Source organism: Clostridium sp. AF34-13, assembly GCF_003477845.1.
Lineage (GTDB): Bacteria > Bacillota > Clostridia > Lachnospirales > Lachnospiraceae > Butyribacter > Butyribacter intestini.
Genome location: NZ_QUEB01000004.1, coordinates 1 through 105,572 on the forward strand (window position 1 = coordinate 1; position 105,572 = coordinate 105,572).

The window sequence follows — 105,572 nt, forward strand, 5'->3', positions numbered from 1 at the left end:
ATAATTTTTTTCACATCTAACTATTGACATTTATTAGCTGGACTTAAGTATTTTTATCAATATATATATATTATGCTAATCTATAAAAAAAAACCAGCCTTTTTACAAGCATTTTGAAATATTTTACCTATTCTTTACATTGGAATTATGCTTGAAATGGTGAGTTTAATATCTTCATATTTTGTTATACTATAAGACAGACCATAGCAATTATTCGTTATGGTCTGTCTGTTTTTCAGATATTCATTTTTTAAAGATTAGTGCTTAAGCCATTTCAGCAATCCTGCTCACGCCGACATAAATCTCAGAAATTTTATACCATGTTGGGAAATCTGTTACTCCGGTTTGGGGCAGACCAAATATTTTTTGGAATATCTTTACTGCATTTGCAGTTTTTTCACCGTAAATTCCATCCTGGGATATTTTAGGTATAAGAGGATATGCATCTGCTATTACATTTAACTGCTGCTGCATCTGCAAAACTTTGCTTCCGGTTGCACCTATCGTCAGGTCATAACCCGGCCATGAAGATGGTATTCCTGAAATTTCAGTTGAACTGTTTATATAAACGGAATTACCGTAAAATGCACGGAGTATTTCTATCGCAGAATATCCCTGGTCGCCGAGATATTTTGAATCCCACTGACGCATCCAGTCAGGGCATGACACCATTTTTCCATCACAATACTGTGTAAAAAGCGGCTGTCTTACATTTGGTCTTGAAATGTAGTTTGTAAAGATGTTGTCAACAATCCTTGATATATTATCGAAGATATTTCTTCCGGGAATCCATTTTTGGTCGTAGGCGGTGGAAGAGGTGATTGTGAAATCATAGCCTTTATTTCGGTACCACTCCGTATAAACTCTGTTTAAAGTTATGGACTGTATGGCGAGGATATTTGCTGTAAGGGTTGCCTCAGGCCATGTAGCATAGATTTCGCTTGATGCAACATTTTTGATATAGTCTTTGTATGTCACATAATAATCTTTGGCACGGCTGTCAGATGGCGGACCGTCATGCACGATTACATATTCGGGGGCAGGTGTGCGTAAATCATACTTTAAAAATATTATTTTTTAGTATATACTATAAATAAGACTAATTTTTGTGAAGTCTTTGAAAAAGTGAATTTGCTTTCACAGTAACTAAGAATGGGGACAGCTTATGAAAAAGCGTAGACATAGAAAGAAAAATTGGGAAAAACTTGATAATACGGCAGTTCTTTTCCCGGCGATTGCTTCGGAGGAGACGACGAATGTATATCGAATTTCAGTCAATCTTACCGAGGAGGTTGACGCAGAGTTTTTACAGAAAGCACTGGATATGGTGCTGCCGGGTTTTGATGCATTTAATGTATGTATGCAGAAAGGAATATTTTGGTATTATTTTGAAACAAATAACAAGCCTGCTCCAAAGGTTGTAAAGGAGCATGATTTTCCCTGCAGATATATTGAGCCTTACAGTAACAACAATTATCTGTTCAGGATTACTTATTACAGAAAGAGAATAAACCTTGAAGTTTTTCATGTGCTTGCGGATGGTATGGGCGGTATTAATTTTTTAAGAGAAGTCACATATCAGTATCTCAGACTTAAATATCCGGAGATTGCGGCGGTAAAGAAGAACAGGTTGTCTGAGCATACATCATTAAATACTGAGGACAGTTATGTAAAAAATTATAAAAAAGGCCATGCAAAAGGCTATGAAACAAAGAGAGCAGTAGAGGTAAAAGGCGAAAAACTTTCAAGAGGTGAGCTTGGTGTCATGCACGGTTATATGAGCGTGAAACAGGTTAAGCAGGCGGCTAAAAAATATGATACGAGCATAAATGAGTATTTTGTAATTGTATTTATGTATAGTGTATATGTTGAATATCTTAAAAGAATGAGGTCTGATAAGCCTATAGTGTGTGCCGTGCCGGTAAATCTCAGACCGTTTTTTGATTCGATGACGACAAGAAATTTTTTTGTTATGGTGAGTGCTGTTTTTAAGCCGGAAAAAGATGAGTATTCATTTGAGGAAATAGCGGACATTGTAAAGAAAAGTCTGCGTGGGCAGATAACAAAAGAACATCTTGAAGATTTGTTTTCGTACAATGTTTCAAATCAAAAAAATATACTTTTAAGGTCTATTCCGTTTTTTATAAAAAAGATAGCAATGAAGCTTGTATATCTTTCGTCAGCAAAGGCAAATACTTCAACCGTGACAAATATTGGAAATATAAAAATAGATGAAGAATATGCACCGTTTATAAAAAGCTTTCATGCGATGATTTCAATATCAACGGGACAGAATATAAAAGGAGCAATATGTTCTTACAATGATACGATGGTATTTACTTTTACTTCGATTTTGAGGGACACTGCTATTCAGAGAGGATTTTTTAGAAAACTTGTAGAAGATGGCGTTGATATTTCTATAGAAAGCAACGGGGTGTATTATGATTGAATGTAAAAATTGTGGAATAAAAATAAAAGATAAAACTAAGGTATGTCCTATGTGTGATATGGTTTTGTCGGGTGATGATAAACATAACGAGAACACCTATCCTGATGTAAGGCAGAAAACAAAGATACTCAGACGGATAGTAAATATTTTTTCTTATTTTGCCATTGTTCTTGAAAGCGTGTTCATTGTTATAAATTATTATAATTTTGAAGGTGTTAAATGGTCGGCAATATCAGGAGGTGCTATTGTTTATGTTATATGTATGCTTCATTTTATAATAAACGACCATTATGGACATATTAAAAAGATGTATGTTGGTTTTATAGGTGCATTGTTTTATATAATGCTTGTGGATTTTGTGCTTGGTTACAAAGGCTGGTCGTTGGGTGTCGGGATGCCGGTTATCGTGCTTACGCTTGATGCGATAATAATAGTCTGTATGATAATAAACAGGCAGAACTGGGAGAGTTATCTGCTTCTTCAGATATTTTGTGTTATACTCGGTGCAGTTCAGATGGCACTTTATTTTACAAAGGTACTTCAAAGCCCTGTCCTTCCATGGACAAGTTTTTTGGTATCGTTTATTTTATTTACCTCAAGCGTGGTTATTGGAGACAGAAAGGCAAGAAATGAATTAAAGCGGAAATTTTATATATGATGATGTTATTGTCAGAAGCAGACAGCAATTTCATCAGTCATGGGCAAAGTATATTTGCTACAAATATGAATCTAATGATGTTAGGGTCAAAAGGTATTTTGACCCTAACTGATGCTCAGGATTGCTTCATTGCTACGCAATTTTCGCAATCCTGCAAACACCTCCATTCGCGCATATTGGCAAGCAAATCTGCTTTATGTCGGTGTTTGGCGGGGCAAGCCAGTAGATAGCAATTTGCATATAAACATGCATTGCTATCTACTTTTGACCCTAACATCATCTAATTATATTAAGTGAGGTTTTTATGGTTAAAGAAGTTGATAATATAAGTTTGCGCGCAAAACTTGTGAGAAATGTTATAAACATGGTTTCATCAGGGTTTATCATAGGTCCTGCAATAAAAAAGGGAACTATAAGGAGAAGACTTGTCGAGCCGCCGTGGCATTGCCCGGACGGATATTCGGTTGCAAAAATACACATGAAGCATTTTGAAATGGAATTGTTGTCGCCTGAAAATACGGGCAGCAGATTTGTTGTGCTTCAGCTTCATGGCGGCGGTTATATTGGCAAGATGAGAAATGTGTATAGGAATTTTGCAAAAGAGTATTGTGAGATGCGTGGCGGTATAAAGACTTTGTCGATAGATTACAGAGTTGCACCGAAAAATCCTTTTCCGGCGGCCCTTGATGATGCTGTGGCAGCATATAAATGGCTGCTCGCTACGGGGTATGAGGGCAGAGATATAATCATTGCCGGAGATTCGGCGGGCGGCGGACTTAGTCTTGCCTTAAGTCAGTATTTGAGGGATAATGATATGCCGCTTCCGGCGGGACTTGTGCTTATGTCACCGTGGACGGACCTTACGGCATCAGGGGCGTCATATGACGATAATTATACACTTGACCCGCTGTTTGGAAATACCAGGGAAAGCATGATATACAGTGGTGAATATCTCGGAGGTCATTCGCCTAAAGAACCTTATATCTCGCCGCTGTTTGGCGATTTTTCAAAACTTCCGCCAATGCTCTTTCAGGTAGGCGGTATAGAGATGCTTTTAAGTGATTCGGTACTTGCGGAGAAAAAGGCAAGAGAAGCGGGATGTAAAACAAATATCACGATATATGAAGAAATGTTTCATGTATTTCAGATGGGACTTGAGCGTCTTGAGGAATCAAAAAATGCGTGGGCAGAGGTGAAACGATTTGTTGAGGAGTTTGAGGAGTGAATGAAAACTTATTTGACTTAGGCTGATATCACCTGATACATTTTTAAAACCGATTAAGGAGGTAAGGATAGAAAATGCCTGACATTTTAAAAATTGCGGATAATGCAGATATGATTGTAAATGGATATGTTAAACAAAATTAATCATAATAAAAAATAAAGAGCGTATAATTTAAAGATTGTTTAGGTTGTAAATTTTAATCAGAGGTTGTCTTGTATGAAAAAACAGATTCTTTCGGATGATGATGTTTCTAAACAGATTTTTGCTGAACGAAATGTTTCTAAAGAATTATTAACGGAGGATATTATTTCGGATGAACATATTGTCTGTCAAAAAGAAGACAGCATTTTTAAAGAAAATGATACCTTTTTAAAAGAGGATATTATCCCGCATGAGAGCGATATTTTTGATGAGGATAAAAACGCACCTGACTGTTATGAATTATCAGCTCTTTTTTTTGTATATAAATTTCTTTTTAGGTAACAGCAATAGGCAGTTTGCTGATAGGTTTATGAATGTAGTAAATTGAGAAGCCGGATTGCTGCATTTTAAAATTGGCTTGTATTTAGGGAGAGGGTGTCGTATATGGTGGAGTGTGTTACATATCTGAGAGTATCAAAAAATGATGGTCTTAGAGAAAGAGATTATACTTTCAATTCCAAAGATATGGCTAATGTAAACGATAATGCTGTCTGTAGTGCTGATAATAACACTATTAGTAGTATTACTAATAGTGTGGAAAATCAGAGGAAATTACTTGAACGGTTTATTTTGAAAAATGATTTTAAACATATTGCTGAGTTTGTTGATGAGGGATATACGGGCACGAATTTTAACAGACCGGGTTTTATAAAAATGCTTGGCTGGATTGAAAAAAATAATGTCAGATGTATTATGGTAAAAGACCTGTCAAGACTTGGGAGAGACTACATTGAGACCGGAAGATTGTTAGAATATTATTTTCCTATGAACAACATCCGTGTGATTTCTGTTTCCGACGGATATGACAGCGACAAAGCGGACTATCACGAGAGAAAGATAACAGTGCCTTTGTTAAATCTGTTAAACGACTCATATGCGAGAGATATATCATGTAAAGTAAGATATTCGCAGAAAGTAAAAAGGGAGAGTGGAAAATATATAGGGGCATTTGCGGTTTACGGGTACAAAAAGTCTGATAGTGATAAAAACAGGCTTGTTATAGATGATGTGGCGGCAAAAGTCGTGAAACAGATATTTGATATGCGTATTGCCGGATATTCTGCTGAAAAAATCGTAAGAGCATTTAATGAGGAAAAGATATTGTCACCGTATATGTATAAAAAAGCGAACAACAGCAATTATAAAACTTCTTTTGCAAATTCGGAAATGTCTGTATGGAAACCTTACTCAGTTAGAAGAATTTTAAATAATGAAATTTATACGGGAGTTTTACAACAGGGCAAGACCAGAAAAATTAATTATAAACTAAATAAAAGGATAAATCTAAATAAGGAAGAATGGGTTTGCTGCGAGGAGACAGTTCCGGCAATAATCTCAAAAGAACAATTTATGTATGCGAACATATCATTATCTAATAGAAAAAAAATGTAAAAATCGCACTCCATCGGGGATTACCACACGGCTGAGAACAACCTCACCTGATTCATTGGTTTCTTTTATTTCATCCTCAGGTATTTTTGGAGGATATTCGGCATACAGTGTGTGGGGAGGTATAACGAATACTTCCGCACTTTCAGGCTCGTTTTCATCTATCGGAATAAGGCTTATGTTTTGTATAGAGGTTTCGCCAGGCAAAACTTCCGTTCCGGCTATCTCAACTTCTTCGTAACCTCTTGCACGCACAAGCACATTATATACGGAATAAGGCTGGTTACTTAAAGGTGTCATACTGTATTGGAGCGGCGGTGTTCTCAAAGTTATGACTGGTGTTTTTCCGGAAGAGTCAGTTGTGAGATTGTCTATGGCACTATCGCTGAAATCGGGGTATGTTATCTCAATCGAAGCATTTTCAACAGGTCTGCCGGAAACAGAGCTTGTTACAAATGCCTGAAAATATCCCTCGTTGCTTATGTTATCATTTTTTTGCATGGGTGTTTCGTTTATATCGGGTGTCTGTCCGTTTGTTGTGGTGTCCATGATTAATTGCTCCTTTCATAAACAATTACAGTGATATTTTGTAATTGATAGTAACAGTTCAGCCTTACATTTCCTAAATTCATAAACCTGCCAGCAAGCTGTCAGACGCTGCGATGCAGCTTTTGTTTATTTGCGCGAAAGCAAAGTGAGGGTTGAACAAATTTATTTGTTCAAGCTGAGCGCGCTCGCGAGGACTTTGCCCTCATTTAAGAAATGAAAGGCTATTCTACCATAAAAAGAGAATCAACAATACAATGAACAAGCTCATTGTATCGCCAATTATCTTTTTGTGGCTGAACTGTTACCATCAATATAAAAAGTTTATTAAAATATATTCACAGAAGATGAAAATGTGATAAACTGATATGGTGTGCCGGTTGTTGTGCCTGATAAAATTAAGATTTTGGTATATAGCTTAATGGTTATTGTTAAGATTAGGAGGAAGATATGAAATACGATTGTTGTTTTACAAAGGAAAGTAACTGGTTCAGGTACCGCACGGGAGGAATTTTACTGCATGATGATAAAATGCTTTTTGTTAAATGTGCTGTCGATGATTATTATTATATGGTCGGCGGGGGAGTTCATTTGGGCGAAACATCAGATGCCTGTATTGAAAGAGAAGTTTTTGAAGAAACAGGTATTCATGCAGAAGTACAATCTATTGCAGTTGTAAGTGAAAACTTTTTTAAAGGCTTCGGCGGCAATATTGACGGATTTGACTGTCATACCATAGAATTTTATTATCGTATGCAAATTCCTGATGATGATATTAGCTTATGCAAGAGTGTGACAGATGACGGAGAAAAACTGGTGTGGCTGCCGATAGATGAAATTCGGACGAGCAATATCAAGCCTGATTTCATAAAAGATAATATTGAAAAGATACTCAATGAAAGAAATATTATTCACATTATTGAGGAAAAGGGTGGTTATAGATTATTATAATTTAATAATACATATAATTTAAAAAATGGAGGAAATCATGGAAACAATAACGATTAAATATTTTTCGGACAAGATTGATAAACTTGAATATATCGGAGGAAAATCAGACTGGATTGACCTCCGTGCATCGGAGGAGGTTTCTCTTAAAAAAGGAGAGTTTGCTCTTATTCCGCTTGGAGTGGGAATGAAACTTCCTGAGGGTTATGAGGCTCATGTGGTTCCCAGAAGTTCTACATTTAAAAATTTTGGTGTTATACAGACAAATCATATGGGCGTTATTGACGGTTCATATTGTGGTGACAATGATATGTGGCGTATGCCGGTGCTTGCGGTCAGAGATACGCAGATTCATGTGAATGACAGGATATGTCAGTTCAGGATAATGAAGAATCAGCCTGCAATAAACTTTGATGAGGTGGAAAGGCTTGAAGAAACTGACAGGGGCGGTTTTGGAAGTACGGGCAAACAGTAACAAAATCTTGACAGTAAATAAATAACTGATATATACTATATTTTATTAAGTGTTTATGACATTAAAGTATTATTTATAAAGAGTCATGCATGAAATTATTCTGAAAGGAAGATGATTTATGAACTACAAAGTTGCAGTAATAGCCGGTGACGGCATTGGACCTGAGATTGTCAGAGAGGCAAGAAAGGTTCTTGATAAAGTTGGCGGGAAATTTGGACATACATTTGAGTATAAGGAGCTTCTTATGGGCGGATGTTCTATAGATGCTTACGGTGAGCCGCTTACGGATGAGACATTACAGGCGGCAAAGGAGAGTGATTCAGTTCTTCTTGGTGCTGTCGGAGGAAATGTAGGTCAGTCAAACTGGTATCAGTTACCACCTGATAAGCGTCCTGAGGCAGGTCTTTTAAAGATAAGAAAAGGTCTTGGACTTTATGCAAATGTTCGTCCGGCAATTCTCTTTGACGAACTTAGTGGTGCGTGTCCGCTTAAAGAGGATATTACCGAGGGCGGTTTTGACTTTGTAGTTATGAGAGAGCTTACGGGCGGACTTTACTTCGGAGAGAGAAAGACAGTCGAGGAAAATGGTGTGCTTAAGGCTACAGATACACTTACATATGATGAGAATGAAATACGCCGCATTGCAAAATGGGGATTTGAGTTTGCGATGAAGAGAAATAAAAAGGTTTGCAGCGTAGACAAGGCAAATGTTCTTGATTCTTCAAGACTCTGGAGAAAGGTCGTTAAGGAAGTTTCTAAGGATTATCCTGATGTTGAACTTACAGATATGCTCGTTGACAACTGTGCTATGCAGCTTGTCCGTGATCCTAAGCAGTTTGATGTTATCCTTACTGAAAATATGTTCGGTGATATATTGTCAGATGAAGCAAGTATGGTGACAGGTTCTATCGGAATGTTGTCATCAGCAAGTCTTGGTGCTACAAAGCTTGGACTTTATGAGCCTAGCCACGGTTCTGCACCTGACATTGCAGGACAGGATAAGGCGAATCCTATCGCAACTATTCTTTCAGCAGCAATGATGCTTCGTTATTCATTTGACCTTGAAAAAGAGGCGGATGCAGTTGAGGCAGCAGTTAAAAAGGTACTTAAAGACGGATACCGTACAGTTGATATTATGGATGAAGGAAAGACACAGGTAGGAACAATTGAGATGGGTGATCTTATCTGTGAGAGAATATAGTAAAATTTCGGGAGGAATACAAAATGAGAAGTGATGTTGTAAAAAAAGGTATGCAGACAGCTCCACAGAGATCTTTGTTCAATGCATTAGGTCTTACGGAGGAAGAACTTGAAAGACCGCTTGTAGGTATCGTAAGCTCATACAATGAGATTGTACCGGGTCATATGAATATAGATAAGATAGTAGAAGCAGTTAAGACAGGGGTTGCAATGGCAGGCGGTACTCCTATCGTTTTCCCTGCTATCGCAGTATGTGACGGTATTGCAATGGGACATATTGGTATGAAATACTCACTTGTTACAAGAGATCTTATTGCAGACTCTACAGAGTGTATGGCACTTGCACATCAGTTTGATGCACTTGTAATGGTGCCAAACTGTGATAAGAATGTTCCGGGACTTCTTATGGCGGCAGCAAGAGTAAATATCCCTACCGTATTTGTAAGCGGTGGTCCTATGCTCGCAGGTCATGTAAACGGTCAGAAGACAAGTCTTTCATCTATGTTTGAGGCAGTTGGAGCAAATGCAGCCGGAAAGATGAGTGATGAGGAAGTTGACAATTATGTATGCAATGCTTGTCCTACCTGCGGTTCATGTTCGGGAATGTACACGGCAAACAGTATGAACTGTCTTACTGAAGCAATCGGTATGGGACTTCAGGGAAATGGTACTATCCCTGCTGTTTATTCACAGCGTATCAAACTTGCAAAGCACGCAGGTATGAAAGTTATGGAACTTCTTGAAAAAAACATCCGTCCAAGAGATATTCTTACAAAAGAAGCATTTATGAATGCTCTTACAGTTGATATGGCTCTCGGATGTTCGACAAACACAATGCTTCATCTTCCGGCAATCGCACATGAAGCAGGTGTTGAGATAAATCTTGACATTGCAAACGAGATAAGTGCAAAGACTCCAAACCTCTGCCATCTTGCACCGGCAGGACATCATTATATGGAGGAACTTAACGAGGCAGGCGGAATTTATGCAGTTATGAACGAACTTGCACAGGCAGGTCTTTTAAATACAGACCTTATCACTGCAACAGGAAAGACTGTCGGAGAGAATATCAGGGGATGTGAAAACAAAAATCCTGAGATAATCAGACCTATAGATGACCCATATATGAAGACAGGCGGAATTGCCGTTCTCCGTGGAAATATCGCACCGGACAGTTGTGTTGTAAAGCGTTCGGCAGTTGTACCTGAAATGATGGTACATGAAGGTCCTGCAAGAGTATTTGACTGTGAGGAAGATGCCATTGATGCAATCAAATCAGGAAAGATTGTTGAGGGCGATGTAGTAGTTATCCGTTACGAGGGACCAAAGGGTGGTCCTGGTATGAGAGAAATGTTAAACCCTACATCAGCTATCGCCGGTATGGGACTTGGTTCAAGCGTTGCGCTTATAACTGACGGTCGTTTCTCAGGAGCATCAAGAGGAGCTTCTATCGGTCATGTATCTCCTGAAGCGGCAGTAGGCGGTCCTATCGCTCTTATTGAGGAGGGAGACATTATCGCAATAGATATACCTGCAAATACGATAAATGTCAAAGTATCTGATGAAGAAATGGCAAAGAGAAAAGAAGCATGGACACCTAAAGAGCCAAAGGTTAAGACAGGTTATCTTGCAAGATACGCATCAATGGTTACATCAGCAGATAAGGGTGCTATTCTTCAGATTAAATAATATGATGCAGGGGTCAGAAGCAGATAGCAATGTATGTTTAAACACAAATTGCTGTCTGATGGCTTGCAGGCTTGCACAAATTGCACAGCAATAAAGCAATCCGTGGCATCATCTAATAGAAGAAAGATATACAAAGTTTTAGAGAAGAATGGAGATAAAAATGCAGTTGACAGGTTCACAGATAGTTATAGAGTGTTTAAAAGAACAGGGCGTTGATACGGTTTTTGGTTATCCGGGCGGTGCCATATTAAATATTTATGATGAGTTGTACCGCCATCAGGATGAGATAAGACATGTTCTTACATCACATGAACAGGGAGCTTCCCATGCGGCAGACGGATATGCACGCTCAACCGGAAAAGTTGGTGTCTGTATGGCGACAAGCGGTCCGGGAGCTACAAACCTTGTAACAGGTATTGCTACGGCATACATGGATTCAGTTCCGATTGTTGCGATAACCTGTAATGTAGGTATCTCACTTCTTGGAAAAGATTCTTTCCAGGAGATAGATATAGCGGGAGTTACTACACCTATCACAAAGTACAGCTTTATAGTAAAGGATGTAAAAGACCTTGCACCTACACTCAGGAGAGCTTTTGAGATAGCAAAGACAGGCCGTCCTGGTCCTGTGCTTGTAGACATTGTTAAAAATGCTACAAGTGATGTTGCGGAATACGAGAAAGAAATTCCAAAGCTTATTCCTAGAATGACAGAAAAAATTGACGAGACGGCTATAGATGAAGCAATCAAGATATTAAGAAAATCAGAGAAACCTATGGTACTTGTAGGTGGTGGAGCAGTTATCGCAGATGCCGATAAAGAGCTTGCCGATTTTGTCAAAAAGGTAGATGCACCTGTGACAGATACTCTTATGGGTAAGGGGGTATTTGACGGCAATGACGAGTATTATGTCGGAATGTTAGGTATGCATGGAACAAAGACAGCAAATTTAAGTGTTTCAGAGTGTGATGCACTTGTTGTTGTCGGTTCGAGATTTTCGGACAGAGTTGCTGCTGACACAAAGAGTTTTGCCAAAAATGCAAAGATAATACAGATTGATATTGATGAAGCTGAGATAAACAAAAATGTGGAAGTAGACCTCAGTATCATTGGTGATATAAAGTCAGTTCTTGATATATTCAATTCAAGACTTGAACAGCTTTATCATAAAGAATGGTTAAATAAAGTGCTTGCTAGAAAAGATGCACTTCCGCTTAATTACCATCATGATGTACTCACAGGTCCTTATGTTGTTGAAAAACTTTATGAGGTTACAAAGGGTGATGCTATCATTGCTACCGAGGTAGGACAGCATCAGATGTGGGCTGCACAGTATTATAAATACAAGAAGCCGCATACACTTATAACATCAGGCGGACTTGGAACTATGGGTTACGGGCTTGGGGCTGCTATAGGAGCAAAAGCCGGAAATCCTGACAAGACTGTGGTAAATATTGCAGGTGACGGATGTTTCCGTATGAACATGAATGAGATAGCGACAGCAGTGAGAGAGAATATTCCTGTTATTGAGATAATATTTAATAACAGCGTTCTCGGTATGGTACGACAGTGGCAGACATTGTTCTACGGCGAGAGATATTCACATACAGTACTCGACAATAATGTTGACTATGTCAAACTTGCAGAAGCAATGGGTGCAAAAGGGTACCGCATCACTAAACAGGAAGAAGTTGAACCGGTATTAAAAGAGGCGATAGCTTCAGGAAAACCTGTGGTAATCGAGTGTATTATCCAGAGTGATGACAAGGTATTCCCTATGGTTGCACCGGGCAAGGGACTGGATGAAGTCTTTGACGAGAAGGACCTTGAAAAGTAACAGAAATATAATCAACAATACAATGGGCAAACTCAGATATTACTGATTATATTTTTATGGCTGAACTGTTACCTTGAAATGGCAGATAAATTATTAAAGATTGACTATATGGCGAGAAAGTCTTACAATGATATATGTTACAGACACTGTATATATGCCAAAGATGACAGTTTATTGTCGGAGGTCAGACATAAATGATTGGATTTAGAGTGTCGGAAACTTTAGGGTTTTGCAAATGGTTTTTGACACTTTAAACATATAAATATTGATTTAGTAACTAATTACAGAAGGAGGCACATGAAAGTGAACAGAGTTTATAACTTTTCAGCCGGTCCGGCGGTATTACCGGAAGAAGTATTAAAAGAAGCTGCAGATGAGATGCTTGATTATCAGGGCAGTGGAATGTCGGTTATGGAGATGAGCCATCGTTCCAAAGTATATGACAACATCATCAAGACAGCAGAAAAAGATCTTAGAGAGTTGATGAACATACCTGATAATTACAAGGTTATGTTTCTCCAGGGTGGTGCTTCGCAGCAGTTTGCTATGATTCCTATGAATCTTATGAAAAATAAGGTTGCTGACTATATTATCACAGGTCAGTGGGCTAAGAAAGCATGGAAAGAAGCTTGTAAATATGGTAAAGCAAATGCGATAGCATCTTCTGAGGACAAAACATTCTCGTATATTCCTGACTGTTCGGATTTGCCGATTTCTGAAGATGCAGATTATGTATATATCTGTGAGAACAATACGATATATGGAACAAAGTATAAAGAACTTCCAAACACAAAGGGCAAGACATTAGTTGCAGATGTTTCTTCATGCTTCTTGTCTGAGCCGGTAGATGTAACAAAATATGGTGTTATATACGGTGGAGTTCAGAAAAATATCGGACCTGCAGGTGTAGTTATCGTTATTATGCGTGAAGACCTTATAACAGAAGATGTTTTAGAGGGAACACCTACAATGCTTCAGTATAAGACACACGCAGACGCAGACTCATTATATAATACACCACCTGCATACGGAATTTACATATGTGGAAAAGTATTTAAGTGGCTCAAAAAGATGGGTGGACTTGAAGTTATGAAAAAGAGAAACGAAGAAAAGGCAAAGATTCTCTATGACTTCCTTGACCAGAGCAAGTTGTTTAAGGGTACTGTAGTTGCAAAAGACCGTTCTCTCATGAATGTTCCATTTGTAACAGGTGACAAGGAACTTGATGCAAAATTTGTTGCAGAAGCTGAGAAAGCAGGTTTCGTAAATCTTAAAGGTCATCGTACAGTTGGCGGTATGAGAGCAAGTATCTACAATGCAATGCCAAAAGAGGGTGTTGAGAAACTTGTTGAGTTTATGAAGAAGTTTGAGGAGGAGAATTCATAATGTTTAAATATACTTGTCTTAATCCTATCGCAGATGTAGGCTTAAACAATCTTACTGACGAATATACAAAGACAGACGATTTTGCAGAAGCAGACGCAGTCTTAGTAAGAAGTGCAGCGATGCATGATATGGAGCTTTCTGACAATCTCTGTGCAGTAGCAAGAGCAGGTGCAGGTGTAAACAACATCCCACTTGATAAATGTGCAGATAAGGGTATTGTTGTTTTCAATACTCCTGGAGCAAATGCAAATGGTGTCAAAGAGCTTTTTGTTACAGGTATGCTTCTTGCAGCGCGTGATGTTGTAGGAGGTATCGAATGGGCAAAAGAAAATGCTGACAATGAAAACATCAGCAAAGATATGGAGAAAGCTAAAAAGCAGTTTGCAGGAACAGAGCTCATGGGCAAAAAGATCGGTGTTATCGGTCTTGGTGCTATTGGTGTTCTCGTTGCCAATGTTGCAAACCGTATGAAGATGGATGTCTATGGAGTTGATCCATTTCTTTCAGTAAACAACGCACTCTCTCTTTCAAGAGATGTAAAGATAGTTAAATCTTATGAAGAAATCTATAAGAATTGTGATTATATCACCATTCATGTACCGCTTCTTGAAGATACAAAGGGAATGTTAAATAAGGAAGCTTTTGATAAGATGAAAGACGGCGTTGTTATCTTAAACATGGCAAGAGATACTCTTGTAAATGACGATGATATGAAGGCTGCTCTTGAGTCAGGAAAAGTTGCAAAATATGTAACTGATTTTCCGAATCCGGCAGTTATGAAGATGCCAAATGTAATCGCAACACCACATCTTGGAGCTTCAACAGCAGAGTCAGAGGATAACTGTGCAGTTATGGCTGTAGATGAGATAAGAAATTACATGGAAAACGGAAATATCGTAAATTCCGTAAATTATCCAAACTGTGATGCCGGAGTGTGTGATACAAAGGGAAGAATTACAGTCTGCCATAAAAATGTACCTGCAATGCTTAACCGTATTACAAATGTATTCTCTGAAGCAAACATCAATATAGCTCATATGACAAATAAGAGTCGTGGAAATTATGCATATTGTATATTTGACATAGACTCTGAGTCATCAGCAGATGTAGCTGATAAACTTTCAGCAGTTGATGGTGTATTAAAAGTAAGAATTATCAAATAAGCACTAAAAAATACTATCATTATTAGATATTTTTATTCGGTTATCTGACAGGATAAAGATAAAAGGAGAAGGCTATATAATAAAAGTTACCGGTCGTACTAAAGGTGTGAACAGTAACATAAAAAGGTTTCAAAACTGTATTGGAGCATGAATTGTACCGGCAGACAAATGCAGGTTTTGTTTGAAATAATAACAAATATCTGTTGGTACATAGTTTCCGATACAGTTTTGTTTCTTATTTTGGAAATGAGGTAAAAATGAATTATCGTGAAGCCACGGATTATATAGAAAAGCTGCAGATAGAGGTTGGCAGTGACCTTTCGCTTAAACAGATAAAATATTTAGCGGATAAAGTTGGAAATCCTGAAAATAAATCAAGAATAATACATATTGCAGGGACAAACGGTAAAGGCTCTGTTGGAAATTTCATTGCCGGAATTTTAGCCATGTCGGGATACACCGTCGGAAGATATGTTTCCCCTGCATTATTTGACTATAGAGAAAAAATACAAAAGATTACCGGAAATATATATGGTTTACAGAAAGAATATATATCAGAACAGGAAGTTGCGGATAATCTCACATATCTTATTGAAAAGACGGACGAGATAAGAAAAGAGGGAAAAAAGGCTCCCACGGCATTTGAAATAGAAACTGTTATGGCATACAAAGTCTTTGCGGACTGGAAAGTTGATGTTGCGATAGTTGAAACCGGAATGGGAGGAAGACTTGATGCGACAAATATAGTAGAAAAACCGGTTTTATCTGTGATAACATCTATTTCTATGGATCATATGGATTATCTTGGGGACACGCTCCTTGCGATAGCAAAAGAAAAATATGGAATTATTAAAAACAGAGTGCCTGTTGTTGCAATAGAACCTGAGTCTGAATGTCTTGAGGAGTTAAAATATACTTGCAGGAGACATGATGCAAATCTGAATATATTTTCAAGAGACGATATAAGACCATATGAATTTTCGGTAGACAAGACTTCGTTCATATACGAAAATGAAAAGTTCACACTAAGTCAGGCGGGAATTTTCCAACTTGACAATGCCGGATTGGCACTTGAAGCGGCAAAAGTATTATATGGCTCAGGTTTCAGACTTATAAACAAACAGTCTGTAAAAGAAGCATTTAAGATGTGCAGATGGCCGGGAAGATTTGAAGTTGTATCGCATGATCCCTATGTTATCGTTGACGGTGCACACAATCCTGATGCGGCAAGGCTGCTAAAATATTCATTGAGTGCATATTTCCCAGGTGAAAAATTTATTTATATAATAGGTGTATTTAAAGATAAGGACTATGAGCAGATATTAAGGACTACACTTCCCCGTGCAAAAAGAGTATATACGATAAATGCTCCGGCACCGAGAGGACTTGAGTCGGAACAACTGGCGGAATGTGCCGCTAAAATATCAGACAATAAGATTAAGCATATTGAGGCAAAGCATAATGTAAGAGAGGCATTGTCAAGCATTTCCAGAGATGGTGTTACGGGCAGGATAGTTGTATTTGGCTCACTGTCATTTCTGCATGAAGTCTATGAATATTTTGGAAAAGGTTATTAAACATAGTATATGTGGCATTAAACTGACTGATAAAAATGTTGAAATGATATACGGTTAGTAGTACAATAACATTATATTAGTGGGCTTTAAATGATAATATAAAGCGTAGACGGACGGTAATAATAGTTGCGGTGAGGGATAAATATTGTTTAGAAAAAATACGATAAAATGTTTTGCTTTTCTGTTTTTAAGTCTTTGTATGGCTTTTTCTTTTAAGACGGATGCCTGTGAGTCGGCTGCCATAACAGGAGAAACATCTCTTGCAGGAATGACCGTGTATCTTGACAGATTTTATTCTGCTTCTGTTAAAAAGAAGACAGATGATAGAAAAGAACAGGTTAAGGCAAAAAAGAATAACAGGAAGAAAGTTAAAAAGAAATCAAACATATACGATACACTGGCAAATGCGGGATTTAAGTATGAAAATCTTGGTGTTGCAAATGTGTCAGGGGCGTTAAATGTCCATAGGGAAGCGTCAGAGAGTTCGGCTGTTGTCGGAAAGATGACGAAAGACAATGGATGTGATATAAAAGGGACAAAAGGTAAATGGTCACATATTGTTTCAGGGAAAGTTAATGGATATGTTTTGTCTAAATATCTTTTGACGGGTGATAAAGCAAAGTCGAGGGCAAAGAGCGTGGCAAGATTAAGAGCCATAGTCAATACCAAGACTTTAAATGTGAGGACGCTCCCTTCAATAGATTCAAAAATATGTGATACATTGTCACAGGAGGAAGAATATACAGTTGGCAATTCCGATATTAAAAAGGAATGGCTTCAAAAATATATAAAGAAAAATCTTAATAAGACATTTGGAAAAAAACAGCTTAAAAGTGTTAATAAGAAAGCGATGTATCAGGATTTGAATAACTGGATAATGCTTTCGATAGATGAACAGGATGTATTTATAAACAAGGATTTTCTGGAGTTTAACTATGATTTATCAAAGGCTGTTACCTATAGCAGTTCAGATACATCATCAGGACAGAATAATGGAAGCTCCGGTAAGGGTTCGATATATTCAAAGCTTGTAGCTTATGCGATGAAGTTTCTCGGAAACAAATATGTCTGGGGAGGTACAAGCCTCACAAACGGAACAGACTGCTCAGGTTTTACCATGAGGATATATGAGCATTTCGGCTATAAGATACCGAGAGTATCAAGATCGCAGGCAGCATTTACCAAAACGGTCAAGGCATCAGATGTAAAAGTCGGGGATTTGTTCTTTTATGGAAATAACGGATATATAAGCCATGTCGCTATGTATATCGGAAACGGACAGATAATCCATGCGAGCAATCACAGGGATGGAATAAAAATATCAAATGCTTATTACAGAAAACCTATAAAGATAGGACGAGTTATAAATTAAACTATAAAAATAATGATAATTGACCGAACAGAGAGTGAGGGAGATTGAAAAATATTAAGAACATAACTAATACTGATTTGGAGGAATAATTTTATGCAGTTTCAATGGTATCCCGGACATATGACGAAAGCTAAGAGAGCAATGCAGGAAGATATCAAGCTGATAGATGTTATTATAGAGCTGGTTGATTCGAGAGTGCCTTTCAGCAGCAAAAATCCTGATATAGATACACTTGCAAATGGGAAGTCGAGAATACTCCTCATGAATAAATATGATCTTGCCGACAAAGCGGTATCTGACAAATGGACAAAATATTATGAAGAAAAAGGCTATTTTGTCGCAACGGTCAATTCAAAGAATGGCAGAGGCGTAAAAGCTGTAAATGATGTTATACAGAAAGCTTGTAAAGAAAAGATTGAGCGTGACAGAAAAAGAGGAATATTGAACCGTCCTATAAGAGCGATGATAGTAGGTATTCCAAATGTCGGCAAATCTACTTTTATAAATAGCTTTGCCGGAAAAGCATGTGCAAAGACAGGAAACAAGCCGGGTGTTACAAAAGGTAAACAGTGGATAAGACTTAATAAAAATGTAGAACTACTTGATACACCTGGTATTCTCTGGCCTAAATTTGAAGATCAGCAGGTAGGATTAAATCTTGCATTTATAGGTTCTATCAAAGATGAACTTTATAATATCTATGAGTTGAGCCTTTTGCTGCTTGATTATCTTATAAAGAATTATCCTGATGCAGTAGCAGATTTTTATGAGATAGAAAATTCAGACTCAAATAATGAACTGTTAGAGAGGATAGCAATAAAAAGAGGATGCATAAAGAGTGGTGCAGAGTATGACCTTGATAAAGCAGCAAAATGTCTTGTAGATGATTTTAGAAATGGCAGGATTGGAAAGATAAGTCTTGAAATTCCCGGTTAGTATGGCAAAGCAGTCTGAAAGTTGTTTGCTGTACGCTGCATCCGGGGATTGCGAAACTAATTATTATATGATTAGGAGTAAGTCGGGATGTATGATTATGAACAGATTGAAGACAGTTTAAGATTCTGTGACAGAAAAATATATAGAACCGATGCGGATTATCAGAGACAGTATTCTGAGTCTGAAAAGCAGAACTGGGAACAAATCGCAGAGGATATAATAAGTCGTAAAGATGCTGAAAAGGACAGGTTTAGCAGTATTGCTGTGAGTGATGAAGATATTACATATTCTGATATTGCGGCAATATACAGAAAAAAAGCTGATGAATATATATCGATTCCAAAAAGGCTTTTTAGTAATGTGGTACTCTTAGCATTATGTGTCTTTATAGCCTTTGGTGCGGCACATCTTTTTATAGATAATGTTGCATTTCAGAGCACAGTTGAAGGTACATCAATGCTGCCAACACTTGAAAATGATGATTCGCTTATAATTGACAAATTTTCATATGCTATAGGTTCACCGAAGCGATATGACATAGTAGTTTTTCCAGTCAAAGAGGAAAAAGGAAAACAAGATTATTTTATAAAGAGGATAATAGCACTTCCGGGAGAAACAGTAAGCATTGATGATGGAAGAGTGTATATAAATGGAACTCCTTTAAAAAGTGATAAGTATGGAAAGGAAAGCATCAAGGATGCAGGACTCGCCTCTGTTCCACAGACACTTGCACAAGACGAATATTTTGTATTAGGTGATAACAGGAACATGAGTACAGACAGCAGAAATGAAATTGTTGGTCTGGTTAAAAGAAAAGATATTGTTGGAAAAGCCGTATTTAGAATATTGCCGTTTGGAGAATTTGGAGGATTGAATTGAAGTCTATAAGTGAGATAAAAGCAGAGCTGGAAAATGCCGATAAAGATACAAGAGAAAGCCTTCTTGAATTGTGTAAGAAAGATACAAGAAAAGGCGTATTGAAGCTGGTAGAGAAATACGAAAAGCAGAAGGCTGCTATGGCTGAAGAACTTGAGCGTCTTAAAAAGATGCATGAATTTGAAGATAAATACAGTGAATATGAGTATATTGCGGGAATTGACGAAGCGGGCAGAGGACCACTTGCGGGGCCTGTAGTTGCTGCAAGTGTAATATTGCCAAAAGATTGTGAGATATTATATCTGAACGATTCAAAACAGTTGAGTGCAAAGAGACGAGATGAACTCTTTGATGAGATAAAACAGAAAGCTATAGCTTATGGAATAGGAATAGTATCACAGGGGCGTATAGATGATATAAACATCTTACAGGCGACATATGAGGCAATGCGTGAAGCGATAGGTCGGATGTCTGAAAAACAAAATCCTGATTTGCTTTTGGTCGATGCGGTTCATATTCCGGATGTAGATATAAAGCAGGTAGGAATTGTCAAAGGTGATGCAAAAAGTGTTTCCATAGCTGCAGCAAGTATTCTTGCAAAGGTGACTAGGGACAGATTTATGGTTGAGATGGATAAGTTATATCCCGAATACGGTTTTGCAAGTCACAAGGGATATGGTTCAAAATCCCATATTGAAGCAATTAAAAAATATGGTGCGTCGCCTATTCATCGTCAGACATTTATCAAAAATTTTGTGGATTGAGTATAGGTGATAACCTTGAATGGAATAAGGCAATATTAATGCGAACCTTGAATGTATTATCGTAAATCAAGCCGAAAGTATTTGTTTTGTAAAGATAACGAGAGTGTATTTTAATATAAGGGGGATATTGTATGGCAGATAACAGAAATAAGATGATTTATGGGCGTGATGTTGTCGGAAAAAGAAGACCGGATAAATCGGCGGTTGCACTTGAGTACACACTTCACGATAAAGCACCTAAGGTAATCGCATCAGGTAAAGGTTATCTTGCCGAGAAGATAATCGACAAGGCAAACGAGGAAGATATACCGGTTCATAAGGATGAAAAGTTGGCAAAGAGCCTTGAAAACATTGAGATAGGAGAGTATATACCGCCTGAACTTTATCAGGTTGTGGCGGAGGTGCTTGTATTTGTCGATGCCATGGATAAGATTAAAGGCAAGGTAATGGATAAAAAGGAAAATAACAGAAATGAATAAAAGAGAGATTGGTTCTGCCTACGAACAAAAAGCCGTGGAGTATCTTGAAAAACACGGGTATAGTATTGTCGGGCAGAACTATTTTTGCAGATATGGGGAAATAGATATTATTGCTAAAAAGGATGATGTGCTCGTCTTTGTCGAAGTGAAGTACAGAAAAAGTTCAAAGGCTGGACTTGGCGAGTCTGCCGTAGATAGGAAAAAGCAGCTTCATATAGTAAAAACAGCACAAAATTATATGATAGAGAAATATAAAACTGATGAACTGTCATGCAGATTTGATGTTATTGCCATAAACGGTACGATGCTCCATCATATAGAAAACGCATTTGACGGATATTATTAAAAAGAGGTGTGAATATGGTTGAAAAATATAAGGAAAAGGTAGAATATATGATAAAACGCAGGGAGATGAGCAGTAAAGAGTGCTATTGCGAGGTGAACAAGGGTGTTCCGATGATAAGATTTCGCTGCCTTGACGGATATGACTTTGTATCGCTTGCGTTTTCGACAAGACTTGGGGGTGTGACTGATAAAGATTATCTTTCAAGTCTTAATTTTGGATGGGACAGAGGAGACAAGGAAGAAAATGTCAGAGAAAACTACCGCAGAATGTGTAAGGCACTGGGTACTGATTATAAAAAGCTTATACTTTCAGACCAGGTACATGGAGATAAAATTGAATATGTCGATGAGAGATATGCTGCCGGAGAGAAAATCGAAAAGAAGCTAAAGGGTGTTGATGGTATGGTAACTGACAAAAAAGGTCTTACGCTTGCAACATCATTTGCTGACTGCGTACCACTGTTTTTTATTGATACAGTGGGGAAAGTTATTGGTTCTTCCCATTCGGGATGGAGAGGAACTGTGGCGAGGATAGGACAAAAGACCATAAAAAAGATGGCAGAGCAGTTTGGAAGCAGACCTGAGGACATAATATGTATAATAGGTCCTTCAATATGCCGGAAATGTTATGAGGTCAGTGAAGATGTGGCAATAGAGTTCATAAAAGAATTTGGCAGGAATGGCATAGCAGAAAATATAGTAATGAGAAAACCTGAGACAGAAGATAAGTTTCTTTTAAATCTGTGGGAGGCTAACAGGGTACAGCTTTCAGATGCCGGAGTACCTGATAAAAACATACATATAAGCGGCATCTGTACCTGCTGTAATCCTGATATATTATATTCCCACAGAGCAAGCAGGGGAAAACGCGGAAATCTGAACGGATTTATCAGATTGACATAGAGTGTTTTTCCATAAGCTCCTGTATTCTCTGAGTTGCATCAATTAGGTCATTGACACTTGTATCATGGTTGAGAGTGTCGATGATCGCTGCTATATATTTGCTCAAATCAACGCTGTGGTAATAAGGCTTGTTCTTTATCTCCTCCGGGCAATAACAGAGATTTGTAGTGTAGATGGCATCAAATAAGCCGTCTTTATATGCGTTGTCAAGTTCTGTTGTTCCATTTGCAAACAGACCGAATGTTACGCAGATAAATATTTTGCCTGCACCACGGTTTTTTAATTCCTTTGCGACTTCAAGAATAGTGTGACCTGTTGAAATCATATCATCAATAATGATAATGTCTTTTCCGGAAACATCATTTCCGAGGAATTGTGTTGAAACTACAGGATGCTCACCATCAATAAGTTTTGAATAATCCATTCGTTTATAAAATAATCCCATCTCAATGCCAAGAGCACCAGCGTAATATACGGCTCTTTTCATACCACCTAGGTCAGGTGAGATAACCATCATGTGTTCAGGGTCTATCTTTATATCAGGATTTGTTTTTACAACTGTATCGATAAACTGGAAAGATGTGAAGAAATTATCAAATCCGTGATTTGGTATCGCATTCTGAACACGGTTATCATGTGCATCAAAAGTGATTATCGTTTCAACTCCCATCGAAACAAGTTCCTGAAGTGCCTGTGCACAGTCAAGTGATTCATTTATATAACGGATATGCTGTCTGCCTTCATAGAGATATGGCATTATTACGGTTATTCTTCTAGGGTGACCGCTGCATGCCATTATGACACGCTTGAGATCCATGAAAAAGTCATCAGGTGACATATTAGTTGTTTCATTTCTCATAGTGTACTGCTGTCCGTAATTTACGGTGTCAACAATGATAAAAAGGTCTACACCTCTCATAGACTCGTTTATGACACATTTTGCTTCGCCTGTACCAAATCTTGGACAGTCATAGGAAACAAGATAGTTTTCCGTATCATATCCTGTCATCTTAAAATCAGGTTTCTGCATTTCGGAAAGTGCTTTGTGTCTTCGAGCGATAATCTCTTTGTTAATCTTTTCGCCAAGTTCCGTCTGATTGCCAAGAGCGACAATTTTAAGCGGGGCAAGTGGCATTGAATCTTTGAATTTTCTACTGGACATTATCTACCTCTCTCTGCATCAGAATGTATGCGTTTATTTTAATTAGTTGTATATAACTACCTTGAAATACTATAACTTTTTTCTGAAATATCGTCAAGTGATATACAAGGTTGATTTTTTGATGGATTTATGGTATAAAATAGATTGTTGTGTTTTGCTTTGAAGCGAAAATGTGTACTTTAAAGTATTACAAAATAAAATAAATATTTATTATCTGGAGGAATTATTTTGAAAAAATATAGTAAATTGCTGGCAGTAACACTTTGTGCATCGATTGCACTCGCATCAACAGGATGTTCAGCTACGAACAAACTTAAAAATGCGATAACAAATAAAAAGACAACTTCTGATACAAAAAAAGAAAGTGCAGAGAGTGTAAAATGTCTTGATTATGTAACACTTGGCGATTATTCAACCATTAAGATCAAAAAGAGTGAGATCGACAAATCCACAAAAGAGCAGTTGGAGAAGAATATCAAGAGTACAGGGGATTATAAAAAGGTAAAAACAGGAAAAGTAAAAAAAGGCGATATAGTAAATATCTATTATGTTGGAAAAATAAATGGAAAGACTTTTGACGGAGGCAGTCTTACAAAAAAGACAAACAAAGCAGGATATGATCTTGAAATCGGTTCAAAATCATTTATTGACGGTTTTGAGGATGGACTTATCGGTAAAAAGATTGGCTCAAAATGTAAAGTAAAGGTTACATTCCCTAAATCTTACAGTCAGAACCAGAAAATTGCCGGTAAAAAGGCGGTATTTTCTGTTACGATAAACTTTAAGGAAGTATATCCAAAACTTACGGACAAATTCGTAAAGAAAAATTTAAAAGATTTTGATAAGAATTATGAAAATACTGCAAAGGGATATACACAGTATGTAAGGGACACGCTTTTAGGTGAGAAGGCATGGAAGGTATTCTATGACACTTGTAAGATAAAAGATTATCCTAAATCAAAGATGGACACAATGAAAACACAGCTTAAGACATCTATAACATATTACCTTAAAAGTAATGGCTACACACTTGAGAATTATCTTAAGTCACAGAATCTTTCAACTAAAGATTTTAACAAACAGCTTGAGACTACAGCTAAGTCTGATGTTGGAAAGCAGCTTGTTTATGGTGCTGTAGCTGAAAAAGAAAATATAAAGGTTACAGACAAACAGTATAAGGATGAAGTTAAGACTTATCTTACAAACTATAATTGTAAGAGTGAGAAAGAACTTAATTCTACATTTAAGGATTATTATGGAGTAGATGCAAAGTCTATTATAAAAGATGATATTTTATATAAGAATGTAAAAAATTATCTTATCAAAAATGTTAAAGAAGCATAAAGCAGGTTAATTACAGATAAGGTTATTGTTCGTAATTTAAAGTGCGTGCTGTAACGGATAAAGTGTCAAAAAATGTGCTCTCAGTATTCTTTGTTTTGAGAGGATACCGGGAGTACATAAAATAGAAACGGAGGTTCATATGGCTAAACCTATAGTAGCGATAGTCGGACGACCAAATGTCGGAAAATCAACACTTTTTAATATGCTTGTCGGCGAACGCCTGTCGATAGTAAAAGATACTCCGGGTGTTACAAGAGACAGGATATACGCTGATGTAAACTGGCTTAATTATCACTTTACACTGATGGATACCGGTGGAATCGAGCCTGAGACAAACAATCAGATGCTCCGCCATATGAGAGAGCAGGCTGAGATGGCGATTGAGATGGCAGATGTTGTAATGTTCGTTGTCGATGTAAAGCAGGGTGTTGTCGATGCTGATTATAAAGTCGCTGAGATGCTTAGAAAAGCACAGAAAAAGATAGTTCTTGTCGTAAATAAAGTAGATAATTTTGACAAGCTTATGCCTGATGTTTACGAATTTTACAATTTAGGACTCGGAGATCCGTATCCTATATCATCAATTGGCAAATTAGGAATTGGTGATATGCTCGATGAAGTCACAGCTCTTTTTCCTGAAAATGAGGATGATGCTGAGGATGAAAGACCGAGGATTGCGATAGTCGGCAAGCCAAATGCAGGAAAATCATCGATTATAAATAAACTTCTCGGAGAAAATAGGGTTATTGTGTCTGATGTTGCCGGAACTACAAGAGATGCAGTTGATACGGCAGTAAAGTGGAATGGCAAAGAATATGTATTTATAGATACAGCTGGTCTTAGAAGAAAAAATAAGATAAAAGAGGAAATCGAGAGATATTCAATACTCCGCACGGTTTCAGCTGTTGAGAGAGCCGATGTGGTAGTCCTTGTTATCGATGCGACTGAGGGTATCACCGAGCAGGATGCAAAGATTGCCGGAATCGCCCATGACAGAGGTCGTGGTATGATAATAGCAGTCAATAAGTGGGATGCTATTGAAAAGGACAATAAGACAGTGTCTGAATTTAGTAAAAAAGTAAGAAATACACTGTCATTCATGCCTTATGCTGAGATTATGTTTGTGTCGGCACTTACGGGACAGAGACTTCCAAAGTTGTTTGAGGCCATTGAGGTTGTTATACAAAATCATTCATTAAGAATAGCAACGGGTGTTCTTAACGAAATCCTTACTGAAGCAGTTGCAATGCAGCAGCCGCCATCAGATAAGGGAAGAAGGCTTAAAATATATTATATGACACAGGTAAGCGTAAAACCGCCTACATTTGTTATATTTGTAAATGACAAGAGACTTATGCATTTCTCATATACGAGGTATCTTGAGAATAAGATAAGAGAGGCATTCGGTTTTGCCGGGACACCTCTTAAGTTTATAATAAGAGAACGCAAAGAAAAATAAAAGGCCGGTATGAAAATTGATTCAGCTTTTTTATACCATACTCAATGTTTTGAGTGGGAATGGAGATTGAAATGGGCGAAGATATGATTCATAACATAATCTGTTTGGTGATAGGGTATTTTTGCGGGTGTATATCAAGCGGATATTTTGTGGGAAAATTCCATCATATAGATATAAGGGAACATGGGAGTGGCAATGCAGGTACTACAAATGTTTTGAGAGTTTTAGGCAAGCTGCCTGCACTTATAACATTTGTGGGAGATCTTGCAAAAGCTGTCATGCCGATTCTTGTGATAAGGATATTCTTATCACCTGACAACTGGTATCTCTTATGTTTGTATATGGGACTTGGTGTGGTACTTGGACATAATTACCCTTTTTATCTTGGATTTAAGGGTGGAAAAGGTATTGCAGTTACGGCGGCTGTCGTTATGTCGGCTGCACACCCGCTTTTTATTCCAACCGGAATTTTGATATTTGCATTGATAGTTGTGTGTACGAGATATGTATCACTTGGTTCACTTGTTGTTGCGTGGTATATACCGGCAAATACCTTGATAATGCATCGAAATGATAAGGGATTTATACATATGATGGTAATCAGTCTGTTATTTACAGCTTTTGCATATTTCCAGCATAGGCAGAACATTGTAAGACTGATTCATGGAAAAGAGAATAAGATTGGTTCAAAAAAAGAGATGTAGTGGCAGAAATGTCACATTATTTTAGAAAAGAGAATGGTATGAGATGCACAAAAGACTGTGCAGAAATGGAGGATTATTATGAGTAAAGTTAGTTTTTTAGGCGCCGGAAGTTGGGGAACGGCACTTGCGATAATGTTAGCAAATAATGGTCATGAGGTAACACTCTGGTCGGCTGTAGAGTCGGAAGTTGAGATGTTACAGACACACAGGGAACATAAAGACAGACTTCCGGGAGTTAAGCTTCCTGAGTCGGTAGTTGTTACAAGTAATCTTGAAAGTGCCTGTAAGGGATTCGATCTTATAGTTTTTTCTGTTGCTTCACCTTATGTCAGATCAACTGCAAAAAAAGCTTCAGAATTTATCCCTAAGGGACAAAGGATAGTAAATGTTGCAAAGGGAATTGAGAATGATACATTGATGACACTTAGAGATATAATTTGTGAGGAAATGCCCGGAATGGATGTCTCTGTATTGTCAGGACCAAGTCATGCAGAGGAAGTTTCAATAGGTATGCCTACTACAGTTGTAGTTGGGTCTACATCAAAAGAAACCGCAAAATATGTTCAGAAGATATTTATGAATGACCGTTTCAGAGTATATACAAGCCCTGATATAACCGGCATTGAGCTGGGAGGTTCTATCAAAAATGTAATAGCACTTGCAGCCGGTGTCTGCGACGGACTCGGACTTGGAGACAATACGAAGGCAGCACTCATCACAAGAGGTATAACTGAGATTGCAAGACTTGGTGTTGCTATGGGTGGTCATATGGAAACTTTTTGTGGACTTTCGGGAATAGGTGACCTTATCGTTACCTGTACAAGTACACACAGCCGTAATCATAATGCCGGTGTATTAATCGGCAAAGGAATGTCTATGGATGAGGCTATGAAAGAGGTAAAACAGGTTGTAGAGGGTGTTTATTCAGCAAAAGCTGCATTTGCACTTGCTAAGAAATACAATGTTTCAATGCCTATCGTAGAACAGATAAACGAGGTGTTATTTGACGGAGTATCTGCCACTGATGCAATCCAGGCACTTCTCACGCGTGAGGAATGTCATGAGTATCAAGGTCTTACATGGGACGCTGATAAATAAAAATAAAGTACCAAATAAAAGTCATGTCTTTAAATGTAAAAGCATATCCTTAAAAAAGGTAATTGTGAAATTGAAAATAATGATTAGGAGGGTATGCAGCATAATTTACATAAAAGTTATGTTATGCAAATTATGTATAAGAATATGAATGAATATGATTATAATGAAGAAATGCCAGTTGATACACGTTCAGAAAAAATAATGAGAGCGCGGCTGGCATTTTCTGACAATTACGAGGAAATGCAGGAAAATGTGGGTGATGGTTCGTCGCTTATGACAAAGATAACACTTCTTTTACTTATATTTTCTGCTGTTCTTGTTTTATGTTTTGGAGATCTTACAATCGGAAACTATAGTAATAAATCTATCAGACAGGCGATGTCAAAAGAAGGCACAGTTTGGCATGATATGGTTGAAATTACCGGAAATATTATAAGTGATGTTATGGAGGAACTGAATGAGAAAACTAGCTTTAAGTGATGAGATATTGTTATCTGTTGATAAGCCGGCAAGATATATCGGTGGCGAGATTAACATGATAAAAAAAGATCCCTCAAAAGTAGATATACGATTTTGTATGTGCTTTCCCGATGTATATGAGATAGGTATGTCGCATCTTGGCATACAGATATTATATGATATGTTCAATCTGCGGGATGATATATATTGTGAGAGAGTCTACTCACCGTGGGTGGATTTAGATAAGATAATGCGTGAGCAGGATATACCGCTTTTCGCATTGGAGAGTCAGGAGCCGATAAAGAATTTTGATTTTCTTGGAATTACGCTTCAGTATGAGATGTGTTATACAAATATATTACAGATACTTGACCTTTCAAAGATACCGCTTCTGGCAAAGGACAGGACAAAGGATGATCCGTTTGTTATAGGCGGAGGTCCCTGTTCATACAATCCTGAACCTATAGCAGATTTCTTTGATATATTTTATATAGGAGAGGGAGAAACTGTATATTTTGACCTTATGGACGCATACAAGGAGTGGAAAAAGTCAGGTAATGACAGAGTGGAATTTTTAAAGGCTGCCGCACAGATACCGGGAATGTATATACCTCAGTTTTATGAAGCGGAGTATAACGGGGACGGAACACTTAAAGATTTTTATCCTATCGTGGAAGAAGCACCTAAGACTGTTATCAAACAGGTGGAACTTGATATGTCGGAAACTTATTATCCCGAAAAACCGCTCGTGCCTTACATCAAGGTCACGCAGGACAGAGTTGTGCTTGAGATACAGCGTGGATGTATAAGAGGATGCCGCTTTTGTCAGTCGGGTATGCTTTACAGACCTATAAGACCGAGAAGTCTTGATTTTCTTAAAAAGAGAGCAGCAGCTATGTTAAAGGCAACGGGACATGAGGAGATTTCGCTTAGTTCGCTCAGTTCAAGCGATTATAGGGAACTTCCGGAACTTGTCTACTGGCTTATAGACGAATACAGGGACAAGGGTGTAAATATCTCACTTCCGTCGCTCAGGATAGATGCATTCGCACTTGATGTAATGTCAAAGGTGCAGGATATAAGAAAATCAAGTCTTACATTTGCTCCGGAAGCGGGAACACAGCGAATGAGAAATGTTATAAATAAGGGGCTTACGGAGGAAAATATTCTTACAGGTGCCATGGATGCGTTCCGTGGAGGCTGGAACAGGGTAAAACTTTACTTTATGCTCGGACTTCCGGGTGAAACTTATGATGATATAGAGGGGATTGCAATATTATCTGACAAGATAGCAAGAGAATATTATACGATTCCAAAAGATGAGAGAAACGGAAAGGTAAGCATTGTCACGAGTACATCAATATTTGTGCCAAAGCCGTTTACACCGTTCCAGTGGTCACCTATGAACACAAAGGAGCAGGCAAAGGATAAGAGAAATTTCCTGCTTGGCAAGGTAAGAGAACAGCTCAATCAGAAAAGTATCAAGTATAACTGCCATGATGCAGATGTATCAGAGCTTGAGGGAGTGTTTGCAAGAGGTGACAGACGACTTAACAAGGTTATACTTGAAGCATATCAGAGTGGGTGTTTTTATGATGCGTGGTCGGAATATTTTAAATATGAGAACTGGCTTAAGGCATTTGAGGACAATGGACTTGACATGGCATTTTATATCGGCCGTGAAAGACCTGAGGACGAGCTGTTCCCGTGGGATTTCATAGATATAGGTGTCACAAAGAAATTTATGCGAAGAGAGTATGAAAATTCGTTAAAAGCACAGGTTACCCCTAACTGTCGTGTGAAATGTGCAGGCTGCGGTGCTATGAAATTTAAGTGCGGTGTATGTGTTGAAAATCTGACAGGCAGTGATGCGGAAAGGAACGGGTGACGGATATGAAAGCAAGATTAAAATTCAGTAAAATTGGTTCAATGCGTTTTATAGGCCATCTGGATGTGATGCGATATTTTCAGAAAGCATTTAGGCGTGCCGAGATAGAAGTAAGTTACAGTAAGGGATTTTCACCACATCAGCTTATGTCTTTTGCATCACCACTCGGAATAGGACTTAGCAGTGATGCGGAGTACCTTGATGTGACACTGGAAAAAAGTGACTCTCAGGAAGAAATGATAGAGCGTATAAATGCCGTTATGAATGATGAGATAACGGTCAAGGATTTTACGATACTTGATGATGAAGCAAAGCCGTCAATGGCAATGCTCTCGGCGTGTGACTATGTGATATGTATAAAACCGGATAAGGACAACCCTCTTACAGACGATGCATTTGCAAAAGAGGCAGTAAGAAAGATAAAAGAAGCCGAAAAGATAGAGATATTAAAAAAGACAAAGCGTTCAGAAAAGGTAGTGGATATAAAGCCGAACATATATCATATTGAAAATGATATGGATGCTTTCAAAAATGAGACAAAAAATGATTACGGCAGTCTTGAATTAGACACTGCTTTTTATAAGCCTGTATTTTATTGTCAGCTTACAGCGGGAAGTGTAGTAAATATAAAGCCGGAGCTTGTCTTAGAAGCTATGGCAAAGATGAACGGATTTGAGTATAATACGCTCGACTATCAGATACACAGGCTTGAAATGTATGCTGATAAGACAGCAAAAAAAGGAGAGGTGCATCTGCTTTATTCTGAAACACCGTGCAGTCTTGTACCTTTATCAGAGTTTGGAAAACAGGAGATGGCTTAAATAATGGCAAATCAGTTACTTATAACTAAAAAAGACGGTGCGGTACTGTCGGTGAGAGTTGAGGACGGAAAGGTCGCACAGATACAGGCACAGCCTGAGGATGCGGGTTCACTCTTAGGAGATATATATGTCGGCAAAGTCAGAAATATAGTCAAAAATATAAATGCGGCTTTTGTCGAGTATGAGCAGGGAAAGATGGGGTATCTCTCACTCGATGCAAAAGTTTGTCCTATACATACGGACGGTGTTGTATCGGACGGGACAAGAGTGCTTATAGGTGATGAGATAATCATTCAGATAGAGAGGGAGGCGGTAAAGACAAAGCCGCCGACGCTTTCAGGAACACTTAATTTTCCGGGAAAATATGTCGTGCTGATATACGGAGAGAGAACGGTCAGCATATCGTCGAAGATAAAAGATGCCGAGAGAAAACAGCAGCTCAGGGGATTTCTGAGAAATAATATAGACGGAGATTACGGATTTGTGGCAAGGACAAACTGTAAGGATGCATCGGATGAAAAAATCTTAAAAGAGATAGCATTTCTTAAACAGCAGCTTGAAAATATAAAAAAATTTGGTGTGCATAGGGCGAAGTTTAACTGTCTTTACCATGCCCCTGACGCTTATCTGTGCGATATAAGAGACTCCTATGATTCACTGCTTGAAAGCATAATCACGGACGATGATGAAATCTTTAACAGGATAATGGAGTTTGCGAAGATATATCAGCCTGAGGATATAAAAAAGATAAAACGCTGGGATAATGCCGACGGAAAACTTGATGCAGTCTATGATGTTACAAAGACATTAGAACACGCACTTATGCCTAAAGTCTGGCTTAAAAACGGCGGCTATCTTGTGATACAGCCTACTGAGGCACTTGTGTCTATTGATGTGAACACAGGCAAAGCAATCTCAAAAAAGAAAGATGTGCAAAAAACATTTTTAAAAGTCAATCTCGAAGCGGCAACACAGATAGCAAAGCAGCTAAGGCTTAGAAATCTGTCAGGAATGATACTCATAGATTTTATAGATATGAAGGATGCAGACTATAACAAACAGCTTATGGACAGACTTAGAACCGAGTTTGCGAAAGACCCGGTAAAAACGATACTTGTCGATATGACAAAACTCGGACTTGTCGAGGTCACGAGAAAAAAAGTCAGAAAATCACTTTATGAGCAGATAAAGGATGCACAAGATTATTCTAAGTCAGATTTATAAAGGGGATTGAAAAGACATTAAGTTTTTGGTAAAATAGTTTATAGATAACTAAATTACTCCATGCAAAATTTGTTTTTGTGTGGAAGACGAAATTTTAATATAAATTATTACAGGAGGACTTATGAACAAAAATCTTTTTGCAAAGACACCGCCTATGGGCTGGAACAGTTATGATTATTATGACACATCGGTAAATGAGGAGCAGGTCAGAAAGACAGCAGAGTACATGGCTGAAAATCTCAAAGAGTTTGGCTGGGAATATGTCGTTGTCGATATTGAATGGTACAGTTATGATACGGGAAGTCAAAGAGACAAATATCAGTATATTCCGTTCTGGAAAGTTGAGATGGACGAATATTCAAGACTTCTCCCATGTGTGGATAAATTCCCATCAGCAAAAGAAGGCAACGGATTTAAGCCGTTGGCAGATTATATACACAGTCTCGGTCTTAAATTCGGTATTCATATAATGCGTGGTATTCCGAGACAGGCGGCACATGAGCATACAAAGATACTTGGAAGTAAGGCTCTTGCCAATGATATAGCAGACCCGTCAAACATTTGTGACTGGAATCCTGATATGTACGGTGTCCGTCCTGATGCTGATGGTGCACAGGAGTACTATGATTCCATTTTTGAACTTTACGCACAGTGGGGCGTTGATTTTATCAAATGTGATGATATTTGCCGTATGGATATGCCATCTGCAAAAAAAGAGATAGAAATGCTCTACAATGCAATTCAGAAGTGTGGTCGTGAGATAGTTTTAAGTCTTTCACCGGGACCGGCAAAGATAGAAGAGGCATGGCATTATGAGAAATATGCCAATATGTGGCGTATCACTGACGATTTCTGGGACAGATGGGATTTACTCCTGCCTATGTTCTGGCGTTGTGAACTCTGGCAGAACCATGTGAGTGAAGGATGTTATCCTGACTGTGATATGCTGACACTTGGCAAACTCGGAAAAGGTTTCGGTCATGAGTGGGAGTGTAATTTCTCGCATGATGAGCAGATAACACTTATGACACTTTGGAGCATATTCCGTTCACCACTTATGCTCGGAGCAGACCTTTTGCAGCTTGATGACTGGACAAAGAAACTTATCACAAACAAGGATGTGCTAGGACTCTTAAAACATTCTGAGGGTGCAAGACAGATAGAGAGAGATGATGAACATGTTATCTGGTGTTCAAAAGACACAGAGGACGGTTCATACTATGTAGCAGTATTTAATCTCAAAGAGCAGAACTGTGATGTGGCTATTCCGTGGGAGGATGTTAAAAACTACGGAGTGACGGGAACTAAAGCAGTAGAGCTTTGGAATCATGAAGATGTTGACCTTATTGATAAGGATAGCGTATTTGTAGCTTCTCATGGTGCTAAACTGTTTAAGATACAGTAAAGATTTTGAGATACAGTAAAATAACTATAAAGAATAGCATCTTTCACATTGAGCCGTAGAGGATGCTATTTCTTTTTATTATGATTATCTATGTAAGACAGTGCCGTAAATATTACTAACAATAAAGTTAAAACTTCTTGCAAAGTCTTTTTTTCTGTGGTATAATCTCACTCGTTGTTAAAAACTGCATAAAAATCTTTGGTAAAAAATTGGAAACGACACATGTGTGAACTATCACCTGATTAACGAACAACACACATGTATTTTTTATGCCCATTTTTAGAAAAAAGGAGATATTTATTATGCAGAGAACGAAACTTCAGAACTTTATTTTTACTGCCATTATGGCATTTATCATGGTCTATGGAATGGTGTGTTACAATATTGCCATTGATAAAGGAGGAATGAGTAACGAAATCTTTTTGATAGCTTTTCATGAAATGCCTATAATGTGGCCAGTGGCAGTTATTCTTGAAATGTTTGTTTTTGAGAGACTTGCAATAAAGCTTGCTTTCAGATTTGTAACACCGGGGAAAGAAAGCGAGTTTATGGTAACGGTTGCTATCTCATCTATGATAGTTGCACTTATGTGCCCTACAATGAGTCTTATAGCTACGGTATTGTTTGCACATCCAGGATCAGAAGTAGTTGCTGTATGGCTTCAGAAATATGTATTAAACTTCCCAATGGCATTTTTCTGGCAGACATTTATAGCAGGACCTCTTGTGAGAAATGTATTTAAGATTTTTGAGAGTGATAAGAATGTAAACAGAGAAGAACAGGCAGCCTGATATTAGGGAAGTCCCCCACTTCTAATAGAAGCGGGGGACTTCTTTGATAACAGTGACACAATTTTTTATGGTACAATCGGATATTGTAATTCCAGTATGATATTTTTTAACAGAGTACTGGTGTGTTCCGATTGCCTTTTCAAGATTTGAGAAAATACATTTTGTAATCTTTACATTCTGGTTTGCAGTGCAGTCATATTTACTCCAGTCATGAGTAAATCCCTTTGTTTTCTTATCTGGAGTGTCAAAGTTTATTGCTTCGGAAGTATGGCGTTTACTTGCTTTATATCCGGTGAATGTGCAGTTGTTTACCGTCACATTTTTAGAAGCATCCATCTCTATAAAATGTCCGTATTTCATGTTTTTAAATGTGATACCATCTAAAGTTATGTTTTTATTGTGGCACATTACAAGTTTTTAACATTGATTTCCTCCATTGATATGTTACGCTCAAAATTCTACGTTCAGAAGATTTCGAGAGCATATTATTTTTTTCGATGTTTTTGTTATAGGAGATTTGGCAATGATATTCAAGGAGAAAAATTTTAAAGGCTATTCTACAATAACAATATAATCAGCAATACATTGAGTAAGCTAAGATATTACCGATTATATTGTTATAACTGAACTGTTACGATTATGCATTAAAAATAATAAAATCTTAATAGTTTTTTTTGACCGATGTGTTATAATTTTAGCAGAGTATTAATATGTCGCAAGGTATTATTAAAGTTATGATTTTGTGAGTTGTAAATTTTTTAGCGGCAGAATTATTTATACATAAAAAGCGGAATAATGTTCTGCTTTTGCATAGGGAGGGATTTTATGAAAAACGGACGATTTAAACATCTGACTTTGATAAGTTTTATCATTGTGCTTATCATTGTTATCGCTGATACGGCGATATGTGCCAGAAAAGACATGAACAGAAAAAGCCAAAAAGCGGCTTCGGTGATAAGTTCCCAAAAGAATGGTGAAGACGGAAAGGACAAGTCCGGTGATACCGCCGAAACAACGAAAAAAGACAACAGTCAAAGCATAATTAATATATCAGGAAATAATATCAGGACAAGGTTTAAAACTCCAAAGGGTTATAAAAGAAATATCTCAAAAAATTCATTCGGAGAGTTCCTCGAAAACTATCCTCTATATAAAGATGGAAAAAAGATTTCACTTTACAATGGAAAATTAAGCCACAGACAGGATGCTCATGCGGCAGTATTAAAAATGAAACTCACCGATGGAAATCTTCAGCAGTGTGCCGATTCGGTCATAAGACTTTATGCGGAGTATTATTATAAGCAAAAAAAATATGACAGGATAAAATTTCATCTGACTAACGGTTTTGAGGTAGGATTTTCAAAATGGAGTCAGGGCATGAGAGTGAAAGTTGACGGAAATAAGACCTACTGGGTGCACAGTGAGAAAGCAGACAGTTCATATAAAATATTTGACAGCTATCTCAAATTTGTATTTACTTATGCAGGTACACTGTCAATGGTTCAGGAGTCAAAGAAGATTTCTGAGAAAGATATACAGCCGGGAGACATTTTTATATATGGCGGAAGTCCGGGTCATGTTGAGATGGTAGTTGATGTATGCGAAAATAAAGATGGTGACAAGGCTTTTTTGCTCGGACAGGGTTATATGCCTGCACAGCAGTTTCACATTCTTAAAAATCCTGCTGATGAGAATGATCCGTGGTATTATGTTTCAAAAATTTCATATCCGTTTGAGACGGCAGGTGTTACCTTTAAAAAGGGAACTCTTATGAGACCAGATTATTAAAGTTATAATTTATGGGATAAATAAGTTGTTTTATAAAAATTTATATCATTTATGGCAGATGTGCAAAAGAAAAAGTTCACAAAATTTTCACAATTCTAATCAGCACTCATACTTGACGAGTGCCAAATAAAGTGGTATAACACAATTGTATCAGAAAGATACCTAGTGATCACCAGGCGATTTCAAATTTTGCCTACAACTGCAGTGATACTAATATGGATTAAATCTTCATATTTGCAGTTGCAAATTTTAATCGTTTTGGAGGAAAAGACAAATGAATACTTTAAAAGCAGAGAAAAGAAACGCAAAGGCTAAGGCATTAAGAAGAGAGGGTTATGTCACAGGTAACCTTTTCGGCAGAGAGATAGAAGGTTCTATTCCTGTAAAAATGACTCAGAAAGATGTAAGTGATGTATTGCGCTACAATGACAAAGGAAGCCAGTTGTTCCTTGAAGTTGAGGGAAAGAAATACGATGTAATCATTAAGGAAATAGATTATGACAATATGGCTAAGCATGTTTTGGATATAGAGTTTCAGGCTTTAGTAAGCAATGAAAAGATTCACAATACTGCTGAGATTGTATTACTTAATAAAGAAAAAGTAGTTGAGGGTGTTCTTGAAGAGTTGCTTGAGGAAGTATCATATAAAGCATATCCTGCTGATCTGGTTGACAAGATTAAACTTGATGTTGGAAGTCTCAGACTTGGTGATACGATAAAAGTAAAAGACCTTGACATATCAAAGAATGATAAGATTGAAGTTACAACAGATCCGGAGACAATAGTTGTAAATGTTATCGCATCAAATAATAACCAGGAAGATGAGGATGAAGAAACTACAGATTCAGCAGAGTAAAATCTGAAAGCGAAATACATCTTTTGAATGAAATTTTAGAAGAAATCTGAAAACGAACAATTTAATAGCCTGAAAAGGGATAAAAAATCAAAAGCCAGGGTGCTAAAACTCTGGCTTTTCTTTGTATTTGAGAGTGAAGTCAAAGTGGTTCTGAACACTTTACTTATAGAAATTACATCAGAGTTTTGTGCCTGATACAAAACTGATATGTGCAGTAAACTGCATGGAAATGGAGGAAAATCATGGAATACTTAAAAATCATAATACCGATACTTGTCGGAGCATTAATAGGATATTGCACAAACTATATTGCAATAAAAATGCTTTTCAGACCCAGAAAACCTGTATTTGTATTTGGAAAGAAACTGCCTTTTACACCGGGAGTCATTCCGAAAAATCAGCCGAGGATAGCATCAGCCGTTGGAAAAGCAGTTGGACAAAATCTATTTACAAATGATGATATAGTGGCAGCTATAACAGAGTCAGATTTGAAAGAGCATCTATTTGAGAAGATAAAAGAAACGGTTTTTGACAACGATAGTTCATTAAAAGATTATATTACAGAGTACAGCCTTAAAAAAGAAAACGAAAATGTTGCTGAAAATAAAAATGAAGTGTCAAAAAATACAGAATATGAAACTGAAGATTATGAAAATATAATAGAGGAAGCAGAATATAAGAGCGATTATGACAGGCTCAAAGATAGAGTGAGTGATGTTATAACTTCAAAGATAATAAATGCCTTTGAAAAAGTTGATTTAAATGTATTAGTGTCACAGATAGCAGGAAAAACGCTTGCCGAAAAAGTAAAAGGCACAATGATGGAAATGTTTTTAAATGAGTCGACAATATCCACAATGTCGGCACCTATCGGAAATGCGTTAGCTGAGTATATAAAAAATCATGGTGAGGAATTTATACATCCGTTGGTTGATGCCGAGGTCATATCATTTATGGAAAATCCTATAAATGAAAATCTTTCTGAACTCGGACTTGATACTGATATATTAGAATCAGTATTTGAAAAGATATTTGATACAGTTATCTCAAAAGGCGGAGATATAATTTCTGAATATATAGACATACAGAAAATAGTCGAGGACAAGATAAACGATATGGAGGTAAGCGAACTTGAAGACCTTGTTATGCAGGTGATGAAAAATGAACTTCAGACTATAGTAAATCTTGGAGCACTTATCGGTGCTGTTATCGGAGTGATAAATATATTTGTTGCCATATAATAGTAATGATATATTGTATCAATAACCTTATTGACTGCAAATGCTATTTAGTGTAGCATTAGAATGTAAGTTAGAAGTATCTAACTAAAGTTTTATAATGTTAATCAGTTGGACAATTACTGATAACATTTGCAGGAGGTTATATGAAGACAAATGTACTCTGTTTATTGAAAAATATGGATAAGAAAGATGTAGAATTGCAGCTTGCGTTACAATGTGCTCCTGTAATAACAGGGATAAAGGTTTCCAATCTTTTTATAATTGATAAAAATAAGGTAGATGAAGTTTATAACATTATAGATGAGACGGATATATCTGCATATTTTCTGTATGAGGATGCGGCTAAGGCAAACATACTTTTATACAGAAAAAATGAACTTCAACAATATCTTTTCCAAAAAGAAAACAGGCAGTTTGTAAGAAAACTTGGTTATGACAGCGTTTATATTGATGAACTGCTGCCGGAATTTGCAATACGATTTTCTATGTATCAGACTACTCAGGAGGATTTTCCACATGAGATGGGGATATTACTAGGCTATCCGGTCGAGGATGTAGAAGGATTTATAATTAACAATGGAAAAAATGAATTATATACAGGTTATTGGAAAGTTTATGATAATCTTACGGAAAAATTAATTTTATTTAATTATTATGAGGCCGCAAGAGAACATTTTATTTGTCTTGTGGCAAAAGGAATGGATATGAATACTATACTTATGATGTATAGTCGGGCAAGAAAAAAATACTTGCAATTTCAGATAAACTGATGTAATATATTTAAAATAAACTATTAAAAACTCTTTGCACTGCATATATTTACTACAGTACAAACTGAACAGGCCGATAGGAGCCGGGTCACATTAGTGACAGTGGATTATTATGTTTTTTATGTATTTATATACAATATGAGATTTATCATATATCGTCAAATGATTGGTGATAGAAATTATCATATCCACGGGACAGTAGTTACTTATACTGACCCGTGGTCTTTTTTACTCAATTTTTTAAAGTGAAAATCCGGGACAGTATGGATTTTCACTTTTTTATTGTATAGAAAAATGCTCGTAAAGTAGTGTGGTGCCAACGGGAATTGCGAAGCAATTCTTTCGGGTGCAGCTTAAAAAGTCAATAATAGGGGTGTGCTCTCGAAATGACTCGTTTTGAGAAGATACCGAGAGTACATTCAGTTAAAAAGGAGGAATTATTATGACGAATGCAGATAATTATGAAAAGACGGCGATGAAGGTATCAATCGTGAGTGTTATATGGAATTTATTATTATCAGCGGGAAAACTATTTGCGGGAATCTTTGCAAATTCAGGAGCTATGATAAGTGATGCCGTTCATTCTGCATCTGATGTTTTCAGCACGATAATAGTTATGATAGGAGTAAAAATATCAGGAAAAGACTCTGATAACGATCATCCGTACGGACATGAGAGACTTGAATGTGTAGCAGCGATAATTCTTGCCACGGTACTTGCAGCTACAGGCATAGGCATCGGATATGGTGCAGTTGTAAAAATTATGGCGGGGGATTATAATGTTGAAATGCCGGGAATTTTGGCACTTGTAGCGGCAGTTGTATCAATAGTGGTAAAAGAGCTTATGTTCTGGTACACAAGATATTATGCAAAACAGATAGATTCTAGTGCACTTATGGCTGATGCATGGCATCACAGGTCAGATTCACTTTCTTCAATCGGTGCTCTTATAGGTATTATCGGTGCAAGGCTTGGATTTGGGATAATGGAGCCTTTGGCATCTGTTGTTATATGTATTTTCATTGAGAAAGCTGCATATGACATATTTATGGATGCAGTAAATAAAATGGTCGATAAATCATGTGATGATGAGACAATGGAGAAAATAAAGGCGTGTGCGATGAATATCCCGGGAGTTGAAAATATAGATCTTTTAAGAACAAGAGTTTTTGGAAATAAAATATATGTCGATATGGAGATTGCTGCAGACGGAAATAAGACATTAGATGAAACACACGCTGTTGCAGAGCGTGTTCATAATGCAATAGAACAAGAATTTCCAAAAGTAAAACATATAATGGTACATGTAAATCCGGCAAAAAAATAAAATGATGAGTTAATAGTGTAAATATTTTTAATTTCACATTATGCACAAAAAATATGTGCAGAAATGAGGAGTGATATGATATTAACAGATAAAAATGACACAGAAAGAACAATGAAAAAAAGTCTTTTTACAAAGAGAAAAACAGTGATATTATTTGCAATAATTGCAATGTTTTCATGGGGATGTGCATTTCCGTTTATTAAACTGGGAATGAAAGAATATGCCATATCAAATGATGACACGGCAGGTAAGATGCTTTTTGCAGGAATAAGATTCTTTCTTGCCGGAATCATAACGCTTATAATTACATATAAAAGAGAAAAAAATATTAAAATAAAATCTTTAAAGGATTTTTCCTGGCTGTTTTTATTTGGATTTGTAAATACCGGTTTTCATTATTTTTGTTTTTATATGGGACTTTCTAATTGCAGCGGAAGCAAGGCATCAATAATAGATTCTCTTGGTACTTTCTGGCTTATATTTCTTGCGGTATTATTTTTTAAAGAAAGGCTTACTTCAAATAAAATCTTAGGTTGTCTGTTTGGATTTGCAGGTATAATCATTGCGAATTTCAGTACTGATATTATAAGTAAAGTTTCCTTTCAGGGTGAAGGATTTCTTGTTATAAGTACATTATGTGCCGCCTTTGGCGGAGTTATCGTGAGGATAATAACAACGGTAAGAAATATAAATGCGGTTAAGGCAACAGGATATGGACTGACTATTGGAGGTGTTCTGTTACTTGCAGGTGGTCTGTTTTTGGGAGGTACATTGACAAAAGTAACCTTGAAAGGAATAGTTGTTATGTTTTGTCTTGTGGCAATTTCCGTTGTCGGTTTTGTGTTATATAACCAATTATTATCATGTAATCCGGTGGGGCAGATTGCAATATTTAATGCACTTATTCCAGTGTTTGGAACACTTACATCCTGCATTTTAACGGGTGAAAGGTTTTATTTCAGATATATTATTTCAATAATTTTAGTTGCACTTGGAATATGGTTTGTAAACAGAGAAAAAAATTAAAATAACAAAAACTATTGCATTTTTATTTAATAGGTAATATACTTAATATATTTAGTGTATATATAAAGTGTGTTAAAAACACATAAATATATGACTATCGTACATAATTAATAATATTTTTTGGAGGGTATCATGGCAGGAAGAAGAAGAAAAAACACTGTTGCAGGAAGTAAAAAAGAATCACCAAAGACTCAGAATACTTTACAGGAAACTAATGTTTCTACTGATAAAGAGGCAACAAAAGCTGATGTTAAAAAGCAGGCAGAAGATGTTAATGAAAAGAAAACTGCTGATGCAAAAATTGTTGAAGATAAGAAAGTGCAGACAGAAACAAAAGCAGCAGATGCTACAGTAAAGAAAGCAACTACAGCTACAGAGAAAAAGACAACCGGATTAAAGCAGACAGCTTCAAAGACTGAGACAAACAAAAAAGCTGATGCACCAAAAAAGAGAGGAAGAAAGCCGGGAAGCAAAAATAAGCCAAAAGAGCAGCTTGCTCCTGAAGTTTATTTACAGTATTGTGGAGAAGAAGCAGACCAGAATGCTATTATAGAAAGAATCAAAGAACAGTATGTATCAGAGGGACACAGAGCAGGCAATATCAAGTCGTTGAAACTTTACTTAAAACCTGAGGACAGAGCGGCATATTATGTTATCAATGACAGATATGCAGGTAAGGTTGATCTTTTCTAATATAAAAATATTAAAAGATAAAAAGACAGGGCATAAAAAGCCCTGTCTTTTTTACATACGAGAATTGCAAAGCAATTCTTGGGGAGCAAAACGCTGGTTTTTATAAAAAAAAACAATACAATTTTCATTCAAAAAGAGTTATAATATAATACATATGCAGTAAAGTAACAAGTTATGGCATCATTATGGAGAATATATTTGGAGGAAGATATGATAATTGTATTATTTATTATCTGGATTCTGATTCTTATCGGATTGTTATCATGCATTTACAGATGTAAATACATAAATACAGATATTTCAAACTCAATAGGAAAATTACTTAAGACTTCAGTTGTGACAGTTTGTGGTTATGTACTTTTCTTAAATGCATACAATAAAAATGCAGGCTATCTATTTGCTGCTTTATATTGTGGTTCAATTGACTGGCTGATGCTTTTCTTTTTGAGATTTTTAAAGATATATACGGACTTTACATATTCGCATAAAAAGATAAAATGGATTATGTATTTTATTGCAATGCTTGATGACATAAATCTGCTTTTAAATGTGAAATTTAAGACGGCATTCTCAATAGGTCGGATATGTTATGGAAAGACAGGCTTTAATTATTTATGCAATTTCAAACCATTATTCTATTTGCATTTAGCCTTTTCATATTTGCTTATAGCATTTGTTATTTTATTGTTGATAAAAAAAATGAGGGAAGTGCCACAGTTTTACAGAAAAAAATATGGAGTTGTTTTATTTACGCTTGCGTTTGTTATTGTTTTAAATGCAATGTACATATATTCCGCAATAGCAGTAGATATCTCAATTCCGTTATATGTTCTTGAAGCGTTTTTAATAAGTTATTATGCACTTAATTTTATGCCGGAGGGTCTTGTTGAAAAAACACTTTCTCTTGTTGTGGATGATATGAACAGTGGTATAATCTGCTTTGATTTTCAGGGAAAATGTATATACGCAAATCAACTTGCAAGAGATCTGTTTGAAGTGCAGGATGATATAAGAATTTTTGAAAAATATCTGCCTATATGGCTTGAAAGAAGACATATGGATGGGGAGGAAGCGTCTGTATGGACAGAGGGACATATATATAAAGATGAAGAAATATATATAAAGGCTGAATTTAAAAAAATATATGATGATAAGAATATGCTTATCGGATACTACTTCTGTATGAGTGACAGAACAAATGAGATTGAAAAGTACAAAAGTGCAGTTTACAGGGCTACTCATGACAACCTAACAGGTATATATACGCGTGAGAAGTTTTATGACAGAGTAAATGAAGTGATACATATGAATCCTGACATAAGGCGTCTTATCATTTGTACCAAAATAAATAATATACAGATGATAAATGATCTTTTTGGAATTGAGATGGGAGATGAAGTATTAAAACAGCAGGCTGAAATATTAAAAGAAAAAGCGGGAACAGAATATGTCTACGGCAGGCTTATAGGGGATAAGTTTGCAATGTGTGTTCCTAAAGAACTGTTTGATATAGATAGTTTCGTGCAGAAAAATGCAAAGATTAGCAGACATTATCATAACAAGCTGTTTGGAGTATGCATAAATATAGGAATATATGAGGTGAATGATGTTGATGAGCCGGTTTCTGAAATGTGTGATAAGGCTTATATTGCTATTGAAAATGTCGAGGAAAATAGTGAATGTAATGTTGCATATTTTGATAATGATATGATGGACGAGATAAGTTTTGAGAAGGAGCTCATAAAGGATTTTGATACTGCTCTTAATGAAAGACAGTTTAAGATTAATCTTCAGCCAAGAGTATCAAAATCCGGCAGAATTCATGGAGCAGAAGTGCTTGTAAGATGGGAACATCCTAAAAAAGGCTTGATAATGCCAGGGCGTTTTATCAGTATATTTGAAAAGAAGGGGCTTATATACCAGCTGGACGGCTGGGTATGGGAACAGGCGATAATCCAGTTAAAAAGATGGAAAGATATGGGAAAAGAAAATCTGTATCTGTCGATAAATATTTCGGCAAAAGATTTCTTTTATCTTGATGTGTATAAAATTCTTACCGGTTTAGTCAATAAGTATGAAGTTGATCCGTCAAGACTTAGACTGGAGATAACTGAAAATGTTCTTATGACTGAAACAAAAACAAAACTAAATGTATTGTCTGCACTAAGAAAATTTGGATTTAAAATAGAAGTAGATGATTTTGGAGGTGGTTATTCTTCACTAAATATGTTAAACAGCAACCTTATAGATAATATTAAATTTGATATAAGACTTTTTAATGATAATATAAATGATGAAAAAAAACTTGCGGTACTTGACGCTACAGTTTTATTGACTGAAAAAATTGGCAAAGGTCTGCTGGTGGAGGGTGTTGAGAAAGAGGAAGAAGCAAATCTCATTATCGGACATGGATGTGAGATGTTTCAGGGATTTTATTTTTCAAAACCATTATCTGTTGACACATTTGAAAAGAAATTTTTGTGATTTTTGGGTTTTGAGAATTGGAGGATATATATGACATTTAAATATGAATATGATATAGCGGCTGCCGTTGTATTAGTTATTCTTCTTGTATATAATTATTTTATCCCACAGGCACGCAATCTTGAGGTAAGACTGTTTAGATTATTTCTTTTGTTTGGATTTATAAGCAGTATTGCAGATGCTTTGAGTGGAATGGTAGTATCCATATATTTTAAAGAAAATGTATGGTTGAACTATATCTTTATGTGGGTAAATTTTGCTGCAACTCATTTTGTTGCACCAATTTATTGTATGTTTGTCATAACAATAACAGGCAAATATAAAAAAATGCCTGAAAAAGAATATATATGGCTTATGCCAGCAGTATTAGTACAGCTTTTGTTAGTGGTCTCACCTTTTACAAAATGGGTATATATATATTCGGCAGAGCATGGCTATCACAGGGGGATACTTATGCCTGGTGTTGTGGCAGTGTCAGTTTTTTATCTTTTAAGTGCCTCATTTATAATATGGTTTAAGGGAAAACATCTCGGATTTTACTATCAGTTTATTTCATCGTTTTTTTTAATCGTCTGCATTGCATTTTTGTATATACAGATGTTTGTAGGAGGATATGTTTTACTTGATGCGGCTATGGCGATAAGTGCATTTATCATACAGCTTACGCTGGTACATCCTAAAATGATGCGTGATGCAAATGAAAAAGAAAAGGTGGCACGAAAAGCTGCCGAAGCTGCAAATGCAGCAAAATCATCATTTCTTGCAAATATATCGCATGAACTCAGGACTCCGCTAAATGCGATTTACGGCATGACGGAGCTTCTTGAAAAGGATAACCTTAATAGCACACAGGATGATTCGGTGAAAACAATAAGATCTGCCAGCGAAAAACTTATTTCAATTGTTGATGATCTTTTAAATTATTCTAAGATAGATTCGGGAAAAATTGGTATAAATGAATCTGAATACCAATTTGTGACGCTGCTGTGTAATGCAGAAGACTATATGGAGGAACAGCTTGCAGGCAGGGATATTGATTTTGAGGTTAATATAGGTGCTAATATTCCAAAGAAACTGTATGGAGATTATGAAAAAGTATATGCTATATTAAAGAATATCCTCAGTAATGCATCTAAGTTTACTGAAAAAGGAAAAATAATATTAGATATATCCTTCAATACATTTACCGAAAAAAACATAAAGATAACATTTAAGGTAAAAGATACCGGAATCGGAATAAAGCCTGCTGATATGAAAAAACTATTCAAAAGTTTTAGTCAGGTTGATGACGGAGTAGACAGAAAAGCACAGGGAACAGGCATCGGACTTGCACTGTCGAAGAGACTTGCAAAACTCTTAGACGGTGATATATCAGTTTCAAGTGAGTATGGATTTGGAAGCAGTTTTGAAATAAATATTATGCAAAAATACATCGAACTTGAAAAGCTGCCTAATGTCAGTGAGGCTGTTGATTATAAAGTATATCTTTATACTGATGAGTATGAACTGAAATGGCATATCAGCAAAATATTTTCACAGCTTGGAATATCAGTAATACTGGTACATAAGATAAGCCAGCTTGAAAAAATATCAGTTAAAAATCCAAATAGCATGAAAACGATATTGCTTTATTCATACAATATAAAGAAAAAAATAGATGCTTTGAAGCTTCCGTTCAGGACTATCGCAATAGCCGATTATGTCAAAGATAAATCGGTGTATAAAGAAAGGAATGTTTTAGTTAAACCGGTTGATATACTTAAAGTCAGAGAGTGTATTTTCGAGCAGATGTATGATATTGTTTTTAAAGAGACAAGGAATACGGATGGCGAATTTGATCTCAGCAATGTGCATATTGCACTTGTTGATGATAATAAAGTAAATCTCAGGATAGAAGCCGCATTGTTAAAGGATTTTAAAGTCAAGATAGAAACATTTATGAGTGGAGAAGCGATACTAAAAGCGTATAAGTATGGAAGAAAATATGATATTATCTTTATGGATCATATGATGCCGGAGATGGATGGAGTGGAAACGACAAAACGAATAAGAAAACTTCCCGGTGGAGATGGAAAAAATGTAAGAATAATCGCATTGACGGCCAATGCCATTCAGGGAGTTGAAAATGAATATATTGCTGCAGGAATGGACGACTGGATATTTAAGCCTGTTAGACAGGAACAGTTAAAGAAAATGATATTAAAACATCTCAAGATGTGAATATAGGTATAATAGGTATAAGCGAAACTAATTATATGTTGTGTTAATTGTACTGATATAACAAATAATATCGTCGGCACGCTCTCGCTATGTTGTCGTTCGTAGCAGGACATAAATCAGCAAAAAACGCTGATTAAGTGCTGACGACGACAAAAATGCCGACTAACACTATTTGTTATATCTGCACAATTTAATCAAGTTTTATGATAGTTTCGCAAACGCCTAATAGGTATAAGCTTGAAAGGAATTTGTAAAATGAAAACCGTAGTAGAAAAACTTGAAAATCTTAGAAATAAAATGAAAGCAAATAATGTGCAGGCATATATTATTTGCACGGAAGATTATCACGGCTCAGAGTATGCCGGTGATTATTTTAAGGAAAGAGAATATATGTCAGGTTTTACAGGTTCGGCGGGAACTTTAGTCATACTTTATGATGAAGCTGCATTGTGGACTGACGGCAGATATTTTTTGCAGGCGGAGGATGAACTTTCAGGAAGTACGATAAAGCTTATGAAGATGTTTCAGACGGGTGTACCTGCGATTGAGGAATATCTTTATGATAAACTTTCAGATAGTGACAGGATTGGTTTTGATGGCAGAACATTAACTACAGCATTTGCCGAGAAAATATATAACAAGGTGTCTTCTAAGAATATAACATTTAAGTATGATATTGATCTTGTTGGTGAGCTTTGGAAGGACAGACCAATGCTTTCTAAAGAAAAGGTCTGGAAGCTCGATGAAAAATATACCGGTTTACATTCCTCTCAAAAGTTTATAAATGTGCGTGCAAAGATGAGTGAGAATGGTATTGATACTTTGATTGTATCAGCACTCGATCAGATAGCATGGCTTTTAAATCTTAGAGGAAATGATGTGCTTTGTAATCCCGTATTTCTTTCGTATATGATGATATTTAGGGATAGAGCGGTCTTATATGCTGCCAATGAGATTTTTGATGATGGAATTTTGAGTTATCTTAAAGAACTCAATGTAGAAGTAAGAGATTACGACATATTTTATGATGAGTTGAAAAAAATTGATAAAAACAGTAAAATACAACTTGATTATGCTAACTCAAATTATTGCACAAAAATGTGCATACCGGCAGATGCTTTCGTGTTAAATAAAAAAAGTCCTATTATTTTAATGAAAGCAGTAAAGACAAAGTGCGAATATGAAAATGAGAAAGCAGCCCATATAAAAGACGGAGCTGCGGTTACAAAATTCATGTACTGGCTGCAAAAAAATGTCGGAAAAGAAAAAATTACTGAGATAAGTGCTGCTGAGAAACTTGAACAGTTTAGGTGTGAGCAGGACGGTTATCTGGGAGCTTCTTTTAAGCCTATCATGGCATTTGCCGAGCACGGTGCGATTGTTCACTATTCTGCAACAGAAAAGTCAAATGCGGTTCTCGAACCAAGAAGTTTTCTACTCTCGGATACAGGTGGACATTACATAGAGGGAACTACCGATATAACGAGGACATTTCCTCTGGGAAAGCTAACAGAGGAAGAAAAGAAAGCTTATACTGTTGTGTTGACTGCTCATTTGAGATTGGCAGCAGCAAGATTTCCATATGGAATGACGGGAACACAGCTTGATGCCATAGCGAGAGAGCCTTTGTGGCAGCATGGAATGGATTTTAATCATGGAACAGGACATGGTGTCGGATATATTTTAAATGTTCATGAGGGACCAAACGGAATAAGCTGGCAGATGAGAAATAAAAAACTGCCATATGCAGTATTTGAAGAGGGTATGATAACTTCAAATGAGCCCGGCTTTTACCAGGAGGGAAGATTTGGAATCCGTCATGAAAATCTTATTTTGTGCCTTAAAGATAAGAAAACACCTTATGGACAGTTTATGAGATTTGAAAATCTTACATTTGTCCCGTTTGACTGGGATGCTATTGATGTAAGATATATGACTGAAAGTGATGTTTGCAGGTTAAACAGGTATCACAAAGCCGTATATGAAAAAATATCACCGTTTTTAAGTGAGGATGAGAAAATATGGCTTGAGGAAAAGACAAGAGAACGCCTTAAATAGTTGTGGTACTTTTGATAAGTATTAAAAGTGAGATGTCCGGAAAAAATATTGATATAATATATTCAAAATAAAATTGAAAGGTATTAAAAATGGTAAATGAAGACAAAGTAAGAATAATGACGGCAATGGCAAGAGAGGAAAAAAAATATGGCAGTGAGATTACGGAAAATATGCAGTTCTTTAAAAAGGATTATGTCCGCAGTCATGTACTTGCTGTATTATGGAGTTATACTATAGCATATTTGTTGTTGTTTTTTCTCATAATATTTTATAATATAAATTATATACTGCTGAATTTTGTTGTGATTGATTATCTGACAGTTGGAATGGTTATGCTGTTTTCATATGCACTGTTATTTTTTCTATGCGTGCTGATATCAAGGATACATTACCTGGAAAAATATGAAAATGAGCACAGGATATTGGAAGAATATTATGACAATGTACTAAAATTAAAAAAAATTTATGCTGAGGACGGGAAGGAGACAGAGGATGTCAATACTGCTGGAAATTAGGGATTATATTCAAAAATTTTATCAGAAATATGCTGCCGTATTAAATGTAATATTGCGGTTTTTAGCAGCATTTATTACATTTTTTGCGACAAACCGTGTAATTGGATTTAATCCGTATCTTGACCATACATACACGGAACTCGTTTTTGCAGCTGTTTCAGTGGTGTTTCCTGTACAGATATTGTTGTTTTTTGAAGCAGTTTTTATAACATTGCATATACTATATGTTTCACATTATCTTGCATTTGTCACAGCTATATTTTTTGCAATCCTGTATTTTGTGTATGTAAGATTTATACCAAAGGACGGATATGTTATTTTGTCAATGCCGGTACTTTCTTCATTTGGGACACCATACATACTTCCGATACTGCTTGGTATTACTGCAGATCCGATAGCAATAATCCCTGAGTCGATAGGTGTGATAGTCTATCATTATTTACAGAATGTTATATCAGTTGTAAGTACCTCCACCGAAGACAGCATCAATCTTTACCACCTTGTGCTGAAACAGACATTTAATGATAAAGAACTTTATATAACACTAATTGTTTTTTCAATAGTTACAATATTTGTTTATTTTATTAGAAATTCAAAAATAGACTATTCTTTTGAAATAGCAATCATAAGCGGAGGTTTTTTAAATACAATATTGCTTTTGTTTATGAACTTTTTTATGGATATAAATATTAATGTTTTCAGATTTTTTATAACAATGATATTGTCTGTTGCATTTGTATGGCTGGTGCAGCTTTTCAGGCTTTCGTTAAATTATGCAGGCGTGGAAAATCTACAGTTTGAAGATGATGAGTATTATTATTATGTGAGGGCAGTTCCCAAAAATAATATTACTAAAGCTGATAAAAATGTCAAAAGATACAATGCTCATAATTTTATAAGACATCATGACGATGCTCAGGATATTACGGAAGCAAATAAAGAAAATGAAGAACATAATGATTCAGCAGGTGAAGATTTTGACCATAATTTTGATTTTACGGTATCACTTGATGATGAATATATAAATAATATTGAAAAAAAAGAGAAATAGATATAAAATATATATCATAAAAAGCGATTAAAATGACATGGAGGAACAATGGAGGCTGTATTTTCATTACTTAAAGAGTATTTTTATGTATTATCTTTTCCAAAAGTTGGCTTGACTGACATTTTAGAAATATTGATAATAGCGTTTACTATATACCATGTGAGTTTATGGGTTAAAAAAACCAGGGCATGGGCACTTGTAAAAGGTATATTGATATTATTTTTATGCTATATCATTGCATATCTTTTGGATATGAGTGTGATTTTATGGATATTTAATAAAACACTTGCCATAGGAATCACAGCATTGCTTATCGTGTTTCAGCCTGAACTCAGAAAAGCACTTGAAGAACTTGGAAAGAAAAATATCGTTCGTTCTATCGTTCCTTTTGACGAGCAGAAAGACAAGAACAAAAGATTTTCGGACAAGTCCATAAATGAGATTATTCGTGCCACGGTAGAGATGGCTAATGTAAAGACTGGTGCACTTATAATACTTGAAAAGGATATTGTACTTTCTGAATATGAAAGAACAGGTATAAATCTGGATTCGGCAATAAGTTCCCAGCTCCTTATAAATATATTTGAACATAACACACCGCTTCATGATGGTGCCGTTATAATAAGGGGTGACAGGATAGTGGCGGCAACCTGTTATCTGCCTTTATCGGACAATCTTGGGTTGTCTAAAGAACTCGGTACAAGACACAGAGCAGGAGTTGGCATTAGTGAGGTAAGTGACAGCCTTACTATAATCGTTTCGGAGGAAACAGGTAAGATTTCTGTTGCCATAGGCGGAAAGCTTTTAAGAAATGTAGATGGTGATCTTCTCAGAAAGCAGATAGATGAATTGCAAGGTAATACATCTGAGACAAAGAAACGATTCAGAATTAATTTTCATTCAAAGAAATCAAAGCAAAACTAAATCGGGGGTTGATTATGAAAGAAGAAACAAAGAGTATTTATTTGAAAAATCTTGGCATAAAAATTGTTTCTGTTTTGCTGGCAATGATCATATGGATGATAATCATAAATATTGATGATCCGTATAAGACGAGAACATTCAGTGTAAATGTAGAGACAATAAACGAAAGTGCACTTCAATCGGTAAACAAGGTATATGAAGTAATCGACGGCAATACAGCAAATGTCAAAGTACGAGGCAAAAAAAGTGTTGTAGATAAATTAGAGGCATCTGATATAAAAGCTACGGCGGATCTTTCTGATCTTTCCGCAGTAAATGCAGTTGCGATAAAACCATCGCTTATGGTGAATGTTTCGTCAGAGGTGACTTTAGAGTGTGATCAGGTTCTTAAAGTATCGCTGGAGGACAGAGCGAGCAAACAGGTTAAGATCAATGTTATTACGGAAGGAAATCCACAGAAAGGATATAGTATAGGCGAGTGTATTGCAAAGCCAAATATGATAGAAGTATCCGGAGGAGAATCAGCAATAAATCAGATAAAAACAGTTAATGTTTATCTTAATGTAAGCAATGTATCTGATGATTTTACGAAACGGCTTACACCGGCGGCATATGACTCAGATGGAAACAAGATTACATCAAGTACGCTGACTTTCAGCTATGATACCGTAAAGGTCAGTGCAAGTGTATTAGAGATAAAGAAAGTTCCTGTGAAAGTGAAGATAATCGGAAAGCCGGCAGAGGGTTATCGTTATATCGAGACGAACTGTCTGCCTAAGGAAGTTGAGATAGCAGGACGCCCAAGAGTGCTTTCTAATATAAGTGCGATTCTGATTCCGGTTGAAATATCAGGTATGAACAGCGATTCAAGAAAACTCGAACAGGATATTATGGTAAGCGATTATCTGCCTGAAAATGTTACAGTGCTTGATGAGTATTCAACAGTATCTATCAAGATAGTCATAGAACAACTGTTTAAGAAAAAAATACAGATTGCATTGAGTGACATAACATTCGGAGGGCTGGAAGACGGATACGAAGCTATACCGGAATCAGACTTGTCTAATATATATATAATGGTTGCGGGAACTGCTTCAGAACTTAAAAAACTTAATACTAAGACTGTAAATCCATATATAAACTGCCGTGGACTTGATGACGGAACATATTCGATAAGACTTCAGTGTGATGTGGGAGATGAATGTGAAATAATCAGCCAGCCGAAGGTTAAAGTGCGGATAAAAAAGAAATCTTCTGATAACAAAAATGATGAAGAAAATAAAGTCAGTGCAACAGGCAAGCCTAAGGCAACAAGCAAGCCGACACCGCAGCCGACACAGGAGAGTACGGATACCGGTGATGACGATAATGATAGTGGAGCAGATGAAGAGAACTAAATAAGTACAATATAAAATAAGGTTAATGAAAATAAGCCGGAAATCATTAAATTTGATTTCCGGCTTGTTTTGTTATGAAATATATGAAATTTATGGGATAACGAGTACAAATGTACTCATTTTAAATTTGATGCACTTACTATTTTGCATTTTTCTTAGAACGGAATCTAAGTGTTGAATCAAGTATTTTCTTACGGATACGAAGATTTTCAGGAGTAATCTCAAGTAATTCATCTGTATCAATAAATTCAAGTGCTTCCTCAAGACTTAACTTCTTTGGAGGAATGAGCTTGAGTGCATCATCTGCTGAAGAAGAACGTGTATTTGTAAGATGTTTTGTCTTGCATACATTCAATTCAATGTCTTCTGCCTTTCCGTTCTGACCGATAACCATACCGGCATAAACTTTTTCACCAGGTCCTACAAAGAGAGTACCACGCTCCTGGGCACTGAACAATCCGTAAGCAACAGTCTCACCGGACTCAAATGCAATAAGAGAGCCCTGCTTTCGATATGCAATATCTCCCTTATATGGACCGTATTCTTCAAACATTGTGTTGAGAATACCATTTCCTTTAGTGTCTGTCATAAACTCACCACGGTAACCGATAAGTCCTCGTGATGGGATAAGGAACTCAAGTCTTGTAAATCCGCCGCCGATAGATGACATTCCCTGAAGTTCACCCTTACGGTTGCTGAGCTTCTGGATAACATTTCCTGAGAAATCGTCAGGAACATCAATATAAGCACGCTCCATAGGCTCTAACTTTTTGCCGCGTTCGTCTGTCTTATAGAGAACTTCTGCCTTACTTACGGCAAATTCATAACCCTCACGGCGCATATTTTCGATGAGTACTGAAAGATGGAGCTCACCACGGCCTGAAACCTTAAAACTGTCAGTATTTTCAGTTTCTTCAACTCTTAAACTTACATCATGGTTTAATTCGCTGAAAAGTCTGTCACGAAGATGTCTTGAAGTGACAAATTTTCCCTCCTGGCCGGCAAGCGGGCTGTCATTTACTATGAAATGCATTGCTATTGTTGGCTCAGAAATCTTCTGGAATGGGATTGCTACGGGATTTTCAGGAGAGCAGAGGGTATCTCCAATATGAATATCTGCAATACCTGAGATGGCAACGATAGAACCGATACCTGCTTCTTTGACTTCCACTTTATTAAGTCCGTCAAACTCATAAAGTTTGCTTATCTTTACACGCTGCATCTTGTCTTTATCATGATGATTCACGATAACAACATCCTGGTTTACGCTGACTTTTCCATTGTCCACTTTACCGATACCGATACGACCTACATATTCATTGTAGTCAATAGTGCTGATAAGCACCTGTGTTCCGGCATCAGGATCACCCTCAGGGGCAGGGATGTAGTCAAGAATAGTCTCAAAAAGAGGAACCATGTCTTTTCCTTCTTCATCCATACTGTAAGATGCGATACCTGCTTTTGCTGAAGCATAGATAAATGGGCAGTCAAGCTGTTCCTCGCTTGCATCAAGGTCGATGAATAATTCAAGCACCTCATCTACAACTTCGGCAGGGCGTGCTTCCGGACGGTCTATTTTGTTGATGCAGACAATAACCGGAAGATTAAGTTCTAAAGCCTTTTTCAGAACGAATTTGGTCTGAGGCATAGCACCTTCAAAGGCATCGACTACAAGTACAACACCGTTTACCATTTTAAGTACACGCTCAACTTCTCCACCAAAATCAGCATGTCCCGGTGTGTCAATAATGTTAATCTTAGTATCTTTATATGTGATAGCAGTGTTTTTAGATAAGATAGTGATACCGCGTTCTCTTTCTATATCACCTGAATCCATTACTCTTTCAGCGACTTCCTGATTAGAACGGAAAACACCACTCTGTTTGAGCAGCTCATCTACCAATGTAGTCTTACCGTGGTCTACATGGGCGATGATAGCAATGTTTCTTATATCCTCGCGTTTAATATTCATTATATTGCCTCCATTATTAAAATTTCATACAAAAAAGTTCACAGATATTTATTATATCGAAAAAAGTCGTTATATACAAGATATAAAAATTAACAAAAATGTAATCAAAAAGAGAATAATATAGTGTAAAATAGTTATTATCTTTTAAAATATCAAAAATATATGGATATTTTTGTAAAAAAGATGTATTTTATAATAGAGATGTCGAAAAATGATATACTTAAATAGGGAGATAGGGGGAATTTACTGTTCTAAAAAAGATAAAATGTCATATAATTTATTAAAACAAAATACAAGCGGGTCATAACACACCTGCAAAATAATGGAGGAAAAGAAAATATGTTGGATAAAGTGTTTACGAATAACCAGGTGACTATTGCAGGAGAAGTTGTAAGTGATTTTACTTTCAGCCATGAAATCTATGGTGAGAATTTTTTCTTAGTGAACATAGCGGTAAGCAGACTCAGCGATTCATGTGATATTATTCCGGTTATGGTATCAGACAGACTTATGGATGTTAAGGGCGATTATAAGGGATGTATCTTACAGGCAAGCGGTCAGTTCAGATCTTATAACAGACATGAGGAGACTAAGAACAGACTTGTTTTATCAGTTTTTGCAAGAGAGGTATCATTTGTTGAAATTCCGGAGGGCGAACAGAATCCTAACCACATATTCCTTGACGGATATGTATGTAAGAAACCGGTATATAGAAAAACACCTCTTGGCAGAGAGATAGCAGATGTATTGCTTGCAGTAAACAGACCGTATGGCAAATCAGATTATATTCCATGTATCTGCTGGGGAAGAAATGCAAGATATGCAGACCAGTTTGAAGTTGGTGCACATGTTCAGCTCTGGGGCAGGATTCAAAGCAGGGAATATCAGAAAAAGATTGATGAGGAAGTTTATGAAAAGAGGGTTGCATATGAGGTGTCAGTAAGTAAACTTGAGTATCTCTCAGAGGAATGACAATCTTATTTATAAGAAAATTTATCAATGAACCCTGTGACAGGTTCAGCTTAAAAGTTTCTGACGAAACTAAGAAAAATGAGGTTAAGGATAGAGAGGTATAATCATAATAAACATAATAACATACATTACTGACTAAGGAATTAAAAAAATAAGGTAGATTTTTTAAAATAAATGTGATAGAATGGCTAGAGTTGACGATGGTATTTTGTAAAGTCGTTATCTGGCCATTCTTATTATTAAATTAAGAATCCGGAAAGAAATGAGGGAAAAATGGGAAAAAGAATAGTTCAGGTTTTTTACGGACCGGGCAAGGGAAAGACTTCTGCTGCCGTAGGACAGTGCATCAGGGCGGCGAGTCTCGGACAATCAGTTATAATCATTCAGTTTCTTAAGGGAAAGGATGCAGAGGAGTTTAATTTCCTTGAAAGACTTGAACCTGACATAAAGCTGTTCAGGTTTGAAAAATCTGAGGAATCATATGATCTTCTTTTGCCATCACAGCAAAAAGAGGAAAAGCAGAATATCCTCAATGGATTTAATTTTGCAAAGAAAGTCATTGATACGGGTGAGTGCGATGTATTAGTGCTCGATGAAGTTTTAGGACTTTTAGATATTGGTCTTATAGAAGTTTCGGATATAATAAAGCTGATAGAACTCCGTGATGATTATACAAGACTTGTGCTTACAGGAAGAAATCTGCCTGAGGAACTTAGAGGGTATGTTAATATCATATCAAAACTTGATCTTGAGAAAGATGACATGAAATAAATTTCATGAAATAAATTTGATTTAAAAAGTACACAACAAGTGTAACTATTTTGAATATAATATTATATACATAATTGATGAGGAGGAGATAGTTATGTCTATTTTTACCGGTGCAGGTGTTGCACTTATCACACCTATGCATGAAGATGGCTCTATAAACTATGATGAGATGGAGCGCATCGTTAATTATCAGATTGAAAACGGAACAGACGCCATAATAGTTTGTGGAACAACAGGCGAAGCATCTACCATGACACACGAGGAACATATTGAAACAATAAAAGCATGTGTTGAGATGACAAAGAAGCGCATACCGGTTATTGCAGGTACAGGCTCAAATTGCACTGACACGGCGATTTATTTATCCAAAGAGGCACAGAGAGTTGGTGCTGACGGAATATTAGTTGTATCTCCTTATTATAATAAAGCGACACAGAATGGTCTTAAAAAGCATTTTACTGCTATTGCGGGCAGTGTTGATATTCCTATGATACTCTACAATATTCAGGGTAGAACAGGTGTGAACATCCAGCCAAAAACAATAGCTTCACTTGCTAAGGAAGTAGAGAATATTGTTGCTGTCAAAGAAGCATCAGGAGATCTTTCGCAGGTTGCAAATATTATCTATGAATCAGAGGGTAGAATCGATGTATATTCAGGTAATGACGACCAGATAGTTCCAATCGTGGCATTAGGAGGCAAAGGAGTTATCTCAGTTCTCTCTCATGTTGCACCAAAAGAAACTCATGATATTGTTGCAAAACTTATGGCAGGTGATGTAAAGGGAAGTCAGGAGCTTCAGATAAAACTCCTTCCTGTCATCCATGCACTTTTCAGCGAGGTAAATCCTATTCCTGTAAAGGCAGCAATGAATATGCTTGGTTTCAATGTAGGCTCACTTCGTATGCCGCTTTCAGAAATGGAGGATGCTCATAAGGAAGTCCTCAGACAGGCATTAAAAGATGCAGGATTTAATGTAGTTGCATAATTTTTCAAGGCAGATATATGTTTATTTATTAAAACATAAACACCCGTGAAAAATATGTATAAGCAAGATATTATTGGAAATAATGATAAAAACGGGCAGGTCATTTGGTCTGCCCTTTTAAAAAATGGAGGATAAAATGACAAACATAATAATGTTAGGATGTAACGGCCGCATGGGTCAGATGATAACAGATATAGTTGCAAAGGATGACGAAGCACAGATAGTTGCCGGAATTGACATAGTAAACAACAGAGAAAATCCATACCCCGTCTTTACTGATATAAAAGACTGCGATGTAAAAGCTGATGCAATCATTGATTTCTCATCTGCAAACGGGTTTGAGGAGAGAATGGATTACGCAGTGGACAAGCAGGTACCTATTATTGTATGCTCAACAGGTTTGTCAGATGAACAGCTTGATTATCTCAAAGAAGCAAGTAAAAAAGTAGCTGTATTGAAATCAGCAAATATGTCACTTGGTGTAAATCTTTTAATAAAGCTTGTAAAAGAAGCTGCAAAAAAACTTGCAACAGAGGGATTTGATGTTGAGATAGTTGAAAAGCATCACAACCAGAAACTTGATGCACCGTCAGGTACGGCACTTGCACTTGCAGACTCCATCAATGATGAGATGGGCGGACAGTATGAATATGTATATGACCGTTCTAAAGTAAGACAGAAGCGTGACAAAAAAGAACTCGGTATCTCGGCTGTAAGAGGCGGTACTATAGTCGGAGAACATGATGTTATATTTGCGGGAACAGATGAAGTTGTTACATTCTCACATACGGCATATTCAAGAGCCGTATTTGCAAAGGGTTCTGTTACCGCAGCTAAATTTATCAAAGGAAAGGCTGCAGGTCTTTATGACATGGCAGATGTTTTGATGTAATGGAAATCGGAACGATAATTGATGTGGTATTAGCATTTGTATTTATGGTATCTATTGTGAGTGGCTGGCATCAGGGACTTGTCATGAAAGTGGCAAGTCTTATAGTTGTAGTCATCTCATATGTTTTCTCGGGGATGTTGTCAAAGATGATATCCCCTTATATTGCTGAACTTATAACACAGCATATGTCCCCTGATATACAGTTTGTAAAGGGTGGCATACTCAGTGTGACCGAGGCGTTTTCATATACGGTTATATTTATGCTTATATTTTTTGTTGTAAGGTATTTTTTCAGAAGACTTATAAAAATATTTAAGCTGATAGACCATATTCCGGTAATCGGATTTGTAAATAAGGTCGGCGGGGCGGTTGCAGGATTTCTCGTGGATTTTATGATAATATATGTCATCTGTATGTTTTTGTTTTCGGTGATACCATCATATGTATTTGATAATATCGGACTTACGAAATCAGTTATCCATAATACCATATTATTATCGGTCTTTGTACCATAGAGGGACACTAACTGTTTTGATGATTTAAGAGGAGTTGATGAAAAAGAAAATGAATAAGATAAATTATCAGCTTGAACTGGATAAGATAATAAAAAAATTGCAAAAAGATAATAAGACGCCAACACTTCTTATGCACAGTTGTTGTGCACCTTGCAGCAGTTATTGTCTTAGTTACCTTGCAGAATATTTTAAGATAACTATTTTTTATTATAATCCTAATATCTCACCTTTAGAAGAATATCAGAAGAGAGTAAATGAACAAAAAAGACTGATAAGTGAACTTCCGGTAAAAAATAAGATATGTTTTGAGGAAGGAAAATATGATCCGCAGACTTTTTTTGATATGTCAAAAGGACTTGAGGATGTACCTGAGGGTGGCATCAGATGTTTTAAGTGTTATGAATTAAGACAGAGAGAAGCTGCCATATATGCAAAAAAGCACGGCTTTGACTATTTTACTACTACATTGTCTATCAGTCCGCATAAGAATGCCGGAAAATTAAATGAGATAGGTCTTAAACTTGAACAGGAATATGGTATAAATTATCTCGTATCAGACTTTAAGAAGAAAGGTGGATATTTAAAGTCAATAGAATATTCAAAGAAATATGACCTTTACCGTCAAAATTATTGTGGCTGTATTTACAGTAGGGCAGAGGCAGAAAAACGCATGAAACAAGAGGGATGATTGTTGTCGTCTGCCGATAAAATCGCAATTATAAACGGCAGACGGTTATGGAGGAAGATATGACTGAGATATGGGACATATATGACAGATATGGTAACAGGACAGGACGCACTATGAAAAGAGGCATCCCGAAAGAGGGAGATTATATGTTATGTGTACATATTTATCTTTTGGCTTCTGATAATAGATTTCTTATTCAGAAGCGTTCGGAAAATAAAGAGTCGCATCCCGGTGAGTGGGATATAACCGGAGGAGCTGCGATTTCGGGCGAGAGCAGCGTTGATGCCATATTACGGGAGACAGAGGAAGAAGTCGGGATAAAATTAGACGAAAAAGATTTATATTATGCAGGGCGGTTTGTAAAGGAACGCCGGATAATAGAGATTTTTTTTGCTAAAAAAGATTTTGAACTGTCAGACTGTCACATCCAGAAAGAAGAAGTCGACAAAGTAGCATTTGTTTCCTATGATGAACTTGTCGGTGATATACTTATGAAGCGTGGACGAAGCAGAGAGTATGTCGAACTGGTCAGTAAGGCGGCAATGGAGTTTTTGCATGGAGAAAACAGTTAAATGAGTGTGGTTTGCAAAAAGTAAACAGGAAGGTGCATATGTAAAAAGGTACTTAACAATACAATGAGCGTGCTCGCGAGGGCTTTGCCCTCATTTCATAAATGAAAGGCTATTCCGCCAAAAAAAACAAGCCAATAATACATCGAGCAAGCTTGTGTATTATTGACTTATCTTTTTTTGGCTGAACTGTTACCAAATAAAAAATATTCTCATTCCATGCACTTTACTTTTTTCTTTCGACATGATAAAATACTCCGGTAATGAGTAGCACAGACAATCGCGGCTGCAAATGCCGAAAGGCTGCAGGTGAGGAAAGTCCGGGCTTCATAGGGCAGGATGCCGGATAACGTCCGGTGGAGGTGACTCCCAGGCAAGTGCAACAGAAAATAACCGCCTGCTATAGCAGGTAAGGGTGAAAAGGCGAGGTAAGAGCTCACCGCACTTCTGGTAACAGAAGCGGCTGTGTAAACCCCATCCGAAGCAAGACCGAACAGAGATGATACGGCTGCCCGTCGTGTCTCGGGTAGGTTGCTTGAGCCTGGTGGCAACATCAGGTCTAGATAGATGATTGTTTTGATACAGAACTCGGCTTATAGTGTTACTCATTCATTTTTTGATATGAAAATTTATTGTTTTTATATTATGATGCAGTGGTCAGAATATTTTTTGACACCAATATAATAACAAAAGATTATATAAGATATTTGCATAACATATCAAAAGTTATGTGGGTATATGTGAAAATATAGAAAAAGAGGAATACAGTCATGCCACTTACACCAATGATGCAAAAATATATGGAAACCAAAGAGGAATACAAAGATTGTATTCTTTTTTATCGCTTAGGGGATTTTTATGAGATGTTCTTTGATGATGCAAAGATATGTTCAAAAGAACTTGAACTTACCCTTACCGGAAAAAGCTGCGGTCTTGAAGAGAGAGCACCTATGTGCGGAGTTCCTTTTCATGCTGTAGATACATACCTTAACAAACTTGTCAGCCGTGGTTACAAGGTGGCAATATGTGAGCAGGTTGAAGATCCAAAGCAGGCGAAAGGTCTTGTGAAACGTGCTGTCGTTAGGATTGCGACCCCTGGAACAAATCTAAATACGCAGTCGCTTGATGAGACAAAGAATAATTATCTCATGTGCATTGTATATACAACAAATGCATATGGTGTTTCATATGTTGATGTTACAACGGGTGAATATTATGTGACAGAGTTTGACAGTGAAAATAAACTGCTTGATGAGATTTTTAAGACCGCTCCGTCAGAAATTATATGCAACGATTCATTTCTTGTGTCAGGAATTGACCTTGAGGAACTTCATATAAGATTGAATGTTGTCGTATCGGCGGTTGATAACTGGCATTTTGATGAGAGCAAATGTGAGCAGGCACTTATGGAGCATTTCGGTGTATCATCACTTGACGGGCTTGGTCTCGCCGATTACAGTATCGGTATAACTGCCGCCGGAGCTGTTATGCAGTATCTTACGGAGACACAGAAGACTTCGATGGATCACATTACATCCATAAAACCTTACATCACAAATCACTATATGCTTCTTGACCGCTCGACAAGAAGAAATCTTGAACTTTGTGAAACGATGCGTGAAAAATCAAAGAGAGGTTCGTTATTCTGGATTCTTGATAAGACTAAGACGGCTATGGGTGCGAGACTTTTAAGAAACTCCATTGAACAGCCGCTTATAGATATAGATGAGATAAATACACGGCTTGATATAATATCTGAGTTTAATGATAATGCTATATCAAGAGAGGAGTTAAGAGAGTATTTGAGTCCTATATACGATATAGAAAGGCTTATAAGCAAGATAAGTTATAAGAGTGCTAATCCCAGAGATCTTATCGCTTTCAGACAGTCACTCTCAATGCTTCCACATATTAAATATGTACTTTCCTCATTTTCTCAGTCAAAATTAAAAGAGTACGGTGTAAATCTTGATGACCTTTCAGATATTTATAAACTTATTGATGAGTCAATTATTGAAGAACCGCCTATAACGGTGAGGGAGGGCGGAATTATAAAGGATGGTTTTAATGAGGAAGTTGACAGGTTAAGGAAGGCAAAAACTGAGGGCAAACAGTGGATAGCTGACCTGACGGAAGAGGAAAAAGAAAAAACCGATATTAAAAATCTTAAGATTAAATATAACAAAGTATTTGGATATTTCTTTGAGGTCACAAATTCATATAAAAATCTTGTTCCACCTGAGTGGACGGTTAAACAGACTTTGTCAAATTGTGAGAGATATATCACACCGAGACTTAAGGAACTTGAAGATACGATTCTTGGTGCCGAGGAGAAACTTTTCACGCTTGAATACAATATATTTAATGAAACACTTGATGCTATTTACAGCGAGATAGGCAGGATACAGCAGGCGGCAAAGATAATCGCACAGATAGATATGTTTGCATCTATGGCTGTTGTGGCTGAGCAGAATAATTATGTAAGACCTGACATGAGTAAGGATGGATGTATTGATATAAAGAATGGCCGTCATCCTGTTGTTGAAAAGATGATAAAGAATGATATGTTTATCTCAAATGATACATTTCTTGATGATGACAGTCATCGCATTGCAATAATCACGGGACCTAATATGGCTGGTAAATCTACATATATGCGCCAGACGGCACTTATCGTTCTTATGGCACAGATTGGCTCATTCGTTCCGGCGGAGAGTGCAAAGATAGGTATTGTTGACAGGATATTTACAAGAGTAGGTGCATCAGATGACCTTGCGAGCGGACAGAGTACATTTATGGTTGAGATGACGGAGGTTTCAAATATACTCAGAAATGCAACGAAAAACAGCCTTATAATTCTTGACGAGATAGGCAGGGGGACTTCTACTTTTGATGGTCTTTCGATTGCGTGGGCTGTAGTCGAGTACATAGCAAACACGAAACTTCTCGGGGCAAAGACGCTTTTTGCAACGCATTACCACGAGCTTACAGAACTTGAGGGCAAGCTTGACAGCGTGAATAATTACTGTATTGCTGTCAAAGAGCAGGGCGACGATATTGTTTTCCTCAGAAAGATAATAAAAGGCGGTGCAGATAAGAGTTATGGAATACAGGTTGCAAAACTTGCAGGTGTTCCTGAGACGGTGCTTAACAGGGCAAAAGAGCTGGTTGAAAAATTAAGTAACAACGATATTGCAAATAAGGCAAAAGAGATAGATGTAGAGTACGAACCTGAAGATTATAATTATGATATAGAAAAACAGACTACTCATAAAAAGAGAGGCAGAAAAAAGACATCGTCAGAAATAGAGTCAGAACAGATGGGACAGATTTCTATGTTTGACATGGGCAGTTCAAATGTAAAGACAGAGGACATAATAATTGAACTTCATGATCTTGATCTTTCGACAACGACACCTATTGATGCCATGAATATTTTGTATAAGATGCAGATGAAATTAAAGCAACGGATGTAGTGTGAAAATTAAAAATTTCACACTATGTGCAAAAAACAGCACAAGAATAAAGATGTAAACATGAAAAGTAATTTTAAAAGAGAGGAGGAGTAAAATATGTCTATTATATTACTGGATCAGGATACTATCAATAAGATAGCGGCGGGCGAGGTTATTGAAAGACCTATGGCTGTTGTTAAGGAGCTTGTTGAAAATTCGATTGATGCCGGTGCTAATATGGTTACGGTTGAGATTAAGGATGGTGGCAAGTCTTTTATGCGTATTACTGATAATGGTTCAGGCATTGAGAGGGATGATATAGAACTTGCTTTTACTCCTCACGCAACGAGCAAGATAAAAGGTGCAACGGATCTTTTAGGTGTTTCAACTCTGGGATTCAGAGGTGAAGCTCTTGCGAGTGTGGCGGCTGTTTCACAGCTTGAAATGATAACTAAGGTTAAGAGAGAAGATGTGGGTTACAGATACCGGATTGATGGAGGTGAGAGTAAGGAAATTGAACAGGTTGGATGTCCTGACGGTACTACATTTATCATACAGAATCTATTTTATAATACACCCGCAAGGCTTAAATTTCTTAAATCGCACCAGACAGAAGCAGGTTATATAGGCAGTGTTATTGAGAGGCTTGCTCTTTCTCATCCGGAAATTTCGTTTAGATTTATAAATCAGGGACAGACAAAACTTCACACTTCTGGAAATGGAAATCTCAAAGATACCATTTATCAGATATATGGCAGGGATATAACTTCAAACTTACTTACTGTTGACCTTACAAGTGAGATTTGCAATATTGGAGGTTTTATAGGAAAGCCTGTTGTTTCAAGAGGAAACAGGGCATATATAAATTATTTTATAAATGGAAGATATATAAAAAGCAATATAATCAACCGTGCGATAGAGGAGGCTTATAAGCCGTTTACGATGCAGCACAGATATCCGTTTACAGTGCTTCATTTTCATATAGAACCGGAATTTATAGATGTTAATGTGCATCCACAGAAGATGGAGATAAGATTTACAAATGAGAGAGAACTCTATAAGACAATCTATGAATGTATATCAGACAGGCTTGCACACAGGGAATTTATTCCTGATGTAACTTTTGAAGAAGATAAAAAAGACGGCGGAAAAGTGAAAACAGATAGTGCTGTAAATGATACGGTGTCAAAAGATTATCCTAAAAAAAATAGTATAGATACAACTGACAAAACAGAAGTAAAAAAAGATATTGACGAAGCTGATACTTTATCAAGGATTGGAAAAGCAGAACTTCACAGACCTGATGCGGGTCAGCGGAAAAAGATGTTTGCCGATCTTATGGGACAGGTGGAAAAACTTGATAATAATACTGAAACATCTTTACAATATAGTAAAGAAAATCAGGCTGCGGAAAATATAAACATAACAAAAAATAGACCTGATATATTAGAGGATGATAATTTATCACAGGATAATTTCACAGCTTCGGATAAGAAAAACACCGGATTAAATTCAGAAAGTGTACAGCAGGATGACAAATCCGATAGGCAGCAGACGCAGGATTTAAAGGAAGAAACAAAATCAGACAGCTCATTTAATGGTATGGCGGCTTCAAAAAATCTTGATATGCTTCATGAGAAAGCAGCCTACAATATAAAACAGGAAACTCTTTTTGAAACAGGTGTCTTAAAAGAGGACAGGACAAAGGATATAAGGATAGTGGGACAGGTGTTTTCAACATATTGGATATTGCAATATGAGGACAGTATGTATATGGTTGACCAGCACGCCGCACACGAAAAAGTTTTATACGAACGATTTATGAAACAGATAGCTGAGCATAAGCCGATGGTTCAGATGGTAAATCCACCTATTGTTCTAAGTCTTTCAATGCTTGAACAGCAGATGGTTGACGATAATATAGAAGTATTTGACGAACTCGGATATAAGATAGAGTCATTTGGCGGCAGGGAATATATTGTGACAGGCATTCCTGCACAGCTTCCTGATATAGCGACTACGGATTTACTGATGGAAATTATTGACGACCTTGCAAATGGTAAGACAAATCTTTCAAAGGATATACTTCTTGAGAGAGTTGCGACAATGTCATGTAAGGCGGCGGTGAAGGGAAATAATGAACTTCCACTTGAGCAGGCACAGGAACTTTTAAAGGAGCTTATGTCGCTTGAAAATCCGTATAATTGCCCGCATGGCAGACCTACGATGATACGCATGAGTAAATATGAACTGGAAAAGAAATTTAAACGAGTTGTTTAAGAAATATATTATATGAGTTGTAATGAAGTAAGAGAGATGGAGGGATAGTATGTCTGATAACAAAAAACCTCTTATAATAATTACGGGGCCTACGGCGGTGGGAAAGACGGAGCTTTCGATAGCTCTTGCTAAAAGGATTGGCGGGGAGATAATTTCAGCCGATTCAATGCAGGTCTATAGGCATATGGACATAGGTACTGCAAAGATAATGCCTGATGAAATGCAGGGGGTGAAGCATTATCTTATAGATGAGTTAGAGCCTGACGAGGAGTTTAATGTCACAATTTTTAAACAGAAATGTGACAGATATATTGAAGAGATATACAGTCATGGCAATATTCCGATAATAGTCGGGGGGACAGGCTTTTATATACAGGCAGTGCTTTACGATATAGATTTTACAAAGACTGAGACAGATGATGCTTACAGGAAAGAACTTCAGAAATTTGCCGATGAACACGGAAATGAAGCATTGCATGACCGATTAAAAGAAATTGATGAAAAAGCAGCAGAGCAGATTCATCCAAACAATGTAAAAAGAGTCATAAGGGCGTTGGAATATTTTGAGCAGACAGGGGAGAAAATATCTGAGCACAATGACGAACAGCACCAAAATGAGTCACCGTTTGATTTCAGATATTATGTTTTAAGACTGCCGAGAGAAATTTTGTATGAGCGTATAAATAAGCGCGTTGATATTATGAGAGCGGCAGGCCTTACAGAGGAAGTAAAAAAACTTATGGATATGGGCTGTACTAAGGATATGGTATCAATGCAGGGAATAGGTTACAGGCAGATAATTGATGCACTTGAGCAAAAATGCAATATGGACGAAGCTTATGAGAGGATAAAACTTGATACAAGGCATTTTGCTAAAAGGCAGTTTACATGGTTTAACAGGGAAAAGACAGTTACATGGATAGACAAGGACAAATTTAGGGATGAAAATGAACTTTTGGACTATTGTTTATCGGATATGAAAGATATATTGCTAAAGAAGCATAGTATTTAATTTATATGATGATAAGCACAGGTGAAAAATGCAAAAAAATTGAAAATAAGTAACAGTTCAGCCATAAAAAGATAATTGGCAATACAATGAGCTTGTTCATTGTATTGTTAAGTACCTTTTTATGGTAGAATAGCCTTTCATTTCTGAAATGAAATATACAAAAGCTGCAAAGCAGCGACTGACAGCTCGCTGGCAGGTTTATGAATGTAAGAAATGAAAGGCTGAACTGTTACGAAAATGATACTTTTATAAATAATCAACTTATGGAGGAAAGAAAGATGAGTAATCTGTTAAAAGAACAGTATATGTCAGCAGGCATAACAGAGGAAGTATATGATTTTTGCGACAGGATAGCAGACGGATTAAAAGAAAGATTTGAAAAAATAGATGAGGTTGCACAGATAAATCAGATAAAGGTTCTTTGTGCCATGCAGAAAGAAAGAGTCAGTGCAGGATGTTTTGAGTCATCTACAGGTTATGGATATGATGATCTTGGCAGGGAAACTCTCGAAGCAGTATATGCCGATGTATTTCATGCCGAATCGGCACTTGTCCGTCCGCAGCTTACCTGCGGAACACACGCACTTACTACGGCTTTATCAGCGATATTAAGACCGGGTGACGAGCTTTTGACACCTGTTGGGAAACCTTACGATACACTGGAGGGTGTCATAGGAATAAAGGGTGATGACAATCCGCCGGGATCACTTAAGGAATTCGGTATAAGCTACAGACAGGTTGACCTTTTAGAGGATGGTTCATTTGATTTTGATGCGATAAAGGAAGCCATAAACGACAAGACAAAACTTGTCACTATCCAGCGCTCAAAGGGATATGCGACAAGACCTACACTTTCTGTTAAGCGAATCGGCGAGCTTATTTCATTTATCAAATCAATAAAACCGGAAGTAATATGTATGGTTGATAACTGCTATGGTGAATTTGTCGAGACAATAGAACCGACAGACGTGGGAGCAGATATGTGTGTAGGTTCTCTTATCAAAAATCCGGGTGGCGGTCTTGCACCTATAGGCGGTTATATTGTAGGAAAAAAAGAGCTTATTGACCTGTGTGCTTACAGACTTACTGCACCGGGACTTGGCAAGGAAGTAGGTGCCACACTCGGTGTGAACAGGGCATTCTTTCAGGGATTTTTCCTTGCACCGACTGTTACGGCAGGAGCGTTAAAAGGTGCGATATTTGCTGCAAATGTATATGAGAAACTCGGATATAAAGTTGTTCCTGACAGCACGGAGTCAAGACATGACATTATTCAGGCGGTGACTCTTGGTTCGCCGGAAGCAGTTATCGCATTTTGCAAGGGTATTCAGGCTGGTTCGCCTGTTGACAGCCATGTTGCACCGGAGCCATATGCGATGCCGGGGTATCACAGTGATGTTATCATGGCAGCAGGGGCATTTATACAGGGTTCATCAATAGAACTCAGTGCGGATGGTCCTATAGAGCCGCCATTTGCCGTATATTTCCAGGGAGGGCTTACATGGTATCATGCACGCTTCGGTATTACAATGTCGCTGCAATATATGAAAAATGAAGGACTTATCAGTCAATTGTAATAAAAACTTAAAAAATAGCATTTTTTGTTGAAAAATGGCATTTATTGATGCAAAAATAAGAAAAATACATACATTTTTCATATATGAATGCTATACAAAGAATTTTTTTTGTGATAACATTATTATTGTGTGATTTAAAAGTCATTTTCCTTTTACAATATAAATCTTATCTGCATTGCATGGTTTTAAGAGATAAGGTTGTGTCTGACTGTACCTTGTGTGCGTATAGCTGCACATAATGATATTGAAAAGGAGAATATTTGATGATTAAAACAAATATAAAACAGCTTCCGTTATCAGAAAGACCGTATGAGAAATGCCTGAAATACGGTGCGTCGAGCCTTTCAGATGCGGAGCTGCTGGCTGTCATCATAAGAACAGGTACAAAAAAAGAAAATTCTATTCAGCTTGCATCAAGAGTGATAAACGAAATTCCGGGCAAAAAAATAAGCGGATTGTTTCAGATGTCGGTTGCACAGCTTGTGGATATACATGGCATAGGAAATGCAAAGGCAGTACAACTCCTTAGTCTTACGGAGATAACAAAGCGTATGATGTCTTCTGCACTGGCTGAGACAGACTTCATATGTGATGAGCCTGAAAAGACGGCACTTCGTTTTATGCCGGAAATGCGTTTTGAGGAAACTGAACAGGTAAGGCTTCTTATATTAAATGGAAGAAATGCTCTTGTTAAAGATATTATATTGTCGAATGGTTCTTTCAACGCTGCTATGGCATCACCCAGAGAGATATTTTATAATGCCCTCAAAAATAAAGCAGTTTCAATTATTGTGATGCATAATCATCCGTCAGGAGATCCGACACCGAGTAGGGAAGATATTCTTATAACAAAACGCCTTATTGAGACGGGAAAACTTATTGGAATAGAATTACTTGACCACATAATACTGGGTGACAACCGGTATGTAAGTTTAAAAGAAAGCGGTTTAGCATTTTAACCGTATATAAAAAGGAGATTTTGTAATGGCACAAAAGATCTATGGTATAGACTTTGGAACAGATACCATCAAGATATATAAAAAAGGACAGGGGATAATTCTTATAGAAAAGAATGTAGTTTCCACTGTAGGAAAAGAGAGAAGACCTGTCGCAATCGGTGAGGAAGCATATGAAATGTTTGAAAAGGTTCCGCCGAGCATAAACGTTTCATTTCCGTTAAGTCATGGTGTTGTATCAAAGATAGATGACATGATAGCATTGTGGAATTTCATGGGGGCGAAAATATCACGCAGCAGGAGAATGAAAGGATTTCAGTTTTACATTGCTGTTCCGGCTGATATAACAGAGGTTGAAAAGTTTGCATATTCAAGGATTATATCAGAAAGTGAGTCAAAGCCTAAAAAGGTCTGTCTCATAGATAAACCGATAGCAGATGCCTATGGTCTTGGTCTTGATGTTGAAAAGGCAAATGGGATACTTATCGTAAATATTGGTGCCGACACAACGGAGATCAGTGTCTTAAGCTGTGGAGGAATAGTGGTGTCAAAACTTCTGCCATACGGTGGTAAATATTTTGACGATCAGATAAAAAGCTATATAAGAAAACAGTATAATTTTGTTATAGGATTAAAAACTGCGGAACACATAAAAAAAGAGCTTGTAACTGCATTCCCAATGCAGGGAGAGCTGGAAGTTATGGGGCGGGATGTTGTCAAGGGACTTCCGGGAAAACAGCTTATCAAAGCAACAGAGATTTTTCCACTTGTAAATGATGTTTTTTATGAAATTGCAATATCAATTAAGACCATGTTAGAGAGGACTCCTCACGAAATATCACATGAAATAGTACATAATGGTGTATATCTTACGGGGGGATCATCATGGATAAACGGTCTTGATCAGCTTATTGCAAATGAGACATTTCTTAAAGTTAATACTACAAAAAATGCACAAAAAACGGTTGTGACAGGTCTTGGGTATCTTGCCGAACATCCGAAACTTGCAGCAGGCTATGCAGTCGAAATTAAATAGTTGCAGCATACATCTACAGTGTAAACAGTAAAGCTAAATAAAGGAAGGAATAAAGTAATGCGCAAAAAGACTAAAATGATTATAGATCCCAAATACATTCTGATCGCCATTTCTGTCATCTGTGCTATCCTGATAGTAGTATCATTTAAATTTCAGGATAAAATAGAACCTGTTCGTTCTATCGTTGGCGGTGTTGTAACACCTATGCAAAAAGGAATCAATACTATCGGAGTTAAAATATCCGACAAACTTGAATATGTAAACAGTGTTAAAAAGCTTACAAAGGAAAATAAAAAATTAAAAGATAAACTAGCTGAGACAAATGCTGAAAATAAGCTTTTACAGCAGGACAAGTATGAACTTGAAAATTTCCGAAAGCTGTATTCACTTGATGAGCAATATGCAAAATATCCGAAAGTGGCTGCAAGAGTTATAAGCGGCGAACCTGACAACTGGTACAATGAATTTATAATTGATAAAGGAACTGATGACGGTCTTGCAAAAAACATGAATGTTATGGCGGGTGACGGTCTTGTAGGACGAATCGTTGATGCAAATAAATCATATTCAAGAGTGCGTTCTATAGTTGATGATTCAAGCGAAGTGAGCGGAAGTTTTCTAAAAACTTCCGATAAATGTATAGTATCAGGAAATCTCTCAATGATGAAAGAGGGAAAGATACAGATAAGCGGACTCGACAGAGATGCAAAAGTAAAAGACGGTTATGAAGTTGTGACATCACAGATAAGTAGTGTATATCTTCCTGGAATACTCATTGGATATGCAAAAAACATAAAGAAAGATTCGACAAATATTACACAGTCAGGCTATCTTGTGCCTGCTGCTGATTTTTCAAGTCTTGATATGGTACTTGTCATAACAAAAGTTAAAAATTCAAAAGACTTAGAGGAGATTCTTGGTAAATGAAAAACTATGTAAGTATGTTCGTTATGATTATTGTAGGATTTATACTACAGACTACATTATTCAGACATTTGCGGATTGCAGGTGTTTCTCCCAATATACTTGTTATACTCACAGCGATAGCAGGAACGATGTACGGACAGTATTGTGGTTTGTTCACCGGTGTAATATCCGGATTATTTGTTGATATGATGTTTAGTTCTATTATTGGAGTAAATATCTTCATATATGCCGTAATCGGATTTATTATCGGAATGACAAATAAGATGTATATAGAAGACGATCTTATATTTCCGACAATGACTATTGCTATCGGAGATATTATATACGGAGTATTATTTTATGTACTCAAGTTTCTTTTGAGGGGAAGACTCAGACTTACAGATTATTTAATTAACACTATAATTCCTGAATTGATATATACAATTATCCTCGGAGTGATAGTATTTAAGTTTGCACACTGGCTGGATAGAAAATTAAATCCTCCGGAACCGGTGCATCTTGGTGTAGAAACAAAACCTGATGATGAACAGTAATAACTATAAAAGCAAAAAAGTAACTTGTTGAAAGAGAGGTTACCCATGTGGAACACATTTAAAGATTTCGTAAAAGGATTATCTAATTCTCGTATTGCGATAGTCGTAATTGTCTATCTGTTGTTTTTTGCGATACTTGGTAATCGTTTGTTTACGCTTCAGATTGTAGATGGTGAAAAATATGCCAGCGAAGCAGAAAAAAGTACACGAAAAACAAGAACAATAAAGGCAACGAGAGGAAATATATACGATTGCAATCATAATTTGCTTGCTTACAACAAATTATCACATAACATAACTTATGAAGAGACTGATGTTACGGCAAAAATGACATCAGAAGAAAGAAATGATATGATATATAAACTGATATGCGTGATAGAAAGCAATGGCGGAACACTTTCGGTTGATTCATATATGAAGCTAAACAGTGATGGTGAGCCGGAATTTACTGTATCGGGTAATACTCTTTTAAGATATAAAGCTGAGGTTTATTCAAAAACTGTTACGGAATTAAAGAAAAAAGAAAATAAAAAGCTGCTCAACGCAACTGCAAAGGATATATACAAATTTTTAAGATATGATACTTCCGTAAACAGTCCGAAATTTGATATATCAGACAAATATGACGATAAAATGGCGATGAAGATATTAGATATCAGGTATGCTATATTTATTAACAGGTATCAGAAATATCTTCCAATCACGATAGCTAAAAATGTAAATGACAAAACGGTTGCGGCAATAAAAGAAAATAATGATGAACTTATAGGTGTAAATATTACAGAGGATACTAAGCGTGTCTACAACAAGAGCAAATATTTTGCACATATTTTAGGATATACGGGAGCAATATCTTCTGAAAAACTTGATACAATAAATAAAAAAAATAAAAAAACAGATTATACGATTGATGACCAGGTTGGAATATCGGGACTCGAAAGTGTATATGAGGATCAGCTTAAAGGAAAAAAAGGTAAGGAGGTACTTAGCATAAATTCAAGTACGAGCCGCGTTGTTTCAGTTGATGAAACTAAAAATCCGGTGGCGGGGGATGATTTGTACCTTACTATAGATGCGAAACTTCAGGAGGAGTGTTATAATCTTCTTGAAGAAAATCTTGCAGGTGTTCTTATAAGCAGAATAAATAACAGCTCCAGTGCAGGCTCTAAGGGTACTAACTCGACTGATATAAAAATACCTATATATGATGTATATGAGGCATTGTATAAAAATAATATTATAGATGTTACTCATTTTAAAAGCAGGAAAGCAAGTCCACTTGAAAAAAGTACCTATGACAAATACAAAAACAAATCTAAAAAAATTGTTGCAGATATGAAAAAACATCTGGCTACAGATTATACAAAAGGTTCAAAAGATCTTTCTGATGATATGAATGATTTTCTTGACTACTTTTATAAGCAGCTTAAGGATGATAATATAGTTCTTGTCAATCAGGTTGATACATCTGACTCTGTATATAAAAAGTTTGCAAAGGGAAAAACAAGCCTAAGCAGATTTTTACAGTATGCTATTTCAAAACAGTGGATAGACCAGGAAAAGCTTGATATAAAAAGCGGTTATTATACATCGGAAGAAATATACAAAAAACTTCTTGATTATGGTTTTAAAAAGCTTAAGGATGATACAGGCTTTGCAAAGCTGATATATGGTTATCTTGTGCAGCATTATGAACTGTCGGGAACTGATACCTGTCTTTTACTTATGGACCAAAAAGCCGTAAAGAAAAGTAAGACTGATTATACAAATCTCCAGTCAGGAGCTTTGTCACCATATTCTTATATAATCAAGCAGATTAAAAAACTTGAGATAACGCCGGGAGATTTGGGACTTGAGCCTTGTTCAGGTTCTATTGTAGTAACCGATGTAAAAACAGGTGATGTAAAAGCGATGGTTACTTATCCAAGTTATGACAATAATAAGATGGCAAATAAGGTTGATTCTGAATATTATAACAAAAAACTTATTCAGAATTCATCTTCGCCACTGCTTAACAGACCTACAATGCAAGAGATGGCTCCGGGTTCAACATTTAAGATAATATCGGCAGTAACAGGTATGGAAGAGGGAGTGATAAGCCCATCGACACATATATATGACCACACGGTATTTTCGGATATAGATCATCCTGCAAAGTGCTGGAGCACTGTATCACATGGAGATCTTACAGTATCAGATGCCATAGAGGTTTCTTGTAACTATTTCTTCTACAAGGTAGGATATATGCTTTCAGGAAAAACATCATCAGGAAACATTAACTATCCAAGAGGTATCAAGAGGCTTAAAAAATATGCAGATAAATTTGGTCTTACTGATAAATCGGGTGTTGAAATTCCTGAGATAGCACCTCATTTTGCGACTACTGATGCTGTAAGAGCGGCAATAGGTCAGGATACACATGCTTACACACCTGCTCAGCTTTCGCGTTATGTTACAACTGTTGCAAACAGTGGAAACTGCTACAATATTACACTTGTAGACAAGATTAAGAATGTAAAAGGAAAAACTGTTTTAAACAACAAAGCAAAATTGAGAAACAAAATCAATATAAAACAGTCATCATGGGATGCTGTTCATAAAGGAATGAAACTTGTTGTAAATGGTTCAAGAAGTTCCATCAGTTTTATGTTTAAAAATCTTAAGACCACGGTAGCCGGAAAGACAGGTACAGCACAGCAGAGTAAATTCCATGCCAATCATGCATATTTTATTTCGTATGCACCTTATAAGAAACCAAAAATATCTGTAACATGTGTAATTCCAAATGGTTACGCATCATCAAATGCGGCACAGACAGCAAGAGATGTTTACAAATATTACTTTGGAAAGAAAGGTTCTAAGGCAGGAAAGAAAGTTTCAGGTTCCGTAAAGATGCCTGAATCAATTACATCACATATAGATTAAGGAGGGTGAAAAATGAAAGAATCAGTAGTTATTAAGGGAACAAAATCCGGAATAATCCTGGTGCTTGATGACAAACTTCCATATGAACAGTTAAAAGAAGCTGTTGCTGATAAATTTCACTCATCAGATGAGTTTTTGGGAAATGTTTCTAAAGCCATAAGCTTTCAGGGGCGTGAACTCACTGACGAACAGCAGGAAGAAATAATATCAATAATTCATGAAAACTGTCATTTAAATATAGTATGCATTACCATTGATGATCCTGAAAAAGAAGCTGATTTTTCAAGAGCCATTGAAAATAAGTATGCCGTTCGGGATGCAAATACGGGGCAGTTTTTTAAAGGAACACTCCGCTCCGGACAGGTGCTTGATGTTGAGACGAGCATTATCGTGATAGGCGATGTAAAGGTCGGAGCAAAAGTTGTCTCAAAGGGTAATGTAATAATACTTGGCACGCTTGAGGGCACTGTATATGCAGGCTCTACAGGTAATACTAATGCGTTTGTAATAGCTCTTGACATGAATCCAATGCAGATAAAGATAGCAGATGTTATCGCAAGGGCACCGGATAAACCGGCAAGACTAAAAAAGAGACACAAACCGGAGACAAAGATTGCTTTTCTTGAAGATGAAAACATATATATAGAACCGTTAGACAAAGATGTAATGAATGATATAAAATTGTAATGTAGACACAGAATGTTTTTTTTGATAAAATTATTATTAAAAATATTAAAAGTTACTAAATGCATCTGTTATGCACAATGTAACACTATTAAATTTCTTTTAACAGGAGGAAACAGAAAATGGGAGAAGTAATAGTAGTCACATCCGGAAAAGGTGGTGTGGGAAAGACAACTACAACCGCCAATTTGGGCACAGGTCTTGCAATGGAGGGAAAGAAAGTCGTTCTTATTGATACTGATATAGGACTTAGAAATCTCGATGTGGTTATGGGACTTGAAAACAGGATAGTTTATAATCTTGTGGATGTCATAGAAAATAACTGCCGTATAAAGCAGGCACTTATCAAGGATAAGAGGCATCAGAATCTTTTTCTTTTACCATCTGCACAGACAAAGGATAAGACTGCAGTTAGTCCTGAACAGATGAAAAAACTTGCTGACGAGCTTAGGAATGAATATGATTACATAATCATGGACTGCCCTGCCGGAATCGAACAGGGATTTCAGAATGCAATAGCAGGAGCAGACAGAGCATTGGTAGTTACTACACCTGAGGTATCAGCAGTAAGAGATGCGGACAGGATTATAGGACTTCTCGAAGCAAATGAGATTACAAAGACACATCTTATCGTGAACAGACTCAGGTCGGACATGGTAAAAGAGGGGAATATGATGTCAAGTGATGATGTTGTCGATATTCTCGGTATCGACCTTATAGGTATTGTGCCTGATGATGAGCACATTATCACATCAACAAACAACGGTGAGCCGTTAGTAGGTTCTGACTGCCTTGCAGGACAGGCGTATATGAATATATGTAAGAGAGTGATGGGAGAAGATGTTCCTTATTTGAACCTTGATGTTAAGGAAGGATTTTTCCAAAAATTATCAGCAATTTTCAAAAAATAAATTAAATTCAGATTAGTGGAGGAGCATCATGGGACTTTTCTCAAATTTTTTTAGAAGCTCTGAGAGCAGCAGTGATGTTGCAAAGAGGAGATTAAAGGTGGCTATAACTTCGGATAGAGCCGTTTGTTCTCCGGAGCTTATGGAACAGATGAAAAATGACATTATTCAGGTCATTTCAAAATATGTAGATATTGATACGGAAGGACTTGATATAAAAGTAACAAAGACAGAGCTTGATGAAACATCAGGAACGGTTAATGCACTTTTGGCAAATATTCCGATTAAAGAGGGATCAAGAAATTTCCGTAAATAAATGAAAGGTTAGGATGAGTTGTAATGATCAACCGAATCAGGCAGTATGATTGGAAGAAGTATAACTTTTCACTATTATGTGTTGTAGTTACACTTTGTATATTGGGAGTATATTGTGTAAGAATGGCAGGAGGAACCGATAAAGGGTATTCTCTTATGAAAGGTCAGGTAGTAGGTCTTATATTTGGATTATTTATCGTTGCCATTGTATCTGTGATAGATTATCATTTTATATGCCAGTTTTCTATTGTATATTATATAGTAGGAATACTGCTTACACTTGCTGTTCACACACCTTTAGGAACTGACAATAATACAGGAACATACCGATGGATAAAACTCGGACCTATTTCGTTCCAGCCGACTGAGCTTATGAAGATTATACTTATAATAACGCTTGCAACACTTTTTGCGGCACTTCATTCAAAACTTGATAAGTTTTCCTCAGTTATAAAGATATGTATTGTTGCGATAGTTCCGATATTTGCAATCCTGACACAGCCTGATTTGTCATCAAGTCTTGTCGGTGTATTTATAATGTGTATTATGATATTTATCGGCGGTGTGACATACCGTATCATTGTGCCTGTACTTATAGCAGCCGTACCGGTCAGTATCTTTTTGGGCTGGTATATACAGATACCGCACAATTTTATATTGCACGGTTATCAGTATAACCGAATACAGGCATGGCTTCATCCTGACACTTATCCAAATGCTGACAATCTTAACTGGCAGCAAAATTCGGCAATCAAAGCTATAGCATCCGGACAGCTTTACGGCAAATTTATCCAGGATGGCGGAAAAGGTCTTGAGAGCAGAACTTACAATGGTGTCGGCATCCGTGAAAGTGACTTTATCTGGTCTGTTGTTGGCGAGGAATTCGGCTTCATAGGATGTTGTATCATATTACTATTATTTGCAATAGTTATTTTTAAATGTTTTATGGTTGCAAAAAAAGCACAGGATTATCTTGGAAAAATGATAGCAGTAGGAGTGGCTGCCATGTTTATGTTTCAGGTATTTGCAAATATCTGTGTTGCAACATTTATATTTCCAAATACGGGACTTCCACTTCCGTTTATCAGTAACGGTTTAAGTTCCATGATTTCATCAATGATAGGTATAGGATTGGTTATGAATATTGGTATTCAGCCTGCCAAATCAAGTAAAGAGGGATTTACTATGAGAAATCTCAATTCATCTGAAAACAGTGATGATGAGATAGGGCTGGATATTTAATTATATATTAGTATAGATAGAAATGAGGGATACGATGAACATTGGATTAATTGCACATGATGCAAAAAAAATACTTATGCAGAATTTCGCTATAGCCTATAGAGGCATTCTCAGTAAACATGACATATATGCGACAGGAACTACGGGGCGTCTTATTGAGGAGGTGACAAATCTCAATATACACAAATATCTTGCCGGACATTTGGGCGGAGAACAGCAGCTTGCATCACAGATAGAGCACAATCAGATAGATATGGTTATATTTTTAAGAGATCCACTCTCTCCTAAATCACACGAGCCGGATGTAAATAATGTTATTCATTTATGTGATACATACAACATTCCGTTTGCTACAAATCTTGCAACGGCAGAACTTCTTATAAAGGCACTTGACAGAGGCGATCTTGAGTGGCGTGAAATATTAAAAAAAGAGGGACTGTAGGCTTGTGTAGAAAAATCGGACAGTCAGAATATATGGAGGACTGATTTCATGACTGAAAAATTTAACAAATGTAAAAAAAACAGCAGAAAGATTGTTACAATACTGCTTGTTTCATTGCTGCTTACAGGCTGTGAGACTGATATATCTGTATTCGATAATTATGAGATTCCATTATCACAGAGCAGTGAACAGGATATATCAGAGGGTACAACTGCGGATAATATAGATAGTGAGTTTCTTTCTGCAGACATATGTGTAGTACCCAAAAAGAAGCAGTCGCAGAAAGATTCTTTTATGACGGCAGGGGCATCGCTTATTTTTGATAATACACACAATAAAATGCTTTATGCAGATAACATTTATACAAAGATGTATCCTGCAAGTACGACAAAGATAGTGACGGCTCTTGTTGCACTAAAATACGGAAACCTAAATGATGAGGTGACGATAAGCTACAATGCTACTCATATAAATGAGTATGGTGCCAAGTTGTGTGGTTTTGCGGAGGGTGACAAGATTACTTTGAAAAAACTTCTCTATTCATTCCTTATATGTTCGGGTAATGATGCTGGTATTGCCATTGCTGAACATATTGCGGGAAGTGTAGACAAGTTTGCGGCAATGATGAATAAAGAAGTAAAGGCTCTTGGGTGTTCAGGTTCAAACTTTTTAAATCCACACGGTCTGCATGATGATAATCATTATACGACACCGTATGATCTTTATCTTGTATTCCATGAACTGCTAAAATATGATGTATTTATGGATATAATAAATCATTCTTCATACAAGGCAGAGTTTAACGGAGCAGATGGAAATAAAAAAACATTATGGTTTACTTCGACAGATAAATACCTTCTTGGAAGTGCTAAGGCTCCTGAGGGGGTGACTGTTATAGGTGGAAAGACCGGAACAACATCTATGGCAGGTTCTAATCTTATCCTTTATTCAAAAAACAGCAATGGAAACAGCTATATTTCTGTTGTTATGCATGCAAGTGATTCATTTAGTCTCTATTCACAGATGAGTCATCTTCTCGAATTGGAAAATCAATAAAATAGTGAAGTCAGCGTTTTTATTATAGTGTGATATTGCAATGCGGACATTTTGCTATTCAATAAAAAGTCATGTGTTTGATAAATCATCATCATTCACATGACTTTTTGAGTTTACGCTTTATAAAAATACTTTTTTAAATTAATACCAAATTAGTATTCTCCGGCTGAACGGATGCGTCCAAAGTAACTGATGGCATAAAGCCCGCTTATACCTACGGCAGCATAAATTATTCTTGAAAGAATACTCATGTCACCGAATAATACTCTTACGAGATCAAAGCGTAAAAATCCGATAAGTCCCCAGTTGACAGCACCTATAACAACAAGTGTCAATAAAATATAATCTAATGTTTTCACTATATGCCTCCATTCAAAAATTTATTTTATCATTATTATGCTGCGTCTTGGAAAATTTTATTCAAAAAAATCAAATAATTTAAGGTTGCACAGTTAAGTTTAATAGGTGTATAATACTTAGGCATATTTATATGTAATAAAATTAAGTCAGGTTAAATATGTTTTATTTTGACTAAAAGTAACTGGAAGGAAGGAAATAGTTTTGAAAAAACATAAATCGATAGTATCACTATTGCTTGTTACGGCAATTATATTAGGAAATATTACCGGTACAGTTCCGGTTCATGCCGAAAAAAACATTGGAACAGAGTTTTTCGATAATTGTTTTAAAACAGCAGAGATAACCGAAACTCAGAATAACAATGCGACACCGTCAGCGATTACAACACCGTCAACAGTAGTTGCAACTACCCCTCCGGCAGTTGTGACACCCAAACCAACTAAGAAACCGACACCAAAACCGAAGCCGCATAAAACAAAGGCAAAAAAACAGGTGTTGAAAGTCCGGGCATCACAGAGCGGAAAAGCTCATGCAAGATTGAAATGGAACTCGATAAAAGGTGCTGATAAATATAAGATAAAAATATCAGGCGGCATAAAAAAAACAATAAAATTAAGCAGTAGAAAAAGAAGATACAGTTTTAAAATAAAAGCAGGAAAAGTATATCATGTAAAAGTTACTGCATTAAAAGGGAAAAAAGTGTTAGCTCATTCTAAAAGGGTCACTGTATGCCAGCCGGTAAGAGTATCAAAAATGAGATATACAAGATTGTCAGACAAAAAGGTTTTGATAACCTGGAAAAGAGGAAAACATACAAAACAATTTATTATATATAGAAAAACCGGCAGTGGAAAGTATAATGTTATCGGAAGTTCCAGAAAAAGCAGATATGTCGATAAGAAAATTTCATCCGGCAAAAATTATAAGTATATAGTTAAATCAATAAATGTTGTTTCAAAAGCGAAGTATAGTTCCAATAATAGAGGAACCGCTTTTACTACCAAAAAAATAGTAGCAACTTCACATCAGAAATATACATATAAAGAGATGGCATCGGATATATCACTTCTTAAAAGAACATATTCCAAATATGTAAATGTTAAAAATCTTGGAAAAAGCTGTGATAATCGAAAAATATATGATGTTGTGATAGGAAATCAGAAGTCTGGGAGGTCTCTTATCGTAATAGGAGCAATTCATGCAAGAGAATACATGACTACGCAGCTTTGTATGGCACAAATAGAATTATATCTTCAGAATTATAATGACAAAATCGGAGTGACATCGACGAATGAGGTTTTAAACAGAATAGCAGTTCACTATATTCCTATGGCAAACCCTGACGGTGTTTCAATATCGCAATCAGGTCTGTCAGCCATACAAAACGCATCACTTAAAAATGCTTTAAAAAAGATGCCTGGTGCTGATAAAACAAAATATTGGAAAGCAAATGCCCGTGGTGTCGACCTGAATAAAAACTTTAATTATAATTATATCGCAAAATATGGCGGAAAACGGGGAAGTGAAGGCTATACCGGTGAATCGGTAAACAGTGAACCTGAGACAAAGGCTATAGTGGCTTTTCTTGACAAAATGAAATCTTCCGGTACGCTTAAGGGTCTTATAAACTACCATGCTACCGGTTCGATACTTTTTGGTGATGCAAAGGGAAGTGTTAAACCTGTTGTTACAAAAATGTATGAACTTGCAAAAAAAATAACCGGCTATGCGGATAGTTCCGGGTATGAAGAAAGTGTAAATGAACATTCAAAAAAGAAAAATATTGGTAATCTCAGAGAATATGCGATGTATAAAAAGAACATCCCATGTATAACATTGGAGATAGGTAAAAATGCTTGTCCTTTGTCTGCCGGTGAATTTTATTCAATATGGAAAAAAAATAAGGTACTTGTTTTAAAAGAAGCAAAATTATTTACGAAATAAAAATTGAGTACATATGTACTCTAGCTGAAATAACTCGTTTTGAGGAGATACCGAGAGTGCATTATATACAGAAAAGAGGATTATTATGAGATACAAACTTGCTGTTTTTGATATGGATGGAACTATTTTAAATACTTTAGAGGATCTTGCTGACAGTACAAATTATGCATTAAAGGCAAACGGACTTCCGGAAAGAACGATTGATGAAGTCAGAAGATTTGTCGGGAATGGGATAAGGCTTCTTATAGAGAGGGCTGTTCCGGCAGATTCCGAGCCGGAACTTGTTGATGAAGTTTTTGAAACATTCAAAAAATATTATAAAACACATTGTGCCGTAAAGACAAGACCATATGATGGTATAAAAGAAGTGCTTGTGTCACTCAGAAAAGCAGGCTGTCTGACAGCGGTTGTGTCAAACAAAGCGGATTTCGCCGTTCAGGACTTATGTAAGGACTATTTTGATGGACTTTTTGATTTCGCCGTAGGTGAGAGGGAGGGCATCAAGAAAAAGCCTGCACCTGACAGCGTGTATGAAGTGCTTACAAAATTAAAAACAAAAAAAGAAGATGCAGTTTATATAGGTGACTCAGATGTTGATTTTGCCACATCCGTAAATGCAGGAATGGATGTTATAATGGTAGGCTGGGGATTTAGAGACGAGGAGTTTCTCCGTGAAAAAGGAGCAAAAAGGATTATAAAGCAGCCGTCAGAAATTCTTGATATTATTCTTGGAGAAGACTAATTGAACTGTTACAGCTTATCGGATATTTGATTACACGGATTGCATTTAAGAAAAGAGGGACAGTATGTCAGAAAAAACAAAGGGTATTTTATGTATCATATTTTCAGCATTATCATTTGCGTTTATGAGTCTGTTCATAAAATTATCGGGAGATATACCGACATTACAGAAATCATTTTTTAGAAATTTTGTAGCAGCACTTGTGGCATTTGCGATGCTAAAGAAAAATCATACTCCTTTGAAATGCAGCAAAGAAAGCTTTAAATATGTATTTGGCAGAGCGTTTTTTGGAACGGTCGGTATATTTTGTAATTTTTATGGTGTTGACCATCTTAATATAGCTGATGCATCAATGCTAAACAAATTATCTCCGTTTTTTGCCATAATCTTTTCATTTTTTATATTGAAAGAAAAGGTTGCAAATTATCAGATAGGCTGTCTGCTCACGGCTATAATCGGTGCAATGTTTATCTTAAAACCGTCAGGCAGTGCGATGTTATCAGTTCCGGCACTTATAGCAATGGTAGGAGGTATGGGTGCAGGTATGGCATATACACTTCTTCGGAAAGCTACAGGCATGGGGGTAAAGGGACCGTTTATAGTATTTTTCTTCTCGGTATTTTCGTGCCTTTGTTCGCTTCCATATTGCATATTTAACTACACGCATATGGAGCCTATACAGTGTTTTTATCTCTTTATGACAGGTGTTGCCGCAACTTTCGGACAATTTTTCATAACGGCGGCATATTCACATGCACCTGCAAAAGAGCTTTCTGTATATGATTATTCAAATGTTATATTTGCCGGAATACTTGGTTTTATCATACTTGGGGAGGTGCCTGATGTTTTCAGTTATATAGGATGTGTACTGATAATAGCACCGGCAGTTATAATGTTTATCGTAGGAAATAAAAGAGAATTAAAGGAGGCATAATCTTGAAAGAAAAATATCTTGATATGAAAGATAATCTGATTGATATTATAAAAGAAGAACAGGCAAAACTCGGATATAGAAAAGAAAGCATAAGATTATATTATCCTCTCGGTTCATTAAAACATCTTCTGAAGGCTGATGCTGATATAGAAAAAATGAGAGAAGTGCTGGATGATTTTTGTGACGAAGTTAAAGAGTTTTTTGGTCAGATAGAAGTTACAAACAATGGAGAGAGATTTTGTTTTAAGGTACCTGATGCGGGAGTAGAATATGTTCATGAAAATATGGCTGAAAACGAGTTTATATGTGGTCTGGTAAAACTTGTGTCAGAACATGGCTGCACGATAGAAAAGATAAGAGAGTATTTCTTGAGTTATAATAATGATATTCATTATGAAAAGACTAAAAATGGTGAATTTGATTATCTGTTATATTTTAACAATGGTATTCCGGATAAATATTATTATTGTTTTACGGTTGAAGAATGTCATGTAATATATCATCGTTTTCTTAAACATGATTATGAAGATTTTGAATTTTAACACTATCAGGGAAGCCAACCCGTTCCATTACATACAGCAGTAAGTAATGGGTGAGGACTCGGATTTTTTGAAAAGGAGAGGGGATTATAATGATTTGGTGCGTTGAAGATGATAACAGCATACGCGATATTGAGATATATACGCTTAAAAGTACCGGTTTTGAAGCGAGAGGGTTTGAGGACGGTGATTCATTTTGGAAAGAGCTTGTAAGTACGGACACGCTTCCTGAACTTGTACTTATGGATATAATGCTTCCGGGTGAAGATGGGATCACACTTCTTAAAAAGATGAGAGAAATGCCAAAGACAGAGGATATTCCAGTCATAATGGCGACTGCAAAGGGCATGGAATTTGACAAAGTTCAGAGCCTTGATACCGGTGCTGATGATTATCTGGTAAAACCATTTGGCATGATGGAGATGGTTTCAAGGATAAAGGCAGTGCTTAGGAGATGTTCTCCAAAGAAGAAAGAGCATATATATTCAAACGGGGATATACATATGAATGTTGACGGACATATAGTCAGTATTGACGGCAGAGTTATCAATCTGACATTTAAAGAATATGAAATGCTCAAGCTTTTTTTGAGCAATCAGGGAATTGTCTATACAAGGGACCAGTTGTTATCGGAAATCTGGGGTGTTGATTATTTTGGAGAGACAAGAACCGTTGATATGCATATAAAAACGCTCAGGCAAAAACTCGGAGAGAGCGGCAAATGTATAAAGACCGTCCGAAATGTGGGATACAGAATGGAAACTTTTATTGAATAATGAATGATAAGTTGTTATAATAAAAAATGTGGACATTTTTACAATATTTTTTATAACAAAAGTTGGAGGGTAAAAGTATGATTATTGAAAAAAATGAACTGGCAGTCCAAAAACAGATTGAGTACATTAAGGATAAAGCAGGGAAGGTTTCGGAGCTTGCAAGAAGCAATAAACTTGCCATGTTTGCTCATCTCAGTATAGCATCTTTGATAATATTGTCATATATAATTGAAATTTTTAAGGGAACACGAACAGTGTCATATGTATTGTTTGTGTTGTTTTTGGGTCTTGTTTCGCCTGTTGCTGAACTGATATTTTATTCTAAAGACAAAGAGTCAAAAATGATACAACATTTTGTCTCATATGGTTATGGAGTGTTTTATACATTTTTGATACTCACGACACAAAATTCATCAGCATATGTCTATGTCATTCCTATGTTAATCATTATAATGGTATATAATGATTACAAGTATTCATTATATGTTAATATATCTGCGATAATCGTAAATATCATTCAGGTTATCGTGTTCGTTTCAAACGGAACATATGATTTAAAAAAAGACAGTGCAAGTATAGAGATACAGATTCTTTTAATGGGTGTCATATGCATTTGTGCAACAATCTCATCAAGGATGCTTGAGTTTAATAATGAATATAAAATGGCACAGATAAAAGAACAAAATGAAAAAACACAGAATATGTTCAATACTACGATGGATGTATCAGGGCAGATGGCATCTGACATTGAAGATGCAAGCAGACATATTGAAGAACTTGACAATGCCATCGAAAATACAAAAGAAGCAATGGAACAGGTAAGTTCAGGTTCAAATGATACAGCTACTGCAGTTCAAAAACAGCTTACAATGACTGAAAATATCCAAAGCAAGATAAATGATGTAACATCAGGTACTGATGAGATTGCGTCGAGCCTTAAGGAAACACAGAAAGCTATCAATCTTGGAAATGAAAATATAAATGCACTTGTAGAGAAAGTTGATGCATCAGTAAATTCCGGAAAACAGGTTTCAGAAGAACTTGAAAGCCTTAATGAAGATATGGATAAGATGAATTCGGTCGTTGATATTATCAATAATATCACCTCGCAGACGAGCCTGCTTGCACTTAATGCAAGTATTGAGGCGGCAAGAGCAGGAGAAGCCGGAAAAGGATTTGCCGTTGTAGCTTCCGAAATATCTAAGATGGCAAATGAGACACAGGATGCGACCGTAAAGATAACAGACATGATACAGGATGTTACAGGTGCTTTAAACAGGGTGGTTGAAGTTACCGGACAAATGATAGAAATGATAGAGGGGCAGAATATTGCCACCGAAAAAACGGCTGCAAGTTTTAAGACTATTTCCGATAATACGGATAATATATTTGAAAATTCAAAATCACTTGCCGATTATGTTAATGAACTTGCCGGTGCAAATAAGGAGATAGTTGACAGTATATCGACAATCTCAGCAATCTCAGAGGAAGTAGCAGCACATTCGGGTGATACATTAAGCGTAAGTGAGCACAATATAGAGATAGTATCTGAAGTTGTTGCCATAACAGAACATCTTAAAGAGCTTACAACAAAATTAAACATTACAAATGATTAACAGCAGACAAAAAATGTAAACACAATATAATCTATGTATTTATTTATATCAAGGAGGGCATCGAGATGAGTCAGACAGCAGGGTTAAACGCCGTTCCGTCAGGAGAGAGAGTACATATAGGTTTTTTTGGTATGAGAAATGCGGGTAAATCAAGTCTTGTTAATGCATTTACCGGTCAGCAGCTTGCGATAGTTTCAGACAAGAAAGGCACAACAACCGATCCGGTTTATAAAGCTATGGAACTTTTACCGATGGGACCGGTTATGATCGTTGATACACCCGGATTTGATGATGAGGGCGAACTTGGCGAACTAAGAGTAAAAAAGACAAAGCAGGTTTTAAATAAGGTCGATGTTGCAATACTTGTGGTTGATGCAGCAAAAGGATTATCGGACTGTGACAGACAGCTTGTGGAAATGTTTTTAAAAAAAGAAGTTCCGTATCTTATAGTATATAATAAATCGGATATTGTTCAGGATATTCCAACAAATGACAATACAGTAAGTGTAAGTGCACTAAAAGGTATCGGCATGAGAGAACTTAAAGAGCGTGTTTCAACTATGCTTAAGACCGAAGATACCAAACTGAAAATAGTTGGTGACATTATCGAACCGTCAGACTTTGTGGTTCTGGTAGTGCCTATCGACTCTGCTGCTCCAAAGGGCAGACTTATACTGCCGCAGCAGCAGACTATCAGAGATATACTTGAAGCCGGGGCAACATCAATAGTCTGTAGGGAAAGCGAACTTAGTGAAACACTTGCAGGGATTTCAAAAAAGCCATCGCTTGTGATAACAGACAGTCAGGCTTTTGAAAAAGTATCGGCTGATACCCCTGAGGATATAAAGCTGACATCATTTTCTATTCTTATGGCAAGATATAAGGGTTTCTTAGAAACAGCCGTAGAGGGGGTTCATGCCATTGATAAACTTAAAGATGGTGACAAAATACTTATATCTGAGGGTTGTACCCATCACAGACAATGTGACGATATAGGCACGGTAAAGATACCACGCTGGCTGAAAAAATATACAGGAAAGGAATTGATTATCGAAACTTCTTCGGGTAGGGATTTTCCTGAAAATCTTAAAGATTATGCTCTGATAATACATTGTGGCGGATGTATGTTAAATGAAAGAGAAGTAAGATACCGAATGAAATGTGCCGTAGACAGTAAAGTGCCTTTTACAAATTACGGCATCACTATAGCTTATATGCAGGGCATATTAAAAAGGAGTCTTGAGATATTTCCAAAACTTCTTAAAGATTTTAAATAATAAAGATAATAAGCAGATCATTTAAAGATGGTCTGCTTATCTTGCATATACAGATTTCTAAAGGGTGAAAATAAATATTGTAAGTGTGTTAAAATCAAAGTATAATATAAATTAAGCAGGTTTATGTACGCTAATGTAATTGTGAGGTAGGATGAAATATGAATGATAGGATAGTTATTCTGATAATAGATGATATAGAGGTAAACAGAGTAATATTAAAAGGAATATTTGAAAATGATTATGATGTTATAGAGGCTGAAAATGGTGCCCAGGCATTAGAGATACTGGATAATGGCATTAAGGTGGATGTCATCCTTTTAGATATAATAATGCCGGTTATGGATGGTATAGATTTTTTGAAAAACATAAAATCTGATAAGAGATATTGTGATATTCCGATTGTTGTAAATACACAGGCGGGTGAACAGGAAAATGAATATAAAGCACTTGTATTAGGTGCAGATGACTTTATAGCAAAACCTTATGAGCCTAAAATCGTCAAAAGAAGAATTACAAACATAATAGAGAAAAATATATATCAAAAGAAAAATATGAAAGAGGTTCTTGAAGATACAAAACATCAGATGTCGAACCTTATAGATACAGTGCCGGGTGGTATAGGTATAATCGAAGTTTCACCACAAAGCGTTAGGCTGAAAATGTCTTATTTTAATGATGGACTTTCAAGTATGCTCGGATATATGAAGAGTGAACTTCAAACTCTTATAAATCATGATATAAATGATGTTATTTATGCTAAGGATGAAGAAGTTTTAAGAGAAATCATGTGCAAGGATGAGGATGAGATAATACATTGCAAGATGCGTCTTATAAACAAAAACAAAAACATATTGTGGACAGGCGTATCAGCTAAGATGCTTGCAAAACATGAGGATTGTAAAACATTCCATGTTGTATTTATGGATCTGACCGAAGAGATGAAAGCAGAGACAAAAATGAAAAATACCATGATGGAATTAAAATACAGAGTAGAAAGAGATACACTTACGGGATTAAACAACCGTGACAGTTTTTGCACATCTGTTGAAAAAATTTTGCAAAACGACAAAGAGAATACATATGTTATCGGCATGATAAATATCGACAGATTTAAGATCGTGAATGAACTGTTTGGTGGGAAAAATGGCGACATGATACTTAAAAACATTGCTTCCACATTAAAAAAGATAACAAAGAAACATGGTACCTGTGCGAGACTTGAGGCAGATCATTTTGCAATATGTACTACAAAAGAATACTTAGATGAAAATATAAATGATTTTGAACGGTTTCTGCTTGGAAAAGCTTCATGGAACAGCCTTAATTATCCTATATTTCTTCATGCCGGATTTTGTATTGCCGATGACATGGATACACCGGTTGAACTTCTATGCGACAGGGCATCAATGGCGATGCAGGAAGTTAAGGGGAATTACATAACTCGCTGGAATTATTACAATGACAGCCTTAAAAAATCAATGCTTGTAGAGCAGGAACTTATAAATGAGATGGATTCAGCTCTTGAAAATAAAGAGTTTGTCGTTTATTATCAGCCTATAGTTGATGTAAAGACAAAGAAAACGATAAGTGCAGAGGCACTTGTGAGGTGGCAGCACCCTAAAAAGGGAATGATTTCACCAGGTATCTTTATACCTGCATTTGAAAAAAACGGATTTATAACAAAACTTGATATGTATGTTTGTGAAGAAGTGTGCAGACATCAAAGAAAAGAAAAAGACAACAATAATCATGTTGTGCCGGTTTCAGTAAATCTGTCAAGAATAAATTTCTACAATGAAAATCTTTATAAAGAGGTTTTAGGTCTGCTTGCAAAGTATGAACTTACCTCAGACGATATAAAGCTTGAGATTACAGAGAGTGCTTACGAGGACAATCCTCAGGATCTCATTATGGCGATACATACATTACAGAAGTATGGATTCAAAGTGCTTATGGATGATTTTGGAAGCGGATATTCGTCATTAAATATGTTAAAAGACTGCTGCTTTGATATATTAAAAATAGATATGAAATTTATGGATGATCTTGAACAGTCAGAGAGAGCAAGCAATATTATATATACTATCATTCAGATGGCTAAAAATCTTGAGATAGAGACGGTAGTTGAAGGTGTCGAGAACGAAAAACAATACGAAATGCTAAAAAGTATGGGTTGTGACAATATACAGGGTTATTATTTTTCAAAGCCGATTCCTGAAGAGTCATTTGTGAGAAGACTTGAGAAAGAATCCGAGATGGATTTTGACGATGATTATTATGAGGACAAAGATACAATCCTTATAATTGATGATTCTGAAAAAAACAGATCCTTACTCACCGGAGTACTCAGTGACAAATACAATGTCATTGAAGCAGATGAGGGCGAAGATGGTTTGCATATATTAAAGAAAAACTTTTCGGAGGTTAGTCTTGTTATATGTAGTACAGATATGTCACAGATGTCAGGGATTGAAATACTTGATCAGATAAAAGAAACATCTTTTCTCAAAAAAATGCCTGTTGTCATGATGACTGCATATGGTGATTTTGATAATGAGACAAAAGCGATAGAGCTTGGTGCCAGTGAAGTTGTAAATCTGCCTGTAAATGTAACTTTATTAAAAAAGCGTATAGAAAACATTATAAATATCTCAAATGCAAATAAATATCTTCATGCGGCATTTATAGGCAGCTAATTCATGTTAATCATTTCAGACAATAAATTTTTTATAAATAATTTATTGTTTGTAAATGATAAAGACATAAAGAGTGTGATATAATAACTCCAAAATCCAGATGCATTGCATCTGCCGCACTTTGTGCTACAAGATTTTGTCGTTCATAAATTCGGTACAAGAGAGTAAACTCTCTTATCTTGCGAATTTATGATATAATAACTCCAAAATCCAGATGCGTTGCATCTGCCGCACTTTGTGCTACAAGATTTTGTCGGGAGGTACAGATTTGTTTGGATATGTTCAGATAAGAAAACCGGAACTTAAAATAAAAGATTATACTGTATATCACGGATTTTATTGTGGTCTGTGTGAAAGACTAAGAAACAGGTATGGTTTTATTGGGAGACTTACTCTCACATATGACATGACTTTTATGACTATATTTCTTACATCACTATATGATTCTGACAATATATCTGAAAAAAAGAGGTGTGTTGTGCATCCTGCAAAAAAGCAGACTGTCATATACAACAAATATACGGATTACTGTGCTGATATGAATATGCTTTTAAGCTATTATCATTGTCTTGATGATAAAAATGATGATGGCTCTGTAAAAGGTTATGTGGGTGCCGCAATATATGACAAAGCTCACAGACAGGTTGCAAGAGTCTACAGACGGCAGGCAGCGTGTATTAAAAAGAGTCTTAAAAAACTTACACTCGTTGAAAAAAACGACAATTCTGACATACTTGAAGCTGCTGATTGTTTTGGAAAGCTCCTTGCAGAGCTTTTTTGCTATAAGAAAGATTATTTTGAAAAACAGATAAGAAAGTTTGGGTATCATCTTGGCAGATTTGTATATATTATGGACGCATTTGACGATATAAGAGAGGATATAGAAAAAGAAAGATTTAATCCTCTTAAAAAAGAATATCTTGCAACTGATGACAAGGACTGTTTTAACAGAAGGGTATATGATATGCTTCTCGATGAGATTTCGGAAGCGTGTGCAGAGTTTGAAAAACTTCCGTGCGTTCAGTATATTGATATATTAAGAAATATACTCTATGCAGGAGTTTGGAATAAATTTGATAAAATAGTAAATGGAAATGAGGTAAAATAAATATGAGCAACATTACAGATCCCTATCAGATACTTGGTGTTTCACCAAATGCAACTGATGATGAGGTAAAAAAAGCATACAGAGAGCTTAGCCGCAAATACCATCCTGATGCAAATGCCGGAAATCCACTGTCAGACCTTGCCGAAGAAAAATTTAAACAGGTTCAGGAAGCATACAGTCAGATAATGGATATGCGAAATGGCAAGACAAGCTACAATGGTTATAATCAGGGTACGCAAGGCTACAGTCAGGGAACTCAGGGTTACAGTCAGGGTGCACAAGGGTATGGCTATAATCAGAATAACAACAGGCAGAGATATCAGCAATATGGTTCGGGTTATGGCAGAGGTCCTTATGGAAACAACCTTGACAACTGTTCTACAGGAAATATCTGTTGTGACCTTTGGTGTGCTGATTCGCTTTGTGAATGTATGGGAGGAGATCTTTGCAGTTGCATTTAAAATCAAAACAGGTGGCATGGTGCGGTATCATTATGGCATTTACGGTGATATTACAGATAGCATCCGGCATTATAGAGACAAGCTCACTTTTTCTTCTTGCGGCGGCTTCATTTTTAGCCGGATGCGTTGAGAGAAAATTTGGAACTGTGACGGCTTTAGGATTTTCAATCGGAGCATTTATTCTAGGAATTATACTTGCACCACAAAAGCTTTACTGTTTTACATTTGCAGGCTTTTGTGTTTATGTTCTTGTCGCAGAGTATTTCAGGCAAAAAGACAGGCAGGCGGCAAATGCCGGAAAAACATTTAGGAAAAGCACGGAATATATAATAAAAGGGATATTGTACCATATCATGCTTATAGCAGCATTAGTTATATCTTTCACCGTGACTGGTCTTGACGTGATATTCTCAAAAAATATGATAGAAAAAGCAAAAGATATGCCGGTATTTATAATTATTATTTTGGGTGTGCTTTGTGCCGAGCTTTTGTGGTTTGTATTTGACAGAGCCTATATATTTTTTCAGGACAGATACGGACTTATTGTCTGTGGGAGGGAAGATTGAAAAAAGGTATTGAACATGAACCGCTTATATGGAAGATATTAAATGAGATAAGAGAGTCATCGAGATTTAAAAACAGCAAACAGTTTATACAGCATGGAAAGACAAGCGTATATATGCACAGTGTTAGTGTGGCATATATGAGCTGTTATATTGCGGAAAAGTATAATTTAAGTGTCGATTACTATTCACTTATAACAGGTGCTCTTTTACATGATTATTTTCTCTATGACTGGCATGATAAGGAGGATGGGCACAAAAGACCTCACGGCTTTTATCATCCGTCGGCGGCACTTGCAAATGCCGAAAGGGACTTTGAAATAAACAGCCGTACAAAAAACATAATCAAGAGGCATATGTTTCCGCTTACACCTATACCGCCCGTATGCTTAGAGGGATGGGTGGTGTGCATTGCCGACAAGATATGCTCGACAAAGGAGACCATCAAAAGACATTGATTTTGACATGAAAGACAAATCGTGATATAATTCTAAATTAAGAATGTAAAAATACATAAAAATAAGAGGTGCATTATGGCAAAATATAAGAGAATTTTATTAAAACTCAGCGGTGAAGCTTTAGCCGGACCAAATAAAACAGGCTTTGACGAAGCTACCTGTATAGGAGTTGCAAAGCAGGTTAAACAGCTTGTTGATGCAGGTATTGAGGTTGGTATCGTCACAGGCGGAGGAAACTTCTGGAGAGGACGCACAAGTGAAAATATTGACAGGACGAAAGCAGACCAGATAGGTATGTTAGCAACAGTCATGAACTGTATATATGTATCTGAGATATTCAGATCTGTAGGAATAAAAACAAATGTTCTGACACCGTTTGAGTGTGGTTCATTTACTAAACTTTTCTCTAAAGACAGGGCAAACAAATATTTTGAAAAGGGTATGGTAGTATTCTTTGCCGGAGGAACAGGTCATCCGTACTTCTCAACAGATACGGCTACTGTTCTTCGTGCCATCGAGATTGAAGCGGACGTTATTCTCTCTGCAAAATCAATAGATGGTGTGTATGACTCTGATCCTGCCGTAAATCCTGATGCAAAGAAATTTGATGAGATAAGCATTGAGGATGTCGTAAACAACAGACTTGGTGTAATTGACCTTGCAGCAGCCGTATTATGTATGGAAAACCATATGCCTATGATGATATTCGGTTTAAATGAAGAAAACAGTATTGTAAACACGGTAAACGGTGTGACAAAAGGTACACTTGTAACTGCTTAATTTATAGTATAGTGCAAATGAACGGTGTCAGTGCACACCTGATACAGATTTAAATATATGAAAATGTGTGCAGAAATGAGGACTATTATGAGTATTGAATTAAAAGAATTTAAAGATAAAATGGGCAAGTCATTAGACAGTCTTGCAAGTGAATATACTACTATCAGAGCAGGTCGTGCAAACCCTCATGTACTTGACAAGATAATGGTTGAATATTACGGAACACCTACAAATCTTCAGCAGGTTGCAAACATATCCGTATCAGAAGCAAGAACTATAGTTATCCAGCCATGGGAAGCAAGTCTTATCAAGGAGATAGAAAAAGCTATCCTTACATCTGATCTCGGTCTTACACCAAACAATGACGGAAAAGTTATCCGACTCACTTTCCCTGAACTTACGGAAGACCGTCGTAAAGAGCTTGTAAAAGATGTTAAGAAAAAAGGTGAAGGTGCTAAAGTTGCAATCAGAAACATCCGCAGAGATGCAAACGATATGATTAAGAAACAGCTTAAAGCAAGTGAAATATCAGAGGATGAGCAAAAAGGTGCAGAGGACGATATTCAGAAACTCACTGACGAATTTATAGCAAAAGTTGACAATATGGTCGATGAAAAGTCAAAAGAGATTATGACTGTATAATATTTTTGCTTATATGTAAATAAAAGGGATAGGCAGATTATGTCTGTCCCTATAATTTCGCAGGAAATGGAGAATAAAGATGGAAGAAAGAAAAGTTCCAAGGCATGTTGCAATAATTCTCGATGGCAATGGAAGATGGGCAAAAAAGCGTATGCTTCCGAGAAATGCAGGCCATGCCGCGGGCAGTAAAAATGTCGAAAAAATATGTGCCGCTGCATGGGATATGGGAATCGAATATGTGACGATGTATGCATTCTCAACTGAAAACTGGTCAAGACCAAAAGAAGAAGTGGATGCACTTATGAAGCTTTTACATTCATATCTTAAGGATTGCCTGAAAACAAGCAAAAAGAACAATATGCAGGTAAGAGTTATAGGTGATATTTCAAAACTTGATAAAGACCTCCAGGAGCGCATAATCGAACTTGAAAGAGTTTCAGCCGAAAACACGGGACTTCATTTTCAGGTTGCATTAAATTATGGAAGCAGAGATGAGATAAAAAGAAGTATCATTTCCATTGCTAATGAAGTTAAAGATGGAAGTCTTTTGCCAGAAGATATAACGGAGGATATAATATCCTCGCATCTTGACACAAGCGGAATCCCTGATCCTGACCTTATGATAAGAACAAGTGGAGAGCAAAGGCTTTCAAATTATCTTTTATGGCAGCTTGCATACGCAGAATTTTATTTTACGGATGTATTGTGGCCTGATTTTTCAAAAAAAGATTTACAGAAAGCTGTTGAATTTTATCAGTCAAGGGACAGGAGATTTGGCGGTGTAAAATAAGAGAGGTTTATTTATGTTTAAAACAAGATTATTAAGCGGAATCGTTCTTATGGCGATAACGATAGCACTTATGGTTTACGGAGGGTATCCTTTATTCTTTGTTATAACGCTTATCTCAGTGATAGGACTTTATGAACTTTACAGAGCCGTGGGCATGGAAAAAACAATGCCTGCACTTATCGGATATATATCAAGCATAGTGACTGATGTATTGATACTTAACAACGGCTTTGAGGAACTTGTCATGTGGCTTATCCTCACACTTATGGTTCTCATGGCGTGTTATGTCATTGCCTATCCTAAATATAATTCAGAACAGATGACAATGCTTATGTTTGGTCTTATATATGTGACGGTTATGCTGTCATTTGTATTCAAGGTAAGATATGTATCTAACGGAATACTTCTCGTCTGGTTTATATATATAGGTTCATGGGGGTCAGATACCTGTGCTTATTGTGTTGGCAAACTTATCGGAAAACATAAGATGCCGTCAAAACTCAGCCCAAATAAAACCATAGAAGGTTGTGTCGGTGGGATAGCTGGTGCGGCACTTATAGGATTTATCTTTGCAATGGTATTCTGGGGCAAAGGGCAGATGCTTTGGCAGTTGCCGATAATAGGTGCTGTCTCTGCAGTTATCTCACAGATAGGTGACCTTACGGCATCGGCAATAAAGAGAAATCACAATATAAAAGACTATGGAAATCTTATTCCGGGTCATGGTGGAATACTCGACAGATTTGACAGTGTTATATTTACTGCACCTATCGTATTTTACCTTGTTAAGTATATGTTATTATAATTATAATAAACTTATGTTTGTTTTAGAGCAGGAAGAGATATTTTGAGCTAATCTAAAATGTCTTTTTAATAAAGAAAAACTGCTCAGAAATGGGAATTGATATGAAAACAAAAAATATAGCGGTGCTTGGTTCCACGGGTTCGATAGGAACCCAGACGCTTGAAGTTATAAGAAACAATGATGATATGAGGGTTGTATCTCTTGCCGCAGGCAGTAATATAACTTTATTGCAAAAACAGATAGAGGAATTTTCGCCAAAACTCGTATGTGTCTTTGATAAGAAAAAAGCAGAAGAATTACAAAAAAATCTAAAGAACCCGGAGACTGAAATAGTAACCGGTATGGACGGACTTATAGCCTGTGCCACGATAGATGAAGCCGACATAGCAGTTGCGGCGGTTGTCGGAATGATAGGCATAAAACCTGTTATCGAGGCGGTAAAAGCGGGAAAAGATATTGCCTTTGCAAACAAAGAGACACTTGTTACGGCAGGTCATATAATCATGCCAATGATAAAAAAATATGGTGTGAAACTTCTTCCGGTAGACAGCGAACATTCGGCAATATTCCAGAGTCTTAACGGTGAAAATGCTTCGGATATTGACAAAATTCTTCTTACTGCATCAGGTGGTCCTTTCAGAGGAAAGAAAAGAGAAGAACTTATAAACATTCAGGTTGAGGATGCACTGAAACATCCAAACTGGTCTATGGGCAGAAAGATAACTATCGACTCTTCGACAATGGTAAATAAAGGTCTTGAGGTGATTGAAGCAAAGTGGCTTTTTGATGTGTCCTGCGATGATATTCGGGTCGTGGTACAGCCAAAGAGTGTTATTCACTCAATGGTACAGTTTAAGGACGGTGCAGTTATAGCACAGCTTGGAACACCGGATATGAAACTGCCTATACAGTATGCACTCACATACCCTGAAAGAAGATACCTCCCCGGAGAGAGGCTCGATTTTTGGAAAATGTCGGAGATAACTTTTGAAAAACCTGACATGGAGACATTTAAGGGGTTAAGACTTGCGTATGATGCCTGCAGGGAGGGCGGCAGTATGCCTACTGTCCTTAATGCAGCAAATGAAAAGGCTGTTGCGTTATTTCTTGACAGAAAAATAGCATATCTGCAGATAGCAGATATAATTGAAGAATGTATGCTTAAACATACAACGGTGAAAGAGCCGTCTTTAGAAGAAATTCTTGAGATTGAACAGAAAGTTTATTCATATATATTGAGTAAATATGATAAATGATAATAAACAGATTTTATGGAGGATCATATGAATATATTGGTGGCGTTATTGATATTTACGGTCATAGTCGTAATACATGAGCTGGGACATTTTCTTCTCGCAAAGAAGAACGGTGTCGGTGTTCCTGAATTTTCAGTCGGAATGGGACCAAGACTTATTACCGTAGCAAAAGGTAAAAAAGGATTTATTTTTAAATTGTTCTGTTCACAGAAATATTTTGAGAATAATGAAGACTGGCAGAAATGTACGAAGTATTCATGGAAACTTCTGCCTATTGGCGGCTCATGTGCCATGGTAGGAGAGGACGAGATAAACGAAGATGAAAATTCTTTCAATGTGAAAGGCAAATGGGCAAGATTTTCAATAGTGTTTGCAGGTCCGTTCTTTAACTTTATACTTGCATTTGTATTTTCGGTGATAATACTTGCAAATGCCGGAATTGATTATCCTATAATCGAACATATATATGACAACCAGCCGGCAGCAAGTTCAGGACTTGAAGTTGGGGATGTCGTAAAGAGCATAAATGGTAAGAAGATAACGATAGGCCGTCAGATAGACACATATACCATGCTTCATCCGCTTACGGGAGAAGATGTGGATATAGTTGTAACAAGAAACGGCAAAGAAAAATCTTTTAAGATAGACCCTAATTATAAGACATATCTTTTCGGATTTTCATATGGAACAAATGAAAAAGCGGCAGCCGAGGTTTCTTCTGTCACAGAGGGTAAACCTTTTGAAAAGGCAGGCTTTAAGGCTGGGGATATAATTAAAGAAGTAAATGGTAAAAAAATTGTCAATGCAGGCGAACTCAGTACGGCTATGAATGAGGTAAACAGTGACGGAAAAGAAGTTACATTTTTAGTCGACAGAAAAGGTGAGGAAAAAACATTCAAAGTAACGCCTGAACCATATTCAACAAAAACACTTGGATTTATAGCATCAATGGATGAAAAGAGCAAGAGTACATTTGATGTTGTCAAGTACAGTTTTGTTGAGGTAAAATACTGGATAGAGACAACAGTTGGAAGTCTTGGAGCACTCATAACGGGAAATGTATCTATCAAAAATGTATCAGGACCGGTCGGAATCGTTGATACGGTAGGGGATGCGATAAACCAGAGTAAATCTTACGGATTTAAAGTCGTTATGCTGCAGATACTTTATATGTCAGTATTACTTAGTGCGAACTTAGGTGTAATGAACCTTTTGCCGCTCCCTGCACTTGACGGAGGGCGAATCGTATTTATCCTGATAGAAGCCATAAGAGGAAAGCCTGTAGATAAGGAAAAAGAAGGCTTCGTACATTTTGCAGGATTTGTTGTGCTGATGCTGTTCATGGTATTTGTAATGTATAATGATATAATAAAGATATTGCATTAGGCAATAGATTTATAATCATTAAGCCGTCGGTCAATGCTATCTGGTAAGAATTAATTTTTTGGAATTTTGCCCCGGTGTATTGGGATATATTTCTTAGATGTTGCAATCATTATTGTCAGTATTGCAAGTGTTGACAGTAGAGTATTTTAAACCATGGTGTCTTTAGGACATCATGGTTTTTGTGATATATAATTGGTAACAGTTCAGCCATAAAAAGATAAAAGTGTTGATTTTTTTTGAAAAGAGGTAGAAAAATGTATAGAGATAATACGAAAGTTGTAAAAATAGGAAATGTTGCTATCGGAGGAGGAAATAAGATTGCAATACAGTCTATGACAAATACAAAAACAGAGGATGTTAAAGCAACGGTAGAGCAGATACTTGCACTTGAAAAGGCAGGCTGTGACATAGTCAGAAGCACTGTTCCGACGATGGAAGCGGCAAAAGCGATTGCGGAGATTAAAAAACAGATTCATATACCGCTGGTTGCCGATATTCATTTTGATTATCGTCTTGCTATTGCGGCAATGGAGAACGGGGCAGACAAGATAAGGATAAATCCCGGAAATATCGGTTCTGCTGAGAAAATAAAAGCAGTGGTCGACGTGGCAAAAGAGAGGAACATTCCGATAAGAGTCGGTGTAAACAGCGGTTCTCTTGAAAAAGATCTCATAGAAAAATATGGCGGTGTTACAGCGGAGGGAATTGTTGAGAGTGCACTTGATAAAGTTAAGATAATTGAAGATATGGATTATGATAATCTTGTTATAAGCATAAAATCGTCAGATGTTATGATGTGCATAAAAGCTCACGAACTCATAGCAGGAAAGACACCTTATCCGCTTCATGTTGGAATAACGGAGTCAGGTACGGTATTGTCAGGCAATATCAAATCAGCGATAGGACTTGGAAATATACTTTATCAGGGAATAGGTGATACGATAAGGGTTTCACTCACCGGTGACCCTGTCGAGGAGATACGCTCAGCTAAACTTATATTAAAAACTCTGGGACTTAGAAAAGGCGGTGTGACTGTTGTCTCATGTCCGACCTGCGGCAGAACGCAGATAGACCTTATAAGCCTTGCGGCAAAGGTTGAAGATATGGTAAAAGATATGGATATGGATATAAAAGTTGCCGTTATGGGATGTGCCGTAAACGGACCGGGAGAAGCAAGAGAAGCTGATATAGGAATAGCAGGCGGAAATGGTGAGGGACTTCTTATAAAGAAAGGTGAGATTATAAGAAAAGTGCCTGAAAATGAGATACTTGCCGTGTTAAAAGAGGAACTTGAACGCTTATAAATATTCTTACACTTCCCGTGTATAGAGCACAGTAGGATGCTTATGTTATAAGACAACTGCGTTCATGAGCAGGCAGCGAAAGTGAATTGCGAATGTCAGCTATATGTGTTAAATATCGAAAATGATGCAGAAATGGAGCCGAATAAATATGCAGAGATTGTTACTTGAAACTTTTGAAGGTCTTAATCTTACAGATAGACAGCGAAAGATATTTGATGATGTAAATGTTGAAAATGTCGTTGTTTCAAAAGAAAATAAATTGATAGAAATATATCTTGTAAGCAGCCATGTTGTAGCATACAGGGAGATATGTCTTTTAGAGTACGCATTAGGTGTTTTTTTCGGCAATGCTGACATTGACATAAAAGTACATGACAGATTTGAACTTTCACAACAATACAATGCAAAGGTATTTTTTGATGAGTATAAAGACAGCCTTCTTCAGATATTCAAAGCTGAAAATATATTAGAGTTTGATATGCTCTATCAGGGAAATTTTGAGATGAAGGAGTCAGAAATTTATATTTCATGTGAAGATGACAGTATGTACCGTGGCAGGGAAAAAAATTTAAAAGACAGTCTTGTAAAGATATTTAATGAGAAAGCAGGATTTGATATAACTGTAGATGTTGAATATACCGAGCCTGTAAAAGAAAAGGAAAAGAAAACAGAAATATTTAAGTTCCCGTCAAAACAAAAAACAATGCAGAGACAGGACAATATCCCTTTACAGAACACTGCCGAATTGCAAAATGGTATGTCAATGTCAAAAAACGGAACAGACGGAATGGGTTCAGATATTCCTTTTGATGCGGCGGATTATTATGTTGATGATATGGCATATGCTGCAACGAATATGGGCTTTGATATTCCGGTGGAGCCGGCTGCCGGTATGGAACCGGAAAACAATATGCAGCCTAAAGCTGTGGCATCTGATACCGCCATGATGGGATTTGACATACAGGCTTCAGGTAACGGCTCTGCAGGCACATCAAAAAACAGCAATGCACAGAATAATATAGCAGCTAAAAAATCAACAGATAATGGTTCATCAAAAAAGACAGCCGCAGGTGGTTCAACAAGATATGGAAACGACAGAAAATATGGTAAAGGTAAATTTACAAAGAGCAAGATTCCATTTGATGAGGAATGTTTCTATGGCAGAAATTGTGACGGAGAAATCACAAAGATTGCTGACATTCAGGATGAGATTGGTGAAGTTGTAATAGAAGGTATGGTTTCCTCAACTGAGGAGAGAGAGATAAGAAATGAAAAAATCATATTTATGTTCAATGTAACTGATTTTACGGACACTATTTCTGCAAAGATATTTATAAAAAAGGATGAAGCCGACCCTATAAGAGACAATATTAAAAAGGGTAAATTCATAAAGATGAAAGGTATCGCACTTTACGATACATATTCAAGAGAAGTGGGAATAAGTTCAATAAAGGGCATAAAGCCGGGCAAGGACAACCGTGTATATCGAGAAGATAATTACGAGGGAATGAAGAGAGTTGAACTTCATGCACATACACAGATGAGCGAGATGGATTCTGTTATGTCTGTCTCTGATTATCTGAACACTGCAAAGAGATGGGGACATACGGCAGTGGCAATAACAGACCACGGTGTGGTTCAGGCATTCCCTGATGCCGACCATTGTTTAAAACCGGATGACAATTTAAAGATGCTTTACGGAGTTGAGGCATACCTTGTAGATGACCTTATCGGAACAGTCAAAAATGACAAGGGACAGAACTTTGACGGCTCGTTTGTCGTTTTTGACCTTGAGACAACCGGATTTGGTGCAAAGAGCAACCAGATAATAGAAATCGGTGCAGTAAAAGTAGAAAACAGACAGATAGTCGATACTTTCAGCACATTTGTAAACCCTGAAAGACCTATTCCGTTTAATATAACAAAATTGACGAGTATAGATGATAATATGGTCGCAGGCTCGCCAAATATAGATGTGATACTGCCTAAATTTCTTGAATTTTGCGGTGATAGTGTTATGGTCGCACATAATGCATCGTTTGATATGGGATTTATAACACAGAAAGCAAGGGAGAGAGGTTATGACATTGATTTTACGGTTATCGACACTGTTTCAATGTCAAGAGCATTATTGCCTGAACTCTCAAAATATAAACTTGACACGGTCGCAAAAGCACTCGGAGTATCACTTGAAAATCATCACAGGGCGGTTGATGATGCAGGCTGTACGGCAGAGATATTTATAAAACTTATAAAGAAACTTGATGAAAAAGGTATAGATACTCTTGCAAAATTAAATGAGATAGGTAAGCCGTCTATGGAAGCAATAAGAAAAATGCCGTCATACCATGCGGTCATACTTGCCAAAAATGAGACAGGTCGTGTAAATCTTTACAGGCTTATTTCTGAGTCACATTTAAAATATTTCAGCAGAAGACCAAAACTGCCAAAAAGTCTTTATCTTGAATACTGTGAGGGACTTATGATAGGTTCAGCCTGTGAAGCGGGCGAGCTTTATCGTGCAATACTTGAAGAAAAGCCTGAGGAAGAAATAGACAGACTTGTCAAGTTCTATGATTATCTTGAGATACAGCCACTTGGAAACAATGCATTTATGGTAAGGGATAGCGACAAATATCCTCAGATACAGGATGAAAATGACCTTATGGAGATAAACAGAAAGATTGTTTCTCTCGGTGAAGAATATAATAAACTCGTAGTCGCCACCTGTGATGTGCATTTTCTAAATCCGGAGGACGAGGTCTACAGACGCATAATAATGGCTGGAAAAGGCTTTAAAGATGCAGATTTTCAGGCACCTCTTTATTACAGGACAACTGCTGAGATGCTCTCTGAATTTCAGTATCTCGGAGCAAAAAAGGCTGAGGAGATAGTTATAACAAATACAAATCTCATAGCCGACATGGTAGACAATATAAAACCATGCAGTCCGCGAAAATGTCCGCCACAGATTGAAAATTCAGACCAGGATTTAAGAGATATATGCTACAATAAAGCACATTCAATATATGGTCCTGACCTGCCTCCGGTCGTAGTAGAGCGACTTGAGAGAGAGTTAAACTCTATTATAAGCAACGGATATGCCGTTATGTATATCATCGCACAGAAACTTGTGTGGAAGTCAAATGAGGACGGTTATCTTGTAGGCTCAAGAGGTTCGGTAGGTTCGTCATTTGTAGCGACGATGGCGGGAATAACAGAGGTAAATCCGCTGTCGGCACATTATTACTGTCCAAAATGCCACTATTATGACTTTGATTCAGAGGATGTAAAAAAATATGTCGGCAGCTCGGCTTGTGATATGCCGGACAAGAAATGTCCAAGATGCGGTGAAATGTTGTGCAAAGAGGGACACGACATTCCGTTTGAGACATTCCTCGGATTTAAGGGAGACAAAGAGCCTGATATTGACCTTAATTTCTCAAGTGAATATCAGAGCAATGCACACGATTATACAGAGGTAATTTTTGGTGCAGGACATACTTTCAGAGCAGGAACAGTAGGAACGCTTGCAGAAAAAACTGCTTACGGATATGTAAAAAAATATTACGAGGAAAGGGAACAGTCAAAACGAGGTGCTGAGATAGAGCGAATATCGCAGGGCTGCGTAGGTGTCAGACGAAGCACCGGACAGCATCCCGGCGGAATTGTAGTTCTGCCGATGGGAGAAGAAATCTATACATTTACTCCAGTACAGCATCCGGCAAACGATATGACCTCTAAAATAATAACAACACATTTCGATTATCATAAGATTGATGCAAACCTCTTAAAACTTGATATATTAGGTCATCAGGACCCTACCATGATAAGAATGCTTGAAGACCTTACGGGAGTTGATGCATCACAGATAAGAATGGATGATAAAGAAGTGCTTTCACTGTTTGAAAGTACCGAAGCACTCGGAATAAAACCTGAGGATATAGACGGATGCCCATTTGGCTGTCTTGGTCTTCCTGAGTTTGGAACACCGTTTGTACATGGAATGTTAAAAGAAGCAAAACCTAAAAACTTTTCAGACCTTGTGCGAATATCGGGACTTTCTCATGGTACTGATGTATGGCTTGGAAACGCACAATACTATATTTCAACAGGTGACTGTACACTTTCAACAGCCATATGTACACGAGACGATATAATGATATATCTTATTCATATGGGAGTTGAGAATGAGCGTTCTTTTAAGATAATGGAGAGTGTAAGAAAAGGAAAAGGTCTGACTCCTGATATGGAAGAAGATATGAGAGCATGCAATGTCCCTGACTGGTATATAGAGTCATGTAAAAAGATAAAATATATGTTCCCGAAGGCTCATGCAGCCGCATATGTAATGATGGCACTGAGAGTAGCATACTTTAAAGTACATTATCCTTTGTCATATTATGCAGCATTTTTCAGCATAAGAGCTACCTCATTTAACTATGAGCTTATGTGTCTTGGAAAAGAAAGACTCGGATACTATATGGACGATTATAAAAAGAGAAAAAATGAACTGTCGGACAAAGAAAAAGATACATTTGAGGATATGAAGATAGTTCAGGAAATGTACGCCAGAGGTTTTGAATTTGTAAAGATTGATATATATCGTGCAAAGGCAAACAGATTTCAGATAGTAGACGGAAAACTTATGCCGGCATTCTCAACAATCGACGGACTTGGAGATAAAGCCGCCGAGATGATAGAGGACGAAGCGAGCAAGGGTAAGTTTTTATCAAGGGAGGATTTTAAGAACAGATGTAAAGTCAGCGAGAAAGTTGTGGAAACAATGGCAGATTTAGGGCTTATGGGTGATTTGCCACACAGCAACCAGATTTCGCTGATGGATTTTATGGAGATGTAGGTGAAAAAATGACAGAAGTAATGAAAAAAATTTTGGCAGATAGTGATGATGCAGGGTAAGTATAATCAATATGCAATACAAAAATGAAAAGAGGATTAAAAAAATACCTAAAGTACATTTTATAGGTAATTGCGAAACTAAATATATATTGTGTCAATTGCACAGCTATAACAAATAATATCGTCGGCACGCTTTCGCTATGTTGTCGTATAAATCAGCAAAAAACACTGCCATATAAATGAATGCTACAGCTCGAAAATAAAATTTTCTCGCTGTTCGTTTCACTCATATAATTTTCATTAAAAATAATTGTATGCAAGCATACATTATTTTTAGTTTGAAAATTGCATTCATTTAGAGTACAAAGTGCTGACGACGACAAAAATGCCGACTAACACTATTTGTTATATCTGCACAATTTAATCAAGATTTATGA

At 36.7% G+C, this 105,572-nt stretch carries 91 protein-coding genes, 1 other RNA gene, 1 pseudogene and 1 riboswitch; of the genes and pseudogenes, 87 read left to right on the forward strand and 6 right to left on the reverse strand.

Going from position 1 to position 105,572, the window contains the following annotated elements; genetic code table 11:
* Window positions 1-264 precede the first annotated feature (264 nt).
* Window positions 265-1,038: pseudogene (locus tag DWZ63_RS04420) on the reverse strand (peptidoglycan-binding domain-containing protein); the annotation flags it as partial.
* 127 nt (window positions 1,039-1,165) lie between these two features.
* Here DWZ63_RS04420 and DWZ63_RS04425 point away from each other — a divergent pair.
* The 5 genes from DWZ63_RS04425 (at window position 1,166) to DWZ63_RS04445 (ending at window position 5,925) form a co-directional block, all read left to right on the forward strand.
* A complete protein-coding gene (locus tag DWZ63_RS04425; protein ID WP_118498862.1) occupies window positions 1,166-2,449 on the forward strand; it encodes a hypothetical protein in 1,284 nt (427 codons plus the stop codon).
* The gene (locus DWZ63_RS04430; protein WP_118498864.1) at window positions 2,442-3,107 is read left to right on the forward strand and encodes a DUF6320 domain-containing protein; all 666 of its coding nucleotides are present in this window, start codon (window positions 2,442-2,444) and stop codon (window positions 3,105-3,107) included. The genes DWZ63_RS04425 and DWZ63_RS04430 overlap by 8 nt, the downstream gene beginning before the upstream one ends.
* A 304-nt stretch (window positions 3,108-3,411) precedes the next feature.
* Entirely contained in the window at window positions 3,412-4,332 is a 921-nt protein-coding gene (locus tag DWZ63_RS04435; protein ID WP_055942876.1) for an alpha/beta hydrolase, read from the forward strand.
* A 216-nt stretch (window positions 4,333-4,548) separates the two neighbouring features.
* Entirely contained in the window at window positions 4,549-4,815 is a 267-nt protein-coding gene (locus DWZ63_RS04440; protein ID WP_055942873.1) for a hypothetical protein, read from the forward strand.
* A gap of 102 nt (window positions 4,816-4,917) precedes the next feature.
* Window positions 4,918-5,925, forward strand: coding sequence for a recombinase family protein (locus DWZ63_RS04445; RefSeq protein WP_118498865.1), 1,008 nt, complete (start codon window positions 4,918-4,920; stop codon window positions 5,923-5,925).
* Here DWZ63_RS04445 and DWZ63_RS04450 read toward each other — a convergent pair.
* Complete coding sequence (locus DWZ63_RS04450; protein ID WP_055942866.1) at window positions 5,902-6,471, reverse strand: carboxypeptidase-like regulatory domain-containing protein; 570 nt, start codon at window positions 6,469-6,471, stop codon at window positions 5,902-5,904. The genes DWZ63_RS04445 and DWZ63_RS04450 overlap by 24 nt on opposite strands.
* A gap of 447 nt (window positions 6,472-6,918) precedes the next feature.
* On the opposite strand from DWZ63_RS04450, the gene DWZ63_RS04455 reads away from it, so the two are divergent.
* The 15 genes from DWZ63_RS04455 (at window position 6,919) to pgeF (ending at window position 22,418) form a co-directional block, all read left to right on the forward strand.
* Window positions 6,919-7,419, forward strand: a complete 501-nt coding sequence (locus DWZ63_RS04455) for an NUDIX domain-containing protein (protein ID WP_055942864.1) — start codon at window positions 6,919-6,921, stop codon at window positions 7,417-7,419.
* A gap of 37 nt (window positions 7,420-7,456) precedes the next feature.
* Window positions 7,457-7,891 carry a dUTP diphosphatase gene (locus DWZ63_RS04460; protein WP_022013966.1) on the forward strand — a complete coding sequence of 145 codons (435 nt, stop codon included), beginning with the start codon at window positions 7,457-7,459 and terminating at the stop codon, window positions 7,889-7,891.
* A gap of 118 nt (window positions 7,892-8,009) precedes the next feature.
* Window positions 8,010-9,092 carry a 3-isopropylmalate dehydrogenase gene (leuB, locus tag DWZ63_RS04465; RefSeq protein ID WP_118498868.1) on the forward strand — a complete coding sequence of 361 codons (1,083 nt, stop codon included), beginning with the start codon at window positions 8,010-8,012 and terminating at the stop codon, window positions 9,090-9,092.
* Between the two features lie 23 nt (window positions 9,093-9,115).
* Window positions 9,116-10,780 (forward strand): dihydroxy-acid dehydratase, encoded by a 1,665-nt coding sequence (gene ilvD, locus DWZ63_RS04470; protein WP_055942856.1) that lies wholly within the window; start codon window positions 9,116-9,118, stop codon window positions 10,778-10,780.
* 160 nt (window positions 10,781-10,940) lie between these two features.
* A complete protein-coding gene (ilvB, locus tag DWZ63_RS04475) occupies window positions 10,941-12,617 on the forward strand; it encodes a biosynthetic-type acetolactate synthase large subunit (RefSeq protein WP_118498870.1) in 1,677 nt (558 codons plus the stop codon).
* Window positions 12,618-12,920: 303 nt separating this feature from the next.
* Complete coding sequence (gene serC / locus DWZ63_RS04480) at window positions 12,921-14,003, forward strand: 3-phosphoserine/phosphohydroxythreonine transaminase (protein WP_055943113.1); 1,083 nt, start codon at window positions 12,921-12,923, stop codon at window positions 14,001-14,003.
* Complete coding sequence (locus tag DWZ63_RS04485; protein WP_055942850.1) at window positions 14,003-15,166, forward strand: phosphoglycerate dehydrogenase; 1,164 nt, start codon at window positions 14,003-14,005, stop codon at window positions 15,164-15,166. Before serC ends, DWZ63_RS04485 begins: the two co-directional genes overlap by 1 nt.
* A 257-nt stretch (window positions 15,167-15,423) precedes the next feature.
* Window positions 15,424-16,743: a folylpolyglutamate synthase/dihydrofolate synthase family protein gene (locus DWZ63_RS04490; protein WP_118498872.1), complete on the forward strand. Its 1,320-nt coding sequence runs from the start codon at window positions 15,424-15,426 to the stop codon at window positions 16,741-16,743.
* 145 nt (window positions 16,744-16,888) lie between these two features.
* Entirely contained in the window at window positions 16,889-18,115 is a 1,227-nt protein-coding gene (locus DWZ63_RS04495) for a C40 family peptidase (RefSeq protein ID WP_055942842.1), read from the forward strand.
* 93 nt (window positions 18,116-18,208) lie between these two features.
* On the forward strand, window positions 18,209-19,051 hold the full coding sequence (ylqF, locus tag DWZ63_RS04500) for a ribosome biogenesis GTPase YlqF (protein WP_055942840.1): 843 nt from the start codon (window positions 18,209-18,211) through the stop codon (window positions 19,049-19,051).
* Between the two features lie 87 nt (window positions 19,052-19,138).
* Complete coding sequence (lepB, locus tag DWZ63_RS04505) at window positions 19,139-19,930, forward strand: signal peptidase I (protein WP_243020481.1); 792 nt, start codon at window positions 19,139-19,141, stop codon at window positions 19,928-19,930.
* Window positions 19,927-20,691 carry a ribonuclease HII gene (locus tag DWZ63_RS04510; RefSeq protein WP_118498874.1) on the forward strand — a complete coding sequence of 255 codons (765 nt, stop codon included), beginning with the start codon at window positions 19,927-19,929 and terminating at the stop codon, window positions 20,689-20,691. Before lepB ends, DWZ63_RS04510 begins: the two co-directional genes overlap by 4 nt.
* Window positions 20,692-20,822: 131 nt before the next feature.
* On the forward strand, window positions 20,823-21,170 hold the full coding sequence (locus tag DWZ63_RS04515; protein ID WP_022013977.1) for an EscU/YscU/HrcU family type III secretion system export apparatus switch protein: 348 nt from the start codon (window positions 20,823-20,825) through the stop codon (window positions 21,168-21,170).
* Window positions 21,163-21,516, forward strand: coding sequence for a YraN family protein (locus DWZ63_RS04520; RefSeq protein WP_055942834.1), 354 nt, complete (start codon window positions 21,163-21,165; stop codon window positions 21,514-21,516). Before DWZ63_RS04515 ends, DWZ63_RS04520 begins: the two co-directional genes overlap by 8 nt.
* 14 nt (window positions 21,517-21,530) lie before the next feature.
* Window positions 21,531-22,418 (forward strand): peptidoglycan editing factor PgeF, encoded by an 888-nt coding sequence (gene pgeF / locus DWZ63_RS04525; RefSeq protein WP_055942831.1) that lies wholly within the window; start codon window positions 21,531-21,533, stop codon window positions 22,416-22,418.
* On the opposite strand, the gene DWZ63_RS04530 is transcribed toward pgeF, so the two are convergent.
* Entirely contained in the window at window positions 22,405-23,583 is a 1,179-nt protein-coding gene (locus tag DWZ63_RS04530) for a ribose-phosphate pyrophosphokinase (protein ID WP_347474828.1), read from the reverse strand. The two genes, pgeF and DWZ63_RS04530, sit on opposite strands and share 14 nt — an antisense overlap.
* A gap of 225 nt (window positions 23,584-23,808) precedes the next feature.
* On the opposite strand from DWZ63_RS04530, the gene DWZ63_RS04535 reads away from it, so the two are divergent.
* The 10 genes from DWZ63_RS04535 (at window position 23,809) to DWZ63_RS04580 (ending at window position 34,773) form a co-directional block, all read left to right on the forward strand.
* Window positions 23,809-24,924 carry an FKBP-type peptidyl-prolyl cis-trans isomerase gene (locus tag DWZ63_RS04535; RefSeq protein WP_055942824.1) on the forward strand — a complete coding sequence of 372 codons (1,116 nt, stop codon included), beginning with the start codon at window positions 23,809-23,811 and terminating at the stop codon, window positions 24,922-24,924.
* A gap of 139 nt (window positions 24,925-25,063) precedes the next feature.
* Window positions 25,064-26,383, forward strand: coding sequence for a ribosome biogenesis GTPase Der (der, locus tag DWZ63_RS04540; protein WP_022013982.1), 1,320 nt, complete (start codon window positions 25,064-25,066; stop codon window positions 26,381-26,383).
* Between the two features lie 71 nt (window positions 26,384-26,454).
* Window positions 26,455-27,087 carry a glycerol-3-phosphate 1-O-acyltransferase PlsY gene (gene plsY / locus DWZ63_RS04545; protein ID WP_022013983.1) on the forward strand — a complete coding sequence of 211 codons (633 nt, stop codon included), beginning with the start codon at window positions 26,455-26,457 and terminating at the stop codon, window positions 27,085-27,087.
* 78 nt (window positions 27,088-27,165) lie between these two features.
* On the forward strand, window positions 27,166-28,185 hold the full coding sequence (locus DWZ63_RS04550; protein WP_055942823.1) for an NAD(P)H-dependent glycerol-3-phosphate dehydrogenase: 1,020 nt from the start codon (window positions 27,166-27,168) through the stop codon (window positions 28,183-28,185).
* A gap of 93 nt (window positions 28,186-28,278) precedes the next feature.
* Window positions 28,279-28,665, forward strand: a complete 387-nt coding sequence (locus DWZ63_RS04555) for a hypothetical protein (protein ID WP_022013985.1) — start codon at window positions 28,279-28,281, stop codon at window positions 28,663-28,665.
* Window positions 28,643-30,532 carry a TIGR03960 family B12-binding radical SAM protein gene (locus DWZ63_RS04560; RefSeq protein ID WP_118498876.1) on the forward strand — a complete coding sequence of 630 codons (1,890 nt, stop codon included), beginning with the start codon at window positions 28,643-28,645 and terminating at the stop codon, window positions 30,530-30,532. The genes DWZ63_RS04555 and DWZ63_RS04560 overlap by 23 nt, the downstream gene beginning before the upstream one ends.
* A gap of 5 nt (window positions 30,533-30,537) precedes the next feature.
* On the forward strand, window positions 30,538-31,353 hold the full coding sequence (locus tag DWZ63_RS04565; RefSeq protein WP_147353203.1) for a TIGR03936 family radical SAM-associated protein: 816 nt from the start codon (window positions 30,538-30,540) through the stop codon (window positions 31,351-31,353).
* A gap of 3 nt (window positions 31,354-31,356) precedes the next feature.
* The gene (locus tag DWZ63_RS04570) at window positions 31,357-32,577 is read left to right on the forward strand and encodes a ribonuclease E/G (RefSeq protein ID WP_055942813.1); all 1,221 of its coding nucleotides are present in this window, start codon (window positions 31,357-31,359) and stop codon (window positions 32,575-32,577) included.
* A gap of 121 nt (window positions 32,578-32,698) precedes the next feature.
* Window positions 32,699-33,982 (forward strand): glycoside hydrolase family 27 protein, encoded by a 1,284-nt coding sequence (locus tag DWZ63_RS04575; RefSeq protein WP_118498878.1) that lies wholly within the window; start codon window positions 32,699-32,701, stop codon window positions 33,980-33,982.
* Between the two features lie 302 nt (window positions 33,983-34,284).
* Window positions 34,285-34,773, forward strand: a complete 489-nt coding sequence (locus DWZ63_RS04580) for a DUF2798 domain-containing protein (RefSeq protein WP_055942807.1) — start codon at window positions 34,285-34,287, stop codon at window positions 34,771-34,773.
* Between the two features lie 21 nt (window positions 34,774-34,794).
* On the opposite strand, the gene DWZ63_RS04585 is transcribed toward DWZ63_RS04580, so the two are convergent.
* Window positions 34,795-35,133, reverse strand: coding sequence for a hypothetical protein (locus DWZ63_RS04585; RefSeq protein WP_243020482.1), 339 nt, complete (start codon window positions 35,131-35,133; stop codon window positions 34,795-34,797).
* 465 nt (window positions 35,134-35,598) lie between these two features.
* Here DWZ63_RS04585 and DWZ63_RS04590 point away from each other — a divergent pair, with 465 nt between their 5' ends.
* From DWZ63_RS04590 to DWZ63_RS04655, 14 genes are all read left to right on the forward strand, one after another.
* The gene (locus DWZ63_RS04590) at window positions 35,599-36,561 is read left to right on the forward strand and encodes a DUF4846 domain-containing protein (protein ID WP_182431441.1); all 963 of its coding nucleotides are present in this window, start codon (window positions 35,599-35,601) and stop codon (window positions 36,559-36,561) included.
* Window positions 36,562-36,835: 274 nt separating this feature from the next.
* The gene (locus tag DWZ63_RS04595; protein ID WP_055942800.1) at window positions 36,836-37,417 is read left to right on the forward strand and encodes a 50S ribosomal protein L25; all 582 of its coding nucleotides are present in this window, start codon (window positions 36,836-36,838) and stop codon (window positions 37,415-37,417) included.
* A 242-nt stretch (window positions 37,418-37,659) separates the two neighbouring features.
* The gene (locus DWZ63_RS04600) at window positions 37,660-38,658 is read left to right on the forward strand and encodes a DUF445 family protein (protein ID WP_118498881.1); all 999 of its coding nucleotides are present in this window, start codon (window positions 37,660-37,662) and stop codon (window positions 38,656-38,658) included.
* 143 nt (window positions 38,659-38,801) lie between these two features.
* Window positions 38,802-39,428 carry a DUF3793 family protein gene (locus DWZ63_RS04605; RefSeq protein ID WP_118498883.1) on the forward strand — a complete coding sequence of 209 codons (627 nt, stop codon included), beginning with the start codon at window positions 38,802-38,804 and terminating at the stop codon, window positions 39,426-39,428.
* A gap of 54 nt (window positions 39,429-39,482) precedes the next feature.
* Window positions 39,483-39,629: riboswitch (NiCo riboswitch) on the forward strand.
* 241 nt (window positions 39,630-39,870) lie between these two features.
* Window positions 39,871-40,755, forward strand: a complete 885-nt coding sequence (locus DWZ63_RS04610; RefSeq protein WP_118498885.1) for a cation diffusion facilitator family transporter — start codon at window positions 39,871-39,873, stop codon at window positions 40,753-40,755.
* Window positions 40,756-40,830: 75 nt separating this feature from the next.
* Entirely contained in the window at window positions 40,831-41,781 is a 951-nt protein-coding gene (locus DWZ63_RS04615) for a DMT family transporter (RefSeq protein ID WP_182431442.1), read from the forward strand.
* 132 nt (window positions 41,782-41,913) lie between these two features.
* Window positions 41,914-42,474 carry a DUF6465 family protein gene (locus DWZ63_RS04620; RefSeq protein WP_118498889.1) on the forward strand — a complete coding sequence of 187 codons (561 nt, stop codon included), beginning with the start codon at window positions 41,914-41,916 and terminating at the stop codon, window positions 42,472-42,474.
* A gap of 210 nt (window positions 42,475-42,684) precedes the next feature.
* A complete protein-coding gene (locus DWZ63_RS04625) occupies window positions 42,685-44,958 on the forward strand; it encodes a GGDEF domain-containing protein (protein WP_182431443.1) in 2,274 nt (757 codons plus the stop codon).
* A gap of 30 nt (window positions 44,959-44,988) precedes the next feature.
* Entirely contained in the window at window positions 44,989-47,178 is a 2,190-nt protein-coding gene (locus DWZ63_RS04630) for a response regulator (RefSeq protein ID WP_118498893.1), read from the forward strand.
* Between the two features lie 255 nt (window positions 47,179-47,433).
* Complete coding sequence (locus DWZ63_RS04635) at window positions 47,434-49,236, forward strand: aminopeptidase P family protein (protein ID WP_118498895.1); 1,803 nt, start codon at window positions 47,434-47,436, stop codon at window positions 49,234-49,236.
* A gap of 89 nt (window positions 49,237-49,325) precedes the next feature.
* Complete coding sequence (locus DWZ63_RS04640; protein ID WP_055941791.1) at window positions 49,326-49,751, forward strand: hypothetical protein; 426 nt, start codon at window positions 49,326-49,328, stop codon at window positions 49,749-49,751.
* Window positions 49,729-50,802, forward strand: a complete 1,074-nt coding sequence (locus DWZ63_RS04645; RefSeq protein ID WP_118498897.1) for a hypothetical protein — start codon at window positions 49,729-49,731, stop codon at window positions 50,800-50,802. The genes DWZ63_RS04640 and DWZ63_RS04645 overlap by 23 nt, the downstream gene beginning before the upstream one ends.
* Before the next feature lie 48 nt (window positions 50,803-50,850).
* Window positions 50,851-51,726 (forward strand): diadenylate cyclase CdaA, encoded by an 876-nt coding sequence (cdaA, locus tag DWZ63_RS04650; protein WP_022014004.1) that lies wholly within the window; start codon window positions 50,851-50,853, stop codon window positions 51,724-51,726.
* 14 nt (window positions 51,727-51,740) lie between these two features.
* Entirely contained in the window at window positions 51,741-53,123 is a 1,383-nt protein-coding gene (locus DWZ63_RS04655) for a CdaR family protein (RefSeq protein ID WP_118498899.1), read from the forward strand.
* A gap of 139 nt (window positions 53,124-53,262) precedes the next feature.
* On the opposite strand, the gene typA is transcribed toward DWZ63_RS04655, so the two are convergent.
* Window positions 53,263-55,095 carry a translational GTPase TypA gene (gene typA / locus DWZ63_RS04660; RefSeq protein ID WP_022014006.1) on the reverse strand — a complete coding sequence of 611 codons (1,833 nt, stop codon included), beginning with the start codon at window positions 55,093-55,095 and terminating at the stop codon, window positions 53,263-53,265.
* Between the two features lie 339 nt (window positions 55,096-55,434).
* On the opposite strand from typA, the gene DWZ63_RS04665 reads away from it, so the two are divergent.
* The 23 genes from DWZ63_RS04665 to DWZ63_RS04775 all read left to right on the forward strand — a co-directional run bounded on the left by DWZ63_RS04665 (window position 55,435) and on the right by DWZ63_RS04775 (window position 79,838).
* The gene (locus DWZ63_RS04665; RefSeq protein ID WP_022014007.1) at window positions 55,435-56,067 is read left to right on the forward strand and encodes a single-stranded DNA-binding protein; all 633 of its coding nucleotides are present in this window, start codon (window positions 55,435-55,437) and stop codon (window positions 56,065-56,067) included.
* A gap of 273 nt (window positions 56,068-56,340) precedes the next feature.
* Window positions 56,341-56,838, forward strand: a complete 498-nt coding sequence (locus DWZ63_RS04670; protein WP_118498901.1) for a cob(I)yrinic acid a,c-diamide adenosyltransferase — start codon at window positions 56,341-56,343, stop codon at window positions 56,836-56,838.
* Between the two features lie 94 nt (window positions 56,839-56,932).
* Window positions 56,933-57,826 carry a 4-hydroxy-tetrahydrodipicolinate synthase gene (gene dapA, locus DWZ63_RS04675; protein ID WP_022014010.1) on the forward strand — a complete coding sequence of 298 codons (894 nt, stop codon included), beginning with the start codon at window positions 56,933-56,935 and terminating at the stop codon, window positions 57,824-57,826.
* Between the two features lie 136 nt (window positions 57,827-57,962).
* Window positions 57,963-58,718, forward strand: coding sequence for a 4-hydroxy-tetrahydrodipicolinate reductase (gene dapB / locus DWZ63_RS04680; protein ID WP_118498903.1), 756 nt, complete (start codon window positions 57,963-57,965; stop codon window positions 58,716-58,718).
* Complete coding sequence (locus DWZ63_RS04685; RefSeq protein WP_118498905.1) at window positions 58,718-59,233, forward strand: CvpA family protein; 516 nt, start codon at window positions 58,718-58,720, stop codon at window positions 59,231-59,233. Before dapB ends, DWZ63_RS04685 begins: the two co-directional genes overlap by 1 nt.
* A gap of 49 nt (window positions 59,234-59,282) precedes the next feature.
* Entirely contained in the window at window positions 59,283-59,921 is a 639-nt protein-coding gene (locus DWZ63_RS04690; RefSeq protein ID WP_118499015.1) for an epoxyqueuosine reductase QueH, read from the forward strand.
* Window positions 59,922-59,980: 59 nt separating this feature from the next.
* Window positions 59,981-60,493, forward strand: coding sequence for an NUDIX domain-containing protein (locus tag DWZ63_RS04695; RefSeq protein WP_182431444.1), 513 nt, complete (start codon window positions 59,981-59,983; stop codon window positions 60,491-60,493).
* A gap of 261 nt (window positions 60,494-60,754) precedes the next feature.
* An RNA gene (gene rnpB, locus DWZ63_RS04700) (RNase P RNA component class A) lies at window positions 60,755-61,102 on the forward strand.
* 158 nt (window positions 61,103-61,260) lie between these two features.
* A complete protein-coding gene (gene mutS / locus DWZ63_RS04705) occupies window positions 61,261-63,966 on the forward strand; it encodes a DNA mismatch repair protein MutS (protein WP_243020483.1) in 2,706 nt (901 codons plus the stop codon).
* A gap of 96 nt (window positions 63,967-64,062) precedes the next feature.
* Complete coding sequence (gene mutL, locus DWZ63_RS04710; protein ID WP_118498909.1) at window positions 64,063-66,225, forward strand: DNA mismatch repair endonuclease MutL; 2,163 nt, start codon at window positions 64,063-64,065, stop codon at window positions 66,223-66,225.
* Between the two features lie 49 nt (window positions 66,226-66,274).
* Window positions 66,275-67,237, forward strand: a complete 963-nt coding sequence (gene miaA, locus DWZ63_RS04715) for a tRNA (adenosine(37)-N6)-dimethylallyltransferase MiaA (protein ID WP_118498911.1) — start codon at window positions 66,275-66,277, stop codon at window positions 67,235-67,237.
* A 263-nt stretch (window positions 67,238-67,500) separates the two neighbouring features.
* On the forward strand, window positions 67,501-68,814 hold the full coding sequence (locus tag DWZ63_RS04720) for a methionine gamma-lyase family protein (protein WP_347474829.1): 1,314 nt from the start codon (window positions 67,501-67,503) through the stop codon (window positions 68,812-68,814).
* Between the two features lie 263 nt (window positions 68,815-69,077).
* The gene (radC, locus tag DWZ63_RS04725; protein ID WP_055941823.1) at window positions 69,078-69,773 is read left to right on the forward strand and encodes a DNA repair protein RadC; all 696 of its coding nucleotides are present in this window, start codon (window positions 69,078-69,080) and stop codon (window positions 69,771-69,773) included.
* Window positions 69,774-69,798: 25 nt separating this feature from the next.
* Window positions 69,799-70,806: a rod shape-determining protein gene (locus DWZ63_RS04730; RefSeq protein ID WP_022013461.1), complete on the forward strand. Its 1,008-nt coding sequence runs from the start codon at window positions 69,799-69,801 to the stop codon at window positions 70,804-70,806.
* Window positions 70,807-70,863: 57 nt separating this feature from the next.
* Complete coding sequence (gene mreC / locus DWZ63_RS04735; protein WP_055941829.1) at window positions 70,864-71,733, forward strand: rod shape-determining protein MreC; 870 nt, start codon at window positions 70,864-70,866, stop codon at window positions 71,731-71,733.
* Window positions 71,730-72,266 carry a rod shape-determining protein MreD gene (gene mreD / locus DWZ63_RS04740; protein ID WP_022013459.1) on the forward strand — a complete coding sequence of 179 codons (537 nt, stop codon included), beginning with the start codon at window positions 71,730-71,732 and terminating at the stop codon, window positions 72,264-72,266. Before mreC ends, mreD begins: the two co-directional genes overlap by 4 nt.
* A 45-nt stretch (window positions 72,267-72,311) precedes the next feature.
* Window positions 72,312-75,191: a penicillin-binding transpeptidase domain-containing protein gene (locus DWZ63_RS04745; RefSeq protein ID WP_118498913.1), complete on the forward strand. Its 2,880-nt coding sequence runs from the start codon at window positions 72,312-72,314 to the stop codon at window positions 75,189-75,191.
* Window positions 75,192-75,203: 12 nt separating this feature from the next.
* The gene (locus DWZ63_RS04750; RefSeq protein WP_118498915.1) at window positions 75,204-75,878 is read left to right on the forward strand and encodes a septum site-determining protein MinC; all 675 of its coding nucleotides are present in this window, start codon (window positions 75,204-75,206) and stop codon (window positions 75,876-75,878) included.
* Between the two features lie 119 nt (window positions 75,879-75,997).
* Window positions 75,998-76,786, forward strand: a complete 789-nt coding sequence (gene minD / locus DWZ63_RS04755) for a septum site-determining protein MinD (RefSeq protein WP_022013456.1) — start codon at window positions 75,998-76,000, stop codon at window positions 76,784-76,786.
* A 28-nt stretch (window positions 76,787-76,814) separates the two neighbouring features.
* Entirely contained in the window at window positions 76,815-77,099 is a 285-nt protein-coding gene (gene minE / locus DWZ63_RS04760; protein WP_022013455.1) for a cell division topological specificity factor MinE, read from the forward strand.
* 23 nt (window positions 77,100-77,122) lie between these two features.
* On the forward strand, window positions 77,123-78,340 hold the full coding sequence (locus tag DWZ63_RS04765; RefSeq protein WP_118498917.1) for an FtsW/RodA/SpoVE family cell cycle protein: 1,218 nt from the start codon (window positions 77,123-77,125) through the stop codon (window positions 78,338-78,340).
* Between the two features lie 34 nt (window positions 78,341-78,374).
* Complete coding sequence (gene mgsA / locus DWZ63_RS04770) at window positions 78,375-78,782, forward strand: methylglyoxal synthase (protein ID WP_022013453.1); 408 nt, start codon at window positions 78,375-78,377, stop codon at window positions 78,780-78,782.
* Between the two features lie 48 nt (window positions 78,783-78,830).
* Window positions 78,831-79,838, forward strand: coding sequence for a serine hydrolase (locus tag DWZ63_RS04775; protein WP_118498919.1), 1,008 nt, complete (start codon window positions 78,831-78,833; stop codon window positions 79,836-79,838).
* Between the two features lie 152 nt (window positions 79,839-79,990).
* Here DWZ63_RS04775 and DWZ63_RS04780 read toward each other — a convergent pair whose 3' ends face one another.
* A complete protein-coding gene (locus tag DWZ63_RS04780) occupies window positions 79,991-80,197 on the reverse strand; it encodes a DUF378 domain-containing protein (RefSeq protein ID WP_022013451.1) in 207 nt (68 codons plus the stop codon).
* 202 nt (window positions 80,198-80,399) lie between these two features.
* Between DWZ63_RS04780 and DWZ63_RS04785 the strand changes: the two genes are divergently transcribed.
* The 20 genes from DWZ63_RS04785 to DWZ63_RS04880 all read left to right on the forward strand — a co-directional run bounded on the left by DWZ63_RS04785 (window position 80,400) and on the right by DWZ63_RS04880 (window position 105,136).
* Complete coding sequence (locus tag DWZ63_RS04785; protein WP_118498920.1) at window positions 80,400-82,142, forward strand: M14 family zinc carboxypeptidase; 1,743 nt, start codon at window positions 80,400-80,402, stop codon at window positions 82,140-82,142.
* A gap of 85 nt (window positions 82,143-82,227) precedes the next feature.
* Window positions 82,228-82,884 (forward strand): HAD-IA family hydrolase, encoded by a 657-nt coding sequence (locus DWZ63_RS04790; RefSeq protein ID WP_022013449.1) that lies wholly within the window; start codon window positions 82,228-82,230, stop codon window positions 82,882-82,884.
* Between the two features lie 64 nt (window positions 82,885-82,948).
* Window positions 82,949-83,818, forward strand: coding sequence for a DMT family transporter (locus DWZ63_RS04795; protein WP_055941845.1), 870 nt, complete (start codon window positions 82,949-82,951; stop codon window positions 83,816-83,818).
* Between the two features lie 2 nt (window positions 83,819-83,820).
* A complete protein-coding gene (locus DWZ63_RS04800) occupies window positions 83,821-84,360 on the forward strand; it encodes a DUF3877 family protein (protein ID WP_312032797.1) in 540 nt (179 codons plus the stop codon).
* A gap of 89 nt (window positions 84,361-84,449) precedes the next feature.
* Complete coding sequence (locus tag DWZ63_RS04805) at window positions 84,450-85,133, forward strand: response regulator transcription factor (RefSeq protein WP_118498922.1); 684 nt, start codon at window positions 84,450-84,452, stop codon at window positions 85,131-85,133.
* A 77-nt stretch (window positions 85,134-85,210) separates the two neighbouring features.
* A complete protein-coding gene (locus DWZ63_RS04810) occupies window positions 85,211-86,749 on the forward strand; it encodes a methyl-accepting chemotaxis protein (RefSeq protein WP_118498924.1) in 1,539 nt (512 codons plus the stop codon).
* A 65-nt stretch (window positions 86,750-86,814) separates the two neighbouring features.
* Window positions 86,815-88,026 (forward strand): [FeFe] hydrogenase H-cluster maturation GTPase HydF, encoded by a 1,212-nt coding sequence (hydF, locus tag DWZ63_RS04815; protein ID WP_055941852.1) that lies wholly within the window; start codon window positions 86,815-86,817, stop codon window positions 88,024-88,026.
* 158 nt (window positions 88,027-88,184) lie between these two features.
* Window positions 88,185-90,722 (forward strand): EAL domain-containing protein, encoded by a 2,538-nt coding sequence (locus DWZ63_RS04820; RefSeq protein ID WP_118498926.1) that lies wholly within the window; start codon window positions 88,185-88,187, stop codon window positions 90,720-90,722.
* A gap of 268 nt (window positions 90,723-90,990) precedes the next feature.
* Window positions 90,991-91,830 carry a DUF5685 family protein gene (locus tag DWZ63_RS04825; RefSeq protein ID WP_055941858.1) on the forward strand — a complete coding sequence of 280 codons (840 nt, stop codon included), beginning with the start codon at window positions 90,991-90,993 and terminating at the stop codon, window positions 91,828-91,830.
* 2 nt (window positions 91,831-91,832) lie between these two features.
* Entirely contained in the window at window positions 91,833-92,291 is a 459-nt protein-coding gene (locus DWZ63_RS04830) for a DnaJ domain-containing protein (protein WP_022013441.1), read from the forward strand.
* Window positions 92,276-92,857, forward strand: a complete 582-nt coding sequence (locus DWZ63_RS04835; RefSeq protein ID WP_118498928.1) for a hypothetical protein — start codon at window positions 92,276-92,278, stop codon at window positions 92,855-92,857. Before DWZ63_RS04830 ends, DWZ63_RS04835 begins: the two co-directional genes overlap by 16 nt.
* Window positions 92,854-93,312: an HD domain-containing protein gene (locus tag DWZ63_RS04840; protein ID WP_022013439.1), complete on the forward strand. Its 459-nt coding sequence runs from the start codon at window positions 92,854-92,856 to the stop codon at window positions 93,310-93,312. The genes DWZ63_RS04835 and DWZ63_RS04840 overlap by 4 nt, the downstream gene beginning before the upstream one ends.
* Before the next feature lie 75 nt (window positions 93,313-93,387).
* A complete protein-coding gene (pyrH, locus tag DWZ63_RS04845) occupies window positions 93,388-94,092 on the forward strand; it encodes a UMP kinase (protein WP_022013438.1) in 705 nt (234 codons plus the stop codon).
* 87 nt (window positions 94,093-94,179) lie between these two features.
* On the forward strand, window positions 94,180-94,734 hold the full coding sequence (frr, locus tag DWZ63_RS04850) for a ribosome recycling factor (protein WP_022013437.1): 555 nt from the start codon (window positions 94,180-94,182) through the stop codon (window positions 94,732-94,734).
* A gap of 79 nt (window positions 94,735-94,813) precedes the next feature.
* On the forward strand, window positions 94,814-95,524 hold the full coding sequence (locus tag DWZ63_RS04855) for an isoprenyl transferase (RefSeq protein ID WP_118498930.1): 711 nt from the start codon (window positions 94,814-94,816) through the stop codon (window positions 95,522-95,524).
* Between the two features lie 13 nt (window positions 95,525-95,537).
* Window positions 95,538-96,329: a phosphatidate cytidylyltransferase gene (locus tag DWZ63_RS04860; RefSeq protein WP_022013435.1), complete on the forward strand. Its 792-nt coding sequence runs from the start codon at window positions 95,538-95,540 to the stop codon at window positions 96,327-96,329.
* Window positions 96,330-96,430: 101 nt separating this feature from the next.
* Complete coding sequence (dxr, locus tag DWZ63_RS04865; RefSeq protein WP_055941869.1) at window positions 96,431-97,585, forward strand: 1-deoxy-D-xylulose-5-phosphate reductoisomerase; 1,155 nt, start codon at window positions 96,431-96,433, stop codon at window positions 97,583-97,585.
* A gap of 27 nt (window positions 97,586-97,612) precedes the next feature.
* Entirely contained in the window at window positions 97,613-98,971 is a 1,359-nt protein-coding gene (rseP, locus tag DWZ63_RS04870; RefSeq protein ID WP_055941872.1) for an RIP metalloprotease RseP, read from the forward strand.
* 254 nt (window positions 98,972-99,225) lie between these two features.
* Complete coding sequence (gene ispG / locus DWZ63_RS04875) at window positions 99,226-100,275, forward strand: flavodoxin-dependent (E)-4-hydroxy-3-methylbut-2-enyl-diphosphate synthase (RefSeq protein ID WP_055941874.1); 1,050 nt, start codon at window positions 99,226-99,228, stop codon at window positions 100,273-100,275.
* A gap of 148 nt (window positions 100,276-100,423) precedes the next feature.
* A complete protein-coding gene (locus DWZ63_RS04880; protein WP_118498932.1) occupies window positions 100,424-105,136 on the forward strand; it encodes a PolC-type DNA polymerase III in 4,713 nt (1,570 codons plus the stop codon).
* Window positions 105,137-105,572: the final 436 nt, after the last annotated feature.

Coding starts and splice junctions, on each gene's coding strand:
- DWZ63_RS04880 (WP_118498932.1), top strand. CDS start 100,424: ATGCAGAGATTGTTACTTGAAACTTTTGAAGGTCTTAATCTTACAGAT.
- dxr (WP_055941869.1), top strand. CDS start 96,431: ATGAAAACAAAAAATATAGCGGTGCTTGGTTCCACGGGTTCGATAGGA.
- typA (WP_022014006.1), bottom strand. CDS start 55,095: ATGAATATTAAACGCGAGGATATAAGAAACATTGCTATCATCGCCCAT.
- DWZ63_RS04635 (WP_118498895.1), top strand. CDS start 47,434: ATGAAAACCGTAGTAGAAAAACTTGAAAATCTTAGAAATAAAATGAAA.
- DWZ63_RS04425 (WP_118498862.1), top strand. CDS start 1,166: ATGAAAAAGCGTAGACATAGAAAGAAAAATTGGGAAAAACTTGATAAT.
- der (WP_022013982.1), top strand. CDS start 25,064: ATGGCTAAACCTATAGTAGCGATAGTCGGACGACCAAATGTCGGAAAA.
- mutL (WP_118498909.1), top strand. CDS start 64,063: ATGTCTATTATATTACTGGATCAGGATACTATCAATAAGATAGCGGCG.
- DWZ63_RS04620 (WP_118498889.1), top strand. CDS start 41,914: ATGGCAGGAAGAAGAAGAAAAAACACTGTTGCAGGAAGTAAAAAAGAA.
- ylqF (WP_055942840.1), top strand. CDS start 18,209: ATGCAGTTTCAATGGTATCCCGGACATATGACGAAAGCTAAGAGAGCA.
- DWZ63_RS04585 (WP_243020482.1), bottom strand. CDS start 35,133: ATGAAATACGGACATTTTATAGAGATGGATGCTTCTAAAAATGTGACG.
- DWZ63_RS04670 (WP_118498901.1), top strand. CDS start 56,341: ATGGGAAAAAGAATAGTTCAGGTTTTTTACGGACCGGGCAAGGGAAAG.
- DWZ63_RS04560 (WP_118498876.1), top strand. CDS start 28,643: ATGAGAAAACTAGCTTTAAGTGATGAGATATTGTTATCTGTTGATAAG.
- DWZ63_RS04805 (WP_118498922.1), top strand. CDS start 84,450: ATGATTTGGTGCGTTGAAGATGATAACAGCATACGCGATATTGAGATA.
- ilvB (WP_118498870.1), top strand. CDS start 10,941: ATGCAGTTGACAGGTTCACAGATAGTTATAGAGTGTTTAAAAGAACAG.
- dapB (WP_118498903.1), top strand. CDS start 57,963: ATGACAAACATAATAATGTTAGGATGTAACGGCCGCATGGGTCAGATG.
- DWZ63_RS04435 (WP_055942876.1), top strand. CDS start 3,412: ATGGTTAAAGAAGTTGATAATATAAGTTTGCGCGCAAAACTTGTGAGA.
- DWZ63_RS04600 (WP_118498881.1), top strand. CDS start 37,660: ATGGAATACTTAAAAATCATAATACCGATACTTGTCGGAGCATTAATA.
- pyrH (WP_022013438.1), top strand. CDS start 93,388: ATGGCAAAATATAAGAGAATTTTATTAAAACTCAGCGGTGAAGCTTTA.
- DWZ63_RS04485 (WP_055942850.1), top strand. CDS start 14,003: ATGTTTAAATATACTTGTCTTAATCCTATCGCAGATGTAGGCTTAAAC.
- DWZ63_RS04455 (WP_055942864.1), top strand. CDS start 6,919: ATGAAATACGATTGTTGTTTTACAAAGGAAAGTAACTGGTTCAGGTAC.
- DWZ63_RS04745 (WP_118498913.1), top strand. CDS start 72,312: ATGTGGAACACATTTAAAGATTTCGTAAAAGGATTATCTAATTCTCGT.
- DWZ63_RS04555 (WP_022013985.1), top strand. CDS start 28,279: ATGCAGCATAATTTACATAAAAGTTATGTTATGCAAATTATGTATAAG.
- DWZ63_RS04855 (WP_118498930.1), top strand. CDS start 94,814: ATGGAAGAAAGAAAAGTTCCAAGGCATGTTGCAATAATTCTCGATGGC.
- DWZ63_RS04430 (WP_118498864.1), top strand. CDS start 2,442: ATGATTGAATGTAAAAATTGTGGAATAAAAATAAAAGATAAAACTAAG.
- DWZ63_RS04605 (WP_118498883.1), top strand. CDS start 38,802: ATGAAGACAAATGTACTCTGTTTATTGAAAAATATGGATAAGAAAGAT.
- DWZ63_RS04615 (WP_182431442.1), top strand. CDS start 40,831: ATGATATTAACAGATAAAAATGACACAGAAAGAACAATGAAAAAAAGT.
- DWZ63_RS04750 (WP_118498915.1), top strand. CDS start 75,204: ATGAAAGAATCAGTAGTTATTAAGGGAACAAAATCCGGAATAATCCTG.
- DWZ63_RS04830 (WP_022013441.1), top strand. CDS start 91,833: ATGAGCAACATTACAGATCCCTATCAGATACTTGGTGTTTCACCAAAT.
- DWZ63_RS04625 (WP_182431443.1), top strand. CDS start 42,685: ATGATAATTGTATTATTTATTATCTGGATTCTGATTCTTATCGGATTG.
- DWZ63_RS04460 (WP_022013966.1), top strand. CDS start 7,457: ATGGAAACAATAACGATTAAATATTTTTCGGACAAGATTGATAAACTT.
- DWZ63_RS04640 (WP_055941791.1), top strand. CDS start 49,326: ATGGTAAATGAAGACAAAGTAAGAATAATGACGGCAATGGCAAGAGAG.
- ispG (WP_055941874.1), top strand. CDS start 99,226: ATGTATAGAGATAATACGAAAGTTGTAAAAATAGGAAATGTTGCTATC.
- DWZ63_RS04570 (WP_055942813.1), top strand. CDS start 31,357: ATGGCAAATCAGTTACTTATAACTAAAAAAGACGGTGCGGTACTGTCG.
- leuB (WP_118498868.1), top strand. CDS start 8,010: ATGAACTACAAAGTTGCAGTAATAGCCGGTGACGGCATTGGACCTGAG.
- radC (WP_055941823.1), top strand. CDS start 69,078: ATGATTAAAACAAATATAAAACAGCTTCCGTTATCAGAAAGACCGTAT.
- DWZ63_RS04645 (WP_118498897.1), top strand. CDS start 49,729: ATGTCAATACTGCTGGAAATTAGGGATTATATTCAAAAATTTTATCAG.
- mreC (WP_055941829.1), top strand. CDS start 70,864: ATGCGCAAAAAGACTAAAATGATTATAGATCCCAAATACATTCTGATC.
- DWZ63_RS04665 (WP_022014007.1), top strand. CDS start 55,435: ATGTTGGATAAAGTGTTTACGAATAACCAGGTGACTATTGCAGGAGAA.
- DWZ63_RS04810 (WP_118498924.1), top strand. CDS start 85,211: ATGATTATTGAAAAAAATGAACTGGCAGTCCAAAAACAGATTGAGTAC.
- DWZ63_RS04765 (WP_118498917.1), top strand. CDS start 77,123: ATGATCAACCGAATCAGGCAGTATGATTGGAAGAAGTATAACTTTTCA.
- DWZ63_RS04450 (WP_055942866.1), bottom strand. CDS start 6,471: ATGGACACCACAACAAACGGACAGACACCCGATATAAACGAAACACCC.
- frr (WP_022013437.1), top strand. CDS start 94,180: ATGAGTATTGAATTAAAAGAATTTAAAGATAAAATGGGCAAGTCATTA.
- DWZ63_RS04520 (WP_055942834.1), top strand. CDS start 21,163: ATGAATAAAAGAGAGATTGGTTCTGCCTACGAACAAAAAGCCGTGGAG.
- DWZ63_RS04860 (WP_022013435.1), top strand. CDS start 95,538: ATGTTTAAAACAAGATTATTAAGCGGAATCGTTCTTATGGCGATAACG.
- DWZ63_RS04550 (WP_055942823.1), top strand. CDS start 27,166: ATGAGTAAAGTTAGTTTTTTAGGCGCCGGAAGTTGGGGAACGGCACTT.
- miaA (WP_118498911.1), top strand. CDS start 66,275: ATGTCTGATAACAAAAAACCTCTTATAATAATTACGGGGCCTACGGCG.
- rseP (WP_055941872.1), top strand. CDS start 97,613: ATGAATATATTGGTGGCGTTATTGATATTTACGGTCATAGTCGTAATA.
- lepB (WP_243020481.1), top strand. CDS start 19,139: ATGTATGATTATGAACAGATTGAAGACAGTTTAAGATTCTGTGACAGA.
- DWZ63_RS04730 (WP_022013461.1), top strand. CDS start 69,799: ATGGCACAAAAGATCTATGGTATAGACTTTGGAACAGATACCATCAAG.
- mutS (WP_243020483.1), top strand. CDS start 61,261: ATGCCACTTACACCAATGATGCAAAAATATATGGAAACCAAAGAGGAA.
- hydF (WP_055941852.1), top strand. CDS start 86,815: ATGAGTCAGACAGCAGGGTTAAACGCCGTTCCGTCAGGAGAGAGAGTA.
- cdaA (WP_022014004.1), top strand. CDS start 50,851: ATGGAGGCTGTATTTTCATTACTTAAAGAGTATTTTTATGTATTATCT.
- DWZ63_RS04610 (WP_118498885.1), top strand. CDS start 39,871: ATGACGAATGCAGATAATTATGAAAAGACGGCGATGAAGGTATCAATC.
- DWZ63_RS04445 (WP_118498865.1), top strand. CDS start 4,918: ATGGTGGAGTGTGTTACATATCTGAGAGTATCAAAAAATGATGGTCTT.
- DWZ63_RS04820 (WP_118498926.1), top strand. CDS start 88,185: ATGAATGATAGGATAGTTATTCTGATAATAGATGATATAGAGGTAAAC.
- DWZ63_RS04575 (WP_118498878.1), top strand. CDS start 32,699: ATGAACAAAAATCTTTTTGCAAAGACACCGCCTATGGGCTGGAACAGT.
- DWZ63_RS04690 (WP_118499015.1), top strand. CDS start 59,283: ATGAATAAGATAAATTATCAGCTTGAACTGGATAAGATAATAAAAAAA.
- DWZ63_RS04695 (WP_182431444.1), top strand. CDS start 59,981: ATGACTGAGATATGGGACATATATGACAGATATGGTAACAGGACAGGA.
- ilvD (WP_055942856.1), top strand. CDS start 9,116: ATGAGAAGTGATGTTGTAAAAAAAGGTATGCAGACAGCTCCACAGAGA.
- minD (WP_022013456.1), top strand. CDS start 75,998: ATGGGAGAAGTAATAGTAGTCACATCCGGAAAAGGTGGTGTGGGAAAG.
- DWZ63_RS04595 (WP_055942800.1), top strand. CDS start 36,836: ATGAATACTTTAAAAGCAGAGAAAAGAAACGCAAAGGCTAAGGCATTA.
- DWZ63_RS04490 (WP_118498872.1), top strand. CDS start 15,424: ATGAATTATCGTGAAGCCACGGATTATATAGAAAAGCTGCAGATAGAG.
- minE (WP_022013455.1), top strand. CDS start 76,815: ATGGGACTTTTCTCAAATTTTTTTAGAAGCTCTGAGAGCAGCAGTGAT.
- pgeF (WP_055942831.1), top strand. CDS start 21,531: ATGGTTGAAAAATATAAGGAAAAGGTAGAATATATGATAAAACGCAGG.
- mgsA (WP_022013453.1), top strand. CDS start 78,375: ATGAACATTGGATTAATTGCACATGATGCAAAAAAAATACTTATGCAG.
- DWZ63_RS04630 (WP_118498893.1), top strand. CDS start 44,989: ATGACATTTAAATATGAATATGATATAGCGGCTGCCGTTGTATTAGTT.
- DWZ63_RS04565 (WP_147353203.1), top strand. CDS start 30,538: ATGAAAGCAAGATTAAAATTCAGTAAAATTGGTTCAATGCGTTTTATA.
- DWZ63_RS04795 (WP_055941845.1), top strand. CDS start 82,949: ATGTCAGAAAAAACAAAGGGTATTTTATGTATCATATTTTCAGCATTA.
- DWZ63_RS04720 (WP_347474829.1), top strand. CDS start 67,501: ATGGAGGAAAGAAAGATGAGTAATCTGTTAAAAGAACAGTATATGTCA.
- mreD (WP_022013459.1), top strand. CDS start 71,730: ATGAAAAACTATGTAAGTATGTTCGTTATGATTATTGTAGGATTTATA.
- DWZ63_RS04775 (WP_118498919.1), top strand. CDS start 78,831: ATGACTGAAAAATTTAACAAATGTAAAAAAAACAGCAGAAAGATTGTT.
- DWZ63_RS04515 (WP_022013977.1), top strand. CDS start 20,823: ATGGCAGATAACAGAAATAAGATGATTTATGGGCGTGATGTTGTCGGA.
- DWZ63_RS04590 (WP_182431441.1), top strand. CDS start 35,599: ATGAAAAACGGACGATTTAAACATCTGACTTTGATAAGTTTTATCATT.
- dapA (WP_022014010.1), top strand. CDS start 56,933: ATGTCTATTTTTACCGGTGCAGGTGTTGCACTTATCACACCTATGCAT.
- DWZ63_RS04790 (WP_022013449.1), top strand. CDS start 82,228: ATGAGATACAAACTTGCTGTTTTTGATATGGATGGAACTATTTTAAAT.
- DWZ63_RS04685 (WP_118498905.1), top strand. CDS start 58,718: ATGGAAATCGGAACGATAATTGATGTGGTATTAGCATTTGTATTTATG.
- DWZ63_RS04440 (WP_055942873.1), top strand. CDS start 4,549: ATGAAAAAACAGATTCTTTCGGATGATGATGTTTCTAAACAGATTTTT.
- DWZ63_RS04580 (WP_055942807.1), top strand. CDS start 34,285: ATGCAGAGAACGAAACTTCAGAACTTTATTTTTACTGCCATTATGGCA.
- DWZ63_RS04655 (WP_118498899.1), top strand. CDS start 51,741: ATGAAAGAAGAAACAAAGAGTATTTATTTGAAAAATCTTGGCATAAAA.
- plsY (WP_022013983.1), top strand. CDS start 26,455: ATGGGCGAAGATATGATTCATAACATAATCTGTTTGGTGATAGGGTAT.